Origin of the sequence: Aliiglaciecola litoralis (assembly GCF_039523355.1) — a bacterium.
In the GTDB taxonomy this organism is placed as follows: domain Bacteria; phylum Pseudomonadota; class Gammaproteobacteria; order Enterobacterales; family Alteromonadaceae; genus Aliiglaciecola; species Aliiglaciecola litoralis.
On record NZ_BAAAFD010000004.1, the window covers coordinates 57,672 to 173,014 of the forward strand.

The window sequence follows — 115,343 nt, forward strand, 5'->3', positions numbered from 1 at the left end:
CTCTTGGGCCGGGATCTTCCAAACGCCTGTTTGTAGTTAACCACGGAGTTCTTTTAAGGAGGTCCCCGACCAAAAGACCTCGGGGATGACGAAGTGTGGTCATCCCGGTAGTGCCATCCATTTATTGTCATCCCGGTAGTGCTCTTGGGCCGGGATCTTCCAGACGCCTGTTTGTAGTTAACCACGGAGTACTTTTAAGGAGGTCCCCGACCAAGAGACCTCGGGGATGACGGTGTGTGTGCAGACGGGGATGACGAAGTGTGGTCATCCCGGTAGTGCCCTCCATTTATTGTCATCCCGGTAATGCTCTTGGGCCGGGATCTTCCAAACGCCTGTTTGTAGTTAACCACGGAGTACTTTTAAGGAGGTCCCCGACCAAGAGACCTCGGGGATGACGGTGTGTGTGCAGTCGGGGATGACGGTGTGTGATCATCCCGGTAGTGCCATCCATTTATTGTCATCCCGGTGGTGCTCTTGGGCCGGGATCTCCCAAACACCTGTTTGTAGTTAACCACGGAGTACTTTTAAGGAGGTCCCCGACCAAGAGACCTCGGGGATGACAGAGTGTGGTCAGTCGGGGATGACGGTGTGTGCCTTCGAGGATGACAAGAGCGCTCTTTGTTGCGCCCTGTTTACACTGTCAATCACAGATAATTTCGAGGTTTTACTGACATTAAAAAATGGATTATGGTAAAAACGAAGCACATCTAGATAGATACAAAAACAACAACTAAAAGGTCGTCAATGGACATCAATCTTTGTGGAAAACGAGCACTTGTATGTGGCAGCAGCCAAGGTATCGGTCGAGCCTGTGCAATCGAGTTGGCACAACTCGGCGCCAGCATCACTTTATTCTCACGCAATCAGGCATCTCTTGAAGCCGTCAAAGCGGAATTAGATACCAGCGCAGGCCAAGTCCATCAGGTGTTAACTGCGGATTTCTCCATGCCTGAACAAGTCAAAACAGCGATTAACAGCCACGTAGCTGAAACCGGTGGATTTGATATTTTGATCAACAACACTGGCGGTCCAGCACCTGGTCCGGCGCACACTGCCGACAGTCAGGCCTTTATCGATGCGTTTAACCTGCATTTGGTTTCCAACCACCATTTGGTGCAAGCCTTAATACCAGCGATGAAAGACAAGCAATACGGTCGCATCATCAATGTGATTTCTACCTCTGTAAAACAGCCGCTACCAGGCTTGGGTGTGTCGAACACCATCCGCGGCGCCGTGGCCAGTTGGGCAAAAACCTTGGCCAACGAACTAGGTCCATTTGGGATCACGGTCAACAACGTGCTGCCGGGTGCTACGGCAACCGCGCGCCTTGATGCCATTATCGCCAATAAAGCTAACAAGCAGGGCATATCAATCGAACAAGCCGCCGAAAACGAAAAAGCTCAAATCCCTATGCGTCGTTTTGCTCAGCCAGAAGAGTTTGCTGCCGCTGCTGCATTTTTAGCCTCTCCGGCTGCAGGTTATATCACTGGCATCAACCTACCGGTCGATGGCGGCAGAACGGGTTGCTTGTAACTTATGACGCTGGATGTGCTCGCGAACTTCATTGATGGTCAGTATTGCCCACCGGTAAACGGCCACTACATCGATAATATTGAGCCTGCTACCGGGCAGGTATACGGCCAAGTGCCCAACAGTGACGATGCCGATGTAGAAAAGGCCATCAGTGCGGCGCAGCGCGCGTTGCCAGCGTGGCAAACCATGCCGCTTGAGCAGCGAGCCGATATCTTATACGCCATTGCCAAGGGAATTGAAGCGCGATTGGCTGAATTGGCCCTCGCTGAAGCGACCGACAATGGCAAACCCGTGACGTTGGCTACCAATGTGGATATTCCGCGCGCAGCCAGTAACTTCAAATTCTTCGCTCACGCTTGTACTCAATTTGCCAGTGAATCCCACAACATGGCAAGCACAGCAGTGAACTACACTTTGCGTCAACCATTAGGGATTGTCGCCTGCATCTCACCGTGGAACTTACCGCTGTATTTATTTACCTGGAAAATCGCACCGGCGCTCGCGGCAGGTAATTGCGTGATAGCCAAACCCTCTGAAGTTACGCCCAAAACCGCGGCTATGTTAGGCGAGATCTGCCACGTGGCAGGGTTACCGGCTGGGGTATTAAATATACTGCACGGCAGCGGCACAAGTGCCGGTAGTGCCATTTGTAATCACCCAGAGGTCAAAGCGGTATCTTTTACGGGCGGCACAGCAACGGGCGCTGCAATTGCCTCACAATTGGCTCCTAAGTTTAAAAAGTTATCTTTGGAATTAGGTGGCAAAAACCCTGCACTTATCTTTGCCGATTGTGACTTTGAGCAAACCGTGGAAGAGGTGTTTCGAGCCAGTTTTGCCAATCAAGGACAAATTTGCCTGTGCGCATCGCGCTTGTACATCGAACGTTCTATTTACGAGAAATTTAAACAGGCTTTGATTGCCAAGGCCAAAGCGTTGCAACCGGCAGATCCGCTTTTAGCAGATACCCAAATGGGTGCACTGGTATCCAAACCTCACATGGAAAAGGTGATGCACTTCATCGACCTTGCTCGGGAAGAGGGCGGCAATGTGTTAGTTGGTGGCGAACAGGTTCAATTAGCTGGGCGATGTGAAAACGGTTATTTCTTGCAGCCAACGATCATTGAAGGCTTGGCCAATTCCGCCACCTGCAATCAACAAGAAATATTTGGCCCGGTGATCACCTTGCAACCCTTTGATTCAGATGAAGAGGGATTGGCATTAGCCAATGACAGTCAATACGGCTTGGCATCCACTATTTGGACCACAAACTTAAGCCGCGCTCATCGTTTATCGGAAAGACTCAATACCGGGATTGTGTGGATCAACTGTTGGTTATTACGTGATCTGCGTACGCCCTTTGGCGGTATGAATCATTCAGGGGTAGGGCGTGAAGGCGGGGAAGAGGCAATGCGCTTTTTTACCGAGCCGAAAAACGTCTGTGTAAAATATTAATTAATGTCACTTATTTGAGAAAAACGATTTAAAAAACCATGAGTGTAATTTGCTATAAATTCAAATCATCAGGTGCGATATTTGCTGGTCCCTTGGGCTGCAAATGGGTACTGATCTAATCTCTCTTATCCTGTGTTCCCTGCTATTCTAGAAGGGGGCCACACTCGCCTGTCGGGCTGATAATATACTCAGTCCTAAGGTCGCCATACGGATCCATTGCAACCTGTAAAGTTTGAACTAGTGTTGCAAACTAATACAATCATCCAATTGATGTTAGGAACAACAAATGAGCCAACAAGACACCACCTTCAACGCCGACAATGCCCCTAAGCCTGTGGGCCTGTATCCTCATGCCCGCCAAGTAGGCAACTTATTGTTTTTATCCGGCGTTGGTCCGCGTAAAGCCGGCACTAAAAAGATCCCCGGCGTGGAGCTAGACGAGGATGGCAAGATCATCAGCTATGACATTGAAGCTCAGTGCCACTCGGTATTTCAAAATGTGCGCGCAATTTTAGAAGCATCCAATGCCAGTTGGATGGACTTGATCGATGTTACCGTGTTCCTAACCAACATGGATGATGATTTCGCCACTTATAATCGTGTTTACGCCGAATACTTTGCCGACAATCAGCCTTGCCGGACCACGGTGGAAATCAATAAACTTCCTACCCCCATTGCGATTGAACTTAAGTGCATTGCCGCACTTTCGTCAAACAGCTAACGGAGTCAGTCATGTCAGCATTTGCCCAACCTTTTAATCTGCAAAAATGGATTGATGAAAACCGAGAGTACTTAAAGCCTCCGGTGTGTAATAAGCAGATCTTTGAACAAGATGATTACATCGTAATGGTGGTAGGCGGCCCCAATAACCGTACCGATTATCACTACAATGAAACCCCCGAGTTGTTTTACCAATTAGAAGGGGAAATGGTACTCAAAGTCATCGATGATGGTGAATTCAAAGACATCCCAATCAAAGCCGGTGAGATCTTTATGTTACCGGGCAAAGTGTTGCACTCACCGCAACGCATGCCCGATAGCATTGGTATGGTGGTAGAGCAAAAGCGCCTCAAAGGCCAAAAAGATGCCTTGCTTTGGTTCTGTCCTGCCTGTCAAAACCCCTTGTACAAAGAGCAGTTTACGCTGGATAACATTGAAACTGACTTACCTGTGGTGTTTAAAAACTTCTACGACAATCCTGACAATTGTACCTGCGCTAAGTGCGGTACTGTGACCAGCAAAGGGTAGTAAGCATGTTAAAAATCGATATTCATACGCATATATTGCCAAAAACCTGGCCTAATCTGCGCGAAAAATACGGCTACGGTGGCTTCATTTCCTTAGAGCATACCGGTTGTGGTTGTGCACGCATGATGATGGACGACAAATTCTTCCGCGAAATTGAAGAAAATTGCTGGGATCCCAAGGCGCGTCTGCATGACTGCAAACAACATCAGGTTGATGTGCAGGTGTTATCCACAGTGCCAGTGATGTTCAGTTATTGGGCTAAACCTGCCGATGCACTCGACCTATCGAAGTTTCTCAACGATCACATTGCCGGTATCGTGAATGATTATCCCAAACGCTTTGTAGGTTTGGGCACTATCCCCATGCAAGACACCGACATGGCAATAAAAGAGCTAGAGCGCTGCGTTAAAGACATAGGCTTGGCGGGCGTACAAATTGGCTCGCACATCAATGACATGAATCTGGATGATGACAAACTGTTTCCTATTTTTGAAGCAGCCCAAGACCTAGGGGCATCGGTGTTCGTTCATCCGTGGGACATGATGGCCAAAGAAAAAATGCCTAAGTACTGGTTACCTTGGCTAGTGGGCATGCCCGCCGAATCAAGCTTGGCTATTTGTTCAATGATCTTTGGTGGGGTATTACATCGTCTGCCGAATTTGAAAGTGGCCTTTGCTCACGGCGGCGGTTCGTTTCCTGCCACCATAGGGCGTATCGAACATGGCTTTAACGTGCGCCCCGATTTGTGCGCGGTGGATTGTGACATTAACCCGCGGGAATTTTTGTCGAAAATTTATCTGGATTCTTTGGTCCATGACAAGCTGGCACTGAACTACCTAATTGATCTAATGGGCGCTGATCGTATTGCCCTTGGCACTGACTATCCGTTTCCTTTGGGTGAGTTGGAGCCAGGTAAGTTGATTGAGTCCTCGGGCTTCTCCGGTGATATTAAAAATCAATTGTTGCATGGTACGGCGCTGGACTGGTTAGGCCTGAAAAAGGAACAATTCCTGTAATGGTTACCGTTGAACTCGCCAATGGTCGTTATCAGGTGAATGTTGCTTTTGCCCATTCCATTGCCATTGAAATGGCCTTTAACGCGCCACAGCCCAACCATTTTGGTGCCGATATCGCCACCGCCACGCCCATGCAAGCGGGTGGCTTTATTGGTGATACCCAACAAGGCGGCAGTTGCAATGTGAATCAGCTCAGTCTGAACCCCCATTGCAACGGCACCCACACTGAAACCTTGGCGCACATTTGCGATAAAGACAGTGTGTTATCGCTTACTATCGCTGATATCGACATTCCGCCTTTACTTCCTTGTAGCTTAATTTCGGTCATGCCACAAAATGGCATTGCCAGTGGCGAGCAGTATCGGCCGGAATTGACTGAGCACGATGAGGTTATCTCGCGCCAGCAGTTGGAACACGCCATGGCCGATATTGATGATTGTCAGCTAACTGCGGTGGTGATCCGCACACTACCCAATGACAACGATAAATGCACTCGGGCTTATAACGAGCAGCAGCAACCGCCATTTTTAACGGCCGATGCGGTGTTATACCTCAATGAACGAGGCGTAGAGCACGTGCTTTTGGATGTGCCGTCTGTCGACCGCCTGCACGACGATGGACTGATGACCTGCCATCACCTGTTCTGGCAAGTTCCCGAGGGCAGTCACCAAGCTGGGCCACATAGCTTAGTTAACAAAACCATCACCGAGATGGCCTTTATTGACGATCACATCGCCGATGGCTTTTATTTTCTGAACTTACAAATGCCGGCATTTATCAATGATGCTGCGCCAAGTCGTCCGGTGCTTTACGCCGCCCAACGTCTTGACGCCAACCTCTAAAAAATAATTAAAAGATGACCACTATGACGTTTGATACCTCGTTAGAATACGCACAACAACTCGATGCCAACGACCCTTTGGCACCTATGCGCGAGCATTTCTCTATTCCTAAACAAGCCAATGGCGAAGATGAATATTACTTCACCGGTAATTCGCTGGGCTTACAGCCAAAGCTGGCCAGAGAAGCAGTGCTTGAACTGCTCGATGCATGGCAACAAAGAGGCGTAAAAGGCCATTTTGAAGGGGACTACCCGTGGATGCCGTATCACGAATTTGTCACCGAGCATGCCGCTGAGTTAGTGGGGGCTAAGGCCGAAGAAGTGGTGATGATGAACTCGCTCACCGCCAACCTGCACTTGATGATGGTCAGTTTTTACCAGCCAAGCGGTAAGCGCACTAAGATCCTGATCGAAGATCATGCTTTCCCTTCTGATCACTACGCCGTTGAGTCCCAGTTAAAACACCACAAGCAATCGGTGCAAGAAAACTTGTTATTGTGGACACCGCGTGAAGGCGAAGAGCTGCTCAATTACGATGATTTGTTTGAGATGATTGACCAGCATGGCGACGAGATTGCCTTGATTTTGCTACCGGGCGTGCAGTATTACACCGGCCAAGTGCTCGACATGCAGCGCATCACCGAAAAAGCCCATGCCAAAGGCATCAATGTGGGCTTTGATTTGGCGCACGCGGTGGGCAACATCGAGCTAGCACTGCATGACTGGCAAGTGGATTTTGCTTGCTGGTGTAGTTATAAATATCTCAACAGCGGCGCCGGCTCAGTGGCAGGCTGTTTTGTGCATCAAAAGCATACCCAAAACCCCGAGCTCAATCGTTTTGCTGGCTGGTGGGGGCACGACAAGTCGACCCGCTTTAAAATGGAAAACACCTTCAAGCCGATTCCCACCGCCGAAGGTTGGCAGCTGTCTAATCCTCCGGTGTTGTCATTGGCGGCGGTGCGCGGCTCATATGAGACCATCAGTCTAGCCGGTGGCATTGGCGAGTTACGTAAAAAATCACTGTTGTTAACCGAGTATTTGTTGGGTCTGATCAAAGCTGAATTAGGCGATAGAATCCGGGTTATCACCCCAGATGATCCTGCCCAGCGTGGTTGCCAGTTATCGCTGATGGTCAACGAGCCGGGCTTGAACGGCAAAGCCTTGTACAGCGATCTTGAATCCCAAGGGATCACCACCGATTGGCGTGAACCTAACGTGATCCGTGTGGCACCTGTGCCTTTATACAATCAATTTCAGGATGCCTATCACTTTGTGCGGATCTTGAAAGCCTGTTTGAACAAGGAAGCCAATCATGTCAGATAATCAAACCCCGATGATCACCCTTGCGGGTGGCGGGCTGGTGGGCTCACTGCTGGCGCTGATTTTGGCTAAAAAAGGCTATCGAGTTGAGGTATATGAATCTCGCCCCGATTTGCGCCGTGTGGATATCTCCGCCGGTCGCTCGATCAACTTGGCGCTAGCCAATCGCGGTATCAAACCATTAGAGCAGCTAGGATTGATGTCCAAAATCAACGACATGATCATTCCGATGCGCGGCCGCATGGTACATGTGGAAGGTGAAACTGCGACTTTGCAACCTTATGGCCAGCATGAGTATGATGTGATCTACTCTATATCCAGAGGCGAGCTCAACAGTTTCTTACTCACAGAAGCGGAAAATACTGGTTTGGTGACCATCCATTTCGATAGTAAAATTAGTCAGGTTGATTTTGACACCAACCAGCTCAGTATCGTCCAAGGTGAACACAGCCAAACCGTATCCTTTGATAAACTGATTGGCACCGACGGCGCCAATTCGGTGGTACGCGATGCCATTCTTGCGCTGAATGATAACAGCCAGCTTAGTGTGGATGTGCTTGACCACAGCTACAAAGAATTGCATATCTCGCCCGATAGCCAGGGCCAACACAAAATTGATAAACAAGCACTGCACATCTGGCCACGAGGCCAGTTCATGCTCATTGCGCTGCCCAATCAAGACGGCAGTTTTACCGTGACCTTGTTTATGCATACTCAAGGTGAGACCAGCTTCGCCACGGTCAAGGATGAAGCGACCATCAACGCCTTTTTTGATGCGCATTTTGCCAGTATCAAACCCGAGCTGGAGAACCTAGTTGGCACTTACATCGAGAATCCAACGGGCAGCATGGCTACCATCAAATGTGGGCCGTGGAATTATGCTGATAAAGGATTGATCATTGGTGACGCCGCGCATGCCATAGTGCCGTTTCATGGCCAAGGGATGAACTGTGGGTTTGAAGATTGTCAGTCTATTGCTGAGCACTTTCCTGCGGCCAACGAAGCTGAATCGGCCGACTGGCATGCACTGTTTGCCAATATTGCAAAGCTGCGTAAACCCAACGCCGATGCCATTGCTGATATGGCGCTGGAAAACTACATTGAAATGCGCGATAGCGTGATCCAAGACAGCTTTTTACAGAAAAAAGCCTTCGCTTTTAAGTTGCAGCAATGGTTTCCAGCACGTTTTACACCACGCTACGCCATGGTCATGTTCCAACATCGTCCTTATCAAGAGGCGTATGCGTTAGGCAAAATACATGACCGCTTGTTGCAAGAGCTATGTGAGTCTTACTCATCGGTGGATGAGCTGACACAACAAGACGCCGACACACTTCTGACCCGATACGGATTGTAGGAGCTAGCTATGACGGATAAAAAACCACAAAATTATCGGGCTATGGAAAAAGATATCCATACCGATTTTAAACAAGACATGTCTTATGCCGATTATCTACAGCTCGACAAGGTGCTCTCGGCGCAAACACCCTTATCGGGCCAGCACGATGAAATGCTGTTTATTATCATTCACCAAAGCAGTGAGCTGTGGATAAAACTGGCAGGCCACGAAATCAGCAAAGCCTTAACCTGTATACAGCAAGAAGACTTTGGACCGGCCTTTAAAGTGATTGCACGGGTTAAGCATATCTTTGTACAACTAACCCAGTCATGGCAGATATTATCCACTCTAACGCCCGCCGATTACCTCAAATTTCGCGATGATCTAGGTCACTCATCTGGCTTTCAGTCTTATGGCTATCGCAAACTCGAATTTTTACTGGGCAACAAAAACGCCGCCATGTTGAAAGTCCACGCCCACGATAAAGCGGTACACCAAGAACTCAGCGATACCCTCAATCAAAAAAGTTTGTACGACGAGACCATTCACCTTCTTGCTAGACAAGGGTTTAACATCGATAAAGAGATGTTGAACCGCGACGTGAGCCAGCCTTACCAAGCCAACCAATCGGTGCTTGAGGCGTGGATAGAGGTGTACAAGCAATGCGATAAATACTTTGAGCTGTACGAGCTAGCCGAGAAGTTAGTGGATATTGAAGATGCGTTCCAACAATGGCGTTTTAAACACATGTACACAGTGCAGCGCATCATCGGTAATAAGCACGGCACAGGCGGCTCCTCCGGAGTAGGCTTCCTCAAAAAAGCCCTAGACATGAGCTTCTTCCCCGAACTGTTAGACGTAAGAACGCATTTGTAGACGACACAGTGGGTCATCCCGGCAGCGCTCAATCATAATGCGTCATCCCGGCAGTGCTCAATCATAATGCGTCTTCCCGGCAGTGCTCTTAGAGCCGGGATCTTCTAAACTCCTGTTGGTACTCAACTACGGAGCACCATTACCGAGATCCCCGATAACAACTTCGGGGATGACAGCTTTTGAGACCTCGGGGATGAGGAAGTGCGTAGTCATCCCGGCAGCGCTTTCAATTCAAAGTCATCCCGGCAGTGCTCTTAGAGCCGGGATCTCCCAAACTCCTGTTTGTACTAAACTACGGAGCACCATTACCGAGATCCCCGATAACAACCTCGGGGATGACAAAGTGCGTAGTCATCCCAGTGGTGCTCTTAGAGCCGGGATCTCCCAAACTCCTGTTTGTACTCAACTACGGAGCACCATTACCGAGATCCCCGATAACAACTTCGGGGATGACAGCTTTTGAGCCCTCGGGGATGAGGAAGTGCGTAGTCATCCCGGCAGCGCTCAATCATAATGCGTCATCCCGGCAGCGCTCCCCATTCAAAGTCATCCCGGTAGTGCTCTTAGAGCCGGGATCTCCCAAACTCCTGCTCGCACTCAACTACGAAGCACTGTTACCGAGATCCCCGATAACAACTTCGGGGATGACAGCTTTTGAGACCTAGGGGATGACGAAGTGTGTAGTCATCCCGGCAGCGCTCTCAATTCAAAGTCATCCCGGCAGTGCTCTTAGAGCCGGGATCTCCCAAACTCCTGTTTGTACTAAACTACGGAGCACCATTACCGAGATCCCCGATAACAACCTCGGGGATGACGAAGTGTGTAGTCATCCCGGCAGCGCTCTCAATTCAAAGTCATCCCGGTGGTGCTCTTAGGGCCGGGATCTCCCAAACTCCTGCTCGCACTCAACTAATACGAGCAATCCGAATTAGCACACAGCTGTACAACGGTGCCTTTTTGAAGATTGCCACTACAACCATCTAATAGAAATCGTATTGGTTTGCCTGACACTGACGCTGTTAACGCTATTTTAAACGCTCTATCCAATGCCTCTTTATTGCCTAATGAAGAGGCTGATATAGTGACGTCATTACTCGAACAACTTTCGGTATTTGCTCCTGTCCACCTGACATAGATCTTATCTTTAAATGATTCAACGATATTGACCGTTCCATGTTTCCATGCTTTTGCCAAAACGAAATTTGAGCTAAACACAGAGACCGCGAATACTGAAATTAAAATCAATTTTTTAGTCATTTGGTTGTCCTTTTATTAACAATTTTACAAGCATTACATTTGAATTCGATTATGACTAGCCATCAAAGTGGCGGTATAAACGAAGGTTAAGATCAGTAGATCGCAGCTACGACTACGGAGGAAAATTTAGTGTCAGATTTGATAAGGCTAATGGCAGAGGACGTGCGCTTGCGTCCCCAGTAATCTTTGAAGTGACAAGTTATATTCACTTTTTTGTTAACTTTTAAGCGCTTTTTCTGCTCGGTAAACGAATTGCCTAGCCCTAAATCACATTCATCAATGTTCGCTGCAGACGCAAGAATACCGACTTGTGTCCATCCATTTTTTACATCCAAATTCGAACTTTCAGGCACAACAATGCCCCCATCAAACGCAATTTGATCGGTAATATAGACAGCAGGTTCTTTGTTTGGGTATAAGAATGCAATTGCGGCTTTATCCGCCTCAGTAAAGACACCGTCATTACGAAAAAGCCCGCAGTAGGTTTGATTGTTTATACTATTGGGATCGTAAGCCGTAAGAAATTCGCCTTTTTCCGATGAATGCTGGCCTTCATTGCCGCCTGCCCCGCCACCCAATGGTTGTGTGCAACCCTCGGTAATGTCATGCCGCCACCATTCATGTTGAAAGCCCAGTGCATGAGCGAATTCATGAACAATCCCCATCAATGGATAATCACCACCAAACGCTACGCCAGTCTCGCGCGAAGGATTATAACCAAGATCAGCTGATGCGCGTCCGTCTGGACGACCATCTGCAAAAAATTGCAGCGAAATGCGCCATGTATTTAGCAAACTGGGCGTGCCAGGTTCGGGACACACCTCCCATCCGTATACGGTCAGGGCAGTTCCGCTTCCTTTAAGTGAATTAAGGGCAACTTCTAATGTGTTACGGATTGCCTCAGAGCGCTGTGTAAACGCGATATCACTGGTTGTCCAATCCCCAAAGGCGTCAAAGCAAACCCTAATATTTGGCGATGGCCACAACTTAGTCCCCTTAGGTGTCCATGCGTAAATATTGACATCAGGATCAGATTCGGTTGGTTTTTGTTTAGCTTTTTCAACAGATAAAGCGGGGTACGAAGAACTCAAAAAGAGCAGTAATACAGCTGCAAAAACAGCAACTTTTGATTTAAACATGAATAGCATCAAGCACCTCCATGTAGCGTTAGTAAATGATTGATTCTCCTTGTCAAAGCTACGGAACAATAAAATTGCGCCTTTGCAAAGCGTTTATACACTCTTAAATTCACAGTGTATTTTTCTTACCGTGAATACAGTGTAGTCTAGTTTAGGAAAAAGAGATGACGATCCGAGCTAATCAATTCACAATCATCCCGGCGGTTCTTTCAATTCAATGTCATCCCGGTAGTGCTCTTAGAGCCGGGATCTCCCAAACTCCTGTTTGTAGTTAACTACGGCGTATTACTACCGAGATCCCCGATCAAGAGACCTCGGGGATGACGAAGTGTGTAGTCATCCCGGTAGTGCTCTTAGAGCCGGGATCTTCCAAACTCCTGTTTGTACTCAACTACGGCGCACTGTTACCGAGATCCCCGATAACAACTTCGGGGGTGACGAAGTGTGTAGTCATCCCGGCAATGCTCTCAATTCAAAGTCATCCCGGCAACGCTCTTAAAGCCGGGATCTCCCAAACTCCTGTTTGTACTCAACTACGGCGCACTGTTACCGAGATCCCCGATAACAACTTCGGGGATGACAGCTTTTGAAACTTCGGGGATGACAGCTTTTGAGACCTAGGGGATGACAGCGTGTGAAGTCATCCCGGCAGTGCTCTCAATTCAAAGTCATCCCGGCAATGCTCTTGGGCCGGGATCTCCCAGACTCCTGTAGGTACTCAACTACGAAGCACTGTTACCGAGATCCCCGATCAAGAGACTTCGGGGATGACAGCTTTTGAGACTTCGGGGATGACGAAGTGTGTAGTCATCCCGGCAATGCTCTCAATTCAAAGTCATCCCGGTAATGCTCTTGGGCCGGGATCTCCCAGACTCCTGTAGGTACTCAACTACGAAGCACTGTTACCGAGATCCCCGATCAAGAGACTTCGGGGATGACAGCTTTTGAGACTTCGGGGATGACGAAGTGTGTAGTCATCCCGGCAGTGCTCTTAGAGCCGGGATCTCCCAGACTCCTGTTTGTACTCAACTACGGCGTACTGTTAACGAGATCCCCGATAACAACTTCGGGGATGACAGCTTTTGAGATCTCGGAGATGACGAAGTGTGTAGTCAATAATCCTGCAACCCATAACCGTATTTGAACAACGCATGCTCTGCATCAGCGGCGATCGGAATATCACTAAACTCCTTTGGCCAAGCATAAGGCGATTTGCCCACTGGCTTGAAACCATCAACACCAAACAAGAAGTCTGCTACACCATCACCTTCTGAGCCGGGCAACCACGCTGCAACAAACGCATCACTGATATCTAAGTCTTCTTTAATCAACAGCACTCGGCCCGAAATTAACACCACGATAACCTGCTTACCCAACTCCTTGCATCTGGAGATTAACGTCTTATGCGCTTGGCTTAGCCATAATTCATCGGTATCACCAAAGCCTTCTGCATACGGATTTTCGCCCACCACAACCACGGCTTTTTCCGCAGCCATACCCTCGTAGCAGCCATACTCGGCATATTCCACATTAGAGCCCACCTTGTTTATCGCTTCAAAAATAGACGTTGCACCACGATAACTCTCAGTTTGTCCTTGCCAATGAATAGACCAGCCGCCGCTTTGTAAACCGGTGTTATGACCGTGAGCACCTACTACCGCAATAGAATCAGACGGATCCAGCGGTAGCGCGTTATTGTCGCTCTTTAACAGCACCAAAGACTCGCGCACAGCTTGTCGCGCCACAGCTCGGTGTTCATCAGAGCCAATGCGCTGCGCGAATTCCTCTTTGGCAAAGGGGTCGCTAAACAAACCAAGCTTAAACTTCAGCGTCAAGATCCGTCTAACCGCATCATCAATTCTACTCATCGGCACAGTACCGTCTAAAACTGATGCTTTAAGCTTGCCCATGAACTCGTCATGATTAGCAGGCTGCATGGCAATGTCGACCCCAGCATTAATGGCTGTGTGCGGCTCGCCAAATCGTAAACCACCATTCCAATCGGTTATGACGACACCGTTGAACCCAAGCTCGCCTTTTAAGACATCGGTCACCAAATGCGTATGTTGGTGCATATTGACCGAGTTATAGGAATTAAAACCCACCATGATCGCAGCGATACCATGGTCAACTGCGGCAGCGTAAGGGGGCAGGTAAGTCTCGCGCATCTCTTGCTCAGACATGATCGCATTACCGCCTTCAACGCCGCCATCAGTGGCACCATCAGCAATAAAATGCTTAGCCGTGGCCGCGATGGTATTGCGATTGGATAGACTCGCACCTTGATGGCCTGCAATAGAGGCGATAACCGCTTGAGTGGTTAAATCGCGATCCTCGGTAAATCCCTCATAAACGCGACCCCAATGCTCATGTTGTGGCATGGCAATACAAGGCGAAAAGGTCCAGTTAAAACCCGTACCTGCAGCTTCGATAGCGGTAATGTAGCCCGCTTGCTCGATAAGCGACATGTTGCGGGTGGCTGCCATGCCGATATTGTGGGGAAAAATGACTGCACCTTCGAAAGTATTTTGGCCATGCACCGCATCCACCGCAATCAACAACGGAATACCCAAACGTGTTTCTAATGCGCGGGATTGAAACTCATTAAATTTGTTGATCCAATCCATGGCGTCTGGACCCGGAGTAGGTCCCTCAGTGTGAATGATAGAGCCAATTCGTCTGTCGCGGATAATCTCTGGAGACACATTGTTGTGCCAAATAGACTGCGTCATTTGACCAACCTTTTCGTCAAGGGTCATTTCTGTCAAAAGCCCCTCGACCATCTGCGCATAAGAATCATACTGACACAGATCAAATTTCTGCTCACCCCACTGACAAATCACCGCAATCTCTTCGGATTCTTTTTTGCCAGTAAAGCTCGAACAACCCACCAATATTAATAACAGGCCCACTATAAAACCAAATCTCATGCCTTACCCACTTCCTATCCAGTCGATTAAAATTATCTGCCGCTTCAAACGCTCATTATAGAATACTGATTAAAAAACGATTTAGCACATAGAATCGGTAATCCAATAGAAGAGAATCGTATATTCGACTGTCATCCCACGGTTCTAAAGTCCTGTCATCCCGGCAGTGCTTTTAATTTACTGTCATCCCGGTGGTGCTTTTATGGGGCGCACGCAGTGCCGGGACCTCCTTAACTCCTATTTATAGCTAGACCATTGTCATCCCGCCAATGCTCTTGGGCCGGGACCTCCCAAACCCCTGTTTGCACTAAACCACCCACAACCAAACAAAAATCCCCCATAACTTGTTAATCCAAAATCCAAAGTGCAACATACATAACAGTATCAAACAGACACGACTAAGGAACACGGATGAATGTTTTAATTCTCATTGGCGTATTATTTATTTCATTGATTGTGATTGTGCCACTAATTGAGCGTTCTAATTTTCGCATGTCAAACGAACAGATGGGGAAATGGGGAAAGTGGATTTTGCCAATGGCGATAGTGCTGATCATTGTGCAAATTATAATGTACATGAGTAGGTCGTAATCGTACTGCCTATTCCATGTATAGGTTTATCACTCATTATGATTAATCAGCAACTCACTTTACGTTGGGAACAGATAAGTTAAACCTGTCGTCTTTTAATCGAAGCATTTAGTGACACAAGAAAAAATGAACGAAAACTTAAAGTATTATCAAAAAAATGCTGAGAGACTAGCTCTACAGTATGACAGTGTTGCATTTGAGGATGTCCACAAAGATTGGCTAACGTTTATACCAAAAACTGGGTCGGTATTGGACATTGGCGCAGGCTCTGGTCGTGATGCTCGTTATCTGGCATCAAAGGGTTTAAAAGTTGTTGCTGTAGAACCAGTTTTGGATTTAATAAACTATGCCACCAGTACATCATCGCAGTTCGATATTTCTTGGCTGCAAGATTTTTTGCCAAATATCGAAGAAGTTAAAGACCTAGGGATTAAATTTAATTTGATATTACTTAGTGCCGTTTGGATGCACTTGTCATCGCAAGAGAAGCAACTATCAATTCAAAACTTAGCGCCACTGTTAAAACCGAATGGGAAGTTAGTGTTAACGCTTAGACATGGACAATTTACTGATGGTCGTATCGCATTTCCAGTGAGCGAAGATGAAGTTGTAATGCTCGGCAAAAAGAATGGATTGTCTATGGTGGCTAAAACGGAGTCAACTGACGACCAATTGGGCCGTGCTGATGTGGTCTGGCAAACTATTGTGCTAGAGAATTAAATGGAGTCCCTCTACAAAAATCAGATTGATTTTATCTCTTACATGCAACGCCTTTTACAAGAAGGGGATTTCAGTTCTACTTATAAGTTTGCGTTTTTGCATGCAATTGCTGATATTTGTATCGAGAAAAATGTCCCTGAACATACCCAACTAAAAATCACTTTTGATGAAATAGTCGATAAGCTTATTACATTGTATTGGCAGCACGCCAAACCATTTTTTGCCGAAAATACTGGGTTTCTGCAAGGGGGAATACTACTTCAAAACTCAGGTAGACAAGCCAAAATAATTTCAGACATTATTGCATTGCAAAATAGCGGAGTTAGAAATCTCACTCAGGCTAAATCTTCAGTTGTATGGCCGCAGGTGTATAAAAATACAATGCGAACTTTGAAAGACGGACCATTGTGGCGCTTACAGATCCTTTCCAAAAGTGAGGACTGTTATTTATTCCCACATATAAAGAATAGAAACTTTATCCTATTAAATGTTGGCATAGCTGACTGTTTTCGCCAGTTTCACGATCTTGTAGTGCAATTTGCGCGACAAGGTTGGATTGACAAAGTGACAAAGATACAAGAAAACAAAGCCGTCATAGGGAAGGCTGGCGAACTCTCTGACTTCCTATTTAGTACGACAAGAAATTACTTAAAGCCCGCATCTAAACTACTCAAAGAAATTCAAAGCGATCTTTGTTTCTATTGCTGTAAACCTTTGAAAGATAGTGCTGAAGTTGATCACTTTATTCCATTTACAAAATACAATAACGATTTAGGACATAATTTTATACTTGCTCACAAGTCCTGTAATAACAATAAAAGAGATTATTTGGCCGCCCCGTCACATAGAGATAAATGGGCGGAGCAAAACTTAGTCGTAAATGAAAAGCTAATCACTGAAGAACTATCTCCATACTTTACTTGTGACTCCAAACGTTCTGAACAGGTGGCCAGTTGGGCTTATGGCATCGCAGAAAAAAATGGAAACAAGTTTTGGCTAGCGGCGAGAGATATTTTTGTTTGAGACTACTAACAGGATTTAATTCTAAAACCCTTGGCTCATACATATTTATATCCTTCAGTGCACACAATGGCAGGACATCTTCAGAGTGCTGAAAAGCGTCCTGACTATTCTAAGAAATAGCACTATTACAAATGGATTATTTGCACAGGTTTACTTATCGCACTAAAGGCAAAGAACTACTAAAATTGAATACTATTAACTTAGTCCGAACTACATTTGCGCTTATGGTACATTTTTAAGTTAAAGTTCGACTATGAATTAAGTGACGTTTCACCACTCAGACTCAGGAAACTCAACGACCATCAAACTGGTATTGCCATCATCACACCAGCGAGTTCCTTGCTCCACAAAAGGCGTGAGCTCTTGATCGCAGACTTTAGCGTAACATGCTTTAGCCATCTCAAAGTGCCCGCGCAGACGATGGATATCGGCGCAGATCAACCAGTATTCATCCACCACGGGGGTAATTGGATTATCTAAAATGAATTGGCTGATGTTGTCATAGGTATCTTGTAGCTTGGGCGTGAGCGCACTTTCATGGCCATCCATTTTGTGGGTTCGATTGATCAAGCGCAGTGCTTTAATGGCCCAATTACGCTTTTCATTTGTATCCTTACTTTGCAGATACAGCTCAAGGAATACGCTCAATGTCACCCGAGGCGTGTAGTCGTAGTTTACCGGCTCTGAAAACCAGCGTTGCCAGAAGGTTGGCTTGGTTCTAATACCTAGCGTCGGTAGTTTGGTATAGTCTTTGATGATGTTGTTGCAGTTGTCACAGCGACACGCATGCTCTTTCAGGCTCGACAACAGCCCAATGCTCCCACCATCAGAAAAGGTCAGCTCTCGAAAGAGACTCAAGCTGCGAAATACGCGGCGCAAGTATCGCTGGTCGCAATGGGGGCAAGCGATAATTTCAGGATCGGCAAAACTGGTCATCGTATTTCCTTATACGTCGGCAAAAGATTGTTGGCTAGGATTTCTACAGCTCTTGACCATCATATCCATATTTTTTACTCTCCTAGTGCTTGTGGGCCGTGGTGATTACGGTATCGTCATCTGAGATAACCACGAACACATTGCGCTGAATTTGCATTAATAACTGTTTCAATTTTTTGGTTAAGGTTTTTTGCGTGTGCTTATCCAGTTCAAGCAAATAGGTGTTGCCCTTTTGTTGCGTTTCCATTCCTAAAGCATTAAGCAGTACAACCAGATCTGGAGAAATACCGCGTTGCTGACAACGTTTTTGAGCATGCTGTGAGATGGTCATAATGGTTTCCTCTTGTTTAACCGTGAAATAAGAATATGTCGCTAATCACGACAGGTAAATGACTGATCAGATCAACATGAGTAGTTTTCAAGCAGGTTTAATAGCGTGATGGTTAGGTTTTTGACGGTAAATCGGCGCAGCGCCTTATATTTAGGCTTTGGTAAGTGGATTAAGATTGCGAACCTGTACATAAACTAGACATGTAAAATAAAAATATTTTGCTTCCACGCTTAATTAATGATGTTATTTATCACATTAAACGTAGTGATAAGCGACACGTATGAAACAAAAATCACATTGGCCATTTCGGTAAGATCTATTGCAGCGTTATCGATTAATTGAGATCGTAGCGTTATGGGAAGGCAAGCTCAATGCCGGACACCTTATCGACTACTTTGGTATTGGTCGCCAGCAAGCCTCAAAAGATATCACCGAATATCGACAACATATTGGGCCAGGTAATCTTGTATATAACTCCTCGTTAAAAGGCTATGAGCCCACAGCGCAATTTCATCCCAAAGTGACCTTAGGCGAAGCCGATGAATACTTGCAGCTTATTCACCGCAATAGCGATTTGGTCAATACTTTTGAGGATATGACCTTGGGCTTTGATTACACTCACAAAGTCCCGCTACCGACCTATTCCATTCGCCCAGAAGTACTGCGCCAAATTGTCAAAGCCTGTCGCCAGCAAACGCGATTAGAAGTGGACTACCGCTCGGTTAACGCCCCAGATGAAGACGGCCGTATTATTGTGCCGCACTCTATCGTACATTCAGGGATGCGCTGGCATGTGCGCGCTTTTTGTGAAAAGAACAATGACTATCGCGATTTTGTGCTCACCCGTTTTTACGGCGCGCCAGAGCCAATTGGAACATCAACGCAATCAATCGAACAAGACGAGGCATGGAATACGTTGGTCAATAAGCTTTGCTGGGTTCTATTTGATATTTCCGTGACTTTAAACAGATCCCCGCTCTGCGTGCGCACCTAAGATACCTCGGGGATGACGGTATAAAGGAGACTCGGGGATGACAGCGTTAGAGAAAAGATTAGTTGAACTTAAATGGCGCACCCGACAGGATTCGAACCTGTGACCTTCGCCTCCGGAGTGTACCCCGTCGAAAAGGGCTTAATCGGTCTACCCCGGCGAAAAACGTCAATCCCGCATGTATAAAGGGATTGAGAGTTTCATGGTCACAAGCCGATTTACAACGATTAACACCTTTGGTCACGGTCGCGTCACAAAAAAGGCAAAAAGCATTGGTTAAAATTAACCAATATAGACCCCTGCGAAAACAGATATAGTACTTCAATTTGAAATAGTCTGAACTCAAACTTTCATTTTTTGTATACAGAGTTTAATCAAAACTCACGCTTACTACCGGCTTAGTGAAGCGGACGGTGTCAACGCAATACATAAGTTCCAGACAGTACACTAAGCGCATGAATAGTGAATATACCAGATGTTGCGAATCGCTCTTAAACAGTTTGTTTACTTATATTTCGACCAGCTCTGGCTCATCAGGCGAATAGTGATGATCGTAATTATCATTTTGACGCTGTAGGTAACGCTCAACGTCTTTCAGTTCATAGGGCGTATATATTGTTTTTGTTTGTGTTACACCAATTATATTTACCCAACCAGTGACTCCATCCATGTAATCATGGGATACACGATAAATTTTGATTTTTTCACTACTTTTGCATTTTAGCTTATTTGGATAAACACTGAATATGTTCAAATGCGAGTTATAGTCTTCAGTGCTCCCAAGAGAGAACCCTATTGCTAAATTGTGAGATATTGGCAATAAATTGAAGTTATTATTCTGATTGAGCATTACCACGTTAGGACTTGTCGTAAAAACAGGTCTCACTTCAGTACTATCAAATTCATATCCTGTATGATAAATACCGGTGATATGAATTTTTGAAAACATGCCATTTCTAAGTCTAGCTAAATAGCCTACTGGCGAGGGAAGATTTTTAGCTTCAGCTATCATAGAAAGAAAAAGTAAAGCTTTACATTTTTCGAAAACTTCCGAGTTAGACTCAATTACTCTTAGCATTTTCCTAAAAATATTTTGAGAATAATATGGTTGGACGTGGTTCGGCGGTTTAGTGATTAGCTCTCTAATGTTCTCATAGTTTTTTACCATATCGGGCAAAATGTGCTCTAAGATCTCGTCTCTACCATCCATTCTATTTTGAGGATTCAAAAAACCAAGTAACATTTGGATAACCATGAAGTTAATCACTTTTTCTAATCCGTTTCCTTTTCGACTAACATCAAGAAGTTTTTGGAATTTATGCTTGTGCACTAATTCATTGAATAGAACAGAGGTATCCCTCTCGTATTCAGATAGTTCATCCTCTATATCAAATTTCTTTTTGGAGTCACAATCAATTAACATAAAACAATTTTTGTGAATTGCTATCGATGATATTGGCAACGGAATTTCTTTAATATCATTCTCACCCTCATCTGATATGTTGACTGTGTGGCACCACACTCTTTGCTTACCTTTTGGTGAATTTGCACTGTCGTCACTACGAAAATTTCTTAGATACCACTGAGACAACATATGTTGATTTTTCGTATATTCCATATTCCCAACTTCCTTATAAACCTAACTACTTCTTAGCAAGTCATTTCTATGTTGCTTACCTTGCAAGGTAGAGAACTTAAGCAAACAAAATTCCTCTTTTAAAAAATGAAACCGATATTAATTCAGATAATAGGGAAATAAACTAGTTATGTTCAACCGTCAGCGGAGATTGAAACCTATCCAATTAAAGTGTCAGATTAGATGTGAGCTACTACATTTAATTGTTAACACCAAGCGACTTTGTCGTATCTTAAACTCTCTTAGCGTAAATCCTCTACTCTTTAATGTCCGATTAACTTCCCATTCATTCATGTCTTTAAGATAAATGGTAATTGGTGGCGTACCACCCAAACAACTATTGAGAGCGGCTTAAAGAACTTCTACGAATAACTGCTGCTTAAAATGGGGGGAATACACAGTTGCATCAAGTTTGGGTAACATCTTGCTATTGGGAAATGTGGCTCGATAGTCGAATTGGCCGAGCATAATTTCCGCCTCAACTCGATCCAGCAAATTTTGCAAACGCTTACGATTCGTCGGTGTATCTTTTAACTCCGTCTGCTCGCGACAACGAATGTTGCGAAATCTAAAATCTAGATATAACTTACCCGTGTCTTTTCTAACGTTAAGACTAGCCATGACTAAGCCCTCCACTAGACATAGGAATTGCCATCGCTTGTTGTGAAAACTTGCGCATGTCTTTTTGGATTGCTAACCAATCGTAAAGAATTTTACGACCACCAAATGGACGGATATAATGGATCCCTTCTATCAAGACTGAATCCTTGAGACGTTCACGAATTGTGCGCGCGTCATATTTTATGAGTTTAGATAACTCATAGGTTGTTAAATAATGCTGACTCATTCATAATCTCCTACTACTTTAAAGAGTGTTTTTGATTCGCTAGGGGCACAATATTATATCTGTAAGGTACAAGTCAAGCATTGTTGTATCTTTAAAGAAACAAAAAGGTCTTTTAACGTGATAAAATGTAACTTATCAACTCTATTAGGTGCGAGACGTCTAAAAATTTCAGATGTGGTGAGAGATACCGGAATAAATAGAAGTACTGTCAATCGTCTTTACCACGAAACGACATCTCGTATTGATTTTGAAACGCTTGAAAAGCTCTGTGATTATTTAGAATGTGAAGTGGGTGAGTTGCTCGAAAAAATTTAATGGAGTAATAATAGCGTGAAAAAATTGCATGAAGAGGATTTTATGGGATACAGCATTTATGTTAATAATCGTCAAACTCATATAATTGCGGAATTAATTTATCAGTTTTTAAAGATGAAGTGGAGTTTGAGTCTGGTTTGTCTTTTTTATCGATTATGCCGATTCCAACGCTTAAGTCGCTATTGAAACTTTCATAAAAAATTCTCCCACTTAATTCTATTTCTCTTATTTTACAAGTTAGGTATATGATTCAATCTTCCATTCCTGTTATTGATTTGTTTGCTGGCCCTGGCGGACTTGGTGAAGGGTTCTCATCTTTAAATAACGGCAAGTCTTTCCATATTATTGTTTCAGCTGAGAAAGATCCCGTTGCTCACGAAACTTTGCTATTGAGAGCATTTTATAGATTATTAAAAAATAGTAATAAACAAGGACTATCCGACTATTATGCTTTTTGCAAAGGTGAAACATTAAAACCATATTCAGATCAAACTAAAGACATTTGGGAACAGGCTAAAGAAGAAGCGCTTTGTATTGAACTTGGCACTGAAGCTGGCAATGCTATCCTTGACCAAGCTATTCAAAGGCGACTTGGTGATTCCGGAATTCTAAAACCATGGATTTTAATTGGCGGACCGCCATGCCAAGCTTACTCACTTGTTGGCAGGGCAAGAAATAAGGGAAATGCTGAATATAGTGCTGAAGCGGATCATCGGAACTTCTTGTATAAAGAATATCTTCGGATTATAAATCGCTACAAACCAGCAATGTTTGTTATGGAAAACGTAAAGGGCATGCTTTCAGCCAAGGTAAATGGAGGCAAAATTTTTAACGAAATTTTGCAAGATTTGGCTTCACCAGATCGGGCATTTCCTGAAGGAACAGAACATCCTAGTTATAGGATTCATTCACTTAATGCAGAACAAAGTTTTAAAGCAGGCGACGACCCTGCGAGAGTAGACCCTAATACTTTCATTATAAGAGCTGAAGATTATGGTATACCACAAGCTAGACACAGAGTAATTCTAATTGGCATCCGTGAAGATTTCGCAACCACTAATTTGTCTTTGTTGCAAAAAAAAGAACAAATAAACGTTGAAGATGTTATCGATACATTACCACCATTACGCAGTCGACTAAGTAAAGAGAAAGACACAGCAGCAAATTGGCAAAACAGAGTTGGCGAACTACTCAAACAAATTAGCCAAGATGCTGTAAAAGCGAAAATGGAAGATGTTGCTACTGAATTATTAGAGGCGAGTACAAACGTTTCAAAACATCAAAGCTTTGGTGCAAGTCAGGTTCTACGAGGTAAAAAATCATCGACAGGCAATAATATTTTAGATAATTGGTTTGAAGATAAAAACTTAAATGTATGGCTTAACCATGAAACTAGAGGTCATCGAATAGATGATCTAGGTCGTTATGCTTTTGCATCCGCCTTTGCAAAAATACATGGGCGATCTCCAAAGGGGCATATTGAATTTAATTTGCCAGGGTTGGCGCCAGCTCATAAAAATTGGAAATCTGGAAAATTTTCGGATCGATTCAGAGTACAAACTAGAAAAGGCCCCTCAACTACAATAACCAGTCATATATCTAAAGATGGTCATTATTTTATACATTACGATCCGGCTCAGTGCCGCAGTTTAACAGTTAGGGAAGCTGCTAGGCTGCAAACTTTCCCAGATAATTATTTCTTTCAAGGGGGCAGAACGCAGCAATATCATCAAGTGGGAAATGCTGTGCCGCCATATTTAGCTCATCAAATTGCAAAGATTGTTGAGAATTTTCTCATTAAATAACTGCTAACAATAGGTGTTATCTTTAACTGTCTACGCGATCTAAAATATTTAAAAGTACCTTTGCTTGAGCGCCAGATGGAATTTTATCGGCAAAAATAGTCTTGGTTAAAATACTCATTTCTTTTGCTGACAGCAGTTCATTTTTCAATGCATCAGCGGCCAAGGGTTTCCAATTTTCTTTACCATATTCTAAAACCTTTCTTTGAGCATCAATTGAATTATCTATAATTTGATCAGATTTTGCAGCCTTTTTGGCAAAGTTGTCACTTTCCAAGTTCACAACAAGAGTTGATAATAATGTTTCTACTTTGTTGAGGTTTTCTGGCAAGTCACGTTTTATAGAATCCCAACACAAATCCTTTTTAGCCCATTCAGTTATATTTTTGAATTGAGGCGGAGGGGTCATTAATTTTTCGTTAACATAAAAAGCAATGCTTTTTATAACCATTACCAGTTTTATGGAAATATCCTGTTTTAACCAAATTGTGTCAAAGTCTAATGTCTTACCATGAGACTTACAGTATTCGCTTAATGCGGCAAGGGTATAAGCCACAATATTTGCTCTATACCCCCCATACCAAGCTTCTCCAGAAATTATTTTTTCAGTTGCTTTAAAAATGATTGCCTTTGCAACTAATCTTTTATAAAAGAGTTCATTGAACTCGTTGGACGATACTTTCCATTCTTGACTTATTCTTTTAGCAAATTGAGTAAAATTACCTTGTGCGCCTTTATTCACCCACTTTGGTTCTTCATCCCAAACATTAAGATATTTAGCCATATCTGTCTTAGTAAACATCTGGCTTTTGGGATTCTCAACTTTAAACCTTTTAGTATCTCCAATGGTTAGCTTTGACATTGCATCATTGTATTGACCTCGGGCTCTTTCATAAAACCATCTTGTTTCTCGAAGCTCATCTTTTTTTAGTGGTGCGTAAATACGCCTTGAAAGCTCCTCCATCCTAATATGGAAAGGATGATTAGAAAAAAAATCAGCGGCATTTACCCGATTTTGAGTATTCGCATATTCAGATATTTTAGGAATTAATGTTGCAGATTCATCTTCTTGAACAATAGTTAGCTTCATTTGGACAAATACTTTTTCCAAACTCACTTTATCCTTGCGCGCGGTATGAAAAAGAGACGCTGTTGTTTGCCCGCCATTCACAATTTGCAGGTCTTCTAAGCATGAAATTTGTATACCTTCTTGAGTAATTTCTGTTTTTATACTTTTTGCAGTTGCAGTAATACCGTTATTGTAAGAAAAGAACATTTCAGGCCGATTTATAATGGTATCTCTAATGCCTTTATTAACATTCCCTCTGGCTTGTAAAAAACAGCGTACATTTTGTTCGAGTAATCGAGTCCCGTATTTATCGTATAAACTGGACAGCACTTCTCCAGGCATTACTATAAGAAAAGACTCTAAGCTTTCAATCGAAAAATGTGCTGGTAAGCAAAGTATTTTTCTTGTTGTAAAGTCTTCAAAATTTATGGTCAAGGCTTCTTTTTGAGATGTTGAAATTGCCTGTCTATAAAATCTACTAAGATCCCATATATGAAAATATACTGATATTCCATCAAATTCCGATGAAGGTATACTTATCGCAGTTTTACTAAGTTGTTTATTCGACAATATATAACAATTGATCTTTGAAATTGTTTTTTTATGAGAAAACACTAAATTCTTAAGCTGTGATTCCTCATTTTGATCATGTTCTGAAAAACAATATTCTAAGTAATTATTAAGTCGTTTGAATAGGTTTTGAATATCAGAATTAGTAAGGTTTTCTAGCTCTTTACTGTTTGAAATGTCAGCAATAAATAAATCAAGCACACCATCCTCATTCAAGAAGAACCCATCGACTCTTTTAGGCTTTTTTGCACCTTTTTCAGTATAGTATTGATAAATCTCTATACCTTCTATAATTCCTGACTCAATTAATTCAGAGCTAGTAAATTCCATAAAATTTAATAGCGTTATTGATTCTGAACTTGCTAATAATTCGGAGGTTAAATCCCCGTAAAAATCTTCAATGGTATTTTCCATTTACTACTGTCCTTCGCTTTCTAAAAATTCGGCAAAAAAGCCAATTTCTCTATTTTCGGGCGTGCCAACTAAAAGAGTTCGGTCTAATGCGTTATTCATTGCCTCACAAGCTGTTTCTGGTAATAAAGAGCAGGCTTGACATGCCGATAAATTCAGAAGCGAAGCCCCTTTTGCACCAAGGTTTTCTGAGCATACAGGATCCGTAGAACACCAAGCGCTTCTATGAATCGCGTTGCTAATAATTTTTTCAAATTGTAATGGATGTCCTAATTTTACCAAGCCACCTAAACTACCCTCTGAATCTCCGGACGCGGTGTAAATAAGTATTCCAGACATCGGGGAGTTGCTGTCACTCGAAATATACAATCTCTCTTTTAGGGCAGCTGTACTATAACCACATTGATAGACGAACTCTTTTATTAAAATATGAGAAAAAGTATGTATTAATAAATATTTCAAAGCCCACTCTTTTGTAAGCTCCCCCAATGGCTCTAATATAATCCAATGCTCGGCGAGTCTTGTTACAAATGAATCATCAATTCTCTCAAATAACTGATTCTTATATTTTGTTATCCATCGTTCAATTTCCGAATTATCAACTTCAATAAAAACACCTTCACCATAAGATTTCACAGCTGGTAACCATGCTTGGTCAGGCCTTTTTTTGAATAACTGCTTTAGAGCATCTTGAGCCATGATGGCTGGCTCTTGTGGGTTAGGCTCAAGTCTGTCAAAACCCAAAAACACTTTTGTTTCTCTTAGTCGATTTACTAAATTAATTTTAGATAGGTAGTTAGCAAATTTGGGGGGTACTTTTGAACTTAAGACTTTGAGCTCTTTTTGATTGCTACTAACCGCTGCGGACAGACAGTTAAATTCAACTCTTCTATATGCAAGCAATGATGATTCACTTTGATTGGGTGGTTGAAAATTGAGGCCTAATTCTGGATTTTTCGAAGTTATATTTCGAAATGCTTTAGTAATAACCTCATCTGAATAGACTACGTTAGAATGAATTTTCTTTAGTTTGATACGCAACATATCACACGCTTCATCCGGTTCCATAGCAAACAAATTTTTAGCAATTCCCAGTAATTGAGCATTCTCATCTAGGATTTTCTGCATATTTTGTACATCTGGATCTGAAGTTACTGGTGGAATAAAAATAGATGATACTTGTTTAGAGTAATACAAATTTGTCTGACTAATTAATGCCCCAACTAATTCTTCATTACAATCCTCTTTACATGCATATTCTCCTAACCATGGCCTGTCGCCGTTACACTTGCTAATACCAGCTCTTTGCATTGGAGAAAGACCATCCCCTGAACTTCTAGACGTCGCACCTCTCAATGTTTCCGATTTTTTACAATTTGTACAAGAAACTCTAATTGAATTAAGGTCTGCTCCCCCAAAATCATTAATTTTTAAATGAGTGTCCGACTCACACAAGCAACCTATCCACTGCTTCCATGGAAAATCAGTTATATGACCATTTTTGCAAAATGCTACGAAACGCACAGGTTTCCAAAACTCACCTCTTGGTAGAAATTTACGGTGTAAAGGAAACTGTTTTAACTCACCTGTCCTATTCGTATACCAAGTAGGAAATCTCATAACCGGTATTGTTAATTTATTATTCTGCTTATCTTGATATGTGTAATAGGGAGGAGTGTAAAACAAAGGAATTTCCAGCAAAGTGGACAATCGTCCTTCTGCTATCAAAAATTCGTTTTTTTCTTCGCATTCCGTCCATGAGCTGCCATCGTAACGCTCCATCCAATGATCTAATCCACCCACAATTAATGGCGTACCGTAATTGTCTATATAAATGCTACCTGGTCCAAATGGGGCAATTAGTTGATTAATTCTTATATCTTTTCCTGACATTCTTCATCTCCATATTCATCACATATCTCAAATAAAGCGCTAGAGTCTACTTGGCGCATACTTGAAGAAACCAATACTCCTTTTCGTTTCTGTACATCTTTATAGAATTGTCCAGGCCAAAGCATTAAATAGTCTTCATCAACATCTGGTGGATAGCTTTCCCATTCACTTGGGCCCTTTTGCAATTTTTCTATCAAATCCTTTACCGTATTATCGATTGCCTTTTCAGCTCTTTTCAATTCATCTGGTTCAGAATCTAAGACTGACTGACATCTAGCCAAAACTATCTTTTTGCATTCCTTAATTAAACTTTCGTACTTACCTCGAGACTCTATGCTTTCTGAAGTTTGTTGTCGCACCCAAGTCAGCAAGACTCCTGGTAGAGCCCTATAAATTGCAGACTCTGAAAATGGTGTTGCGGATGTAGCCTCAACTTGCTCATATAATCTCGAGTGATAACTAGCAAATTGCTCATAGTGAGACCTGTCCCTGCTTTTTGACGGATTATATATTGTTGTGATTAAACCTGGTTGGGTATCCCAACGGCGGCCGACTCGGCCAGTAACTTGAATATATTGTGCAGTGTTTTTTGGTTGTCCAATTACCGACATAACCGATAGTCGATCAATATCAACACCAACTTCGATTATATTAGAAGCCAAGCATACGTCAGCAGGCGCTTTTTCTCCGTCAGCAAACCCCTTATTTAACTCATCCATCAATTCAACCAACTTAGACTGCGAAAGCCGACTTGTAAGCTCATAAATTTTTTGGATATATCGACGCTTCGCTGGGGGAATATTTAATTTAGAGTTGAGGTACTTTAAACGAGCTGGAATGTCTGAATCAAATAGAGTTCTACCGCCGGACAACTCCCTGATACTGTTATAAAAACATAGAAGAGTCCACCAAGGATCTTGAAATTCTTTTTCTAAACACGCTGCGTGAAAAATTAACGAAGAAAAGCACCTGACCTGAGTAGTTTGCACCGAACCAAACTCTGCGAGAAGGCCAAGATACAAACGACCATGTGCTCTTTTGTTGTTGCCCTGCATAGCATATTTACCAAAGAACGAATCTCCCATATCAATTCCTGGGCTAGGAAATAATTGAAGTTGGTCACGATCATAAAGCGATTTTATTTGATTTTTAGCACCACTAATTGTGGCCGTACTTGCAATTATTTTTGGTTTTTTCTTTTTCCCATTTTCCATTTTGTACGTGCATAAGTCTTCTAAGACTGCTTCATACGCTCCATACATCGTTCCAAGTGGTCCTGAAATAAGATGTAACTCATCCTGAATAATAATTCCTGGCGGCACCGAACAATTAATAACTTCATTGCCATTTATTTTTTTGCCAAACAACGCCCCAGCATGAGGTCGATATGCAAGCATTGCAAACTTGTCGGCAGTCGCTATAAACATTGTTGGAGGATTGACATAAAGATTCTCGTCAATTACCTCTATTGGTAACCATGATTCCTCAAATCGTCCGCCAAAGTGGCACTTAGTATCCGAGCAAGCGAGTGAAATCTTTTTGTCTCGGCCTGCCCCTATTTCTCTAAAACCTTTAATTCTAATATCAATCCAATGTGTATCTTTCATGCTCCTTGGCTTTTCTGAAGAATCAGCTTTACCAATTTGACTTTTACACCAAGGACATTCATTGATAACTAAGGGATTCCCTTCAGAAACCGAATCCTCACTTTTCTTAAATTTTCGAAATCTATCCAGCGCTTCTTTATTGGAGTTAGGACATGCTGAGCGGCCTAGCCATAGCCCTAAAGTGAAACGTTTTCCTTTTATTGGATTCTTTGTAATGATTTGGTTTGATTGAGATTCATTCCTGATATATTCCATAGCACATATAAGACTTGCCGCTCTTTGAAACTGCTGAGTAGTCAACATTCTTAACGTATAACGCATAAATACATTAGTTCCGTCTCGCGTTAAAACATCATCGTTGCGGATAAGCAAGCGTTGGTGAAACATGTAATACGCAGCAACAGCAAGGTACGCCTCTGTTTTGCCTCCACCAGTTGGAAACCATACCAAATCCACAAGCTCCCTATCATTTAGGCTATTCTCATCATCGCAATCTGATACACCGTTTAATGACATAAGCAAAAAGGCAATCTGAAAGGCACGCCATTTACCTAATCGATCTGATTCCGTACCATTACGATAAATATCCCATGGCGTTTCAAGTGTATTAGCTGGGTAAACGCTATTTGGAGGATTGAACTTTAAGGCCCTAGGCTTTATCTGTTTAGACCCAATTTGTTGCAACATCATTGACAAGTTTGCCAACCTAAATGCTTCTCTAGCATTAGCATCATTTTTTAACAAGGTTAAGCCTGTCTTCATGCGCTCTAAGCTATACCTGCAACGTTCCATATGTTTATATGCAACACTTTGTAACTCTGGCGATACTTGAATTATTTCAGCTTCACGATTGATAATCCATTTTTCAAACTCGCTAACAATCTTATTGATTGGATTCCATTTTGAGTCACTTTCATCTGCTGGTAAATTGGCGCAATCTCTCATTTTCAATGAAATTTGATTACCGTATTGGTCTGAAATATCTGGCGTCATACTTGGTAATTCTGATGTGGGTAAGACATCCAAAAATATACTCTTTGGCAAGCCATTATCACCAAGTTGCCATCCTGCAGCACTTCCATGTCCAATTGCCCAAGTAGAGTCATTTGAATAAAGTAACTTTAAAGAAAGTTCATCGTCTCCTTCAAAACCTGCTGTAGTTTGACTAACAGGGTAAGGTAAAAAGTCACCATCAATTAAAGCAACTTCGAAATATGATTGAAAAAGAGTCGAAGATATCCTATCTCTATGATTATTTGCCATATTTCTTAAGACAATTGTAATAAGCCATTTGCCTTGATAGATTCTTGGATAAACCTCTAAGCAAATATTTAAAGGGCTATCTTTCGGTAAAATCTCCTCTCGACAAATTACAATTTTTTCTTGATGCTTTAATTGACTTACATCAATCGATACAGAGCAATCATTCTTAAAAGCACTATTGCGCGCCCAAGCATCGCGTTTCTTCTCAATACCTTTCCCATCTTTATAAACGTGTTTACACTTAAAATACCTGCCATTAACTAAAAAGGCTTCGTCAGACTTTTGCCAATCAAACAAAACTGAATTAGGTAAATTAACGACTAACTTACCTGTAGTTTCAAATTGGGCAAAAACGGATATTGCCATGTTGGACGATGATTTAGCGTCAGTATTACTTAATTCAAAGTCTTGTGAATCCTCTCCTTCCAGCGAATTAGGACTATTGTCTTCTCTAATTCTTTTTCCTAGTTTGTTAGATTCTTTTTCAGATATTTCCTCGAGATACTCGATTTCATCTTTCGTTTTTAAAGTTATGTCTGATGCAAGATTTTGATTGGGATCCTGAAAAATGTTTGGATGTAACAAGCCAATTGCATAGTTTTGCAATGGACTCTCTCCTTTGTAATAAACGATTTCTTGATTGACGCCGTTTTGATCCGTCCAAAAAACAGTACCATTTTCACTAATTTCTCTTTCAAATTCGTTATTAATTAACTCCACCTTTGATGGCGTATCTATTGATCTGAATGGTCCAATAAGCTCTCCTCTAATTGCTTCTATTAGTGCAGCCCTACTTTTGATCATACTCATTCCAAAGTTCCTTTTATTAAGACATTAACCAATTAACTAGTATTTGTTTACTTCTTTCATTCACAAAAAGACGCACGGCTTCTGTCGCTCTTGTAATACCTGTGTACATTAAATCTCGACATATTTCGGTATTTGAAACTTCAACATCAAAGTAAATAATAATTTTATTTTCCATACCTTTATACGTGTAAATTGATTCAAGCACTAAGTCTTCGCTACCTATAGCGTTTCTTCTAACCCCTATACTACCTAACCTGTCACCTACTTTAATAGTCGATTGTTTTAGTGGTTTAAATGACATTAAAGTTATCTCGCTAGGCATATATCCTTCATTTAAAAACCCTTTTACAATTAGATTTATCTCATCAATTTGCTCAATGGGCTCTGCAAATGTTTTAATTTCATACAAAGAGATACTTGGTTTGTGTTTTTTTAAATAATTACTGTATGGACTTTCTTCCATTCCAGCTAAACGGATAGCATTTTCACCTACCTCTTCGTAATTTCTGCAATTCTCAGATAGAAGCCATTTAGTTAGTGAATATTCAATCTCAAGAAGTTCAAGGTTGATTTGAAGATTTAATTTATTGAAAAGAAGCTGGTTTTCAAAATCACCTAGAAAAAGGTACTTCCCTCCTTTCAAGCCCCCTTCAACTGAGTGCTCTAGACAATTTAACCAGTTGTCATTACCTAAAATATCTTGTGCTTCATCTACAATCAAAACGTCAAATTTTTCTGAAGGTTGATTTTGGAAATAGCTAGCTATCTTCAGGGGTACATTTAACCAAAATGTTTGATCAGGAATTTTAGGAAGACTAATTTTACAATGCGAGATTAATGCTGAGTTTATTGATCCTACAACAAAATTCTTGTGATTATCTAAACGCATTTTAAGCCAATCACCAACAAGCTTATTGAAACAGAAAACTCCAACCTTTAAGTTTCGGCGACTTAACTCCTCAGCCACCATTATTGAAATTAGGGTTTTACCCGTCCCAGCTCCACCATTTACGAGCACTTTCGAGTTTAATTTGAATAGTTGAAACACAACCCTTTGTTGCTCAATAAGCAAACTTTCATTTTTTGAATCTCGAAATTCAATCTCTTCTCTGGGCGTTTGTTTAACCGTGCTGAATGGTTGACAAAGCTTTACTATTTTTGAGATTTCTTTACCATTTAAAGGCTTAGACATTGTAGATATATTAGAGGCATTGGAAATTGATTGTATTGCCATCGCCTTCAGTTGATGTGTAAATTCATCAGCATGTTTTAAGCTTCTAAAGGCTCTTGAGTCCATAAGCTCGCAATTATTCACCTGAATATTTGGTGTTAACTCAAAGATTGCATTAGGAAAGATGCAGCAGGAGACAACAGGAATTTTCTTTGCTTCGGGCCAATAGTTCATGAGGGCCTTAAAAAAAGCAGCTGACGCGCCACTTGACTGTGAAAAAGGCGATGATTTAATAGAGTCTGGCCGCCAGCCTCCTCCATCAAATGAAATATAGTTGTGAGATTTGACCTCGATACAAAGTATTCCTACCTCAGGAATGATCGCAATGAAATCTATTTCTCTGCGCCTAATTCGATATTGTTGCCCTGTGAATGGAGCAATATCAATCGAATGAAAAACCACCCAATTGCTATTAGATTGTGAAAATAAATTGAAGACGTCCTTTTCTCCAGGGGGCGTATTTTCACTGTAATTTTGCGGTATTATCCTCATTACGTAATCCTTTACTATCTATAAAAACGGGATTCTTGTGCAGTTATAATTTTTTTCAATAGTTTCTTCGGTACTTCATAACCATATTCAGTACTTTGCAATTGATGCAACTCGACATCACATTTCTCAGAATTTACAGATATCGTGAATCCTTCTTTTATAAGTGGATCTATAGAATTTGAGTGTTCTTTTATCAACTTATTAATAGCTTGATAGACTTGCTCTTCATATTCAGAACTATGTTGTAATCCCTCGGAAATCGCCTCACCTCTGGAAGATAGGACTTCTCCCCAAGCAGCTTCTGCCCAAGCTCCAAAGTCATCAACATTAATGCCAACGTTTGCGAGAATATCTATCTTCAAACAATCCAACAAAATCAAAAAGTTTTCTTTTTCTTGCGGCGCTTTAACTACATTATCAGAAATTTCACACCAATCACTCACACAAGAACTTAAATTTTTCAATCCAATATTTGAGCGTTCGAGCTCCCCCAAAAAGGTGTCAAAATCTTGTTCCATTAAGACACTTTTCCAAATACTTTGATAGCATTGAGCCTTGTCAGCACGGTTACGCGAGTATTTATCTGGAATGTCAAATGAAACAATGAGTACATTCTCATTAACAAAATTTGCTGCCTCGGCAGCCTTCATGTGTTGAACAGAAGCTTTGTTAGATTCTTTAACAATTATTATTATTTTTGAGTTAGGGGAGTAGAGTACCGACTTACCTTGAAATAATTTAAAACATAAAGCTGGAAAACTATCTAACGAAAGTTTTTTATAAACTTCAAATTCATCAATATCCTCCTGAAATATTACTGATTTGGGTAAGTCGCAGTTGAATTTGACAATCATTTTTTGAATTTCAATAGAAGGTAAGGGAGGGGCCTCTCCTGAAAAAAGCTGTCTTAGACGAGATATAGGAGTAAGGAACGCATAATAATCATTTTTTTGACCACTCCACCTAAGTTGGGCAAGCCGATGAAATTTAATATTTCTCAAAAAGAAATTAGGAATAGCTGAATATTCATCGATTCTAATGCTCCCAACAATTAATAGAGTGTTGAATTTCTCTAACTCTTTGTATTCGCTTATAGTAGAAATTACTTTGATATTTAGAGACGAAATACCGAAACTGTTTATTAATAATTGAAAGTCATCTTTAAACTTACTCTCTGTAAAAACAACGCAATTTTCATCTTCTTTACATTGAGCCAAAAAATCATAGAACGCCTTATTTAATGGGTTTCCAAATGAATTTACATGCTTGAGATTATTATTAATGTCACTAATTGCGCCAGCTATATCTTCTCCATAGATGGCAAGAGTATTACTTTCTGGTTGGGCAAATGGAGTGTTTATGAATATTGTTCTCCAATCATTTTGAGGAACTTTTAAATTGTAGAAAATATTCCTTCTAAGTTGCTTCGCAAGTTCCAAATAATCGCTATCTAATAATATTGACAGTATTTTGAACACTGAACTGCGAATATTAGAAACATAATCTGATACTATTTCAATTTCTAGGATTGAAAAATTTTGCTGATTTAACAATAAATTTGATTTAGCAATATTCATTAATTTTCATCCAATAAGATGACCTCAGCATCACTGAGCCCCAAAGCAGACGCTACAGTTTGCGTGTTTGAATCGTTAAGAGTTAACCAATCAATATTGGAGGATATATAAGCTAGCAACTCCTCAATTTTATTATCAGACTCCAAAGGGTCTAAGAAGATAAATTTTTCAGAATCTCTTAAACGATTTTTTTCTATCGTTTTCATGGCCGAATACAAACAAGTGTAAATAACGCTTTTGGATGATGAAATAAACTCAATGCCCTGTTGATTCAAAGCAGTTATGGAATTTATTCGACTAACCCTATCATTTGCTAACGTTAATAATTCACCTAAGATTTCTTCGCATCCGTTAATACTAACTACTACTTCATTAAGTCTGTGAACTAGCTGATTGTTTGAGCTTACCAAGCTCAATTGAGAATAACTATGAGCTAAATTAGTATTAACCGCTAAACCTTGAGTTAGGTCACTATAAAGTGAACCAAGTTTAGGTGTTTTGTCGCTAGGAATTAAACTAGGCTTGCCGTGGATATGCCAACTATCGCTGTAGTTTTCTATAATCGTCGATTTTAATTTGCTGTGAATTGGATTGCGCTTTGTAGGTTTTTTAATTGTGCTAACGGTAATGGTTCGATTGACGAGATCAAAAGATTCAATTTCATATACTTTTGAATCACCAATTTTTTTATAACGAGGAATTGCTTGTTCAAGTCGATTACAATTAACTTTCTCTGGTTGGCATTTGAACTGGCATGAATGACATTTATTTAAATAGTCACTAGCATTATTCACTAATCTAGTGAAGTGCAAAGCCTTATCATTTTTTGATTCATCGCATAGGTCCCTACAAATTAAACCAAGTGAAAAAACACTTGCACTAATCGCTGCGTCTGTGGTGTAAAAGATGGATATACGTTTGGCATCCTGCCAACTGAAACCTAACTTAAAGAATTTTGACAAGTCCTTTTCTTCCGAATCTATTGGATTCCATGTTATTTTCAATTTAGGTAAACATTCCAATTGTGTACATAAGTACAGGTAATATATTGAAAAATTATTTTATAGGCAAGAGACATATCAACTAAAAAGAAGTAGCAAGTATCCCGATCCTTTTGATTTAGCGCGGTTTCAAATGGCGCAAGACAACAATGTTTACCAGCAGGCTTTAAAGGAGTTGCAGGCGCATTGGTGCAATACCTGCTGCAAATGATGCGCATCGACATGAACGTGATTGCCGCCGATCCCAGAGCCCAACAGATCGTGATCCAAAATATGGATGCCGTGAAGCGGTGGTTGTTTAGATAAATATCAAATTTTGACAAGGAGCTTTGTAATGGAGTTAAAAGACTTGGTTGATGATGTACTGCGAAAAATTGGCCGAAATATGATGCTGTTTCAACACTTGGAATACTTATTAAAGTATGTCGTTGCTAATGGAAATTGGTCAGGCTTAGCAAGTGAATTGGAGAATAATAAAGCTAAAAAAGAAAAAGCAATCAAGAATCAAACAATGGGTCAGTTAGTTGGTCAATTTTTGGAGAGTTCCAATCCTGATCATGAAGCTGACTCAAATGAACCCGAAGAACTGAAAGAAGCTTATATTTCTTTTAGCTTCAGTATTGAAACAGACTCGAAGAGTTATGCTTCTCAAGAGGTAGCTTGGAAGAAATTTGTTAGCGAGCGAAACGAGCTTATTCATCACTTACTTCCCAAATTTGATACAAAATCTAAATCGAGCTGCGATGAACTGAGCATTAAACTTGATACACAGAGTGAAGTTATTCGAAGGAAAATTAAAGAGATTCAGTCTTTAGTTGAAGCGCTTGATAAAGGGAGAAAGGAGTTGGCCAGCTATTTTGCTTCAGACGAGGTAAGGCGAGAAGTAGATCTAAATTTTTTGACGCAAAGCCGGTTAGCAATGGCTCTGGTCGATATTGCCAATCAACTTGGCAACGAAGATGGATGGGTGTTGTTGAGTTCGGCTGGTCAGATAATAAAGCAGAATATTCCAGATGAGCTTGCGTTGTTAAATGCAAACTATGGTTTTGAAAAGTTAAAAGATTTTATGTTAGCGACTGAGCTGTTTGAATTTAACGAGGAGCAAACATCTAGAGGTGGTGTAAGGATCTTCTATAAATTGCGTTAGCCATTAAAATTGACAGCGGCTAAGACACGAAAAACCTAAGCGGTGGATTGTGTTGGTCAATAAGCTTTGCTGGGTTCTATTTGATATTTCCGTGACTTTAAACAGATCCCCGCACTGCGTGCGCACCTAAGAGACCTCGGGGATGACGGTTATTGGGACTCGGGGATGACAGGAGGTGGGATGACAGTGTGTTTGCTTCGTCATTTCGGTAGTCTTTTGGGCCGGAATCTTTTTGACTCCTGTTTGTATTCAACTATGGCGTACTGTTAAGGAGGTTCCCGCACTGCGTGCGCACCTAAGAGCTCCTCGGGAATGACGGTTATTGGGACTCGGGGATGACAGGAGTTGGGATGACACTGTGTTTGGCTTTGTCGAACCGCACAGGTTCTCACCTATTAGTCTAACTCTTCGTATACCGAATTTAGTATAAATTGATTTTATACTAAATTCGGTATATTCTATTTTATACTGAATTGGGTATATTTTCGTTTTATACTAAAATTAGTATAAAGCGTTTGCGCAGATGTGTATAGACGAGGTAGATATGAGGATTAACACACCAAAAGATTTGGGCGCCATTATCAAAGACAGTCGTAAATCCCACAATTGGACTCAGACCGATCTGGCGGAGCGGATTGGTGTGTTCCAAAAGGACATCTCCAACTGGGAAACAAAGCCCGAGAAAATTACTATCGATATGCTTATCAAAGTATGTGCAGCGTTAGATCTAGACTTTAACATTGACAAGCTTTCCCACAATAAGAAAGTGTCAGCAATAACTGGGAAACCCAGGCTGGGGTTCTGATGGGACGAAAATCACATACGCGAACACTTTACTGTTCTATGAATGGCTATTCCGTAGGAGAGCTTTACCTGAAAAAGGGTCGCATGAGCTTCAAATACGACCCAGAATGGTTAGCTATTGAAGGGAGTCGCGCAATATCCTTGAGCCTGCCTATGCAAGAATCAGAAATATCTGATGACGCCGTTCATGCTTACTTTGACAATTTACTGCCCGACGCAGACGCTATCAGAAAACACATGACGGACCGATTGGGTGCAGAAAGTGATAAGCCATTCGACTTGTTAGCCAAGATAGGAAAGGATTGTGTGGGTGCGCTCACGTTCACCACTGAGCCCTTAACTGGAGAAATGCCTTCGCTGTCGCTCACCCCTCTGTCTGAAGGTGAAGTCGCGCAAGCCATAAGAGAAACTCGACTTGAAAAAATGTTGGGTATGAAATCAGATGATGACTTCAGAATTTCTCTTGCTGGTGCTCAGGAAAAGACTGCACTGACAAAGTGGGGCGGCAAGTGGTGTCGGCCACACGGCTCAACCCCAACTACACACATATTCAAACCACCTATCTTTCATCACGAGAGCATGGGAATAGACCTATCTTCAAGTGTAGATAACGAATGGTTCTGCCAGACATTCATGCAACAACTGGGAATGAATGTCGCCAACTGTGAGATAGCGCAGTTTGAGGATCAAAAAGTACTGATAGTAGAGCGTTTTGACCGCAGGCTGGATGAGAACAATATTATCCGACTTCCTCAAGAAGATATTTGTCAGGCTTTAGGGAAAGTCAGTGGCTCGAAATACGAGGATAAAGGCGGCCCGGGTTCCCAGCAGGTTATGGAGTTGCTGTCTGGATCAAGAAACGCATACGAAGATAAGCTAGAGTTTTTGAAGGTGCAAATCGTGTTCTGGATACTTGCTGCAATTGATGGGCACGCAAAGAACTTCAGTATCGCCCTCAATCAAGATGGGTATAGACTAACTCCATTTTATGACGTGTTGAGCGCTTACCCATACTTTGGTCAGGGCAACATCCAGCCAAAGAAAATAAAGATGGCGATGAAAGTCCATAGCAAGAACAAACACTACAAATGGAACGATATTCAGGCTAGGCACTGGCCTGAACATGGAAAAACACAGGGGATAGATGAGGAGCAAACACTATCCATCTTAGCATTCTTAGAAGCGAACGTAGAATCGGCTTTAAATGGCACTCTCAAAGCAGCAAACGAGCTTTTTGATGAAGATATCGGGCAAGTAATTACGGAGTGCACGCTCAATTGTATGAGGAAAGTAAGTAGCTTCTTAAAAGCGTGAGGGGACATGTCATCCCGGTAGCGTTCATGCGTTGTCATTCCGGCAGTCTTTTGGGCCGGAATCTTTTTGAAGCCTGTTCGTAGTTAACAACGGCGCACTGTTTACCAGATCCCCGACCAAGAGACCTCGGGGATGACGATTTTTTGAGCGTCTTGGGGATGACGGTTATTGAGCCTCGGGGATGACGGTATAAAGGAGCCTCGGGGATGACGGTTATTTGGGGACCGAGAGTGACAGTGTGTTTGCTTCGTCATCCCGGTAGTGCTCTTGTGCCGGAATCTTGTTGGCTCTTGTTTGTAGTTTACTACGGCGTACTGTTTATGAGATCCCCACACTGCGTGCGCACCTAAGAGCGTCTTGGGGATGACAGCGTTAGAGAAAAGATTAGTTGAACTTAAATGGCGCACCCGACAGGATTGCTCAGCACATCCCTGTGCTTCGTCGCTTCGCGACCGTGCTGCGCACGTCCAAATTTGTTCCCGACAAATTTGTCGAACCGCACAGGTTCTCACCTATCAGGTGCGCTAAAGGATGTGTTGAGTGCTTTAGTGAACTTAGAAGAGAAGACTTGATTCGACTTTAAATGGCGCACCCGACAGGATTGCTCTGCACATCCCTGTGCTTCGTCGCTTCGCGACCGTGCTGCGCACGTCCAAATTTGTTCCCGACAAATTTGTCGAACCGCACAGGTTCTCACCTATCAGGTGCGCTAAAGGATGTGTTGAGTGCTTTAGTGAACTTAGAAGAGAAGACTTGATTCGACTTTAAATGGCGCACCCGACAGGATTCGAACCTGTGACCTTCGCCTCCGGAGGGCGACGCTCTATCCAGCTGAGCTACGGGTGCACTGGAAGGGGGTCGATCATAATGAAAACCGACAGCTTTTCCACTGTTATTTTCGATAACTTATTAAGTTGTAAGACTTCGTCTAAATTACAGACGGTTCAAAGTTCACTTTTGTTGGTAAGTACTAACTTATTAAGTTGAAGTTATTTTTCTTTTTAAGCGATATAACCAAATCGTTGCCGAGTGAAACCGTTTCATGATGATAGGGTTTTGCGGCAATTTGTGCGGTGATCTTTTATCAGCAATTTCAAAATCAGCATCACCTGTTGCTAACATTCAAACGCGGTACAGAAAAATTCTAGTGAGGTGTAAAGCTGATCTTCATCGACATTTGTTTTTGATGATAGTGCTAAACCGCGCATCAGGGTGAGTAACACATCGGCTAACTCAGCTGCACTTTCTGAGCCGAGGGCGGTGAGGCGTTTTTGAATTTTATCGACCAATCTGCTCCTGCTATTTTGGATTTGTTGATTGACATTTTCTTGTCGGCAATAGGTATCGCCAAGGAGGATTAAACAGCTTGTTCGTTGATTCACATTAAGGAAATGATCGAGAGCAAATTCCATGCTGTTACGAAACATTTGTGATGGATTTTCTGCTTGTGAGAGTACCTTATCGAGCTGTTCAAAAAAACGACTTTCATACAAAGTTAACACCTGCAAAAAGAGCGATTCTTTGTTGCCAAAAGTGGCGTACAAACTGGTGGGTGTCACTGCCAGTGTGGCGCACAATTCGGCAATGCTGACATTTTCAAATCCGTGTTTTTGGAACAACACTAAGGCCTGATCTAATCCTGTTTTTGGATCTAATTTTCTCGGTCTGCCGCGTTTCGAAGTTATATTTGTATCAGTCACTATATAAATATTCAGATAATGAAAAGTATTTATGTATTAAATACTACAAAAGCTATTATGACAAGGTTTGTGGGTAAATTCGCAGAAAAGGCTGCATTTGGAGACTTGTAATTAATTAAGATTAAAGTAGTCATCGTTACATAAAGATAAAGTGGATTATTATCAATTAATGTAGCGATGACTATTTTATTTTTTAGTGCTGGCTAAACGATCGTCTGTTTGTACAATTCCAACGCGTAAGCATTGTCTTTCTGTGCTTCTTTTATCTGCGCCAGTAACAATAAATCGCGTCTGTCATTTCTTAATTTGATGGCTTTGGATAAGGCTTTTTCGGCAAGCAAATGATCACCCAAATTGAACGCCAGTTGGCCCAAAGTTGATAAAATGTCGACGTTCTTGTCGTCCTTTTTTAACCAGCCTTCGAGTTGTTTTATGGCGCCGTTGGTTTGCAAATTTTTCAGTTGTCGGTACATAGAATAGAGCACAGGAACCGGCCCATTTTTTTGACTATTAACCAACACCATTTGCGCTTCTTCAAACATGGCTTGGTTGATCAACTCTTGCGTATAAGCGGCAACTTGGCCAGGCTCTTTTCTTACTGAGCGAGGCAGGGTTTGCCATTTCTCTTTTAACTTATTCGCTCCTTCTTTACTGGCAAGCTCGGCGAATTCGCCTTGAGATGCTTTGAGCTGCCAAACGTCATATTCGTCGCCTAAAGCCTTTTTCCATTTTGGTAGCTTCTCTTTCAACTGTCCATAACGATGGGTTTGATCAAGTGCATGGGCCCATAGTTTTATAATGCTTGGATCGGATTGAGATTTCTCCGGAAGCTGCTCTATGTATGTAAGTGCTTGCTTACATTCCTCTCTGAACATTAGATCACGGATAATACACAAATTCGCTGCTAAACGAGTTGGCTCATTATCTGCAGCAAACGCCCACAGTTCTCTGGCGCGTTCGTTGTTACCCAATTGCGATTCAGTTTCTGCAAGTGCAAGAATATTGATGCCGTCAAAGTCGTCTTCATCGACCACCTTATTCAAGCGTTTTTGCGCTTCGAGGTAGTTTCCTTCTGCTAAGGAAATTAGACCTTGGCGAAAGGCTTTCTGTCGGCGTCTTTCACTAAAGCCGAATAGCCAGTCTTGTGTGCCCATTAGGAATGAAATGATCGCTTTGGTGATCAGTAACAACAACCATCCGGCTAAGAACAAAACAATGACGGTTGCTATTAGGCCAAAGATAGAAAGTTGCAGCGTGACACTTTCCAGTACGATCAGAAAGTAACCTTCATAATTTATCAGCGCAGGGCCTAGCACCAATCCACTGATAAAGAGGATAAAGATTATGATCAGCAACAGAATTTTTTTCATAGTTCAAACTTCCCGTTTGAAAATGAATTGTTCATTCGGCGCTCAAGCATATCTTGCAACGGTGTTGCGGAATCTAATTGCTCTGGATAGTTGCGCTCTAGCGACGTCATTTCGAGATTCTTCAATGCCGCAGCAAAGTTAACCACCTCGTCAGCGTCCAAATCAAAATGCTCGACAAGTAAACCGATAGCCCTTTGAATACTTTGCTTAAACAAGGTGACTTGTTCTTGCATTACCGCAGATTGCGCTTGCAGCAGGGCATATCTAAGCTGCTCTCTGGCTAACCATTGCTGTTGATCAGACAAGAGCGGTTTAATCGGCGTGGTGTTCACCTGATATTTAAAGTTACTTAAAATATACGCCCAAATTCTAGCCAAGCCTTCTACTTCTTCAGGTTTAGCATTATCGGATTGAGCCTCGGGCAAGGATAGCGGCAGGTTACTGACCTGCTGCACTAAGCCTGATACCGACAGCGCCACTGAGGTTAATGAGACTTGATTGATTTGTTGCAGCGTTTGAATATCGCTGGCAATAAATTGTCTGATGGGCAATAGCGAGGGGTCGGAAAGATCCTGCAATCTGCTATCCGCTGCCTGTAACATGGCCACGGCCGTTTTAACATCTCGTTCTAGCCACAATTTTCTGCCAGCGATACGCACTAGGTAGTCAGCTTCGGCAAGTAACCAATCGGCTGGTCTGCGGCCCGATATATCTTCTAAATTTTTGCGGTTGGTGTCACTTTGTTGACGAGCCATGGCGATTTGTTCATTTAGCGAGGCCAACTCTTGTTGCAAAGCTCGGTTTTGCTGAGCCAGACTATCGACATTGGCATTGACCGACTCAATTTCGCGGCTTTGCTGGCTCAACGCACTTTGTTGTTGGGTGAGCAGGTTCTTTTGCTCAACTAAGGCATTATCTTCCGAATTATCTAGATTTTGCCATTGCATCCATGCCCAATAACCTGCGGCAATTACCGCCAGTACCAGTAAGAAGTTAATTAGGGTAACGAACCAAAGCAATCCGGTTTTGGCTTTTTTGTTAGGTTCAACATTATCCTCTGGAATCGGCTCCTGCTCCTCCATGGTTGCTGACTCTTCTACTTCCAGATAAGACGCATTCTCTATTTCGAGTGCTTTGTTTTCTTCATCAGAAGAATTAGATGGATCTTTCTGCGTCATTTAGCGCTCCAAAAAATGATTGATTGAGTCTTTCAGCTGGGTATCGCTTGCCCCCTCGCTTTGAATGACTTTCTGTATCCCCAGTTTAGCCGCAAATTCCACCAAACGTCGACTAACTACTATCCAAGTTTGTGTTTTTAACCACGATTTATCAAATGTTTCCCATGCAACTTGCATGATTTCGCCGCTCGTAGCGACTATGCATTGGATTTGCGATCTTTGCCATGCTTGCGTTTCAATTGGTGGCTCACAGCGATGACGACGATATAAGTTTACTTCTTTCACCTTAGCACCGCGAGCGGTGAGTTCAGTTGGCAGTAGTGGCCGTCCACCTTCGCCTTTAACCAAAAAAACCGTGCTATTTTGCATATCCTGAAGCTCGGGTAATTCGAGTAAGCCTTCAGAATTAGCTATATCTGGCACTGTTACTTTTTCACCGAGTTCATTGAGATTTACTGCGGTACTTGGTCCAACAGCATATAACTTAACTGACGCTGGCCATGTTATTGCACTTTTTACGACAATATCGGCGGCATGAGTACTGACAAAAATAGCACAATAGCGATGTTTTGGATCTGTTGGGAGTTGGGTTAACTCGCGCTTAAAAGCCGCTAAGTCTTCGATGTTTGGTTCAATTTCAATTAACCCCACCCCCACAGCTGAAATGCCGTGCTGCTTAAGGAACTCGGTACTGGCGATGAGTTTTTCTTTGGGACGCAGCAGTAAAACACTCATTTGATTACTGATAGGCTTCTTGCAAAAAGGCCTGCGCACCTAAGTCTAATAATGCTTGGGCAACGCGCTCTCCTAATGCGATTGGATCTATACTATCACCGGTTTGCTGAGCTTGAATAAGGCCTTTACCAGAAACAGAGCCGACTAAACCGCGCAGATGTAACTGATCCGCCTGCCATTCACAAAAACTGCCAATAGGGACTTGGCAGCCGCCTTGTAACTTGGCGTTCAAGGCTCTTTCTGCAATCACGCAGGTGGCGGTTTTATCATGGTTTAGTGGTTGTAATAAGGCGATCAGTTCAGCATCATCATTTCGACACTCAATCCCCACCGCACCTTGTCCTACCGCGGGTAAAGAAACGCTGCTGTCGATTTGATGGGTGATCCTGTTTTGCATCTTTAACCGGATAAGACCGGCCGAGGCTAAAATGATGGCGTCGTATTGGCCGTCATCGAGCTTGGCTAATCGGGTGTTTACGTTACCGCGAAGATCTTTGATTGTGAGATCGGGGCGACGGGCGGCTAGTTGAACTTGGCGTCTGAGGCTGGAGGTACCCACGACTGCGCCCTGCGGTAGGTCGTCGATACTTGCAAACCGGTTAGACACAAATGCATCTGTGGGATCTTCACGCTTGCAAATGGCATGCAGACCAAAACCTTCAGGAAACTCAACTGGGACATCTTTCATTGAATGAACGGCAATATCGGCCCGGCCTTCTTGCATGGCAACTTCTAATTCTTTGATGAAGAGTCCTTTGCCACCGACCTTTGCAAGCGGTGTGTCGAGAATGACATCACCTTTGGTTGTCATGGGGACAAGTTCTACCGAAATATGCTGGTGTGCCTTTAGCAGCTCAGCTTTTACGAACTCTGCTTGCCATAATGCCAAAGCACTTTTGCGCGTGGCGATCCGTACGACCCGTTGTTTCATGACTACTCCCAATATTCTTTGAGACCATTTTAGAGTTTTGCAGAGTGGATTGGTACAGGCGGATGAAAATAAATCACAAACGTGGACGCTAATAAATGATTTGGCATAAGGTAGTGCTCGTTCTTAACCTGTCGTCCCGGCAGTGCTCTCCATTCATTGTCATCCCGGCAGTGCTCTCCATTTATTGTCATCCCGGCAGTGCTCTCCATTTATTGTCATCCCGGTATTGCTCTCCATTTATTGTCATCCCGGTATTGCTCTTAGGCCGGGATCTTCCAGACGCCTGTTTGTAGTTAACTACGGAGGATTGTTTATGAGATCCCCGACCAAGAGACCTCGGGGATGACGGTCTGATTGAGCGCCTCGGGGATGACAGAGTGTAATGTCATCCCGGTAGTGCTCTCCATTTATTGTCATCCCGGCAAAGCTCTTGGGCCGGGATCTTTTAGACGCCTGTTTGTACTTAGCCTCGGAGTACTTTTTTAGACGCCTGTTTGTAATTAACTACGGAGAATTGTTTATGAGATCCCCGACCAAGAGACCTCGGGGATGACAGAGTGTAATGTCATCCCGGTAATGCTCTCCATTTATTGTCATCCCGGCAAAGCTCTTGGGCCGGGATCTTTTAGGCGCCTGTTTGTAGTTAACTACGGAGGATTGTTTATGAGATCCCCGATCAAGAGACCTCGGGGATGACGGTCTGATTGAGCGCCTCGTGGATGACAGAGTGTAATGTCATCCCGGTAATGCTCTTAGGGGCGCACGCAGTGCCAATATCTTCCAAAAAACTGCACCACAGCCTGATTTTCCTTAGCTATAGTAAACTGAAGGGAGGCTAAGGATGGCTAATGCATATATTTACATAATGACAAACAAACCCTTAGGCGTGCTTTACGTTGGCGTAACGTCAAATTTAAAACAGCGAATTTATCAGCATAAAAGACGCAAATCTGACGGGTTCACAAAGAAATACAATTTACATAGTCTGGTTTATTTCGAGATATTTGATGATAACTACCACGCCATTTGCAGAGAAAAACAACTTAAAAAATGGCATAGGGCATGGAAAATAAAGTTGATTGAAAAAACTAATCCACAGTGGCGTGACCTATATGATGGATTGTAGCGTCATCCCGGTAATGCTCTCCATTTATTGTCATCAGGTAGTGCTCGTTCTTAATCTGTCATCTCGGTAATGCTCTTGTGCCGGGATCTTTTAGACGCCTGTTTGTAATTAACTGCGGAGGATTGTTTATGAGATCCCCGACCAAAAGACCTCGGGGATGACGGTCTGATTGAGCGCCTCGGGGATGACGGTCTGATTGAGCGCCTCGTGGATGACGGTGACGTGTCATCGCGGCAGTGCTCGTTCTTAATCTGTCATCCCGGTAGTGCTCTTGTGCCGGGATCTTTTAGATGCCTGTTTGTAATTAACTGCGGAGGATTGTTTATGAGATCCCCGACCAAAAGATCTCGGGGATGACGGTCTGATTGAGCGCCTCGGGGATGACATTTTTTGAGCGCCTCGGGGATGACGGTGACGTGTCATCGCGGCAGTGCTCGTTCTTAATCTGTCATCCCGGTAATGCTCTTGTGCCGGGATCTTTTAGATGCCTGTTTGTAGTTAGCCTCTGAGTACTTTTAAGGAGGTCCCCGATCAAGAGACCTCGGGGATGACATTTTTTTTGAGGCCTCGGGGATGACACTTTTTTGACCTACTTAAAAATACCCTGGATCCAAGCCGAGATGTCATTTAGCTCTTGCATGCACACGTTGTGCTGCATCACGTATTCTTTCCACTCCACAGAAAAACCATTTTGCTCAAGCACTTTATAAGCTGCGTGGCCTAAGAACAACGGCACAACTTCGTCTTGTTGCCCATGAGCACACAGGATGGGGGTGGTTTTATTCACATCTAGGGCTTCATTGGCTAACTTTTCGGGCTCGCTCATGTAGGTAGAAAGTGCCAAAATTCCCGCCAGTTTTTCTGGATAACGAGTGCCTAGATTAAGCGCAATCACACCACCTTGTGAAAATCCCGCCAACAAAATGCGCTCACTCGGAATGCCATGAGCGCGCTCGGCTTCAATGAGCTTCTTAACTTGCTCGGTAGAGTCTCTCACCCCATCCACATCTGCACGGTTGTTAAAGTCCATGCTTTTTATGTCATACCATGCGCGCATGGGCATACCGTTGTTGACGGTAACGGGGCGCACTGGCGCATGAGGAAACACAAAGCGAATGGCCAAATCATTTGGTAACTTAAGCTCGGGCACAATGGGGGCAAAACCGTTTCCGGAGTCGCCCAACCCATGTAACCAAATAACCACGGCGTCGTAGGGTTTGTTCGGTTTTACTTCGACAAAAGGCAACAGATTATCTGTCATAACTAAAATTCCTTTTCACAACCTTAAGAAAGCTTAACCGGCTCGCCTGCTTGTTTGCTGGCGGCTTCGTCGATAAAAGACCAAAACTCGGCACCCGTGCGCTCATCAATCCAAGTACCATCTTGGTAATTGAAATGGTGACCGTTGAACTTAGTCGCTACCCATAGCTGATGCAAAGGAGCCTGTTTGTTCAAAATAATTTTAGTGGAATTGAGAAAAATCAAAGTCAAAATTCCTTCGGCTGACTCGTAATCGATGTCAACTTCGCATTCATCTAATGCGTCTTCAAGCTGTAAAAACACATCATCTACAAGTTGATGATATTGGCTGTCGTTCATTGGTTGAATTGCCTCATTAGGTAAACGTTCAGAATATGCTAACATTGCCGAATCTTTACTACAGTATTTTTTGATATTTTTATGGCAAACGCTCCAGGAAACCTGTTTATTCTCGCTGCCCCATCAGGTGCGGGCAAATCTAGTTTGATAAACGCACTGTTACAACGACATGCTAGTAGCGGTATGCATGGCAATCGGATGCAGGTGTCCGTGTCGCATACCACCCGAGCGCCAAGACCGGGCGAAATCGACGGTGTGCATTATCATTTCGTCTCTCGGGAAACCTTTGAAGGCCTTATCGAAGAAGGTGTGTTCTTTGAATGGGCAGAAGTGTTCGGTAATTATTACGGTACATCCAAAGTGGTGATTGAGAAAACGCTGCAACAAGGTATCGACGTATTTTTAGACATCGACTGGCAAGGTGCCAGACAAGTGAAAGCACAAATTCCAGATACGGCGACTATTTTTGTGGCGCCCCCCTCAAAAGAAGAGCTTAAACGGCGCTTAACGGCGCGAAATCAAGACTCTGAAGAGGTGATCAGTCAGCGCATGGAAAAAGCGGTCAGTGAGATTTCTCATTATCATGAATTCGACTTTATTGTGATCAATGATGACTTCGATTCAGCTCTAGAAGAGCTTGACGCGATAGTAAGTGCCCGCAGACTACGAAAAGAAAAGCAAGTTATACGCCATGAAGGACTGTTTTCCAATCTGTTGGCAAAATAAACAGGCTCAGAAACATCAAAGATCTTTCCTTCAGGCCAATAAAAACGTAAACTACTCGACCTTTTATAGAATACCCGTACAAAAACCGAACACCGGAGAGAGAAGAATATGGCTCGCGTTACAGTTGAAGATGCAGTAAATAAAATCGGCAACCGATTTGATCTAGTTTTAGTCGCTGCCAAGCGCGCTCGTCAAATTGCAATAGAAGGCAAAGAGCCTCACGTGCCTATGGGTAACGACAAAGCAACCGTAGTTGCGTTACGTGAAATAGAGCAAGGCTTTGTTGATGCGTCTACCTTAGAAGCGGAAGCGATCCGTGACCAACAAGAAAGTGATCAAGCAGAATATTCTTCTGTTGCCAACATCCTTTCTGAGTAAAATCTCGCTGATCCTGAACTCAGTGCAGTTCAGGATCAACATATCGGCTGACAAGCCAACAAAATCCCCGTATTCTTTCACTATCAATTAATGACTGATGTGAACTAAGTGTATTTGTTCGAAGGCCTCAAAAATAAACTAAGTGACTATTTATCTGCCAAAACAGTAGCAGATGTTCAGCGTGCTTACGTTTTAGCCCATGACGCCCACGACGGTCAAATGCGCTCCAGTGGCGATCCCTACATTACGCATCCAGTGGCAGTTGCCGGTATTCTTGCGGATATGCGACTCGATCATGAAACCATCATGGCGGCATTACTGCATGATGTCATTGAAGACACCGCTTATGATAAAGATGATTTATCACGAGAATTTGGCGATACCGTAGCGGAATTGGTTGAAGGCGTGTCTAAGTTAGATAAAATTCAATTTAGCACCAAACAAGAAGCGCAAGCTGAAAACTTCCGTAAAATGATGATGGCGATGGTGCAAGATATCCGCGTCATCCTTATCAAACTGGCTGACCGCACGCATAATATGCGGACTTTGGGGTCGTTAAGACCGGATAAACGCCGCAGGATAGCGCGCGAGACCTTAGAGATTTACGCACCTATTGCCCACCGTCTGGGTATTCACGACATTAAGAATGAACTCGAAGACTTGGGCTTTCATGCTATGTATCCGCTGCGTCATCGGGCCTTACAAGGTGCGGTTAAACAAGCTCGTGGCAATCGTAAAGAAATTATTGAAAATACCCGCAAAGAAGTGGAAACGCGCCTAGCCGCCAATGGCATGCAGGCCGACGTAGTAGGGCGCGAAAAGCACCTGTATTCCATTTATCGTAAAATGAAGAACAAAGAACTGATGTTCAACGAAGTGATGGACATCTATGCATTTAGGGTAATAGTTGACTCCGTTGACAGCTGTTATCGGGCGTTAGGCGCAATGCACGGACTGTACAAACCCATCGAAGGTCGCTTTAAAGACTATGTGGCCATCCCACGTACCAATGGTTATCAGTCATTGCATACATCGTTGATTGGTCCTCATGGTATTCCGGTAGAGATCCAAATCCGTACCAAGGAAATGGACCAGATGGCAGATAAAGGGGTTGCGGCACACTGGTTGTACAAAGACGACGGCGAATCTCCGCAGGGCACCACCGCACAGGTACGGGCTCGCAAATGGATGCAATCTTTACTTGAGCTTCAACAAAGCGCCAGTTCGTCATTTGAATTTATTGAAAACGTGAAAACCGATCTATTTCCTGAAGAGATCTATGTGTTTACGCCAGACGGCCGGATCATCGAATTGCCCATGGGTGCAACGCCAGTTGATTTTGCCTACGCGGTGCATACTGATGTTGGAAATTCTTGTGTTGGCGTGCGCGTAGAACGACGTAATTACTCCCTCAATAAACCGTTGGAAAATGGTCAAACCGTTGAGATTATTACCTCTCCTCGGGCCAAACCTAACGCAAATTGGCTGAATTTTGTGGTCAGTGCCAGAGCGCGCGCTAACATTCGCCATTATTTGAAACGTCAACATTCGCAAGAAGCCATTAGCATGGGGAATCGCTTGTTGCGTCATGCCTTAGGGGCGACTAAATTCGATGATATCCCACAAGCAGATCGCGATCGGGTGGTGGCTGAAACCAAACATAACACCTTTGATGAACTGCTCGCCGATATCGGTCTAGGTAATGAATTAAGTGCCATTGTCGCCCGCCGCCTACTCGGTGAGTCTGAAGAGTTGCCGGATAAGAACCGTAATGTGGCGATCAAAGGCACCGAAGGGTTGCTGGTAACCTATCCTCGTTGTTGTCACCCTATTCCCGGTGATGAAATTATTGCTATATTGAGTCCCGGTCGCGGCATGGTGATCCACCAAGTTGGCTGCAGTAATATTCGAAAACTCAGTAAAGAAGAGCCGCAACGGGTGCTGCCGATGCAGTGGGATAGCGAAGCTCAGGGCGAATTTAAAGCCGCGGTGCGCATTGAGCTAATCAATCATCAAGGCACACTTGCAACATTGACCAATAACGTCGCTTCCTGCGATTCCAACATTATTGGCCTGCAAACCGAAGAAAAAGAAAGTAACGTTTATTATATTGATCTAGAGTTAACCACCAAAAATCGAGTGCACTTGGCAAAAGTGATGCGTAAGATCCGCTCTATGCCAGAAGTGCAGAAAGTATCTCGACATAGTCAAAATCGACAAAATTAAGGTAAAAATAATATGTCTAAGTCCGTAATTAAAACCGACCGGGCCCCGCAAGCTATTGGTACATATAGCCAAGCCATTAAGTCTGGTACTACTGTTTATTTGTCTGGCCAAATTCCATTGGTTCCTGAAACCATGGAAATGGTTTCCGATGATTTTAAACAGCAAGCAATCCAAGTGTTTGAAAATATCACCTCTGTTTGTAACGCGGCCGGTGGTACTACTCATGATCTCGTTAAGGTGAACATTTATCTCACTGACTTATCTAATTTTGCCGTGGTTAATGAAGTGATGAGTCAATATTTCAAACAGCCTTATCCTGCACGTGCAGCCATCGGTGTGCGCGCGCTTCCTAAAGACGCTCAAATTGAGATTGACGGTATCATGGAATTGCCTGAATAAAGGTAGGAGAGCCTGTTAATGTCACCAGAGCGCTATTCAAAAATCCGCAGTATTTTGCAAAAACGCCAGACCACTTTGACCGTGTGTATGGAGCAAGTGCATAAGTCGCACAATGTTTCTGCGGTGGTGCGCAGTTGTGATGCGGTGGGCGTGCATAAAGTGCATGCAGTATGGGATGATAAAACCGAACGTTTGCGCGGTGGCACAGCAATGGGTAGCCAGAATTGGGTTTACATGGACACCCACGATAGCATTGGTGACGCCGTATCCCATTTAAAACAACAAGACATGCAGGTGTTGGTGACCCATCTTTCCGATACTGCGGTGGATTTCCGAGAAATCGATTATACCAAGCCAACGGCGATAATTTTAGGCCAAGAAAAGCACGGTGCGACTGAGCAAGCTATTGAGTTGGCCGACACCGACATAGTGATCCCCATGGTTGGCATGGTGCAATCGTTGAACGTGAGTGTCGCTGCCGCGTTGGTTTTGTACGAAGCACAGCGCCAGCGCGATATGGCTGGCATGTATGATGTGCAGCATCTTGATGAAGCCGCATGTCAGAAAATGCTGTTCGAAGGTGGCTATCCTATTTTTCGTGACCTATGTGATCGTAAAAACCTTCCTTATCCGCAGATTGATGAAGACGGCCAGATTGTCGCCGACGAACAATGGTGGCAAGCCCTGCGCGCGAAGTGACTTGTCATCGCGGTAGGGGCTCCCTTTTCAATGTCATCCCGGTAGTGTTTTTTCATATTGCGTCATCCCGGCAGAGCTTTTGGGCCGGGATCTTTCTGACTCCTGCTTGTACTCAACTTCGAAGGACTATTGCCGAGATCCCCGATCAAGGGACCTCGGGGATGACAACTTTTTTGCCCTCGGGGATGACAGTGACTTGTCATCCCGGTAGTGTTTTTGTGCCGGGATCTTTCTGGCTCCTGTTTGTACTCAACTAAGAAGGGCTATTGCCGAGATCCCCGATCAAGGGACCTCGGGGATGACAGTTTTTTTGCACTCGGGGATGACGGCTTTTTTGCACTCGGGGATGACAGAGAATATTGCGTCATCCCGGTGGTGTTTTTGGGCCGGGATCTTCTAGACTCCTGTTTGTACTCAACTATGAAGGACTATTGCGGAGCTCCCCGATCAAGGGACCTCGGGGATGACGGCTTTTTTGCACTCGGGGATGACAGCTTTTTTGCACTCGGGGATAACAGAGAATATTGCGTCATCCCGGTGGCGCTCTTTTGGGGCGCACGCAGTGCCGGGATCTTTCTGGCTCTTGTTTGTACTCAACTATGAAGGATTATTACGGAGATCCCCGATCAAGGGACCTCGGGGATGACGGCTTTTTAGCACTCGGGGGTGACAGAGAATATTGCGTCATCCCGGTAGCGCTCTTTTGGGGCGCACGCAGTGCCGGGATCTTTCTGGCTCCTGTTTGAACTCACCTACGAAGGACTATTGCCGAGATCCCCGATCAAGGGACCTCGGGGATGACAGTTTTTTTGCCCTCGGGGATGACGGCTTTTTTGCACTCGGGGATGACAGCTTTTTTGCACTCGGGGATGACGGTGACCTGTCATCCCGGTGGTGCTTTTTTGGGGCGCACGCAGTGCCGGGATCTTTCTGACGCCTGTTTGCATTCAACTACGGAGCCTTTTTCACTCTCAACACAAACAATCTGAAATAAAACAGCTATCAGCAAGGTCTAGGTCATCACATTTTATCGTAAACAGGAAACCTCATGCGCATAGCTCATTTACTTATTGTTCTACTTGCTACTTTTTCATTGCAGTCATTTGCTTTGGATCGCAATGTGATCGCCGAAACCGCGGAAGAGGTCACGCCGCTACTTAATGGTCAACAAATTCCCAAAGCTACACTGCGCACTGCCACTGGGTCGCCAGTCAGCTTGCAAGCGCTGGTAATGCAAAAACCATCCATTATTTTATTTTATCGTGGCGGCTGGTGCCCTTACTGCAACCGTCAATTAGCGGAATTAAAAGACATTGAGCAAGAGCTTGTGGATATGGGCTATCAAGTGTTGGCTATCTCGCCTGAATCGCCAAGCCGTTTGCAAGAGCAGAAACTTGAAACCGAGTTCGCAGTGACGCTTTTATCGGATGAATCATTACAAGCGATCCGAGGATTTGGTATCGGCTTCTATGTGCCCGCCGAGACCAAACAGCAATACAAATCAAAATGGAATATTCAGTTAACGGATGAAGCTGGCAGCGAGCGCGCTGTATTGCCTGCTCCCGCCATATTCATCACCGATAAAACCGGGTTGATAAAATTCCAATATGTGAACCCTAATTATAAGGTTCGTCCTTCTGCTGAGTTAATTAGGCAAGCCGCTAAGTTGAGCCTTTAAACGTTAAAGCGCAGTGTTGGCAGGAAACTAATGGCACATTAGTTTCCTCGTCGCTGTGCGTATATCTTGGTTTCAGCGTGTAAACTCCATTTACCTTCTACGAAAAGCATTTCAACTCTTGTATTATCGCCTCCTTATTGCAAAATAGTGTTTCTGTTCAAAATCTAAGGTCATGATGCAGTCTCTTGCTCTAACAAAACTCACGGAACTTAAAGGCGTTGGTGCAAAAGTTGCTGAAAAGCTGACTAAGTTGGGCTTGGTCAGTGTGCAGGACCTGCTATTCCATCTTCCCATGCGTTATGAAGACCGCACTCGCGTGTGTCCCATCGGTGATCTTCAGCCGTTTCTGAGCATCGGTATCGAAGGGGAAGTGATGTCATGCGATGTGCAATTTGGGCGTAAACGTATGCTGGTGGCAAGAGTCAGTGATAATACCGGCACCATCACCTTACGATTCTTCCACTTCTCAGCTGCGCAAAAAAATAATTTAGAAAAAGGCACTTTCATTCGTGCGTTTGGTGAAGTTCGGGCGGGCAAGTTCGGTTTAGAGATGATGCATCCTGAGTATCGGGTTAAACAGCCCGGTCAAACCACAGTATTGGAAGAGGCGTTAACTCCAGTTTATCCTGCCACTGAAGGGATAAAACAAATTACCTTACGGAATCTCACTGAACAGGCTTTGGCGAAACTCAGTAAAGGCGGCTTAGCGGATCTGATGCCCGACAACCTTTATCCTAGTCAGGTCAGTTTGAATGATGCTTTGATGTTGGTGCATCGTCCGTCTCCAGATGTGTCTATGGCGTTATTGGAAGAGGGTAAACACCCAGCGCAACAACGACTGATCATTGAAGAGTTATTAGCGCATAATTTAAGTGTGCTGAAAGTAAGAAAACAAAGTAAGCGCCAACAAACGTTTCCGATCACAGCAGATGCAGCACTGATAACCCAATTTTTGCAAACCCTGCCGTTCGAGCCAACAGGCGCGCAAAAGCGGGTGGTCAAAGATATTCAAGCGGATATGCAGCAAAGCTCGCCGATGATGCGCTTGGTGCAAGGAGACGTTGGATCAGGCAAAACCCTAGTAGCTGCGTTAGCTGCTTTATCTGCGATCAGTGCGGGCTACCAGGTGGTGATGATGGCGCCCACTGAGCTGCTAGCCGAACAACATGCGAATAATTTCAACCAATGGTTTGCACCCTTAAATATCCGTATGGGTTGGCTGGCCGGAAAACTTAAAGGTAAAGCCAGAGACACCGTACTGGAAGAGCTTAAATCAGGGCAGATCGATATGTTAGTGGGCACGCATGCTGTATTCCAAGAGTCAGTGCATTATCATAAGTTAGCACTGGTCATTGTGGATGAGCAGCACCGATTTGGTGTCCATCAGCGGCTGGCTTTACGCGAAAAAGGCGAAGAGCAGGGGGCTTTCCCTCATCAATTGATCATGACAGCAACGCCGATCCCAAGAACCTTAGCCATGACTGCTTATGCGGACTTAGACACCTCGATTATTGATGAGCTTCCTCCAGGACGCACGCCGGTTACCACAGTGGTGGTTTCTGATGCGCGCAGAGGCGAAGTGATTGAGCGGGTGCGCAATGCCACGCTGGTGGATAAAAGACAAACCTATTGGGTTTGTACCTTAATTGAAGAATCCGAAGTGTTGCAATGTCAGGCCGCTGAGGATACCGCAATTATACTAGCCACTGCCTTGCCTGAGTTAAAAGTGGGGCTAGTACACGGCAGATTAAAATCCCAAGAAAAGCAGCACATAATGGATCAATTCAAACAAGGTGAATTGGATCTATTAGTGGCTACCACGGTCATCGAAGTCGGTGTCGATGTGCCCAATGCAAGCTTGATGATCATTGAAAATCCGGAGCGTTTAGGGTTAGCGCAATTACATCAGTTGCGCGGTAGAGTAGGGCGAGGCTCGGTCGAAAGTCACTGTGTTCTGATGTATCAAAGTCCGTTGTCAAAAACCGCTAGCAAACGCTTAAGCGTGCTTCGAGAATCTCATGATGGCTTTTATATTGCCCAGCAGGATTTAGAAATACGTGGTCCCGGTGAACTGTTGGGGACTAAACAAACGGGCTTGGCCGACTTGCGCATCGCCGACTTGATCCGAGATGCCCATCTTATCCCCGAAGTACAAAACATGGCAGCGCACATGTGGGAGCATTATCCAGCGCAATCTCAAGCGATAATTAATCGCTGGCTTGGTCACAAAGAGCGTTACGGTCATGCTTAATTTAATGGTCGAGCACACCGACAATCCGCTTGTCTTGCAAAATGGAAAAACCATCGCCGAAAAATGGGGCTTTGCTTTTGTAACGGAGCAACAATCGGGTATGGCGCTGGTGCTAAGCGAACACTATTTGTCTCTCAAGCAGCTTGATGATCCTAAATTGGGCGCAGTCTATGTCGATTTTGCCTCCGATGCCTTGACCTTCAGACGCCTCCACGGTGGTGGTAAAAAAGAAGCTATCGCCAAAGCGGTGGGTCTCAAAAAAGGCTTTGTGCCTCAGGTGCTTGATGCCACGGCGGGATTGGGCCGAGATGCCTTTGTGTTGGCAAGCTTGGGCTGCGAGGTAGATATGATTGAGCGCTCCCCCGTGGTGTCGGCACTACTTGAAGATGGATTGCAGCGCGCCGAAAGTGAGCCGCAATTGATGGAATGGCTTCCCAAGCGCATGCGTTTACATTTTGGTAAGGCGCCGTTGTTATTAAATAATTGGCAACATAGTAAACCTGATGTAGTGTATTTGGATCCTATGTTCCCTCATCGTAAAAAATCCGCATTGGTTAAAAAAGAGATGCGGCTTTTTCAACAGTTACTGGGACCAGACGAAGATGCGGATGATTTACTCACACCGGCACTTGCTTTGGCAGGACGTCGAGTCGTAGTAAAGCGACCGGAGTCCGCACCTCATCTAGACGGAAAAACGCCAAGCATGGCGATTACCGGTAAAAAACTGCGTTTCGATGTGTATTTTACCAATCTATAACGATTTTAGGAGAAACCAATGATCAGTGAAGGCGCAAGCTTACCAGAAGCTACTTTATCCACTTTAGCCGACGGGCAAATGCAGAACCTGCATACTACGACGCTGTTTGAAGACAAGAAAGTGGTGTTATTCGCCGTCCCAGGTGCCTTTACGCCAACCTGCTCTCAAGCGCATCTTCCTGGTTATGTGGCACTGGCAGACAAAATCAAAGCCAAAGGCGTAGATTCAATCATTTGCTTGTCGGTTAATGATGCATTCGTTATGGAAGCTTGGGGTAAAGTGAATAACGCGGATGAAATATTAATGTTGGCTGACGGCAACGGTGAGTTTACCAAACAGATAGGCTTGGATATGGACACCGATACCTTTGGTGGTATTCGTTCAGTGCGCTACAGTATGTTGATAGTCGATGGCGTAGTGAGAAAAATCAATATTGAAGATCCGGGGCGCTTTGAAGTCAGTGACGCGGAAACCATGTTAAAGCTGCTTTAATTAACCCGAACTCTGGTTAATTTGTTATTGAAGGGACGTGACTCGCGTCCCTTTTTATTGCCTGAAAGCGGCGGTTGTTTAAGAAAACTCCTTTTCCCTTTAGCTGAATCTAATTGCAGGTATAATGCGCCCTGTTTAAACGTTTATGCCCGTACAAGTTGAGGTTTGAAGTTGATTAATAAAGATGTGATCGTCGTTGGTGCCGGTGCGGCTGGGCTGTTCTGCGCCGCAGAAGCCGCTAAGCGAGGTCGCAGCGTCACTGTGTTAGATCATGCCAAGCGCATTGGTGGTAAAATACTGATGTCGGGTGGCGGGAGATGCAACTTCACCAATATGTACGCTTCGGCAGAAAACTTCTTATCGGATAATCCACATTTTTGTAAATCAGCGCTCAGTCGTTACACCCAGTGGGACTTCGTCGGTTTAGTCAGTGAGTATGGCATTGCTTATCATGAGAAAACCTTGGGACAGCTGTTTTGCGACAATTCGGCCAAAGACATTTTAAATATGTTGCTCAAGGAATGTGATAAAGCCGGCGCAACTATCACTACTCAATGCGAAATCACTGCGATTACTAAGCGCGACGACGGATTCGAACTGGAAACCAGTAAGGGAAGTTATCAATGTGAATCTTTGGTGATTGCCACTGGTGGCTTGTCGATGCCCAAATTAGGCGCATCTCCTTTTGGCTACAAAGTGGCGGAACAATTTGGTTTGAGTGTGAAACCAACCCGCGCCGGATTAGTGCCTTTTACCTTGCATGAACAAGACAAGTCGGTGTTGGCTGACCTTAGCGGTATTTCACTTGATGCTAGAGCCAGCTGCAACGACACCAATTTTAATGAGAATATTCTGTTTACTCACCGTGGATTAAGTGGCCCCGCAGTGCTGCAGATTTCTTCTTTCTGGCATCCTGGGCAAGCGGTTGAGTTTGATTTATTTCCCCACGGTGACTTACATCAAGAGCTCACCAGCGCCCAAGTTCAATCACCCGATAGTCAGCTTGCCACTGTGCTGGCCAAGCATTATCCGAAACGTTATGTGCAAACCGCTTTGCCTTATTTAGGGCTCGAAAACAAACCGCTAAAGCAATACCAAGGAAAGCAATTGCAGCAAGTAGCCGATGCTTTTCATCAGTGGCAACTTAAGCCCAATGGTACAGAAGGTTATCGCACTGCTGAAGTGACACTCGGGGGCGTTGATACCAATCAACTGTCATCCAAGACAATGATGGCCAAAGACGTCGAAGGTTTGTATTTCATCGGTGAAGTGGTTGACGTCACTGGTTGGTTAGGTGGCTATAACTTCCAATGGGCGTGGAGCTCAGGCTGGGTAGCAGGCCAAGAGGCTTAGAGGTGAAGCAGGGTCCGATTGAATTCTCAACCCGACCCAATATTTACTGATTCGCTTATTAATGGCTATTTGATGATTGGGTTGCGGTTATATCTGCGCCTTTTCTTTATTTTGCCGTATGACATCGCGATGAAGCATATGCCAATTAGGCCCAAGCTAGTAAAAAACGCAACTATGAACGGTTTGCTATACAATTCCGGCTTCACTACGGCAGAGAGTACAACAAAAAGTAGGCACAGTTGTATGCCGAAAAAAATCTTATGTATAAACTTAATCATCAAATTGTCCTCGCTTCAACAGGTCATTCTAGTCTTAAAATTATTTCCAATATCTGAAGCCAACGTCACAAACCAACGAGGCGCCATTGGTTTGTAAGCTTTACAGACTCGAGTATTTCTTACACTTGCGTAATTAGTTTATATGGCAGGTGTATGTCACAAGCTCCTTGTTATAGCGCGGTTGTGCTAAGCAACAGTCACCAAACATCCTTTTCAGGGGAGGCAGAGCAGTTTGTATGCCATGTTTTTGGAATTAGTTAGTGAAGTGTCGATTTTCAAGTTGTTCAGTTACAGCAGCGATGAGCGAATATAAGGGCAGCCGGTGTTAGTTAGCAAAACTAAGATTTTAGGTGCAAATTGATCCGTGGTTTTCTAAATTCCCCGAGCCTTTTTCGAGTTTCTTCTGTTTAGAGAGTGGCTTTAGGGATATGCGCGAGTAGGTCTTCGTAATGCCGCGATACTTGTTGCATGTCCATCTTACTTAAGAACGATGAGCACATTAAATAGGCCAACAAATAGCGAGCGTCTTTGGCCCAAGGTGGTAGATAAGTGGCGGGTTGGCACAATCCCATTTTCTCTAATTTGTAGAGTACTGGCATATCTTCGATGTCGAGTTTGCCGCAAAATAATAGTCGTAAGCAATCCGCTCTGCCGCTGGTGGCAATGACTTTTAATATGTTATTAACTCGAATAAATCCCTCTAAATAAACGCCGTCTTTGGTAAAAGGAGCGCCGCCGCTTAACACGCCGCCACGAAATACCCGTCGACTATTTTCATAGGCTTGTTTAGGGTTGTTGGTTTGGGTTAAGAAGAAATCGTACACTTCGAGAAAATCAGCGCCGTCTATCGACATTTGGATCGCCAGTATGCGATCGGCGAGGCGTTGCAGCCGGTCTAAATCAATGGCACCGGAGATAAACTCGGAAAATACTGCTAATCCTTCTTGGGTTTTGGTGGTGCCAGGATGTCCTGCCGCCAGTATTTTTAGATGCGGTTGTTTTAAGCCATTGATAGAGGTCGCCACATGGATATGTGCTTCATGAGCGATGAGTTGACGGGCATCTAAATCATTAAAACTGGCAGTTTTGCGAATGCGGATTAGTTTTGGGCTGGCAAGGGCGTTGGCCGAAAGTTCATCGACAATCTCTACGTCGGGTGCGTCATCGCCAAACATGTCAATGGTGGCGGCCTGCATTTGCTCTGCTATTTCTTGTGCAAAGTGACAAAACGGCAGCGGAGAGCCCAAGTTAAACGAGGAGTAGCTATTAATTTGCTTCTCAAACGTCTTTGCCAGCTCAAGTGGGGTCGTCTTGCCATCTACAAAAGGATTGGTCGGCTTGCCATATAATCGTTCCGAAAAATAATAAAAGTCAGGTGTGCCTACTGCGGAAAGCATACTGGCGCTATCTTCAATCTTAGTCGCGATACTGGCTAACCACTGATCGATATCTGAATCGCCAACCAACTTTCTGGCTTCTTTTACCAATTCGAATGTCGGTTTTGGATCAAACTCTGGATAAGCGACCTTGGGCAGGGTGTTGCAATTGTTAGCAAAAAACTGTTCGCGAATATCTCGGCTCCAGTTTAGGTGGGACAAGATTCTGATCGTTTGACTGGCCGTGTACAGCCGTGAACTTACCTCTGTGAACCGCTCTTTTTCTGATTGCATCGCGCCCTTATTGCCCTTAAGGGCTACTCAAGTTCGTTCGTGAGTAACCCAAGATAGCGTTATTGGATTTATTGAACCCAATATAATCGAAAACAATCAAGAGTGCTAAAACTCTCGATGGAAAGCTAAAGCGTTATTAAAAAGCCCCTGCGCAATTCGGCAAGGGCTTTGTTTAATCTCTCGTGAGTGCTGCGAAAACACTCGTGTTAGCGTTATGCTGAGTTAGCAATTAAGCATCAGTGTCCAAAACATTATTGACCACAACACCAGACTTGCGCTTTGAAGACAAGCGACTTCCAATGTATCTGAACGGTATTTTCAAATCATCTAGGATCAAATACATCGACGGGATAAGTATCAATGTCACTAGGGTGGCGTAGAGCACCGCAAAGCCCAGTGATATTGCCATCGGGATAACAAACTTAGCTTGTAAGTTAGTTTCGAACATGATGGGTAACACACCTGCGAAGGTCGTTATTGAGGTCAGGGTTATCGCCCTGAAACGTGCGCAACCTGCGTCCAGCACCGCTTCTTTCATCGAATAGCCTTCTTTCCTTCGGCTATTTACATAGTCGGTCATTAGCAGGGAGTCATTGATCACTACCCCTGCCGCCGCTACTAAGCCAAAGGTCGACATGCTGCTAATATCAACACCAAAGAAGAAGTGTCCCCAGATCGCACCGGTGAAACTAAATGGAATGACCAACAATATCATGAAGGGTTGCATGTAGCTTTTTAACGGAACTGCCAGCAAAATGTACATCATTAAAAGGCCGGCAATGAAGAACATTATTTGTTCATTGTGTTGCGCTTGCTGCTCTTCAATAGCGCCGCCCAATTCTGTTTTTACCGACGGGAATTCACTTTGTAGCCTAGGTAAGATACTGTCCTTTATGGTATCAACCACTTCGCCCGGCTCAACGGCTTCTTCATCAATGGCACCAAATACGTAGACACTGCGATAGCCTCCTTCACGGCGGATATAACTTATGCCGGGTTTTTCTTCTAATGCTACAACGTCGCCGAGCAACACTTCTTTGCCCGCTGGTGTTTTGATGACCGCATATTTCAGTTCGGCGAATCGTTCACGAGTGAGTTTGGGATAACGCACCATGACACGGACTTCTTCGCCGTCGCGGATCACTCGCTGTGCTTCGCCACCAAAGAAGCTTGCGCCAACTTGACTAGCAACTGTGGCGAGATCTAAGCCCAAATCATAAGCGACTGGTAACAGCGTCATTTGAATTTCTTTGCCCGCAGGATCTATCGTGGAACTGATATCATAAAGACCCTTTTCTTGTTGCAATAACTCAATGAATTTGCGACCAGCAGCATTCAAAGTGTTGATGTCTGGGCCGAAAAGCAAATAGCCAAAGTCACTGTCTTCGCTGTTAGTCAAAACATCATCGCGGACTTTAAAGGATTTCATACCGGGTATTTCCGGGATCGCTTCGCGCCAACGTCTAGCCAGCTCAAAGGTATCGTAGGGCCGCTCATCTTCGTCGACTAAAGGCATGACTAAACGACCTTCAGTGCGGCCTTGGTTAAATACCAGCATGTCTCTAATCATGCCTGAGCCATATTCGTCAATGGTTTCACGTTCTATACGACTGACCACACTCTCAATCGTGGTCAATGCATCTATGGTCGCTGCATCGGAGACGTTTTCATTCATCTCAATACGAATATCCGGGAAATCGTGGGGAACCTTAGGGGTAGGAACCATGCGCACGTGGTTGGCCATGATCAAGCCAATACTCAACAGCAAGAGCGCAATAAATGCGGCTAACACGACCCAACGAAAGCGCGTACATAATTCGACAAAATTTCGATACTTACCGTTTACAAAACCAAAGAAAGCAATGTTAAAACGATCTCGCCAACCGCCAACTTTAATTGGCTTAAAGTGAGTGTGGGCTAAATGCGCCGGTAAAATTAACTTAGATTCGACTAAACTAAAAATCAAACACAGAATGACGACAGTGGCGATATTATAAAAAATAGCACCCTCTGGACCGCTTGATTGAGTAAAAGGTGCAAACACAGCGATGGTAGTTAGTACACCGAAGGTCGCTGGTATGGCTACTCGTTTTGCTCCTCTTACCACGTTTTCCACACCGCCGCCTTTGGCTTCTACTTCGGTGTAGGCACTTTCGCCTATGACGATGGCATCATCTACTACAATACCTAGCACCATAATGAAGGCGAAAAGCGACATGATGTTAATGGTAATACCGAGCATACTCATCGACATAACGGCGCCCAAGAAACACACTGGCAATCCAATCATCACCCATAATGCCAATCTGAACCTGAGAAACACGGTGAGCATAATGGCAACCAACACAGCACCTTGGAACAGGTTTGATAGCATCATGTCCAGGCGAGCATTGAGATAAAACGTGGTGTCTACTATGGTTTTTAATGCCATGCCTTCAGGCAGCGTTTCGTTGCGTTTTGCGATGAAATCTTTGACTGACTTGGCAACAGGTACAATGCTTTGATCTTTGGTGGCGCTAATTGACATGAAAATCGCATTCTCACCCGAGAACTTGAAATAACGCTCGCCTTCGGTAAACCCATCTTTGATGATGGCAACGTCTTCGAGTAAAACACGGGTGCCATTGTTACCAATTTTAATTGGAATGCGTCTAAACTCATCACCATCGTAGGACTGGTTTTCAACCCGCACCGAGATTATGCCTGAGTCGGTGCGCAGTTGGCCGGCGGAGAAGTTTGCAGAATAACGCTGAATTGCGCGCGTAACGTCAGCAATGGTAAGGCTATATTTGCGCAATTCGCCGGGTTGTATTTCGATGCCAATCTCGTAATCTGGTGCATTTAGGTCTACTAGCGAGACATTGCCTAGTTGTAATAACTCATTTTCAATTTGCCTAGCAACCGGTTTTAGTTCGGTCAATTCAAAGTCGCCGACCAGCGATACTTCAATTACCCGTTGTTTGAATTCTGCTTGGGATATGGTGACCGGCTCCATATCGGCCGGAAAAGTTGCAATGCTGTCTACCCGCAACTTAACTTTGTCGAGAACATCGGTCAGTTTTTCGTCTGTCTTTATCTCAAGTTGGACGCTGCCTCTGTTGCGAAATGCGCGCGATATACTTTTTTTAATTTCAGTGACATCTTTGAGCGCTTCTTCAATTTTTATCAATATCCCCTGTTCGATCTCTTGTGGGGATGCGCCACGATAACTGGCGTCGATGTTGATGTAATTGATTTCAATATTGGGAAACATCTGGCGTTGAATTGTGATGTAACTGATCAACCCCATGATAATAATGAAAATCATCAGCAGGTTTGCGGCCACGGAATTATTGGCAAAGTAGGCAATCAGTCCCGTTTGCTTGGCTTCTTGAGTCATGGGCAATACCTACTATTTAGACTGATTAGCGACTAAGGGCGGTTCTTTCACCTCAGAGGCAATACGGACCTTCATACCTTTTTGCGGGTACTCTGGTAACGTCATGACAATGCGATCATGGTGTTGGATGCCGCTATTAATGATAAAAAACGACCCTTCTTCGCGGATAACTTGTACTTCTCTGGGCTGAAGCTTGTTGTCTTGATCGACTACCCATACGGTGTTTTTCGTGACTAAATCTTGAGGTAAGCGGTAAACATTTTGCAACGTCTGGCCTTCAATATTGACTTCCACATAGCTACCAAACTTTAGTGCAGGGGTATTGGCATTCAAACCGTAGGGATCATCTATGGTCACTACTATCTGGCTCATCCGTGTGCTTTGGTCAATGATGCCAATATCACGGGATATTGTGCCCTTACGACTAAAGGTTTTAACGCCTTTGTTGATAACCATGGCTTCTTGATCGGCCAGGATAGTGGGTAAAAATGCGGTGTCGAACCCGGCAATTGAAAAGCGCACCTCGGCAGTTTCAATATTGTTAATTACTCCGACCTGAGCGCCACGATTAACATATTCTCCAGTGCCAATGTCTCGCGCAATAACTAACGCGTTATACGGGGCTGCAACATCACAATTGTTTAAATCTCGCTGAGCCATTTTCAATCTGGCTTCGGCAGATTTCACTGCCGCTTTGGCACTGAGTATTTGCGGTTTGCGAAGATATAAGTCGCTCACTTGGCTGGCGGGTATATTTTTTGATTCTCGCTTGGCAACTTCAGCTCTGGCTTGTTCTTCAATCAGCGCTGCTTGAGCTTGAGATAACTCAGCTTCGGCTTGCAACACGGCCGCTTCGTAGGTGTCTTTCTCAATGCTAAATAAAATTTCGCCGCGTTTAACCAAACCACCTGCGATGAATTTTGGATTCCAGCTAATCACTTCACCAGAGACTTGCGCTGACAACCGGGTGGTTTCCAACGGAATGACTTCGCCAAAGCTCTGAATGGTTACCTTGTAATCCATTGATTCAGCGTGCTCAATTCTAACCACCGGAGAGGTATCGACTTCGGCTTTTTCTGGGTCTTCTTCGCCAGAGGCGCCTACGGCAAGCATGCCGCCAATTCCCAAGACAAGAACGACCACAAACATAAGAAATTTAATCCAAGGATTATTCATAACTTTCCATTTTCATCAATATTCTTGATTAGGATACCTTACCAAAGCGAATTTATGGCCCGGACATTTGTAACTAATCATTACTTCAATAACTTCTGACAATAAGTACAGAAAATACGTATATTTAGTTTACCGCAGAGTGCAATTTTGACATGTGCCAAAAGTCATGACTTACGGTGAGGTAAAAAAGATGGTAAATAGTTAACATCTGATTCAATTTATTTACATATAGTACAGATAAAAGACATCAAAAAGAATGCACTACGCCAGGTAAATTCGTACTTTTTAGCCTGAAATTAGAATTAATGCATCGATAGTTAGGCTCGATATTCTAGTGAGCATGACGACAATACCTATTAACACCGTTATTTTTTATACTCGTGGGATTAACCAATTCCTGTATTTAATAAGATACTTCGTTGAAAAAATGAAACCCTTTTTCTTTCTAGGAGGCAAATAATGAACATCACAAAGCTATTGGTATCGATTCTGTTTTTAGTCATGAGCAGTCAAGTTAGTTGCAAAGAGGTATTTAAAACGGGTCCTGTTTTTGCTGAATATGGACGACATGCTAAGGTAGAACACAACGCAGCTTTGGATGCTACAACGAAGCTCAAAGTGGTTTTTGATGTGGCAGAAGCGGCAGCAGAACAAAAACTTAATCGACGCTTCGATAGCTTGGCTAGATTTATCAATATGCATGTTGCTAATGGTGTGTTGTTGGAGAATATACACTTAGCCTTGGTGGTGCATGGCGAAGCAGGGCAAGATTTATTGCACAATAAAGCTTATCAAGCGCGAAACAAAACAGAAAACCCCAGCGCTGCGATCGTTAATGCATTGCTCAAAAATAAGGTCGATATTTACCTGTGTGGACAGTCTGCTGCCTATCACCAAATCAATGCCAATGATCTTATTGGCGGTGTGCAGATGTCATTGTCTGCGATGACAGCCCATGCATTACTAAACCGGCAAGGTTACTCACTTAATCCTTTTTGAGACTAGGCTTTCCACAGCGGTATTAAAGGGTATAATGGTATTCGCATATTAGTAAGCACAGTTACGTTTTGGTGGCAGTTCGCGCTTTTTGTACAATGAGAAACCACGACACACTTTTTAGTTTGTGGCTGAATTTTGAGAAATAACATTTGAATTTTATTCGCTCGATTAATAAATGGCAGTTGTTGACTGTTTTCGCCTCTTGCTTTTTTATCGCACTAAACTTTTATCTCGGCGTTATAGTAAGTCCTCACTCCGTAAGTCATCCAATTGTGATCAGAGACATTGGGGCGGCTTTAGCGCTTCCCATTATTGGTGGTTTCTGCTTTTTCGTGTTGCCTATTCTGGTCAGTAAAGCACGTTTGGCAGTGTTGCAAACAGCGGTGAGCACTAACAGTTCACACAAAGTGGCTACACGTTTTGCGGATAGTATTGCCGCGTTGCCAAAACGATATTTCCTACCTAGCGTTGCCGCGGCATGTGTGATTGTCTCTTGCTATTTTTATACGGAAGGGCTGTTTTATGTCGAAGAGTTAGGGTTTGAAAAAAACCTAATTCGTTTCCCATTGGCATTGCAGGGCTTGTACATGTGGACCTCCATTGTCATGAGTATCAGTGTTATTTTTAAAATAACCTCCTTAGTGGCTGACTTTGTCGAGCTCGATCTGAAAGTGGATTTGTTTAGCGCCGATGAGTTGTTCCCCATTGCCAATACGGTCTTTTGGAACATTTTGGTGTTAGCTTTTGGCTTATCGATGGCGCCTTTATTCTGGTTGGGCGGCGAGCCGGTGATGATTGATTTCGTCATAGCCATGGTGTTGTTTTTAATTATGGCTAATTTAATGTTCTCGCCGCTACTTCGAGTTCGACAAATTATTCTCACTAAAAAAGCAGAGGCATTAGAGGCTTATCGACAATCTAAGTTGCCCAGCGAACGCACATCAATTAAGCCTACTATTCGTGAAAATCAATCGGGATTAGAAGTTCTTGCGAAAATGCGCTCTGCAAACATCAAACAAGAGATTATTAGAGCCAGAGAATGGCCGGTGAATTTGCATTTGGCGATTCGTTTTGTGTTTTTATCGCTTCTTCCCGCTACCTCATGGGCAGGAGCAAGCGTGTTGAATTGGCTCCTACAATAACCACAGAAGAGTCACTTTCTAGTGAAAAATCTAAATTTATACCAGCAGGTGGTCATGGAAATTCGCAAACCTTGGCGACTTTGTAGCGATCCATACACGCACTGACATGCTAAATACCGTTAAAAGCCCCTTCGAGCTGAATGGAAATAGGCTAAGTATCAAGGTGTATTTGCAGCCCAAATCTTCGCAAAATCGCATTGCTGGAATGCACAATGGCGAACTGAAGGTGCATATAACAGCGCCGCCAGTTGATGGTAAGGCAAATCAGCAGTTGATCGTGTATCTAGCTAAATTACTGGGTTTCCCTAAAGCGAATGTCACCATAATCAAAGGGTTGCAGTCACGTCACAAAACAGTCGAAGTTTTGGATTGCGATGAAATTCCACTGGCACTGATGTGTTACCTTGGTTAACCTTAATAAAACCTATCAACAAGGTGAGGCGTATGCACAAACTGGCGATTTTAACCACTGATGACTTAGAAGAATTTTTTGTCTATGACCATCTTGCCTATGAACCTTTGGAAAAAATGGGCTGGTCAGTTGAAGAGGTATCTTGGCGAGATCAAAGCGTCGACTGGAATTGGTATGACGTCGTCGTGATCCGCAGTACATGGGACTATCAGGCTGAACCTGAGGCATTTTTACGTGTACTTGAGCAGATCGAGGCAAGTAGTGCAGCGTTAGAAAATAGTCTGGCGTTAGTTCAGTGGAATATCAGCAAAGACTACCTAAAGCAGTTGGAGTCCAAAGGCGTACCCATAGTGCCAACGATATGGTGTGACACTTACGACTATAATCAGATCGTCACCGCCTTTGAAGAATTGAACTGCGACGAAATCGTGCTCAAACCTTGGGTCAGCGCTAACGCTGATCATACTTATCGACTGGCTTTATCCGACGTTAAAGATCAGGCTGAAGGCATCACATCGGTGTTCTCAAAACGTCAATATATGATCCAACCGTTTTTGCCGAGCGTGATCCAAGAAGGTGAGTACTCACTGTTTTATTTTGGTGGAAAATACAGTCACTGCATTATTAAAATTCCTAAACAACAAGATTTTCGCGTGCAAGAAGAGCACGGTGGTCAAATACGCAGCGTATCTGCCGATCCAGAGCTGCTTAGGGCCAGTGAAATTGCGTTGGCAGCATTACCAGAAAAGCCACTCTACGCCCGCATCGACTTAATTAAATATCAAGCTGAATATGTGGTTATGGAAATTGAATTGATTGAGCCATCTCTGTATTTCAATATGGATCCCGAATCAGCCCAACGGTTTGCCAATGCGTTTGTGGATAAATATGGACATGATTAACTGGTTTCCTGAAAGCAGATAGATTAACAAATGCTAGTTGATGATATGTGAGCGACCCCCATCGATCGCTTGAAAAACTCTGTAACAATTTTATATGGATATGAGTGCCCAGTGGTCTAGACTAAAGAAGCTTGGAGTTTTCGTTCTTTAGGTAGAGGTAATAAAGGTTAAAGAGGAAGCGTATAGATGAACAAAGATATAAAAGGGATGTGTCTATTTTTGGGTATGGTAGGCCTAGCTTATGCGGCTATTTTAATACTAACAATGGTATTTACCGGGGTAAAAATACTGAAGAGTATTATCTTCATCTCCGCTTTTTCATCATTTTTAATAAGCCTTGGACTCACTCCCCAAGTCAAGGACCGAATGATCAGAGTAATCAAGGCCCGACTCACATCCTAATGTCTTTTGCTTTGGCGGACATTCCAATCTAAGGTTCCAAGCCTACTGTCCCGCCGTTGCGAAAAACCCCTTTCATTACAACCGCTAGGGCTTGTGGTTGATGGAGTTAGGCATTCAAGTTAACGTAGTAATAACGGTTATGCCTTTAGTGAGCAATTCTATTTAAGCAGTGGGAATTCCTATGTTAACAGAGCGAATAAGTAGTCCATCCGTTTTACAGCCGGGTAAAAAGTTTTTTACGGTGATGCACTATTCCTACCCAGAAGGACACACCGACATTATTTCTATGTCGCTAGAACAAACACAAATGACAGAGCAAGGATTTGAAAGCAAACGGATAGAGGTAGCGATTGATTACACTCATCCCAAACAACGAGAAAGCACCACTGCTTACTATGCGTATAACCTCACCAATGCGCATTTCTTTGATGCATTTAAGCAACAAGACAACACGCAAGTTCAGGACAGCTAACCGAACCTTGTGGGCTCGTGTTTATTGCCGCAGTGATGTCGATTAAAACATCTCGTACTGCGACTCTCAAAGATACTCTTTGCGCTACTTACAAGCGGTTTGATCCGCGTGTATGTTGTGGTGCCGTGTTAGTTCGCTTGCATTTTTCAACCTATGGATGCCAAAGCAAGCGACTATTAGGCTTAGCGTTGGTTCTGTTTTACATTATTGCTTCGCGCGCGTGCGCGATTCGACTGATTTTGTGTTGGTCGTTGACCTGATGCTCTGCTTGCTCGCTGACGCGGCGGAGCGCTGGGTTGGGTCCTTGGCTGGCGACTCGTTTGGGTTGGCGCTATCTGCCTTGGCTCTGGTTGTGCCTGCCTATGTTGAACCGGTTGCTGACTATCTCTTGGTATCGATGTCGGCTGTCTTGTTGTGCGACTCTCAATATCAGTTGTACGGTAGGTCCGTTCCTGACGTTGTTCATTAGGCACTGTGCTCACCACGGTATTACGTCTTTGATTGTCCACCTGCCTTGGCTGTCTTTGCCGCTGCGTTTGAGCTTGGTTTACCTGTACTTGGGTTTGTTGCCGTTTAGGTATCTCGGCATTGTCTCTACGCACAATTTGGTTGTTCAAACGCTGCTCAGTGCGCCTGATCACCTGCTGCCGGTCGGCATTCGGCTGTCGAACCTGCACGGGACGCTGTACTCGGTCAACACGACGCTGGCCATCGGTGGTTCTGACAACGCGATTATCGTGTCGCTGACTGTTGCGATACACCACCTTTGGCGTGTGCTCATTGTACCTAACCCCTCTGCGATGGTGAGGATTATGCTGCCAGCGTTGATATTCGTGTGACCTAACCCGCTTTACCCCATCTCGATAATAATAATGACGTTTTGGGTAATATTGGTTGATCACTATGTGGCGATTACTCCAATGAAAACCAGCATAAAAGCCACTGCTACGAATATACACCCGCGGACTCCAATACAAGCCAGCGTGCCAATAATAATGCGCAGGACGGTGCCAGTAATAGGGAGGATGGTCATGCCACCACCAGTTGCCGTACACCACACGTGTATCATAGTAGGGAACATAAATAACTTCCCGATTTGCTGGGGCGATAACAATATCGTCATCTTCCTCGATGACTTCTATGTACTTATTATTACTTAATGAACCTTGAGCATAGGCTTTTTGTCGCAACGTTTGAATGCTGGCCAGTACCTGTTGTTCGTTAATTAAAAACGCATCGCCTAGATCTTGTAGCCAGTTAAGATCTTCGGTGATTTGTTGTAGTAGTTCGTTAAACGGCACTAGCGCTTTAACACTAGGATCCCAGTCTTGGTCAGCCACCCCGTCTATCGCTTCTTGCTCGCTTAGAGAAAGGTTATTTTGGCGCCAACGCGCGGCTTGAATCACTTCCAATGGATAGGTCGAGGCGACCAGCACATGGGATAAAACAGAATCGGGATAAAGCGCAATGGGTGCCAACATTTGATCCAGCTCAGCTTGATCCAATTCAACATACTCATAGTCACTGTCAGCCAGGTCGTCTGCAGTTTCAGCACTTTCCACTGAAATTACTTGTTGTTCTTGTGCTTGGGCAAGGTTGATTGCCAACCCAATGATAACGCCCAGTAGACATAGGTAAACAATCACATAGCGCTTTTTATGTTGCATAGTTTTCTCCTTCATTACATCCACGTTATAAAGGTTTTTGGCTTAACCTTAGCTGAACCAACAAGAATCAAATGAAAATTGAGCATGTAATTTACGACAATCGATCTTATTTTTTATGAATTACCCACCTGAAGTTCCTTTGACGGCATCAGTAAAATCCCCCTAGGGGTTGGAGCTTCTTGATTTAGCTGAGCAGAACGATTGTCATTTATAATAACGATGAGATCTAAGCTAGCGATTACAATTTACAATAATGTCGCCTATTTTACGGTAAACTGCGGTTCTAAATAAGATTTCTAATTTTCGCAGATCATTAGTACCAATGTGCTCGTTTAAGAACAATTAACCTATATTACGGGTTAACTTAGCTCTACCTCTCGTTACTCTGTTTTTACGTTAAGGAAATTAATATGCGTTTACTCACTGCGATGACTTTTTGTTTGCTTATTTTTTTGTTCGGCTGCAGCGAGCAGGAATCAGTTAAGCAGCAACGCCAAGCACCTGAAGTGGATGTCAGCACGCCGATAGAAGCTGTGATTACACAATGGGACGAATACACCGGCCGTTTTGGCGCAGTAGATGAAGTGGAATTGCGAGCCAGAGTCAGTGGTTATTTACAAAAAGTGAATTTCAAAGATGGCCAGACGGTTAAAAAGGGCGATGTTCTTTTTGTCATTGACCAGCGGCCATTCGAAATTGCGCTGAGAAGCGCTGAGTCTAGATTTACGCTGGCGAAAAAAGAACTCGAACGGGGTAACGATTTACGGAAAAAGAATTCTATCTCCCAAGAAGAAGTGGATCGCAGACTAAATGAATATGAAATGGCCAGAGCGGCGTTAGATAACGCTAAGTTGGAAATGGAATTTACTGAAGTTAAGTCGCCGATTGATGGCATAGTGTCTAGAGATCTTGTCAATGTCGGCAATCTGGTTAACGGTTCTGCGAACAACGCTACTTTGCTAACCACTGTTGTTTCCATTAACCCCATCCATTTTTATTTCGATGCTGGAGAGGGTGACCTGCTTAAATACATGCGCTTAAGTCAGATGGACAAACGCCAAAGTTCACGAACCGCGCCAAACCCAGTGAAAATTAGACTTCAGGATGAAGACACCTTTGCCCATGAAGGCGTAATGGACTTCGTCGATAACCGAGTAGACCAAAGTACCGGTACCATTCAAGGCCGCGCAATCTTAGACAATCAAGACGGGTTTATTCTACCTGGCTTATTTGGTCGTATTCGTCTGTTAGCCAGAGAGAACGTGTCGGTGCTGCTGGTACCAGACACCATAATTGGCACCGATCAGTCACGTAAATTCGTATATATAGTAAATGCTGAAAACCAAGTCGATCGTAAATTTGTAAAACTTGGCAAATTACACAATCAAGAACTGCGCGTTATCGAGTCTGGACTATTAGCCACTGATAAGATCATTGTGAATGGCTTGATGCGTGTCAGACCGGGAGCGCAGGTGCAACCAGTGGATGTGAACATCAGTGAACAGTACGACGTGAAATAAGGAGAACTAATATGACGTTTTCCCATTTTTTCATCGACCGTCCTAAGTTTGCCTCAGTGCTGGCGATTATTACTCTAATTATTGGTGGCTTATCTTATTTCTCGCTGCCAATTGAGCAGTATCCTCAAATCGCGCCACCTACCATACAGGTAGCTGCCTCGTATCCGGGCGCTAACGCCGATATTGCGGCGAAGACCGTTGCGACACCTCTGGAACAGCAAATTAACGGTATAGAGAACATGTTATATATGTCCTCTCAGTCCACCGCCGATGGCCGCGTCACTATTACCGTTACCTTTAAGCTTGGGACTGACTTAGATACTGCCCAAGTGCAAGTCCAAAATCGTGTTGCCATTGCCGAGCCTAGGCTACCGGAAACCGTAAGGCGGCTCGGTATCACCACCAAAAAGAATTCGCCTGATTTGATGATGGTAGTGAACCTCTTTTCACCACAAGGCACCTACGATCAAACCTATATTGCGAACTATGTGACCTTACAGATCAAAGATCAGTTGTCGAGAATCGACGGCGTGGGCGACATACTGGTGTTTGGTGCCAGCCAATATTCAATGCGGATATGGTTGGATCCTGACCTAATTGCCTCTATCGATATGACGGCGTCTGAGGTAATAGCAGCGCTGCGTGGTCAGAACAGTCAGGTGGCCAGTGGTACCTTGAATCAAGCACCTGTGGAAAATGGCCAGACTGCGTTTGAGCTAAGTGTGCAGACACAAGGTAGACTCATCGAGCCAGAGCAATTTGAGAATGTCATTATTAAGAATACCGGAGGTCGTATTGTTCGACTCAAAGATGTTGGCCGTGTTGAACTTGGGGCGGAGAGTTACGCAACGCGCGGTTACTTAGGCGATAAGAAAGCCGTTGCCCTGCCAATATTTCAACGGCCAGGCTCAAATGCATTGGAAACTGCCGCTAATATTCAAGCGGTTATGAAAACCCTATCTGCATCTTTCCCCCCCGATTTAGCCTACGATATTGCATATAATCCGACTGAATTTATCAGCCAATCTGTGAAAGCAGTCGAGGTGACAATATACGAAGCCATAGGACTCGTGGTGTTGGTAATACTGCTTTTCCTACAAAACTGGCGAGCAGCCATCATTCCTATCTTGGCGATCCCAATCTCCTTGGTTGGTACCTTTGCGGTGATGAGTGCGTTGGGCTTTTCACTGAATAACCTGACCTTGTTTGGTCTGGTATTAGCGATCGGTATTGTGGTCGATGACGCTATTGTTGTGGTCGAAAACATGGAGCGCCTGTTAGCACAGGGCAAAAAGCCGTTTGCCGCGGCCAGACAAACAATGACCGAAGTTGGCAGTGCGTTGATTGCAATGGGCTTAGTGTTGGTCGCGGTATTTGTTCCAACGGCGTTTGTTGGAGGAATTTCCGGTCAGTTCTATAGTCAATTTGGTATTACTATTGCGGTAGCCACAATGATCTCTGTCGTCGTGTCCTTGGTGCTAAGTCCAGCTCTCGCGGCACTGTTATTTAAGCCCCACGACCAACAGAAAAAAGCCAAGGGTGCATTGGCTTGGTTAATCAATGGTTTTAACCGAGGTATGGATGCCACCGCCTCTGGCTACGGTAAATTGGTGTGCAAATTAGTGCGTTTAGGCGGCATTATGTCAATCGTCTATTTAGGGCTGATGCTTACCACTGGATACTTGTTTAACAAAGTCCCGCAAGGGTTTATTCCAGCCCAAGACCAAGGTTATTTGATCGTCGCAATTCAATTGCCTTCGGGAAGTTCATTGGCCCGCACCGATGCGGTTGTGCAAGACGCTGTAGAGCGTTTATTAAAAATTGAGGGAATTGAAAACTCAGTGGGGTTTACCGGCTTCTCTGGCGCTACTTTCACCAATGCTTCAAATTCAGCGGCCATTTTTCCGGTGCTGACGTCTTTTGAAGATCGCGCCAATAAGGGGATCAGCTTCGATCAGCTTGTCAATACGGTGCGCGCTGAAATGAGCCAAATCAAAGAGGCTTTTGTGGTGGTCATTCCGCCGCCCTCGGTGCGAGGTGTAGGCAACGGTGGCGGCTTCAAAATGATGTTGGAGGACCGCCGAGGTAGAGGTCTACCTGCGCTTGAACAGGCTATGTGGCAGTTGGCTGGCGCGGCTAATCAAGCGCCCGCAACCACCTCGGTATTTAGTTTCTTTGAAACCAATACCCCGCAATTGTTTGCCGACATCGACCGTGAAAGAGTGGAGCGATTAGGGGTTCCTGTTGCTGAGGTGTTTAGTGCCTTAGAAATCTATTTAGGTAGCTCATTTGTGAATGACTTTAATTACCTCGGAAGGACGTTTCGAGTCACCGCTCAAGCAGATGCTCCATATAGAATGGCCGCTGAAGATATAGGCCGAATTAGAGTACGTAACAATGCTGGCGATATGGTGCCATTAAGCTCAGTGGCGACCTTTGAGTATCGTTCTGGGCCGTCACGAGTGCCCAGATACAATTTATATCCGGCGGCTGATTTGAACGGCGATACCGCGGCGGGTTTTAGCTCTGGAGAAGCAATAGCAACTATGGAGAGACTGGCCGCAGAAATACTACCTGATGGCATCAGCTATGAGTGGACTGAATTAGCTTATCAGCAAAAACAAGCTGGCAGTTCAGCAATCCTAGCTTTTGTTTTCGCAGTGATATTTGTGTTTTTGCTATTGGTGGCCTTGTATGAGAGTTGGACCTTGCCGCTGTCGGTGATTCTAATTGTACCCATGTGTTTGTTGGGTGCCATTACCGGTGTGTTCCTCGCCGATATGGATAATAATATTCTGACTCAGGTTGGGCTAATCGTATTAGTTGGGCTGGCAAGTAAAAACGCTATCTTGATCGTCGAATTTGCGCGTCAAAAAGAGCATGAAGGAGAGCCTTTGTATAAGGCAGCTTCCGATGCTGCGAGTATGCGTTTACGACCAATATTAATGACGTCATTTGCCTTTATTCTTGGTGTTGTACCACTTGTTATTGCCACTGGTGCTGGAGCCGAGATGCGACAGGCGCTGGGAGTAGCTGTTTTCAGTGGCATGCTGGGCGTGCTTCTCTTCGGCCTCATCTTTACGCCAGTGTTTTACGTTTTGTGTCGCAAGCTGTCGATGTTCGTGAAAGGGCAGCAGCTAGACGAGAAGGGCTGTGTACCCGTGTCCGAGCCGAAACACTGATCCAGCGGAATGAGAAGTCACAATGATTTTGGAGGGGGCCTAGCAAGGCCCTCTTTTTTATCTAGGGGTTATTTATCTTTAAATAAATGCGGGTCAAATTGATGGCCCATTTTTTCTGTCTTGGTGCGTAGATAATTTCGATTGTCTAGGGTTAAACCATGATCGATTGGAGTGCGGCTCACCACGTTGATGCCCATGTTTTCCAAGGCTTTGCGTTTCTTGGGGTTATTGGTCATTAAGGCGACTTTATCGATCTTTAATGTCTCTAGCATCAATTTACAAATTCCATAGTCGCGCAGGTCTGCATCAAAGCCCAGGTGCTCATTTGCTTCGACGGTGTCCATACCCGAGTCTTGCAGTTTGTAGGCACGGATCTTATTGAGTAACCCAATACCTCTGCCTTCTTGGCGCAAATATAACAGCACGCCTTTACCTTGCTCGACGATATTTTGTAGGGCTTTTTCCAATTGGAATCCACAGTCACAGCGGGTGCTAAACAACGCATCTCCGGTCAAACATTCGGAATGGATCCGAATCGGCACCACATCGTCTGCCTGCCATTCACCGTACGACAACGCAACGTGTTCCTGCTGACTGCTTGTTTCTACGAAGCCGTGAATAGTAAATTGTCCAAAGCGAGTAGGCAGCATGGCCGAACTTACATATTCAAACTGGTTGGTAGCATGACTCATAAAACGTGGTTTGCCTTAAAAATTGAAAAAGTAGCACAAGAGGCTGACTATATGGGCATGTTTACCCAAAACACAAGCGTTAATCGATGGTTTTACAGGGCTTAAAGTCTGTTAAGGGGGCAGGTTTAGCGATGCCAAAGCCTTGTGCAAAATCAACCCCAATTTTTCCCAGCTCAATCATGATGTCTTTGGACTCCACAAATTCAGCCACCGTGCGCATTGACATAGCTTTGGCCACATCTTTGATTGAGCACACCATCGCCATATCCACCGGATCTAACAGCATGTCTTTTATAAAACTACCGTCAATTTTCACACAATCCACTGGTAAATGCTTCAAGTAACTGTAAGAAGAAAAACCACTACCAAAATCATCTAAGGCAAAGGTGCAGCCTAGTTTTGTGAAGGTATTGATAAATCTCAGGGTTTCATCCAATTTTACAATGGCCATGCTTTCGGTAATTTCAAAACAGATCTTGTCATGGGGAATGCGATATTCATCAAAACACTGTACGACTTCCCGTTTGAGGTCGTTATCTGCCAACGAATGGCCGCTTAAGTTAATATTGCAGGTATTTAGCTGTTGTAAGTGCTGTGGGTTTGCAGCTAACCATTTGAAGGTATGCTTGATCACCCATTTATCGATTTGCGCGGTCAATCCGTAACGCTCTGCGGCCGAGAGAAAAACGGAAGGGGGAATGATATTATCTTGCTCGTCTAGCATTCTGAGTAATATTTCGTAGTGGTGACCGTCGGCTACTTTAGATAATGGGTAATAGTGCTGATAGTAAAGACAAAAACGATCTTGTTCTAAGGCGTTGGTTAGCTGTGATACCCACTCCAATTCATTCTCATAGCGTTTCGTTTTATGATCTTCATTAGAGTATTGGTGCACTTGATTGCGCCCTTGCTCTTTGGCAGCATAACAAGCCGCGTCAGCCATACTCAACAACTGTTCAGGTGTATCTACCTGGTCATTCCATTGAGCGACCCCTATACTGATGCCCATGGCAAAAATGTGGTTTTCCCAATTGAATCGGTATTGTTCGATCACCTTTAGCATTCGATAGGCTATTTCCATAGCAAAATCGGCATTATCACCTTCTAAAATGACCCCAAATTCGTCACCACCCAATCGCGCAAGCAGTCCTTTTCCCATTACTTCATCATTGAGCAATTGCGACAATTGCTTGATCAACGCATCGCCGGCTTTGTGCCCACAAGTATCATTGACCAATTTAAACTGATCTAGATCCATATAAAGTAAGATCAGTTCCTGTTTCAATTGCTTGCTGTGACGAATAGCGTCACGTAATTTTTGCTCGAATTCACGGCGATTATAAACGCCAGTCAAGGAGTCATGAGTCGCTAGGTACTCTAAACTGATATTCGATTGCTTTTTCTCAGTGATGTCAAAAATAGAGCCAAAGAAAAGATCCTCTTGAGTATCGCGAGTCAGTTGTACTGATATGCAAAACCAAAACTCACTGCCATCTCGCCTTAATCCTTTGATCTCTTTTCCCAAAGCCTTGCCATTTTGATAGATCTCTTTTAAGAGCAACTCTCGTTCACTGGGATTGGCGTATAATTGTGATGTGTCTTGCACTTCCTCAAGCATTTGTGTTTCGTCTTGATAGCCAAATAACGAGGCCATTGCCGGGTTGGTAGTGACTAACTTACCTTGCTTGGTTGAGGTATAAAGGCCTTCTGCAGAGTTGCGAAATAAATCGTAGAAGTGATGTAAATTGTCAATTAAATTCTGTTGATGTACTTGTTGAACAAAGGCAACTGACTTTTCATGACTGGCAATTGCCGCCGCAATCAACAACAAACCTAGCATCATGATGCCGGAAATAGTGACGTCCATCTCCAACGATGAGTGGGTTCCCGATAAATACAGACTGACGTTCAACATGGCGGTCGCGCTGATCACTAACCATCCCAGCGCATAAAGTCGATTGGGCGTATTGTGCTGACGGTTTTGATAGATAACGGCTAAGCTCAGGTGCAGCAACACGGCGATTGTTGTTAATACCGAGCTAATCACAATTTGCCAGTAACTGTCGAGTATTGGCGCAATGGCTAATAAACCGATGGCTAACAAATAAGACATGAATCGCCATAACATCGGCACATTCGCCAACATTGCGTGGCACACTTTAGCGGCCGCCAAAATGATGATAGCAATCAACACACTGATAACGGAGGATGAATAGGCTCCTAATCCGGTTACTTGACTTAGCGTGCCTTGAATGGCCAAAAAAAGCAGTAACAGTCCAAAGTTTGCTATCGCGAACCAAAATCGTATTGGGCTTCTTAGCATCATGTAGGTTAGTAGGAAATAGCAAAATAGCATCACCAGCGCGCCGCTGACCAAGCTAATAAACATGCTATGATATTGTTCTTGAATGACCCGCGCGCTATCACGCCAAAGCTCAACCGAATAGGCCGCTGGACCATCGTCTCGGATGCGCATGTATATTTGCTTTTTTTGCCCCGGTAACAACTCAATGGGCAGTACGAAATTGCGGTGAAGGTTACTTTGTAAAACCGTATCGCGCTTACTGCCAACCAGGAAAGAGCCTAGGATCCGACCTTTATCATCTAATACGTAGGCATCGAGGTAATCAATCGATGGGTTGTTAATTACCACCGCAAAAGTGGCAGGTTGGTTGCCCAAATAATCGACCGAAAAACGCGACCACAGCGCCTGCTTTTTGGTTAAAGGCACATTTTTTCGCTCTATGGTCCAATTTGTTGCATGCTGAATTTGCGATAACTGCATGCGCTGCGGAGTGCGGACAAACTCCATATGGTTGAGAAGCGCCACCTGCTCGGTGCTATCATCGACTAATACGGTTTGAAGGTCGCCGCTGTTTTGCGCATTCACGAATAAGGCTAAGCTCCATAGCCCTAATAGTGTCCAGATCCTTTTTTTTAAATTCGACAACAGATTGTGTTACCTATTAACGTCTAGTTTAACTGAGTTAGCAGTGATGCCAGGGTCTGCGCCTCGTATCTACCAACGGCCTCTATCCAAATCGCTTCGCATGTGCCTTCAAAGCATAATATATACCTAGTGTTGGTAACAACAAAATGGACCTGTGCTCGGTCTACGCCTTCAGAAATATCGGTAATTTGAAAACCTTGTTCAGTTGCCAAATCATTTGCCGCTTGAATAAACTCCTGCTGTTGCGGAAATCTATCACACTGAAAATTAATCACTTCGCCTTGCTGTACCCAAAATGCATTGCTGTCAGTTTGGCGGTCATTTATTAGCTTGAACATGAGATTTCCATTGATTGCCCCCACTCCGGAGGCGCTTTGGCATAATCTTGATAACGCGAATGCTCCGCAAAAGGTGTAGCCAAGATCTCCAGTAGGCGTTCACATTCGGAAAAATCGCCTTGCTCGGCCTTATCAATAGCAACTTGTGCTAAATAGTTACGCAACACATATTTTGGGTTGATGGCATTCATGCTCTCACAACGAGCTTGAACCGAACGTGAGTCCAATTGCACGCGCTCTTGATAACGACGATACCATGCTTTAGCTTGAGAACGGTCAATGAAATGATCGGCAAAGCGGGTTTCATTGAGCTCAGGCTCACTGAGCAATCGAAAGCTTAAGGTATAGTCCCGTTGATTTTGTTCCAGCATTGTTAGCCAGTCATTAACTAATAACATGTCACTTTCTTGGCTTTGAACGAACCCCATTTTTTGGCACATTAAATGGGCGTACTGATCGCGTAAAACAACTTCGTATTGCCCTAAAGCTAGCTTGATGTGTTCGACACTCAAATGCGGGGTGAATGCATGTGCTAGTGCATTCAAGTTCCACAAGGCTACACCGGGCTGCTGATCATATGCGTAGCGACCCGCGTGGTCGGAATGATTACATATATAATCAGCTTGGTATCGGTCTAAAAAGGCATAGGGCCCGAAATCAAAGGTAATGCCATGAATCGACATGTTATCGGTATTCATCACACCATGACAAAAGCCGAAGGCTTGCCATTTTGCGATCAGCTTTGCTGTGCTGGTGACGATATTTTCCAGTAATGCCAAATGCGGATTGTCGGTTGCCTGACATTCGGGGAAGTGCTTTTCCAAGGTATACTGAAAAAGCGCATGTAATTTGTCGTGCTGTTTTGTGTGATAAAAATATTCAAAATGTCCGAAGCGAATATGGCTTTGGCAGGCTCTAATGAGCATCGCTCCGTGTTCTTGTTTCTCTCGGTACACCGGCTCGTTGGAAGCAATTAAACATAAAGCGCGTGAGGTAGGTATGCCTAATCCATGCAAGGCTTCACTGGCTAAATACTCGCGGATACTAGATCGTAGCACTGCTCTGCCATCACCAAATCTAGAATAGGGTGTCTTGCCGGCCCCTTTTAAATGCAAATCCCAAGAAACGTTATCTTTGCCGTTGATTTCTGCCAACAGTAAACCGCGGCCATCACCTAAATCAGGATTCCAGCCACCAAATTGATGGCCGCCATACTTTTGTGCGATCGGATGCTGATTCAACACACCCTGCGGCGTGAACAGTGCTTCCAGCAGCCGTTGTTCTTGAGACAATTCGGCTGGAAACTGGATCTGCTCTGCAAGCTTGCTATTGAACAAAGCCAACGACGCTTGGACCAGCGGAGTTACCTTCACAGGAGAGGATAAATCGGCAAGTTGTTTGGCGTAGGAGTGATCGAAATGCACTAGGAAACCTGTATAGTATTACAATGTACTATAGTTTATCCTGACAGCGCACCATGTGGATATGGTTATCCAAATAAAAATGATTAACAGGTGATGAGATTGTTTTTGTTTGCGTAGCCGAACCCATGGCATTAGCTTGGTCTAGGCGACTTATTTTTCTTCTAAATAGTACGAGGTATACAATGAAATTTCATAAAGCAGCCTTAATCGCAGTACTTGCAACAACCAGTTTGCTGGCTTCACATGCCTTCGCCGGAGATGCAGCAAAAGGTAAAGCCAAATCTGCCACCTGTTCAGCCTGTCACGGTTCAAATGGTATCGCTCAGATCCCAATGTATCCTAATTTGGCTGGTCAAAAAGAGCAGTACTTGGTTTTGCAACTCAAGGCATTTCGCAGTGGCGAGCGCAAGAACATGGTTATGGCGCCTATGGCAGCCGGTTTAAGTGATGAAGATATTGATAATCTTGCCGCTTACTATGCAAGCTTGAATCCCGCGGGATAACATTTTACCAAAGGGCACACCAAGTGCCCTTTTTATTTTTTTCAATCTAATTGCCTTTCGCTTCCGTATAATGCGCAAATGATCATTAATCAGGGACCTATCATGATAGTTGTACATCACCTTAATAATTCTCGTTCACAACGTATACTCTGGCTTCTAGAAGAGCTTGGCGTTGACTATGAAATTAAGCATTACAAGCGCGATGCAAAGACCAATCTAGCACCGAAAACCCTAAAGTTGATCCATCCACTGGGTAAGTCTCCTGTGATCACGGACGGCGATGTCACAGTGGCTGAGTCAGGCGCCATTATCGAATATTTAATTACCACTTATGGTGCGCAATTTCAGCCAGAGCCGCAGACACAAGCGTCTCGCCAAACTAGCTATTGGCTGCACTTTGCCGAGGGTACGTTAATGCCACCGCTGGTGGCGAAACTGGTGTTGGATAAGGTTCGCTCTAAAGCCAGCCCGTTTTTTGTCAAGATGATTGCCAGCAAGATCGTCGATAAAGTGATGGCCAGTTACTATTCCCCGATCATCGAAACCAATATGTCGTACATCAATACGCACTTGCAAAATAATGAATGGTTTGCCGGTGACAAACTGACGGGTGCCGATTTTCAAATGAGCTTTCCTTTAGAGGCGAGTGTGGCCAGAGGCGCTGGTAAGCAATATCCAGCGATTGCGGCTTTTGTCCAAAAGGTCCACCAACGTGAAGCCTATAAACGCGCGCTAAATAAGGGCGGCGATTACGATTTCGCTTAAGGGGGAAGGTTAACCAGGCGCGTTTAGATGGTTGCTAATAAGTGCTAAAAAGCGCTCTCCATAACGCTCTAATTTGGTACTTCCTACGCCACTGATAGCCAAAAATTGCTGTTCGCTTTGCGGCATTTGCTCCGCCATATCCGCTAAGCTGGCATCACTAAATACCACAAAAGGTGGCACTTCGTCTTGTTCGGCAATGGTTTTACGCAGATGCTTCAATTTAGCAAACAAGGCCCGATCATAATAACGCTTATCCGATTTACGAGTTTTCTTGGTGTCCAGTGCTAAACGCGGAACCGCTAGAGATATCTGCCGCTCAGATTTGAGCAATGGCCTAGCCGCTTCGGTTAATTTAAGGGTGGCACCTTGGGTAATATCAATACGCAACAAGCCCTGATGTATTAATTGATTAATAATGTTGTGCCAGTAGGCATCTGATTTTTCTTTACCAATTCCATGGGTACTGATTTTGTCGTGTTGCTGTTCGACGATGCGCTTGTGGTTCTTGCCGCGCAATACATCGATCACGTACTGACTGGCCACTGTTTGCCCTAATCGGTAAACACAGGAAAGCACTTTTTGTGCTTCTTGAGTGCCATCGAAACGTTTTGGAGGGTCGACACAAATGTCACAGTTACCGCAATGCGCAGCACTGTATTCGGAAAAGTAATTTAACAGCACTTGTCGACGACAGGTTTGTGCTTCGGCAAAGGCTTCCATGGCAGCAAATTTTTGTAACTCGATATCGTGACGTTCGGTGTTTTCGCCCATGCTGATCCATTGACGAATACGCGCGGCGTCTTTTTCATCAAATAACAAAAGGGCTTCCGCTGGCATACCATCGCGTCCAGCACGCCCCGTTTCCTGATAATAAGATTCAATGCTGCGGGGTAAATCGAAATGTACTACAAAGCGCACGTTGGACTTATTGATACCCATACCAAAGGCGACGGTAGCCACTATCACGTCAATGTTGTCTTGGATAAAGTCGCGCTGAATTTTTTCACGGATCTCTGGTTCCAACCCCGCGTGATAACCGGCACAGCGCACCCCTTGCTTTGCCAGTTTTACGCTTAATTCATCGACTTTGGCTCGACTGTTACAATACACAATGCCGCTGCCGTCTTGGTCTTTCACATATTGAATGAGCTGGTCTACGGCTTTGTATTTGGCCAGCAGGTTGTAGCGAATATTGGGTCTATCAAAGCTGCTTCTAAACACAAAAGGGGATTGTAACGCCAGTTGCTGCGAAATATCTGCTCGGGTTGCTATGTCAGCGGTGGCGGTAAGCCCCATCATCGGTGTATTAGGGAAATGGCGCTTCAATTGACCCAGTAGTCGATAATCCTGCCGAAAATCATGTCCCCAATGGGAAACGCAGTGGGCTTCGTCAACTGCAATTAAACTGACATTGAGACTATGCAGTCGATCGATAAAATCTAACTGCATCAAACGCTCAGGTGCCACATAGAGCAATTTAAAATGCCCGTCTTGCAACTGCCGGTAAATATCCAGCAATTGTTCTCTGGGGATTGAAGAGTTGATGAAGGTCGCAGCAACGCCCGACGCGATAAGACCGTCTACCTGGTCTTTCATCAGTGAAATCAGCGGTGAAACCACGACCGTAATGCCAGGAAAAATAAGTGCTGGCACTTGATAACACAGTGATTTGCCACCACCTGTAGGCATAAGCACCAACGCATCTCGGCCACTTAGTACTTGTTCGATAACTTGTTTTTGTCCCTCTCTGAATTGGTCAAAACCGAACACACTTTTTAGCACCGTGGCGGCATCGGTTTGGATGGCGTTTGAGATTGGTGAGAGTTTCGACAAAAAATGACCTTATTAATAGTGGCGAGATAGAATACAAATCAGCGGCATTTTACCCAAAAATCCAAGATTGGTATATGCTAGTCCTTGTACAAATGCATGATTCATAATTAAAGGCTAATTAAAGACCAATATGACAGATAATGACCTGAACACAACTGTACCTTTGAGCACAGAAGCACTTTCCGAACACGTCACACAACTATTTAGCCAACACATGCCGTTTAATCAATTGCTAGGATTGCAAATAAATAAAATCAGCCATGACAAGGTCGAAATCAGAATGCCTTGGAATGATAAATTGATGGGTAATCCGATCAAAAAAATCCTGCATGGCGGGGTCACCGCCGCTATCCTCGATACGGTGGGGGGGCTTATGGCCATTCTCTATGCGACCAAAGACATTGATAACATCAGTATCGATGAGTTTCGCAAAACCTTACCTAATGTGGGTACTATCGATATGCGTGTGGATTATCTCAGGCCCGGTAAAGGCGAAGAATTTATTGCCACCGCTGAGGTTATCCGCAAGGGCAAAAAAGTAGCAGTGTGTCGCATGGAATTACACAACGAAGCGGGTGTGCACATCGCTTTTGGCACCGGTACTTACATGATTGCTTAAGCCAGCACACATTGAGCCACCGCCCAAGACGTTATCGATAGCCTGACTAATACGCCATAAAAGCAAATTGAAAAAAGATTATGCATCCACGAAATTTACATAAAGACGGCTATGATTTTACGGTTTTAGTTCGTGCGTTACCGAGTTTGAGTGATTACTTGCGGGTGAATCCGGCAGGACGTCAAACCATCGATTTCGCCGATCCTAATGCGGTGAAAGCGCTAAATGCCGCGTTACTGAAACACTATTATCGGGTATCTCAATGGGATATTCCGGCTGGCTATCTTTGCCCTCCGGTACCAGGTCGTGCTGATTACATTCATCACATTGCTGACTTATTAGCAGAATCAAATAATGGCGTTGTGCCGACAGGCAATGCAATTCGAGGCTTAGATATTGGCACTGGTGCTAATTTGATCTATCCAATTATAGGCAAACAGCTCTATGATTGGCGGTTTGTCGCTTCTGATATCGACAAAAAAGCGCTGCAAGCGGCCAAACTCATTCAATCTATGAATGCGCCACTTAACAAGTCGATAGATGTGCGCTTGCAAACAGATGCGAGCTGTATTTTCTCAGGTATTGTCGGTCATCAAGATAGCTTTAGTTTTAGTATGTGCAATCCACCGTTTCACGCCAGTGAACAAGCAGCAAGCCAGGGTTCGATGCGCAAACAAGTTAACTTGGACAGGCATCAACGCAAGCGCAAAGGTGCTGGAGCAACGAACAGTCAAAGCAAACCACTACAACCACTGAATTTTGCGGGTACCAATAATGAGTTATGGTGTGACGGTGGTGAAGTGGGCTTTATCTTACGTATGATTGAACAAAGTGCGGAATACGCTAGGCAAATTGGCTGGTTTACCTGCTTGGTGTCAAGCAAGGAGAGCTTGAAACCGCTCTACAAAAAGCTGGATAACTGTGACGTCAGCCAATACACAACAATAAAAATGGGCCAAGGCAATAAGCAAAGTCGTTTTCTTGCTTGGCGTTACTAAAAATTGCTGGTTGGGTATTGGTGTAATCCAATCTAGCATTGAGATTAAAAGGTAATAGTGTTGATGAATAAACATAAGATCTGGCTTGTTCTGATTGTCAGTGTGCTCTGTGTCTGGACGTATAAGATTTATAACACCACTCAGGCTTATCACACCGCTATAGCTAACATAGAAAACCATGATGAGATTGAAGCGGCGCTTGGCAATTATCGAGTTACCTACGATTGGTGGTTCGGTGTGTTTAGAGCCTTACGGTATGGCAAGATCCAAGAATTCGAATTTCACTTAAGCGGCGATAAAGACGATGCAGTCAGCGTAGTCGAGGTAGTGAAAGACGGAACTATTTGGGAAGTAAGTTGCATCAATGTGGTGAACGGCAAGTATCTAAATAATAGAATCATTCAAGATTGTTAATTTGCAGTTGAATGATGATGTTGAGTAAATTTGAAGCTGGGTGAGGTTAGCCGTCCCACCCAGCTTTTTATTTTTACTACTTTGAAAAATTGCTAACGCTGCAATGCCTGATATTGATTAATTTGAATCAAAGTATCGGTCAAGCTATCTTGATTTACCTGAATTAGTCCCCGTCTGGGTCTATCTAGATCGACCACCATAAACACCACCAAAACGATCAATCCAGACATCAGAACTGTAGGGAACGTAGGGCGCTTTCGATGAAGACCGCTGGTATAACCCAGCATGCCTCCGGCAGTAACGAAAACTAAAAATAGCAGAAACAACACGGGTTCTGGTACGTGTAATCTAAGCAAAGCAGAGCGTTTATTTTCAATATAAATCATATTGGAAAGTGACTGAAAATAGCCGTTCGCAACGGCTGGCTTTTCTTCACTGTCTAAGATGTTTTGGGCAAGCACAATGAGCTGTGATTGAAGTTTGCTGACTTGATCGTTAAGCCCTCGTCTTGCTTCTTGATTGGCTAAATCTATGTCGCTAAGTGAAATGCGCATGAGCAAATATTGTTCGAGTAGATCCAGAGCCTCAAGTTTGTGGCTGCCACTGAGCAAGCTTGCTTGCATAGCCGCTTTACTAATTGCTCCTGATTCCTCAATCACAATATTGCTTCTAGTGTCATAGCGCTGCAACGACATGCTAAATGTGAAGCCGAGTAACAATGCCAACAAGCCCACGATACCCGCTTGAATCGCCGCGGTTTGTGGTTTGACTTCTTCATTATCATCAGGCGATTGAAAACGTCGACCCAACAAGTAGCACAACTGATTTACTGCCAACATACTAAACAGCAATGCTAGGGCAATGACCATACTATTTTTATCGTACATCAATTCGTTACTCACAGTGATCCTCAAAGCAAAGCGCTTTTAGAAAGTTCGACAGAATGAACGCGTATGAAATTTTCGTCAAGTAAATTGGCATGAATCTACCGTGTTACAGACTGCCCAGTTGATTTTGCAAATAGGTCGCCAGTTCAAGCATGGCAAATTGTCCCGCTTTGCCTTCGGCGTCAGAGTTATAGTTGGTGTTGGTATTGACGTCATAAGCGTAGCTATTTCCATCGGCATCTTGAATCGCCTCGATACCCGCTACTTGAATTTTATTGGCAAATAGAAAGTCTTCGTACTGTTCAATAAATGCAGGTCGATAGTCTTTCAATATCTCAAATTTGGCTTTGGGCTTAGCTTGCTCATTATCGGTTGGGCAAAGTAGATCATCGATTGAACACGCATCCGCAGGGCACAATTCGAATCCCTCAGAAGTGTCGACTTTAACCCCATATAGGAACTTTCCACCGATAAACTCGTGACGAATAATATAAGGTTCAGGGGCTTGAATATATTGTTGAACTAGTGTGATACCGTCAACGGGTTCATCAAAACTAGGGCTTTGAATATAGTCTTGCAGGGCTTCCACTGAGTGAAATAAATAAACCCCTTGTCCTTTTCCGGCTCGATTATGTTTGGTGATAAAAGGCGCCATGCCTAATGACTTAGCCGCTTCAATGATATGCGGTTTACCCACCGCTGCGATTGTCTTTGGCGTTGCGATACCTGCTTGGTTTAATGCCATGTATTGATTGGCTTTGCTCACTTCTAGGCGCAAAGCGCGAGTGCCATTGACGACCTTGCGCCCGTGTCGCTCTAGCCAGGCTAGGACAGCTTCGGTGAATTCAGGCGCAAACCGATGATCTCTGGTGTGCGATGAGGCGCTAATACGGTTATAGAAAACCCCTTGAGGCGGCTCACTGGACAAATCAATCAGTCCTTCATCTAAATGCCACAATTCATACGGAACCTTTAATTCTTCAAGTCTGTTTTTTAAATGGACAGTCCATTGGTTATTTTCGTGCAGTACATACACTTTACGCATCTTTAACACTCTTTTGATATGTGTTCATGAGGTTGGGTTGAATCATTTAATCCGCACTGTTTTTTAGTTTTTCGGTCAGCGTGGCGATTTTGTTGCTAATGTTTGTTTTTTGCTCAGCATCGGCCGAGCTCAGTTGTTCTTTTAGCGACGTTATTTGCGCTTTTACCGATTCCACTTTTTGCTCTTTTTGTTCAGCCGCTTCGGCTTTGTCGAATATTACCTCTTCCACCGCAGGTGCGTCGTCTTGTTGTTTTGCAGTCTGTTTGGGCGGGATCATTTTCAATTCATCGGGTAAGCGGCGTTGATTCATAAAGCTCGGTGACATGATCTCAATTTGGCTGTCATGCAGCACATCAAGCACCTCACGATTCAGCATGGTACGCGAGCTAATTAAGCTTTTCACTTCCTCTAACTTTCCGCTGATCTTATAGGTAATCGAAAAATCACCTAACTCCACAATATGCACGAAGGGGTCGGTTAATCCGCAGTTCTCGGCGGCTTGAGTAAGCAATGAGGTTATTGTGGAATGATGGATATCGTAACCCAAAGACAGACTGGTAGAGATAATTGTACCGGTCGAGCGGGTAACCGATATAGGGTGGGTGATCATGAAAGTATTAGGTAGGGCTACCAAATCGCTAGCCTCTGTTTGTATCTCGGTATCCAGCAACCCTCTTTCAACCACTCTTCCGAAGTAAGTGTCCACTTGTATGAAATCACCCGTTTTAAAAGGGGTGGTGATCCTCATCATAATACCCGCGAGTAAATTGGCGAAAATCGTACTGGAAGAAAATGCAAATATGCCTGAAAGGACCAGCCCGACCAGGCCGATAATTTGATTTCTCGAACTATCGCTTATCGGCAGCGCTAAAATAATAACCAACACGCCAACAATGCTAAGACCGAGCATGGTCAATTGTCGGGAAAATAGTTTTTCGTTACCTAATGCAGCATGACGCTTGATAAGAAATACATGAGCTAGCCACAATGTGACGACTACGACGATTATCGTGAGTGCCAATGGCAAACTTAAAATAACGAAATTGAGCAAGTCTTCCTGTGAAGGCATAAAATAGTGGTTTCCAGCAAGTGAGTATCAGCAGTGTATCGTTTTGTTTAGGTAAGGCGCAAACAAAGTACGTACATCTACCTGCGCTTTAAGTTTAATTGCTAATAAAAATAATCCGGCTAGCTTACGATGCAAGAAAATGGTGTTGGCTGGTGGCGTGTGTGCATAACTTTTGTCGAAACCCAATGCCATGCCTTGCTCTCGCAATCGCTGTAATAATTTGGACCCCGCGAAGTCGTATTTACCGACCGTATAAAGTGGTTCACATGCCACTAAACACATGTCAAAAATGGTATTCATTACGGGTTGTGGTAATCGATCATGAATGAGCTGTAATGACAATACGATCTCAGGAATCGCTTCGCGATCTTGTTGGTAACCGGCACTCATTAAATCCATATAACCTTGCGCCATAGCACTACTGTATTCACGGGTAGCACCGAAATCCAACAGCACAATTTTATGGCTTTGAGAATCGTATTGATAGTTAGCAAAATTGGGATCGGTTTGCACCAGTTGGTATTCGAATAATTCCACAAATAGTAATCGAAACAGCTGCTCGATAATGTGATCGCGCAATGCCTGTGGCGCATCAACGAGCGACTCTACGGGCTCGCCGTCGAGGAACGTCATTGCTAAAATATTATCTGAACTAAGCGTTGGCTCGACCTTAGGCATGACAAACACATCATCGTCTTTGACCAATTGCGCATATTGTGCAATGCGTTGGGCCTCTAGCACATAGTTGGCCTCATCGTGCAATTGTGCTTTTGCTTCCTTGAGCAACGGTTTTATATCGATATCCTTGGGCAATAAGCCCGACAGTTTAATTAACCCAGCAACATTATCCACATCACTGTTGATGCTTTGTTTGATCCCCGGATATTGGATTTTAATTGCGAGGCGTTTGAGATCTGAGGTGATTGCTTTGTGCACTTGACCAATGGAGGCGGCAGCGATGGGTTGCATGGGGAATTGAATAAACTGGGATGACCATTCTTCGCCCCATTGCTGTGATAGTACTTCTACTAATTCTTTTTGTGGCATTGACTTGGCATCTGAGCGCAATCTGGCAAGCAAATCAGATAATGCTTCTGGCAGCATATCGCCGGCATCCATGGATATCAGTTGACCTACTTTCATCGCTGCGCCACGCATCTGAGCTAACTGATCGGCGACTCGCATGACGTTTGATGGAGTCAGCAACAAATCTTTCATCTTCGGGCGGTTACCCTTTGCGAGCTCTGACACCCCTTGGGCAACCATATTGCCCGCTATTTTAGACGCCATTGAGCCAAGTTGAGTGAAACGCGAAACCCTGCCTTTAGGGATTTTCGCTTGTTCAGAATCCGAATCATCGCTCATATTAAGCTGCCATGAAAATTAACAGAGTGAAGGTAAACTAGCACAGCGAAACCTCCGGTGATACAAGGTTGGTAGTGACTATGGTTAATAAGCCAATAACCTTGGTGTTAAGCATTTTGTTTGCCATTGTATTGAGTTAATAGGGTCAGTATATGTTGTTCAGATGGGCTTAACGATGGATCATCAATCGGCATGTCGGGGACGTCTTTGACCATTACACTAGTCAACTCTTGAGTGGAAATGGCCGCCAATAGGGTGGGATGAATATAATAGGTTCGACAAACGCTGGGCGTGTTGCCAAGCTGTTTGGCGACTGTTTTGACTAGTATTGTTTCTAGCTTTCTGCGCGGATACTGACGCTTTTGTGCATGGCTCTCGGGCAATAGTTCGTATGCCAATCGCGTGCCCGTCCATGTTCTAAAGTCTTTGCATGTGAAATCATCACCAATGATATTTTGGATGTAGTCATTGACCTCATCACTGTCTACATCTTGCCACTTTTGCTGGTCATCTTTGAAGCGAAACAGGGTATAACCCGGCTGCTGACTGGCTTGAGTGATCAGCTTCACTAATTTATCGTCATCAATTTCAATGTGCCGTGATTTACTGCTTTTACCAGTAAATTTAAGACTCAGTGAGTTATCTTCGACTTCAACATGCTTTCTTCGAAGTGTCGACAAACCATAACTTTGATTGCGCTGTGTATATTTAGGGTTGCCGATTCGAATGCCGGTTTCATCGAGGATCAACACCATCAAGGCTAATACTTTGTTTTTTGGCCAACCAGGGCTTTGCAAATCAGCTAAACATTGGCTTCTTATCTGCGGCAAGCGACTGGCAAATTCAATCAGTTTGGCGAATTTTTCGGCTTGTCGTTGTTGATGCCACAGGTCGTGGTAGATGTACTGCTTCCGCCTTTTTAAGTCGATACCCGTGGCTTGAATGTGGCCTACCGGTAATTCACAGACTCTTACGTCTTGCCACATCGGGGGAATAACTAATTTTTTGATCCGAGCCAGTTGTTTTTTGCACGACATTTTTTCTCCATCCAGATAAAAATATTGAAACCCTCTGCCGTATTTTTTTCTGGTTATGGTGAAATGCTCATCACTGGATTTGATCAGCTTGATGTCGCTCATATGCTGGTTTCCTAATAAGTCCCCTGTTTGTCAATTACACTTATTGATAGTCTCAATGCTGCAATGCAGATCAGGTCGCTTTGATAGGCTGTGCGTCTGGCACGCCGAAGTAATACCCCTGACAATAATCAATTCCAAGCTTTTTAACGAACTCATACACGGCTTCGCAATGCACATATTCAGCCACTGTCTTAATTTCTAATGCTTTGGCGCACTCAACGATGGCCTTGGTAATTAATTGTGAATTGGGATCAGTATTGATGTTTTTAATTAAACTACCGTCAATTTTGATGTAGTCGATATTAAGGCTCAACAAATGGGTAAAGTTAGAATAGCCAGCACCAAAGTCATCCAATGCGACACGACAACCCAGTTTGCTGACTTTATCAATGAAGGCTTTCATTTGATCATATTCTTCTATTTTGTCGGTTTCGTTAATCTCGAAAGTAATGCGATGTAAAATGTCTTTATTAGTGTCCAACCACGCACTCAAAAATTGGTTTGACTGATTGTCCTCGACATCAAGCGCCGACAAATTCAAGGTGATATTAATGTCATTTTGAACACAGGCTCGTGCGCTTTGCTCGAACATTGAGTGGCTAATAGAATGGTATAAACCACAGTATTTTGCGGCAGGGATGAATTCATTCGGTGATATCACCACATTGTCTGGCTCGACAATTCTGGCCAGACATTCATAAGCAAATATTCGCTTGCTGCGAGTGCTTACTATGGGTTGGTAAAAAGGTACAAGCAGGCCTTTTTCCAACGAGTCGCGAATGCGATTGATTAACGACACATTTTTACTAAGATCTCGTTTGGGCTCCATCGAAGGATTGTAAAAGTGTTGTTTATCAAATTTAGTTTTGGCTACTCTTACCGCCTGCATCGCTTTGTCCAAAGTCCCTGTTGGCAGCTCGGTAGCATATTCTGAGATACAGACTCCGGCGGATAATGAAAACTTCAAGGCGAGCTGTTTTACTTTCACTGGAGAATCATTTACCGATTGCACTAAAGCATTGAGCGCGTTGGTTAATTGGCTACTCCCTAGATTATTGATCAAGACAGCAAATTGATTGGGCGCGATTTTATACAACACCGCATGGTCTATTCGTTCTGCTACTTGGGCTAATCGCCTTTGGATCCTAATGGTTAATTCAGCCATGAAGTTCTCACCTAAGAAATCGACCAATCTATCGAATTCAATGAGCTCTAGTACTATCAAGTTTTGTTCAGTGTCGCTGAGGTCTTTTAATAATCGTGCTTTGTTGCCCAATCCGGTTAGCAAATCGGTATATGCGGCTTTACTAAGCTGTTCATTTTGAGATTTAATTTTGTCGAAACTGTCTCTTAATGAGTCTTGCATAATGGCGAAATTATCGGCCAATGTTTGCACTTCGTCTTGAGTTTGAATTTTTACCGAACCACTAAAATCGGCTTGGTTAATACGCTGTGTCCATTGACTCAAACGCACAAGGCTAATGGTCAGCGTTTGTGCAACTGACGACAGCATGGTGTAACTCAATAGTACTATCATAGCGATCAATACCAAGTTAACGAAAATCACCCGCTTAATCTCGCCGCCATACATTTTCACTTGAATCGCTGCGGCGTAGTATCCGTAACGTTTACCATGAATATCAATAGGTACCAATAGGTTACTGAAGCCCAAAAATTGTCTTGCCCAGTATGTTTCTGAGGTCTCAATTTTTGATATTTTCTCCGCAGGGTGTGCTGTCATGAAGTTTGGCATGGGGACAGTATTGGCGCTGTCGAGAAGTGGACCAAAAACACCCTGCATATAGTACTCTTCAAGTGACTCGTAACCAGCTTGCGACACTCTCTGGTTCTGCAAATCAGTGTTTTGTTTTCGGTTTTGAATATGGACTAATTCAAGCTTGTTAGTTAACAAGGCGAGATCGGATACCGTCACTTGCAAGATCGACGATTGATTCTTTTCAACCCGTGTTTTTGCCTGCCATAACAGATCTTTCATCGCCCTTTTAATCTCTGGGTTTCGTAACAACAGATGATTTTCAGTTTGTCCTTTTTGGATACCTAGATGGAGGCTATGGACAGCATCAACCACCGCATGTTTAACGAATTGTCGATATTCCAAGAGCTGATATGACAGCAGCAATAAGTTGGAAAAAAACAGTATGGTGATTGTGGCAAAAACAATTTTTCGCGCCACCGGCATGCGCCTATTGAGTAACCACAATAGAAATTTTTCGAGTCCGAAGTAGGCGATAAGGAAGGCGAAAATGACCAGTGATGCAAATTTTATGATGGTCAGATAAGCCCGATAATCAGGGAACACAATTAATGAATTAACAGCACCAAAGGAATCACTAACCAGACTATCGTTCGAAGGATCGGGTAACCAATAGGGCGTGCTGTCGCCGCTTAGATAAACAACGAATTTATACTGTGTATCGCCCACTGGCAAACGTATGTTGCGTTTCCAAATACCGTCTGTTACTTCGTCTAATGCATAAGCGGGGTTATTCGTAGACCAATCAGAGAAAAAACCAGTTACAAACACCTTTTCGATATCGGCATCGCTTGGTAGGTCGTACTCTCGCGCAAAATCAGCATCTAACGGTTCCTCAAGCGTCATGACATGAGAAACGGTGTTATCTGGCGGAATGGTTGATGCAAAGAAGTCGGCAGCAAAGAACAAAAAGATAGGGCAAGTTATGAATAAACTGCGCCAAAGCCGTCTTCGGTGTTTCAATGGATTCATTCAATCAGTTCGTTATTTATCAGGGGGTTTAGTGTAGCACTGTTTGAAAAATTTATGCGCTTTGAGTTAGTTAACCTGAACTTTGGATAAAAACTGCCCATCAATAACGCCCTTTTTGCGCCTATCTGCGTTGAGCTTTCCAACAATAGGCCAGCTATTAAGCACGAAAATTCGTCTTGATAATCGTAAAAGTGGCATCATTGATGACTGCTTTTGAAGTTTCGTTTTTACTTATCATCACTAGCACGATGAAATAATCATGACATATTGATTTGCTCGACACATCTTATCCTTCAGTTCAGGTTACTTAGGTACTTATTACCAAAAGGGAAGGAAAATGATGCGAAGCATAAAAATCATCACACAACTTTATCAATCGCCACGTCATTGGGTTATAATCGTGACAATTATTTTTGGAGAATGTTTATGAGAGTGTGTGGCGTTGAGTTGAAAGGCAGTGAAGCGAATCTGTGTTTGTTATCCTTAGATCGCGATGTATTCCATATTCCAGAGTGTCGCGTACGCAAATTGACCTATCCAAAGCCTGATAGCACCGAAGAAATCCGCAACTTCCAATTTACTTTCAAAAAGTTGATGGAAGATTATAAAGTTGAACATGTGGCAATTCGCGAGCGTCACACGAAAGGTAAATTTGCCGGTAGCGCTGTGGGGTTCAAACTCGAAGCTGCTATTCAACTGATCGAATCATTGCAGGTAACGGTAATGACCCCGACTAACATCAAAGAAACGCTGAAACGTAATCCAATCCCTGTTGCCTTTGAAGAAACCGGGTTGAAGATGTTTCAAGAAAGTGCATTTAGCGTGGCATATGCCTATCTGATGAAAGATAAATATCAAGGCCCAGAAGAGTAAGTCATCTGAGCTCGGGAAGGTTAGGACTATCCTGAGCTCCATTTAGTAATCGACATTTCGGCTAAAAATTAAGCAAATAATCGAAAAAGCTCCTAATCTATGACTAGCAGTTGGATAAAGCTAGCATGATCAAGGAGCTCTAAAATGACAGACGCCTTCATTCTCTATAAATCCGGATATAAATATCAACTTGACGCGGACTACCGTATCAAGACGTCTATTAAACCCGATAGTGATGTTGTAACCGATTACATTGATTTGGACTTATCTGGGAATCTTACCGTTAAGCGCGGTTATGCATGGGATGGCACTTCTGGTCCCGTGATTGACACAGACGCTAATCTACGTGCCTCTCTAGTACATGACGCGTTTTATCAATTGATGCGTAATCGCAAATTAAAAAGTACGCTGCACAAAGAGTCGGCTGACAAATTATTCCGCAATATGTGTAAACAAGACGGTGTTCCTTCCCCTGTAGCGCAGCTGTATTATTTTGCCTTAGAAAAAATGGGTAAACCTTCTACCGACCCCGCTAACGCTAAAACGATTTGTAGGGCACCGGAGGAATAGCACATTATTTACTGACTTGTGTTATTCAAAGGGCTATAAATTAGTAAACTAACCGCTTGCTTTGGTTGCTTTTTCAGTGAATTTACTCGACACTGCGCTCCTTATTCAAGGGACCTTTTTTCATGTCAGACAAATCTATTAAAGCGGGCATATTGTTGGCGATAGCCGCCTATGGTATGTGGGGCTTTGCACCCATTTATTTCAAATTTTTGATGCAAATACCTGCACCAGAAATACTGGTGCATCGTATTGTCTGGTCAGTGTTAGTGTTGGTGTTTTTGGTGATTGTGTCTGGTCAAGGTCACAAAGTAAAAACCGCACTTGCGAATAATCGAGTACTGCAAATCTTGTTGTTGTCAGGACTGCTCCTGGCGAGTAATTGGCTGTTATTTATCTGGTCAGTCAACAATGATCATGTTTTGGATGCCAGTCTGGGCTATTACATCAATCCGTTGCTAAATGTGTTTTTAGGCCGCGTATTCCTGGCTGAAAGATTGCGCAGGTTGCAAAAAGCGGCGGTCGGATTAGCCGTATTTGGCGTAAGCGTACTAGTGATTTCCTACGGTGAAGTGCCTTGGATTGCGCTGGCTTTGGCCGTTAGTTTTGGACTTTATGGTTTGTTACGCAAACAGGTGGCGGTAGATTCATTGCCGGGATTGTTAATCGAAACCGTGATGATGCTGCCGTTTGCCATTATCTATTGGGTATTCTTTGCTACCGAGTTTAGCAACATGTTGAGCAACTCTGTGTCGCTGAATTTACTGTTAGTGGGGGCGGGTATAGTGACGACAGCTCCGCTTCTGTGTTTTACAGCAGCTGCACGCCGCATCCGTTATTCAACTTTAGGATTTTTCCAATATATAGGCCCCAGCATCATGTTCATTTTAGCGGTATTTGTCTACGATGAACCGTTGCATGAGGCACGTCTAGTTACGTTTGGATTTGTGTGGTTGGCACTGATACTGTTTAGTTTCGATTCATACCGTGCGTTCTCAAAGCAGCGCAAATTGACCAAAGCAGCGCTGTAAAATCACTTACAAGTGAAGTTAACTGTCGCCTACGACTTGATTGCGTCCACCGGCCTTGGCTGCATACAAGTGTTGGTCGGCAATGCTAAGCATCGATTCTATGGTTCTATTTTGTTTATTGGTCACACCAATACTCAATGTGCATGAATGTCGAATGGTTTTGCTCTTAATCACTTTCTTGCTGATATCTTCACGGAAGTCGTTGAGCAATTTGATCGCATGTTCATGCTCGATATTTGGCAGGAAAATACAAAATTCTTCCCCTCCAAAACGCGACACATGGAAGCGTGAAAAATGGCGCATTATCATTCTCGCCACTTCTTTGAGTACCACATCACCATAGTCGTGACCGAAGGTGTCGTTAATATTCTTAAAATTATCTAAATCCATTAATGCCAGAGACATGCAGCCCAAGCCTCGACGTATGGTGTTGCTGACTTGGTTGAAAAAATGGCGTCGATTTGGCAGGCCAGTAAGATAATCTGAATTCGCAGCTTGACGAATGGCTTCTATTTGCTCGATGTATTCGACGTTTTGCACGATGCGACAAAAAAACTCTTCATGACAATAGGGACGATTGAGATAGTCGTTGGCGCCGCTTTTAATGAAGCTAGCGAGCAGGGATGCACTGCGATTTGATGACACGCCTATGATGCTTAACTGGTCCTTGTCGTACAATTTACGAGTTTCCGCAACTAACTGTACACCGGTCATGTCAGGTAAGGTTTCATCGGTGATCATCAGTTTAATATCTGGATGATCATGTAAAAGTTCGAGGCTTTGTTGCGCATTAGCAGCGTTGTAAGTAATGAAGTTATGGCGCGACAGCAGCGATGACATCTTGCTGCGACTGGAGCGTGAGCCATCTACGACTAACACACCAATGTGCTTATTTTTCTCTAACCGGGCGAGCAGTCGCGTGAGGTATTCAAACATTTGCGCATTTTGTTTGGGAATGTAGTCAACGACTTGCTTGGACAGGATGTGATCACGTACTTCTTTGTTAATTCTACTGGTGATAACGACGGCAGGAATAAAGGCCTCTATGGCATAGTCTATCGCTTGGCCATTAGGAGCATCAGGCAGGGTATAATCGATAACCGCACATAAATAAGCCTCTGGAGAGGTGCTCTCGAAAATAACCTTTGCTTCTGCCAAGGTGCTGGCGGTCACTACATCAAGATTAGCCTTACCAATAACACGCTTTAGCACGCGCATGCTGGCTTCGTTATCTTCAATGAGAAGTACTTTAAACTTCATAAATAAGGATACGCCTTTAGATTTTCTCTAATTTTGCATATGCCAACATTAGCCACTTTGTACCGAAGTTGTCAAAGTTAACTTCAACGCGCGCGTGCTCGCCACTGCCTTCATAGTTAAGTACAGTGCCTTCAAGAAATTTTGTATGATTGACCCGCTGGCCTAATTGGAATCCAGTGGATTCAAATGCCATATGTGATGTGGCTGGTTGAAAACGATTTTGTACAGGTCGCGTGATAGCGGTGCGTAAGCGCACTTCTTCGACACACTCTGAGGGGATTTCTTTGAGAAAACGAGAAGGTGTATGGTATTTATCCTGACCATACAACCTGCGGTTCTCAGCGTAGGTCATATACAGTTTTTCCATGGCGCGGGTCATACCAACATAACAAAGACGGCGCTCTTCTTCTAACCGACCTGGCTCTTCGTTGCTCATTTGACTCGGGAACATGCCTTCTTCGACGCCAGCTAAGAACACCAGTGGAAATTCCAATCCTTTAGCTGAATGTATGGTCATCATTTGTACCGCGTCTTGATGCGCATCGGCTTGTGCTTCGCCAGCCTCCAAAGAAGCGTGTGCCAAAAAGGCCGACATCGGTGACATATTTTCGGCTTCAGCAGGCGCTTCGAATTGCTTGCAAGCGGTAACAAGCTCCTCTAAGTTTTCGATTCTGGCCTGTGCCTTCTCACCTTTTTCAGCCTGATACATGGCAAACAAACCGGAATGTTTTATCACGTGATCTGCTTGTTTTTCTAATGGCAGTTCGCGAATATCGCTCTGCATCTTCAATATCAGCTCGACGAAATTTTGTAATGCCGATGCCGCGCGGCCAGAGAGGCGTTTTTCTGCCAACATTGTCTGCGTGGCTTGCCACATCGATAACTCCGCACCGCGGGCGGCTTCTCGAATGATACCGAGTGTTTTATCACCTATTCCACGGGTCGGTGTATTCACTATGCGCTCAAACGCGGCATCGTCAATGGGTTGGTTAATAAGCCTTAAATAAGCCAGAGCATCTCGAATTTCTTGGCGCTCGAAGAATCGTAGTCCGCCGTAGATACGATAAGCCAAAGATTCTTGTAACAAGGCTTCTTCTAGTACCCGTGATTGCGCGTTGTTACGATATAAAATGGCGCAATCAGAAAGTGCATCGCCTTTGTCTGACCATTCTTTGATACGGGCAACAATAAAACGTGCTTCGTCCAATTCATTGTAACCAGCATACAAAGAAATCGCTTCGCCCTCGGCATCTTCGGTCCACAAGTTTTTGCCTAAACGCCCTTGATTGTTATCTATAACCGCATTGGCCGCTTTCAGAATATTACCGGTTGAGCGGTAATTTTGCTCAAGTCGAACGGTACTGGCGGCTGGGAAGTCCCTTAAGAAATGTTGGATATTTTCGACGTTAGCTCCTCGCCAACCGTAGATAGACTGATCATCGTCACCGACGATCATCATGTTGTTTTCAGGGCTGCTGCTGAGCATTCTAAGCCACGCATATTGAATATTGTTGGTGTCTTGAAACTCGTCCACCAATATTGTCCTGAACCTGCGTTGGTAATGCTTCAGGATCTCCGGATTATTCAACCAAAGTTCATGGGCACGCAGCAGTAATTCCGCAAAATCAACCAAGCCTGAGCGATCACAGGTTTGCTGATAAGCTTGATAAATATCCTTCATGGTTTGCTTGGTGGGATCACCTTGGGTATCGATATGCTGCGGTCTTAATCCCTCGTCTTTATTACCGTTGATGTACCATTGAATTGATTTAGGTTGCCAATTTTTTTCATCCAAATTGAGCGATTTAATCACCCGCCTAACCAATCTGTACTGATCATCAGAATCGAGAATTTGAAAGTTTTGCGGTAATTTAGCTTCAGTATAATGAGTGCGTAGTAAACGATGTGCGAGCCCGTGGAAGGTGCCAATCCACATGGTTTGCAATGCTGAGCCCATCAATCGCTCAACTCGACCGCGCATTTCACGCGCCGCTTTGTTAGTAAAGGTCACTGCCAAAATGCTAAACGGAGCGATTTTTTCGACTTCCATTAACCAGGCCATGCGATGCACCAGTACGCGGGTTTTTCCACTCCCGGCACCTGCCAATACCAACATGTCTGAGGCTGGCGCAGCGACAGCCGCACGCTGTTTATCGTTAAGCTGGTCTAAAAGTCGTGATACATCCATAAGGGCAATTCAAGAAAATAAAATTTGCCACAGTATACCAGTTATACTGTGTTTTTATACACTCAAATTGACCGGCTGGGCGAGCAAACTAGACTTTTGCTGCTTAGACTCAAATGGCGACAACGGCATTGGCAATAACCGAAATGCTGGGCACAAGTCGAATTAACCGACTAATTTCTTTAAATCCGTTAGCTCAGTGAGTTTTACATGAGGAAGAACAGTTATTCTTTCATGGTTAATGTGCATTTTTCGATTGCAGGCATACCACGCACTTTGCATACCCGCCGCAATGGCGCCCATCACATCTTTTTCTAAATTATCACCAACATGGAGTACCTGTTTATGCGGAATGCCTAATATAGTTGCTGCACGGTCAAACATCATGGGATGGGGTTTCATCGGTTGCTGCAAGCTGGCTTTCAAACAATGTGTAAAATAATCTGCAATGCCGATCTGTTGTAAATTCACATTCCCGTTAGTGATTGCGATCAAAGGGACTTTTTCAGCCAGTTCTGCCAATAAAGAACATATAGTCTTATTCACTTGAAAGTTGCTGCGTTGGTAATAAAAATAGTCAAAACAGTCGGATACTGCTTTCTTCAATGCTTGATCTTGATAGCCACATTGCTGTAACCCTGAATGCAAGGTTCTGCGTCTGAGTTCACCCATATCAGAGGCAAGTTCAGGCGTATCCTGCAAGTGCCGCCGCTTGACAGAACGCCAATCTGCAGGCTGCATTTTTTGCGTTTGTGGATAGTGTTCCCTCAAATACGTTTGGAGCTGCTGTTCTGCCGTGATCATCAAGCTGTGGTTTTCATAAAGCGTATCATCAAGATCAAAGCTTATTGCTTTGATGGTCGACATGGCTCGAAAAAAATTCATTAAGGAATACCTATTCTTAATTATACAATTGTATTTTATACGGTTTACAACGGGTAAAGATTATAACAAAAAGGCTTACTTGTGTTTTTTGGCTCTAGGATGGGCCGAATCATAGACTTTAGCCAGATGCTGAAAGTCCAAATGCGTATACACCTGAGTCGTTGATAGGTTTGCGTGTCCTAGTAGCTCTTGTACAGCACGTAAATCACCGCTTGATTCTAACATATGGGTCGCATAAGAATGACGCAATTTATGTGGATTTACCTTTTTATCGAGCTGCTGATATTTGGCCCATAGCTGCATGCGCTTAGCGATTTGACGGTGGCTAATACGCCGTTTGTGCATGCTGACAAAAACCGCTTTTTCATTCATTGGAGGCGATAGAAGAACGCGCTGCTTTAACCATTTCTTCAGCCACAAAAGGGCGGTTTTACCGACCGGTAAAATACGTTCTTTGCGTCCTTTACCAATTACCCTAATTTGGCCATTGGACATCACATCCTGTAAGTTTAACCCTGCTAATTCAGCTAGTCGTAAACCACAACCATAGGTTAGCTCCATCATAGCGCGATCACGAACGGCCAGCGGGGAGTCTTGGTCCATTTCCATCAGTTGATTAATTTCATCTACATTGAGATGTTTGGGCAAAGGTTTGCCAATTTTTGGAGTTTGTACTGTTTTGGCCGGATTACTTTCCAGGACATCTTGGCCCACCAAAAAGTGGCAGAAGGTGCGCAAGGCAGAGAGACGCATGGCAATTGATCGAGGTGCCAAGTTCTGACGGCGCGCGTGGCTAAGGGCTTTTTTAACCTGAACACTGGTGAGTTCTTGCCAATTGTTTAATTCAAGTTGCTCACAGACAGTCGCCAATTGGCGGCGATAATTTTCCAAGGTCTTTGGTGATAGGTTACGTTCGTATTGTAAAAAGCCGATGAATTTATCCAGCCATCGTTCACAGGCTGGTGAGATCATAGCTAATAACCTGCCAAATTCGGCAACAGTATATTTAAAAACTGCTGCAACTGCGTGATCAACAGTGTATCCATGTCAGGATTAAAATGACCGCCGTCACGACTACCCACTGCTAGAATGCCCAGTTCACCTTTGTCACCAAGCAGCATTAAGGCTACCGATTCAACATTGGTATTGCCGAATAATAGTTGCTTTTCGTGTTGGCTGAGTCGACCAAAGAAAAAGCACTCTTTTTTAAAGCGCTTTTCGATGAACAGTTTACGCTGGATCTCTGGCAGGGCATGTGCGCCTGTAAACGACTTGAGTGTTACCGCTGACATTTTCAGCTTGTGACACATAATGTCTTCTAACAGATCCTGTACTTCAGTGAAAAAGCGACAGGTCAATAACTGCACGTTTAAATCAGCGTAAATACGATAGATTTCTTCGTTTTGTTTAGCAATTGAAATCAGTTGATTGAGTTTATGCGACAACGCGCGATTCTTTTTGCGCAATTGGTCACTTTGCAACTCAACTAAGGAAACACTGCCTTTTTGCTGGTGAGGGATGGTTAGCCTTTCCGCTAATTCTGGGTACACAGCAAAAAAATCAGGGTTTTGTTCCAAGTAGTCTATTACGTCTTTTGCACTGACGTCCGCTACTTCATTGTAATCAGTCAACATATCCCTATTTGCCTGTTGTTGTAAGGTTTCACTCATATTATGAGGGTTCCATCAAAAATATGCTCTGCCGGTCCGGTCATTTTTAGTACGCTATCCTTGCCTTGCCAGCGTACCTTTAAAGAGCCGCCAGGTAAATCCACTTGAACATCTTGGCCTAGTTTACCTTGAATTTGACCAATTGCCACTGCCGCGCATGCACCGCTTCCACACGCCAATGTTTCACCAGCACCGCGCTCGTATACACGCAGTTTAATATGGCTGTCATTGATAACTTGCATGAAGCCCACGTTTACCCCTTCAGGAAAGCGCTCATGGCGTTCAAGTAAGGGCCCAATATTAGCAACATCGGCAGTGAGCACGTCATCTACTTCCATCACACAATGGGGATTTCCCATCGATACCGCCCCTAACATCAGGGTTTTGTCCTCAGCACGGACAATGTAAGTGCCTTCTTCTTTGTTGGCTTTTAACGGAATTTTACTCGGTTCAAAAATGGGTTTGCCCATATTGACAGTCACAGAGCCGTCTTTTTCTAAGTACAACACCATTTTGCCCGCTTTGGTGCTCACTATGACTTTATTGCGGTTGGTGAGGCCTTTAATTTTGACAAATTTAGCAAAACATCGTGCGCCGTTACCGCACTGAGATACCTCAGTACCATCAGCATTGAAGATACGATAATGAAAATCTTGCTCAGGATCATATGGCGGTTCGACCAATAGCATCTGATCGAAACCAATGCCGAAATTCCGATCGGCTAGTTGTTGTATTTTATCCTTCGAAAAAAACACATTCTGAGTCACATTATCGATGACGATAAAGTCATTTCCCAGGCCGTGCATTTTAGAAAATTGAATTTGCATTGTGACTACTTAACGTTATGTTACTGCTATATTACGTAACTTTATGCTCACCTTTCCAGAGGTCTTTTAATATTTCTCGTTCTCTGACTAAATGAATTTGATTTTTGTCGACCATTATCTCAGCGGGTCGGCAGCGGCTATTGTAGTTTGATGCCATTACAAAGCCATAAGCACCAGCGCTTCTCACTGCAAGCAAATCGTCAGGCGAAATCACTAATTCGCGATCTTTACCAAGAAAATCACCGGTTTCACAGATGGGGCCAACCACATCATAAAGGGCTTTTGTTTTACTACTAGTTTGAGAAACCGGAATAATATTCATCCAAGCTGAGTAAAGTGCGGGACGGATCAGGTCGTTCATAGCTGCGTCGACAATTGCAAAATTCTTCTCTTCCCCCCGTTTAATAAACTCGACTTTGGTTACTAATATTCCCGCATTTGCCATAATCGCGCGACCTGGCTCAAAAATAAGTTTGAGTTCAGGGCGAGAGTGCATGCGCGTCATTAATGCTTCAACATATTTATCAGGGTGAGGGGGCTGTTCGTCTTTATAGGAAACCCCAAGTCCACCACCTACATCTAGGTGAGAAATGACAATACCGCTGTTGGCCAGTTCATCTATTAGCAAAAGCAATCTATCTAAGGCGTCAACGAAAGGCTCAATATCGGTTAATTGCGAACCAATATGACAATCCATTCCTTTAATTTCAAGATTCGGGAAGCTGGCGGCCAGTTTATAGATTGCAATGGCACTTTCACGGGGAATGCCAAATTTATTCGCTTTCAGACCGGTAGATATATAGGGGTGAGTTTTTGCATCAACGTCGGGGTTGACCCGAATCGAAATGGGCGCTTGAACATCGAGTTTTTGCGCAACCTTATTAATCCGTTCCAGTTCAGGCGCAGATTCAACATTGAAGCACAATATTTGATGACGAAGGGCTAGCTCAATTTCGTGTTCGGTTTTACCGACACCAGAGAACACCACCTTACGGGGATCACCACCTGCCTCAAGCACTCGCGATAACTCCCCACCTGAGACAATGTCAAAACCAGAGCCGAGTTTTGCCATCACCGATAAAACGCCTAGATTAGAATTGGCTTTTACTGCATAACATATTAAATGGTCGTGCTTGCCTGCTGCGTTGTTAAACGCATGCCAATGGCGTTCGATGGTTGCGCGAGAATATACATAACAAGGTGTACCAAATTGACTGGCAATTTCGGCAACCGCGACATTTTCGGCGTAAAGTGCATCGTCTTTATATTGAAAATGATCCAATTACTGTTGCTCCTCAGTCTGAGATTTTACCTGCTCTACGTTAGCGTCGTTTTGTGCTTCAGGTAGCGTCAGATCGCCTTTAACACCACAGCCACTGATTAATACTGAACTGAGTAACAAAATAGGTAGATATTTCATGATTTTTATTGGTTTCAATGCCAATGTCACTTAACGGATATAGATGCCCCTATCATCTCACCAAAAACAGAAAAAACAACCCGCAATTCACTTCCGTTAACGTGATTTTTGTGGATCTAGCTAATTTCTAAGATCGTTGTAAAGATGATGTAATTGAACTAAATGCTAACTACCAATACAAACTTTAACCTGACGTAGTCTAAGTTCCATGGTTATAGCCTGTTAACGTGCAGATTCTCGGCTAGTGTTTTACAAAGTTGGCGCTTAGCACTACCATTAAACTTCAATCTTTAGCTGTGGACGAACCAATGGAATACAACACCTCAGAATTATGTGATTTGTTTGCCGACAGTGTCGATGTCGTCGACCCTCTTTTTGTTAATTATGGTGGCCGATTATCTTATGGCGGAGAAATTTCCACCGTTAAATGTCACGAAGATAAAGGCCTAATTGACAAAGTGCTCTCACAACCGGGCAAGGGGAAAGTGTTATTGATTGATGGCGGTGGCTCTACTCGTCGGGCATTAATTGACCTCGATACTGCGCAGATTGCTCTGGAAAATGATTGGGAAGGCATTGTTTGCTATGGCAGTGTGCGTGAAGTCGATCAATTAGAGGAACTAGATATTGGTATCCATGCGGTGGCATCTATTCCAGTCAATGCCGCCTTTGAACAGGTTGGCGAAGTCGACGTAGCGGTTAATTTTGGTGGTGTGACATTTTTGCCCGAAGACCACCTTTATGCCGATAGTACCGGCATAATATTGTCACCTGAACCATTAGATATTGATTAGCCGTAACTACAGTCGCGACTTAATCACGCATTTTTAAGATTACGGATTGGTTGTGATCAATCAATTAATGCCGTTTATACGGCACATAAGGAAAACGCGATGAAGATGAATCCCGTTGGCTGGTTTGAAATCTACGTTGATGATATGCAACGCGCAAAGGCGTTTTATGAGGGCGTATTCTCTTATAGTTTGGATCAGCTACCTGGGCCTGACATAGAAATGTGGGCGTTCCCAGGCGATCATGCACTGACTGGCTCGTCAGGCGCATTAGTTAAAATGACGGGCTTTGCTGCTGGCGGTAACAGCACATTGGTGTATTTTAACTGTGAAGACTGCGCAACAGAGGAAGCCAGAGTTGAACAGTTCGGCGGACGTATTCAACGATCGAAAATGTCCATCGGTGAGTATGGCTTCATCAGCTTGGCAATTGACACCGAGGGCAATATCTTTGGGCTACACTCGGCTAAGTAGCACCGGTTGATTTGTTTCATGACAACACCAAGCCTCTTCATCTCGGTGTTGTCAGTAGTTTAGACGTTAACTAACCCTTACAACACTTCATTCAAATAGGCAGCCATTCGCACACCAGCTTGTTGCAGGCGCTGTTTGATCGTTGCGATATGTTGATATTGATAGTCATAAGTCAGTTTTGGCTCTTCAGGATAAATGCCATCGCGTATAATAATACTTTCTTTTATCCAAGTTTTTGGATCCGTGGTACGCCATTCACTGGCCATCTGAGGGGTGATTTTCTGACTCAGCCATTTTGTTAATTCAGTATAAGATAAATTCTGGTTATCAATGATTCCGCTATCCCAAACTCGATGCAAGTTTGACGGTTGCCAGAAAAATTCTACTTTTACATCGTTACCACCTCGGTCTGTGCCGTTGCCAGAATGCAATGGCTGGTGTAAATCGCCAATCAGATGCACAATAAATAGTAGCGCAATGCGTTTTTCTTCAACTGTTGCTTTTGGATCTTTAAGAGTTTCAGTAGAGGACGTTAGTGCAGTATAGGCGTCACCCTCTTTAGGGGCGTGCTTGTCGAGACTATATTCATTTCCCTCAGGTACAGTGACAAAGTGCCACGTCCATGTCTGTTGCCAGAATTCAGACGGATTAGAAAGCTCACTATCTGCTTGTGTGGAAAGCTCCGCAAGGGATTGATTGGGAAATAATGCGGCAATTTTTTCACGGGTATCAGCATCCAAATATAGCTCTGCAATTTCGCCCGTGACGCGATGGCCAATTTGCCCCCAAGCCAAGGCTTGGCTCGAAGAGGTAACGAGTAACGCAGCTGCAGATAGCTGAAGCAATTGCTTAAAACGTGTGTTCATAGGTGGTTTCTCAACTTATTCATTGGTTATTTTTGATATCCCCAACGCGGCATCAGTTTCTGATCTATTTCAAGATGATCGAGTATGCGTGCAACCACGAAATCGACTAGATCTTCGATGCGTTGGGGTTGATGATAAAAGCCCGGAGCGGCAGGCATGACGGTTGCTCCTACTTGCGATAATTTCAGCATGTTTTCTAAATGGATTGTAGAAAGCGGCATTTCCCTTGGTACTAGAATCAATTGGCCGCGCTCCTTTAGCACCACATCGGCGCCTCGCTCAATCAGATTGTCACTTTTGCCGGTCGCAATGGCCGATAAAGTGCCAGTGGAGCAGGGGCAAATCACCATTTTTTTAGGCGCAGCCGAGCCGGATGCCACTGGTGAAAACCATTCGTCGCGACCAAACACTTTGATCTGGTCCGGCTTGGCGTTGTAGCGCTCGATAAAAAATTCTGCACAGGCTTGTGGTTGTGCAGGGAGCTTTAAATCTTGTTCAGTTGCAAATACCACTTTAGCCGCCGATGAAATTAATAAAAATACCTGATAATCCGCCGCTACTAAGGTTTCTAGCAAACGTAAACCGTAGGGAGCGCCAGAGGCGCCAGTGAAAGCAAGGGTGATGGTATTGTTAAATCTCATAGTTTCTCAGTTTTTCAATCAGCTTGTCGTGAATGCCACCGAATCCACCGTTACTCATGATCACCACATGATCATTGGGTTTTAATGTGGTGGCTAAAGAGTTAACAATATCATTTATATCGTTAAACACCTGAGTCGGTACGTCACTGTTGGCAATAAGTTCATTCAACGACCAGTTTAGATTGTTTGGCTGAAACAACAATACCGCATCGGCAGATTGCCAAGATTGCGCCAGCGTATGCTGGTGGACGCCCAATTTCATGGTCGCCGAGCGTGGCTCGAAAACCGCAAATATGCGTGCTGGGCCCACCTTATTTCGTAAACCTTGTAAGGTTGTCTTGATGGCTGTGGGGTGGTGAGCAAAGTCGTCGTAAACATGAATATCATTGATTACGCCACGCAGCTCCATGCGCCGTTTGGCATTGACAAACTGACTGAGTGCTTCGATTGCTAATGCTGGTTGAACCCCTGCATGCCGCGCGGCAGCAACGGCCATCAACGCATTATCGACATTATGTTGACCGATTAAATTCCAGCTTAGTCGCTGGCAAAGCTTATCGTCACAGTAAATATCAAATGCACTGCCATCTGCGGTTTGATTGCGCGCTTGCCATTTTTCGCCCGTGCGCTGGACTTCACTCCAACAGCCCATCTGCAACACCTGCTCAATATTTTCGTTTTGAGTAGGCACTAATGCCAAACCGTTGGACGGCAATATCCGCATCAAATGATGAAACTGCTTTTGGATAGCGGCTAAATCGTCAAAGATATCGGCATGGTCAAATTCAAGGTTGTTAATGATCAACGTGCGAGGATGATAGTGGACGAATTTAGACCGCTTATCGAAAAAAGCACAATCATATTCGTCGGCCTCAATCACAAAAAACGGGGACTCCCCCAAGCGCGCTGAAATGCCAAAGTTCTCTGGAATGCCACCAATTAAAAAACCTGGATTGAGTCCTGCGTATTCTAATATCCAAGCAATCATGCTGGATGTCGAGGTTTTACCATGAGTGCCCGATGCGGCAATCACCCAGCGTTGTTTTAATACATGTTCTGATAACCACTGGGGGCCACTGGTGTAATTAAGGTTGCGCTCAAGAATATATTCAACGCAAGGGTTGCCCCGTGACATTGCATTGCCAACGATTACTATATCGGGTTCAGGAGACAACTGCGCTGGCTCAAATCCTTGGGTTAACTCAATGCCAAGTGCTTCAAGTTGTGTGCTCATTGGCGGATACACATTGGCATCCGAACCTGTCACTTTGTGACCCATAGATTTAGCTATCGCTGCGATCCCACCCATAAAGGTGCCACAGATCCCAAGAATATGAATATGCATAATGATGATATTTAGGAAAAACTGGCGCTAGAGTAGCAGACTAATAAGCAGCAATAAATAATTGAAAACAGTACTTAAGCTGCTGTCAGCCTATAGTGAGTAAAAGCAATCCTCGACAATTATCTAGATCTGATGGTACGACAAGCTTGTTTTAGCTGAGTTTTGTATCTAACACAGGTACAATCATTTAGGCGCACTACAATAACAACAATACGCGCACACAATAACCGTACCCAAACTCATGAACAATATAGGTTTTTGTTAGAATGAAACGACTCAATTCTCAATTGCAAGAAGACGGCGCTCCAATGGAGCTAATTTTGCTGATCCGTACACTACTCGCGGGCTGCAAGGAAATATCTTTTCGGGTTAGTCAAGGTGCATTAGCGGGTGTACTTGGTTCGCTGTTAAGTGAAAACGTTCAAGGAGAAACGCAAAAAAAGCTAGACGTGATTTCTAATCAGATCCTCAAAGACATTCTTAAAGAATCGGGTTACGTAAAGGCGATTTCTTCGGAAGAGGAAGATGACGTTGTCGGTTGCCACCCAGAAGGCAAGTATTTGGTCAGTTTCGATCCTCTCGATGGCTCTTCCAACACGGATATCAACAGTCTTATTGGTACTATCTTTTCGATTACCCACGCTCCGCAATGGATGGAGCCAGATGATCCCTCGGCATTCTTACAACCCGGCACCCAAATTGTTGCCGCCGGTTATGTGCTTTATGGGCCATCAACCATGTTGGCAATGAGCACCGGCCGCGGAACCCATTTATATACTTTGGATAAAACCCACGGCGGCTTCCTGCTTACTAAGCCCAATATTACGGTGCCAGAACAAACAAAAGAGTTTGCTATTAATAGCTCCAACCAACGTCACTGGGAAGAGCCAATGCAAAAATACGTCACTGATTTGTTATTGGGTGATGAAGGCCCTCGTGGTAAGAACTTTAATATGCGCTGGGTTGGCGCCATGGTCGGTGATATTCATCGCGTATTGTCTCGCGGTGGCATCTTTGCCTATCCATTTGATCAACGTAACCCAAAAATTCCCGGCAAATTGCGTTTGTTGTACGAAGCTAACCCAATGTCATTTTTGATTGAACAGGCCGGTGGGGCAGCTAGCACAGGCGATACCCGTATTTTGGAAGTCATGCCGCGTGAGATTCACCAGCGTGTACCGGTCATAATGGGGTCAAAAGAAGAAGTTGAAACTTGTATGAGTTACTACGAAAAATAAAGCTCCACTCATTATCCAGAACGGCATCTGGCCTTAGTTATAACGTACATTAGAAAAGCCGCTCGATTCAACTCGAGCGGCTTTTTATTTGCTTACAATAAATTGACGGTAACTAGGTTACAAACTCAACAGAGGTGCAATAACTAAACTCACAATCGCCATTACGTTAATGAGGATATTCATCGCAGGTCCCGAGGTATCTTTGAACGGGTCACCCACAGTATCACCCACTACAACAGCGGCGTGAACATCTGAGCCTTTACCGCCTAAGTTACCTTTTTCAACGTACTTCTTGGCGTTATCCCAAGCACCACCGGCATTTGCCATCATCAGCGCAAGCAACACACAGCCCAGCAATGCGCCACCAAGCATACCGCCTAGCGCATGCGCGCCTAAACCAAAACCAACAATAGGCGGTACGGCTACTGCAATGGCGCCGGGTAAGATCATTTTCTTGAGCGCTGCGGCAGTCGCAATGTCTACACAGCGTCCAGTGTCGGGATCGGCAGTGCCTTCCATCAAACCATCGATTTCCTTGAACTGACGACGAATTTCTTGGATCATTTCAAAGGCTGCATCGCCCACGGCTGTCATGGTAATAGAGGCAATCAAGAACGGCAGCAAACCGCCTATAAATAAACCAATAAGCACCATGGGTTCACCTAGATGCAGGGTGAAGTTATCAAACTTCAACGATAAGGTTTCAACAAAGGCTGCAATAATTGCCAGTGCCGCTAGTGCTGCCGCACCAATGGCAAAGCCTTTACCGATGGCCGCAGTAGTATTACCCAATTCATCCAGTGAATCGGTGATCTCGCGGGTTTCTTTACCTAAACCACCCATTTCGGCGATACCGCCTGCATTATCTGCAACTGGACCATAGGCATCGATCGCCATGGTAATACCCACAGTTGCCAACATACCCACAGCGGCAATGCCAACACCGTACAGACCAGATAACTGGGTTGATACATAAATGATGCCGCAAATTGTCAATACGGGGATGACCACTGATTGCATTCCCACTGATAATCCAGTGATCATGACAGTCGCAGCGCCTGTTTCACCCGCTTTAGCAATTTTACGTATAGGAGCCGCAGCGGTGTAATATTCGGTGACTAGCCCAATGATAATGCCACCCACAGCGCCTGAAATGACCGACCACCAAACATGGTTATTAACGTCTAGGTACTGGATGACAAAATAAGCAGCAGCAATAAATATCACCGCAGCGCCCATGGTTCCGGCGCGCAACGCGACCTCTGGTTTTGATGAAGACATCATTTTAACTAAGATGATACCTGCCACCGAACACAGTAGTCCGGTAGATGCCAGCGCCAATGGTAAGAACATTAGGGCTTCTTTGCTGCCCAACATGCTTACTGCCATGGTTGATGCGATGGCGATGGTGGCAATCATCGAGCCACAATATGACTCGAAAATATCTGAACCCATACCTGCCACATCACCGACATTATCACCGACGTTATCGGCGATAACACCTGGATTACGCGGATCATCTTCAGGAATACCGGCTTCTATCTTGCCAACTAAATCTGCTCCTACATCGGCGCTTTTGGTGAAAATACCGCCGCCCACACGAGAGAATAAGGCGACTATTGATGCACCCATACCGAAACCGTGAATAGCGTGTGCAGTTTCAGGATCGCCACCGAAGAACCAATACAAGCTACCTAAGCCTAGCAAGCCCATTGATGCAACACATAATCCCATCACAGAGCCACCTAAGAAGGCTACCGATAACGCTTCAGGTGCACCTTTATCATGGGCTGCTTGCGTGGTACGCACGTTGGCTTTGGTCGCGGTGAACATACCAATGTAGCCCGCCACCGCAGAACACAGAGCTCCGGCCGTAAATGCGATGGTTGTTTGTGTGCCTAGCGAGAAAAATAATGCGATACCAACCACCAGTGCAAACATAAATAGCATTTTATATTCGCGATGCATGAACACCATGGCACCGAGGTGGATCATATCGGCGATTTTCGCGATTTTCGGATTGCTAACGGGATACTTCTTAATAACAAAGTAGATGATTAACGCAAAGACTAGGCCCAAAATGCCTAATGCGGGTGGAATGTAGAATAGTTCGGTCATAATTTCCCCAAGCGAGTTGCTATGACACAAAGTACGACAGCATCAGGCGATATTATTTTGTTTATGTCACCTGAACGCGCTTTGCGATGTTTTTGTCGAGTATCTCGGCCAACCCAGCGAGCAAGATTGAATCTGATACCTCATTGTTTTATTAACATATTTTTTACATCTAAGAGAGACTATAACGACCTTAGGTACAAAAATTCAAGCATTTGATGATTAATTTACGATATTCCTTAAAAACTCAGTGATTACCGCTAGGTATCGATTTCATCTTTGCCGTGAAGTCTTTATAATTCAGCACATTCCCGTTAATTACATTTTATAGGTATTACTATGAGCTTAAATGCCGTACCCGCAGGAAAAAACCTGCCTGACGAAATCAATGTGATCATTGAAATTCCCGCCCATGCTGACCCAGTGAAGTATGAAGTGGATAAAGATTCCGGTGCTATTTTTGTCGACCGTTTCATGGCGACCTGCATGCACTACCCAACTAATTATGGTTATGTGCCTCATACCCTATCTTTAGATGGTGACCCTGTTGATGTATTGGTATTGACGCCTTTTCCTTTAATGGCCGGTTGTGTTATTCGCTGTCGTCCTGTTGGCGTGCTGAAAATGACTGACGAGTCGGGTGAAGATGCAAAAGTCTTGGCGGTACCTGCAGACAAACTTTCGACTATCTATCGCGGTATTTCGGAAATAGACCAAGTGCCTGAACTGACCAAACAGCAAATTGAACATTTCTTTAAGCACTACAAAGATTTGGAACCTAATAAATGGGTTAAAATTGAAGGTTGGGGTGATAGTAAAGACGCTAAAGCTGAAATCACAGACAGTGTAACGCGTTACGAACAAGCTGAAGATAAACCTGCGTTTTAAAATGCGCGTAAAAGTCTGAAGTAAATAAAGGGGCTAACACTAAGTTTAGCCCCTTTTGTTTTGGCCTATGCGATGCCAAAACCAAGAGCCTATCTCGATGCGAATCGCATCAATACGAGACAATGCCTAGGTTTCTACGAGCGTTATGGTGTAAAAGTTCAGTGTCGAACATAGCATATGGGCCAAGGTGCACACCGGCCCAAATAAAATATAATGGCGTATACTCAAGTCAGAACTTATCTTGTTGGCTTGCCAATAGCCTTAGTTAAGTTGCAATAGGGCGTCTTATACTGGTTATAAGGAAATGATTTTTATGCGATTTTTACTCGTGTTATTAACGGTTTTAAGCATCAATGTATTTGCTGAACCAAAAGAAGTGTTTTGGGAGGATCTGATCCCCGAGGGCTATGTACCGCCATCTGTGTCAATTGAACATGGTTTCGAAATGGCCCAACAAAACCTTGATGCACCAGTGGTGACTAAATTCAATAATATGCAGGTAAAAATACCTGGGTTTGTAGTACCGCTTGAAGGTGACCAGGACACCATCACCGAATTTCTATTAGTCCCTTTTTTTGGGGCCTGTATTCATGTGCCGCCACCACCTCCAAATCAAATTGTCTACGTGAAGATTTCTGAGGGTGTGCCGATATTAAGCTTATCCGATGTCGTCTGGGTAGTAGGGACACTTACTACAGATGGCTGGACGGGCGATTTGGCTAGTGTTGGTTATACCTTAAAAGGTGAAAAAATCTTGCCTTATGATGGCTGATTGACTGATTAACGGCTAATTTGTTGCGGGAATTTTAAGCGTTTTCTTTTTAACTGTTTAATTTTAGCTATACTCGAAGACAGCATGGGCTTAAAACTCTATACAATTCAAAGGCCTTTTGGCCATTAAGACCTCACAAGGTGTACTGATGAATTTTCTCTCTAAAATGTCGATAGCAAAAAAGATGTTCCTCATTCCCATTATCGGAACATTGGGTTTTATGATTTATCTGGCAATTAGCACCGGCTTTGCCTTGAATAACGTAGCCCTTTTAGACAACGCCAGTAGCGTACAATTTCCGGCTTTAAGAGCGTCGAGTAGTGCACTGGTCAATATGCAAAAAGTAAAGGACACTTTAAGCAGTGCAGTGACCACCGGTGACGAAGAGGCACTTTCATCAGCTACTGCTTATGCCGCAGAAACCCGAGCACTATTAAGCCAAATTAAGTTGCTTGATCCAGAATTGAGCGATGAAGCCAATAATATTCTAAACAACTTTAATGCCTATTACGATCTCGCCTTTGATGTATCGCGATCAATGATTAACAACACAGCTGACTATTCCAAGTTAGGCGAA

The 115,343-nt window shown here is 44.0% G+C and carries 99 protein-coding genes and 1 tRNA gene (1 of these 100 only partly in view); 51 read left to right on the top strand and 49 right to left on the bottom strand.

Translation table 11 applies throughout. The features are described 5' to 3' along the window. Positions 1–744 precede the first annotated feature (744 nt). From ABD036_RS08780 to kynA, 9 genes are all read left to right on the top strand, one after another. Positions 745–1,533, top strand: coding sequence for an SDR family oxidoreductase (locus ABD036_RS08780; protein ID WP_343858823.1), 789 nt, complete (start codon positions 745–747; stop codon positions 1,531–1,533). Between the two features lie 3 nt (positions 1,534–1,536). Then, the gene (locus ABD036_RS08785; protein ID WP_343858824.1) at positions 1,537–2,985 is read left to right on the top strand and encodes an aldehyde dehydrogenase; all 1,449 of its coding nucleotides are present in this window, start codon (positions 1,537–1,539) and stop codon (positions 2,983–2,985) included. A 286-nt stretch (positions 2,986–3,271) separates the two neighbouring features. Next, complete coding sequence (locus ABD036_RS08790) at positions 3,272–3,706, top strand: RidA family protein (RefSeq protein WP_343858825.1); 435 nt, start codon at positions 3,272–3,274, stop codon at positions 3,704–3,706. Between the two features lie 11 nt (positions 3,707–3,717). Continuing rightward, entirely contained in the window at positions 3,718–4,233 is a 516-nt protein-coding gene (locus ABD036_RS08795) for a 3-hydroxyanthranilate 3,4-dioxygenase (RefSeq protein WP_343858827.1), read from the top strand. Positions 4,234–4,238: 5 nt separating this feature from the next. Next, positions 4,239–5,249: an amidohydrolase family protein gene (locus ABD036_RS08800; RefSeq protein WP_343858829.1), complete on the top strand. Its 1,011-nt coding sequence runs from the start codon at positions 4,239–4,241 to the stop codon at positions 5,247–5,249. Next, on the top strand, positions 5,249–6,091 hold the full coding sequence (locus ABD036_RS08805) for a cyclase family protein (protein WP_343858832.1): 843 nt from the start codon (positions 5,249–5,251) through the stop codon (positions 6,089–6,091). The genes ABD036_RS08800 and ABD036_RS08805 overlap by 1 nt, the downstream gene beginning before the upstream one ends. 23 nt (positions 6,092–6,114) lie before the next feature. Further along, positions 6,115–7,413 (top strand): kynureninase, encoded by a 1,299-nt coding sequence (gene kynU / locus ABD036_RS08810; RefSeq protein WP_343858834.1) that lies wholly within the window; start codon positions 6,115–6,117, stop codon positions 7,411–7,413. Continuing rightward, positions 7,403–8,767: an FAD-dependent oxidoreductase gene (locus ABD036_RS08815; protein ID WP_343858836.1), complete on the top strand. Its 1,365-nt coding sequence runs from the start codon at positions 7,403–7,405 to the stop codon at positions 8,765–8,767. The genes kynU and ABD036_RS08815 overlap by 11 nt, the downstream gene beginning before the upstream one ends. A gap of 9 nt (positions 8,768–8,776) precedes the next feature. Next, positions 8,777–9,625 carry a tryptophan 2,3-dioxygenase gene (gene kynA / locus ABD036_RS08820; protein ID WP_343858838.1) on the top strand — a complete coding sequence of 283 codons (849 nt, stop codon included), beginning with the start codon at positions 8,777–8,779 and terminating at the stop codon, positions 9,623–9,625. A gap of 909 nt (positions 9,626–10,534) precedes the next feature. Here kynA and ABD036_RS08825 read toward each other — a convergent pair. The 3 genes from ABD036_RS08825 to ABD036_RS08835 all read right to left on the bottom strand — a co-directional run bounded on the left by ABD036_RS08825 (position 10,535) and on the right by ABD036_RS08835 (position 14,951). Continuing rightward, complete coding sequence (locus tag ABD036_RS08825; protein WP_343858840.1) at positions 10,535–10,882, bottom strand: hypothetical protein; 348 nt, start codon at positions 10,880–10,882, stop codon at positions 10,535–10,537. Positions 10,883–10,974: 92 nt separating this feature from the next. Then, complete coding sequence (locus ABD036_RS08830) at positions 10,975–12,021, bottom strand: hypothetical protein (RefSeq protein WP_343858842.1); 1,047 nt, start codon at positions 12,019–12,021, stop codon at positions 10,975–10,977. 1,112 nt (positions 12,022–13,133) lie between these two features. Further along, complete coding sequence (locus ABD036_RS08835; RefSeq protein WP_343858844.1) at positions 13,134–14,951, bottom strand: glycoside hydrolase family 3 protein; 1,818 nt, start codon at positions 14,949–14,951, stop codon at positions 13,134–13,136. A 411-nt stretch (positions 14,952–15,362) separates the two neighbouring features. Between ABD036_RS08835 and ABD036_RS08840 the strand changes: the two genes are divergently transcribed. The 3 genes from ABD036_RS08840 to ABD036_RS08850 all read left to right on the top strand — a co-directional run bounded on the left by ABD036_RS08840 (position 15,363) and on the right by ABD036_RS08850 (position 17,285). Further along, the gene (locus ABD036_RS08840; protein ID WP_343858846.1) at positions 15,363–15,542 is read left to right on the top strand and encodes a hypothetical protein; all 180 of its coding nucleotides are present in this window, start codon (positions 15,363–15,365) and stop codon (positions 15,540–15,542) included. Positions 15,543–15,653: 111 nt separating this feature from the next. Further along, a complete protein-coding gene (locus ABD036_RS08845) occupies positions 15,654–16,262 on the top strand; it encodes a class I SAM-dependent methyltransferase (protein ID WP_343858848.1) in 609 nt (202 codons plus the stop codon). Next, complete coding sequence (locus ABD036_RS08850) at positions 16,263–17,285, top strand: HNH endonuclease signature motif containing protein (RefSeq protein ID WP_343858850.1); 1,023 nt, start codon at positions 16,263–16,265, stop codon at positions 17,283–17,285. A gap of 270 nt (positions 17,286–17,555) precedes the next feature. Here ABD036_RS08850 and ABD036_RS08855 read toward each other — a convergent pair whose 3' ends face one another. Together ABD036_RS08855 and ABD036_RS08860 are read right to left on the bottom strand one after the other, a co-directional pair. Then, complete coding sequence (locus tag ABD036_RS08855; protein ID WP_343858852.1) at positions 17,556–18,221, bottom strand: hypothetical protein; 666 nt, start codon at positions 18,219–18,221, stop codon at positions 17,556–17,558. Between the two features lie 82 nt (positions 18,222–18,303). Then, a complete protein-coding gene (locus tag ABD036_RS08860; RefSeq protein ID WP_343858853.1) occupies positions 18,304–18,552 on the bottom strand; it encodes a hypothetical protein in 249 nt (82 codons plus the stop codon). A 319-nt stretch (positions 18,553–18,871) separates the two neighbouring features. On the opposite strand from ABD036_RS08860, the gene ABD036_RS08865 reads away from it, so the two are divergent. Further along, positions 18,872–19,546, top strand: a complete 675-nt coding sequence (locus tag ABD036_RS08865; RefSeq protein ID WP_343858855.1) for a BrxR family helix-turn-helix transcriptional regulator — start codon at positions 18,872–18,874, stop codon at positions 19,544–19,546. A gap of 505 nt (positions 19,547–20,051) precedes the next feature. On the opposite strand, the gene ABD036_RS08870 is transcribed toward ABD036_RS08865, so the two are convergent. From ABD036_RS08870 to ABD036_RS08880, 3 genes are all read right to left on the bottom strand, one after another. Further along, on the bottom strand, positions 20,052–21,161 hold the full coding sequence (locus tag ABD036_RS08870) for a DUF4238 domain-containing protein (protein ID WP_343858857.1): 1,110 nt from the start codon (positions 21,159–21,161) through the stop codon (positions 20,052–20,054). A gap of 369 nt (positions 21,162–21,530) precedes the next feature. Then, a complete protein-coding gene (locus ABD036_RS08875; RefSeq protein ID WP_343858859.1) occupies positions 21,531–21,800 on the bottom strand; it encodes an Arm DNA-binding domain-containing protein in 270 nt (89 codons plus the stop codon). After that, positions 21,793–22,026: a hypothetical protein gene (locus tag ABD036_RS08880; RefSeq protein WP_343858861.1), complete on the bottom strand. Its 234-nt coding sequence runs from the start codon at positions 22,024–22,026 to the stop codon at positions 21,793–21,795. The genes ABD036_RS08875 and ABD036_RS08880 overlap by 8 nt, the downstream gene beginning before the upstream one ends. Before the next feature lie 117 nt (positions 22,027–22,143). Between ABD036_RS08880 and ABD036_RS08885 the strand changes: the two genes are divergently transcribed. Further along, positions 22,144–22,341: a helix-turn-helix domain-containing protein gene (locus ABD036_RS08885; protein ID WP_343858862.1), complete on the top strand. Its 198-nt coding sequence runs from the start codon at positions 22,144–22,146 to the stop codon at positions 22,339–22,341. A gap of 245 nt (positions 22,342–22,586) precedes the next feature. Continuing rightward, on the top strand, positions 22,587–24,146 hold the full coding sequence (locus tag ABD036_RS08890) for a DNA cytosine methyltransferase (RefSeq protein WP_343858864.1): 1,560 nt from the start codon (positions 22,587–22,589) through the stop codon (positions 24,144–24,146). Between the two features lie 22 nt (positions 24,147–24,168). Here ABD036_RS08890 and ABD036_RS08895 read toward each other — a convergent pair whose 3' ends face one another. The 6 genes from ABD036_RS08895 to ABD036_RS08920 are packed head-to-tail and all read right to left on the bottom strand — an operon-like array spanning position 24,169 to position 36,028. Continuing rightward, positions 24,169–26,196, bottom strand: coding sequence for an AIPR family protein (locus ABD036_RS08895; RefSeq protein ID WP_343858867.1), 2,028 nt, complete (start codon positions 26,194–26,196; stop codon positions 24,169–24,171). A gap of 3 nt (positions 26,197–26,199) precedes the next feature. Continuing rightward, positions 26,200–28,086: a DrmB family protein gene (drmB, locus tag ABD036_RS08900; protein WP_343858870.1), complete on the bottom strand. Its 1,887-nt coding sequence runs from the start codon at positions 28,084–28,086 to the stop codon at positions 26,200–26,202. Then, positions 28,068–31,766 (bottom strand): helicase-related protein, encoded by a 3,699-nt coding sequence (locus ABD036_RS08905; protein WP_343858872.1) that lies wholly within the window; start codon positions 31,764–31,766, stop codon positions 28,068–28,070. Before ABD036_RS08905 ends, drmB begins: the two co-directional genes overlap by 19 nt. Positions 31,767–31,782: 16 nt before the next feature. Then, positions 31,783–33,489 carry a nuclease-related domain-containing DEAD/DEAH box helicase gene (locus ABD036_RS08910; RefSeq protein ID WP_343858874.1) on the bottom strand — a complete coding sequence of 569 codons (1,707 nt, stop codon included), beginning with the start codon at positions 33,487–33,489 and terminating at the stop codon, positions 31,783–31,785. Positions 33,490–33,503: 14 nt separating this feature from the next. Next, positions 33,504–35,066 carry a hypothetical protein gene (locus tag ABD036_RS08915; RefSeq protein ID WP_343858876.1) on the bottom strand — a complete coding sequence of 521 codons (1,563 nt, stop codon included), beginning with the start codon at positions 35,064–35,066 and terminating at the stop codon, positions 33,504–33,506. Then, a complete protein-coding gene (locus ABD036_RS08920) occupies positions 35,066–36,028 on the bottom strand; it encodes a hypothetical protein (protein WP_343858878.1) in 963 nt (320 codons plus the stop codon). The genes ABD036_RS08915 and ABD036_RS08920 overlap by 1 nt, the downstream gene beginning before the upstream one ends. A gap of 228 nt (positions 36,029–36,256) precedes the next feature. Here ABD036_RS08920 and ABD036_RS19185 point away from each other — a divergent pair, with 228 nt between their 5' ends. The 4 genes from ABD036_RS19185 (at position 36,257) to ABD036_RS08935 (ending at position 39,332) form a co-directional block, all read left to right on the top strand. Continuing rightward, positions 36,257–36,373: a hypothetical protein gene (locus ABD036_RS19185; protein ID WP_486274170.1), complete on the top strand. Its 117-nt coding sequence runs from the start codon at positions 36,257–36,259 to the stop codon at positions 36,371–36,373. A 28-nt stretch (positions 36,374–36,401) separates the two neighbouring features. Then, on the top strand, positions 36,402–37,214 hold the full coding sequence (locus tag ABD036_RS08925; protein ID WP_343858881.1) for an OST-HTH/LOTUS domain-containing protein: 813 nt from the start codon (positions 36,402–36,404) through the stop codon (positions 37,212–37,214). A gap of 544 nt (positions 37,215–37,758) precedes the next feature. Next, a complete protein-coding gene (locus ABD036_RS08930; RefSeq protein ID WP_343858884.1) occupies positions 37,759–38,019 on the top strand; it encodes a helix-turn-helix domain-containing protein in 261 nt (86 codons plus the stop codon). Next, positions 38,019–39,332 carry a type II toxin-antitoxin system HipA family toxin gene (locus tag ABD036_RS08935; protein ID WP_343858887.1) on the top strand — a complete coding sequence of 438 codons (1,314 nt, stop codon included), beginning with the start codon at positions 38,019–38,021 and terminating at the stop codon, positions 39,330–39,332. Before ABD036_RS08930 ends, ABD036_RS08935 begins: the two co-directional genes overlap by 1 nt. 769 nt (positions 39,333–40,101) lie before the next feature. Here ABD036_RS08935 and ABD036_RS08940 read toward each other — a convergent pair. The 6 genes from ABD036_RS08940 to hemC all read right to left on the bottom strand — a co-directional run bounded on the left by ABD036_RS08940 (position 40,102) and on the right by hemC (position 45,246). Beyond that, positions 40,102–40,178 (bottom strand) — tRNA-Arg (locus ABD036_RS08940). Between the two features lie 269 nt (positions 40,179–40,447). Beyond that, positions 40,448–41,032 (bottom strand): TetR/AcrR family transcriptional regulator, encoded by a 585-nt coding sequence (locus ABD036_RS08945; protein WP_343858889.1) that lies wholly within the window; start codon positions 41,030–41,032, stop codon positions 40,448–40,450. Positions 41,033–41,235: 203 nt separating this feature from the next. Next, positions 41,236–42,402 (bottom strand): heme biosynthesis HemY N-terminal domain-containing protein, encoded by a 1,167-nt coding sequence (locus ABD036_RS08950; protein ID WP_343858892.1) that lies wholly within the window; start codon positions 42,400–42,402, stop codon positions 41,236–41,238. Then, positions 42,399–43,580: a uroporphyrinogen-III C-methyltransferase gene (locus ABD036_RS08955; RefSeq protein ID WP_343858894.1), complete on the bottom strand. Its 1,182-nt coding sequence runs from the start codon at positions 43,578–43,580 to the stop codon at positions 42,399–42,401. Before ABD036_RS08955 ends, ABD036_RS08950 begins: the two co-directional genes overlap by 4 nt. Further along, entirely contained in the window at positions 43,581–44,315 is a 735-nt protein-coding gene (locus ABD036_RS08960) for a uroporphyrinogen-III synthase (protein WP_343858896.1), read from the bottom strand. It abuts the gene before it with no gap. A 4-nt stretch (positions 44,316–44,319) separates the two neighbouring features. Continuing rightward, entirely contained in the window at positions 44,320–45,246 is a 927-nt protein-coding gene (hemC, locus tag ABD036_RS08965; RefSeq protein ID WP_343858898.1) for a hydroxymethylbilane synthase, read from the bottom strand. 841 nt (positions 45,247–46,087) lie between these two features. On the opposite strand from hemC, the gene ABD036_RS08970 reads away from it, so the two are divergent. After that, entirely contained in the window at positions 46,088–46,372 is a 285-nt protein-coding gene (locus tag ABD036_RS08970; protein ID WP_343858900.1) for a GIY-YIG nuclease family protein, read from the top strand. Between the two features lie 589 nt (positions 46,373–46,961). On the opposite strand, the gene ABD036_RS08975 is transcribed toward ABD036_RS08970, so the two are convergent. Next, positions 46,962–47,633: an alpha/beta hydrolase gene (locus ABD036_RS08975; RefSeq protein WP_343858902.1), complete on the bottom strand. Its 672-nt coding sequence runs from the start codon at positions 47,631–47,633 to the stop codon at positions 46,962–46,964. A gap of 23 nt (positions 47,634–47,656) precedes the next feature. Continuing rightward, a complete protein-coding gene (gene cyaY / locus ABD036_RS08980) occupies positions 47,657–47,971 on the bottom strand; it encodes an iron donor protein CyaY (RefSeq protein WP_343859297.1) in 315 nt (104 codons plus the stop codon). Between the two features lie 81 nt (positions 47,972–48,052). Here cyaY and gmk point away from each other — a divergent pair, with 81 nt between their 5' ends. The 10 genes from gmk (at position 48,053) to ABD036_RS09030 (ending at position 58,930) form a co-directional block, all read left to right on the top strand. Continuing rightward, a complete protein-coding gene (gene gmk / locus ABD036_RS08985) occupies positions 48,053–48,697 on the top strand; it encodes a guanylate kinase (RefSeq protein ID WP_343858904.1) in 645 nt (214 codons plus the stop codon). 108 nt (positions 48,698–48,805) lie between these two features. Then, positions 48,806–49,075: a DNA-directed RNA polymerase subunit omega gene (gene rpoZ / locus ABD036_RS08990; RefSeq protein ID WP_343858906.1), complete on the top strand. Its 270-nt coding sequence runs from the start codon at positions 48,806–48,808 to the stop codon at positions 49,073–49,075. Between the two features lie 108 nt (positions 49,076–49,183). Continuing rightward, entirely contained in the window at positions 49,184–51,301 is a 2,118-nt protein-coding gene (gene spoT / locus ABD036_RS08995; protein ID WP_343858908.1) for a bifunctional GTP diphosphokinase/guanosine-3',5'-bis pyrophosphate 3'-pyrophosphohydrolase, read from the top strand. A 12-nt stretch (positions 51,302–51,313) separates the two neighbouring features. Then, positions 51,314–51,700, top strand: coding sequence for a RidA family protein (locus ABD036_RS09000; RefSeq protein ID WP_343858910.1), 387 nt, complete (start codon positions 51,314–51,316; stop codon positions 51,698–51,700). 18 nt (positions 51,701–51,718) lie between these two features. Then, the gene (gene trmH, locus ABD036_RS09005) at positions 51,719–52,399 is read left to right on the top strand and encodes a tRNA (guanosine(18)-2'-O)-methyltransferase TrmH (protein ID WP_343858912.1); all 681 of its coding nucleotides are present in this window, start codon (positions 51,719–51,721) and stop codon (positions 52,397–52,399) included. A 1,048-nt stretch (positions 52,400–53,447) separates the two neighbouring features. Beyond that, positions 53,448–54,077 carry a peroxiredoxin-like family protein gene (locus ABD036_RS09010; RefSeq protein WP_343858916.1) on the top strand — a complete coding sequence of 210 codons (630 nt, stop codon included), beginning with the start codon at positions 53,448–53,450 and terminating at the stop codon, positions 54,075–54,077. 175 nt (positions 54,078–54,252) lie between these two features. Beyond that, positions 54,253–56,328 carry an ATP-dependent DNA helicase RecG gene (gene recG, locus ABD036_RS09015; RefSeq protein WP_343858919.1) on the top strand — a complete coding sequence of 692 codons (2,076 nt, stop codon included), beginning with the start codon at positions 54,253–54,255 and terminating at the stop codon, positions 56,326–56,328. Continuing rightward, entirely contained in the window at positions 56,321–57,085 is a 765-nt protein-coding gene (locus ABD036_RS09020; RefSeq protein ID WP_343858921.1) for a class I SAM-dependent methyltransferase, read from the top strand. The genes recG and ABD036_RS09020 overlap by 8 nt, the downstream gene beginning before the upstream one ends. A gap of 18 nt (positions 57,086–57,103) precedes the next feature. Continuing rightward, positions 57,104–57,577: a peroxiredoxin gene (locus ABD036_RS09025; protein ID WP_343858924.1), complete on the top strand. Its 474-nt coding sequence runs from the start codon at positions 57,104–57,106 to the stop codon at positions 57,575–57,577. A gap of 171 nt (positions 57,578–57,748) precedes the next feature. Continuing rightward, positions 57,749–58,930, top strand: coding sequence for a BaiN/RdsA family NAD(P)/FAD-dependent oxidoreductase (locus tag ABD036_RS09030; protein ID WP_343858927.1), 1,182 nt, complete (start codon positions 57,749–57,751; stop codon positions 58,928–58,930). A 685-nt stretch (positions 58,931–59,615) separates the two neighbouring features. Here ABD036_RS09030 and ABD036_RS09035 read toward each other — a convergent pair. The 3 genes from ABD036_RS09035 to ABD036_RS09045 form a co-directional block, all read right to left on the bottom strand. Next, positions 59,616–60,878 (bottom strand): peptidase MATCAP family protein, encoded by a 1,263-nt coding sequence (locus ABD036_RS09035; protein ID WP_343858929.1) that lies wholly within the window; start codon positions 60,876–60,878, stop codon positions 59,616–59,618. 229 nt (positions 60,879–61,107) lie between these two features. Then, positions 61,108–64,257 carry an efflux RND transporter permease subunit gene (locus tag ABD036_RS09040; RefSeq protein WP_343858932.1) on the bottom strand — a complete coding sequence of 1,050 codons (3,150 nt, stop codon included), beginning with the start codon at positions 64,255–64,257 and terminating at the stop codon, positions 61,108–61,110. Between the two features lie 12 nt (positions 64,258–64,269). Continuing rightward, on the bottom strand, positions 64,270–65,433 hold the full coding sequence (locus ABD036_RS09045) for an efflux RND transporter periplasmic adaptor subunit (RefSeq protein ID WP_343858934.1): 1,164 nt from the start codon (positions 65,431–65,433) through the stop codon (positions 64,270–64,272). A gap of 459 nt (positions 65,434–65,892) precedes the next feature. On the opposite strand from ABD036_RS09045, the gene ABD036_RS09050 reads away from it, so the two are divergent. From ABD036_RS09050 to ABD036_RS09070, 5 genes are all read left to right on the top strand, one after another. Then, the gene (locus ABD036_RS09050) at positions 65,893–66,432 is read left to right on the top strand and encodes a DsrE family protein (RefSeq protein ID WP_343858936.1); all 540 of its coding nucleotides are present in this window, start codon (positions 65,893–65,895) and stop codon (positions 66,430–66,432) included. Positions 66,433–66,704: 272 nt separating this feature from the next. Then, positions 66,705–67,574, top strand: a complete 870-nt coding sequence (locus ABD036_RS09055; RefSeq protein WP_343858938.1) for a hypothetical protein — start codon at positions 66,705–66,707, stop codon at positions 67,572–67,574. A gap of 106 nt (positions 67,575–67,680) precedes the next feature. Further along, positions 67,681–67,986 carry a DUF167 domain-containing protein gene (locus tag ABD036_RS09060; protein ID WP_343858941.1) on the top strand — a complete coding sequence of 102 codons (306 nt, stop codon included), beginning with the start codon at positions 67,681–67,683 and terminating at the stop codon, positions 67,984–67,986. Between the two features lie 32 nt (positions 67,987–68,018). After that, positions 68,019–68,888, top strand: a complete 870-nt coding sequence (locus ABD036_RS09065) for an ATP-grasp domain-containing protein (protein WP_343858944.1) — start codon at positions 68,019–68,021, stop codon at positions 68,886–68,888. Between the two features lie 583 nt (positions 68,889–69,471). Further along, positions 69,472–69,762 carry a hypothetical protein gene (locus ABD036_RS09070; protein ID WP_343858946.1) on the top strand — a complete coding sequence of 97 codons (291 nt, stop codon included), beginning with the start codon at positions 69,472–69,474 and terminating at the stop codon, positions 69,760–69,762. 182 nt (positions 69,763–69,944) lie between these two features. On the opposite strand, the gene ABD036_RS09075 is transcribed toward ABD036_RS09070, so the two are convergent. Continuing rightward, positions 69,945–71,429, bottom strand: a complete 1,485-nt coding sequence (locus ABD036_RS09075; protein ID WP_343858948.1) for a DUF3300 domain-containing protein — start codon at positions 71,427–71,429, stop codon at positions 69,945–69,947. A 410-nt stretch (positions 71,430–71,839) separates the two neighbouring features. Between ABD036_RS09075 and ABD036_RS09080 the strand changes: the two genes are divergently transcribed. Then, positions 71,840–72,949 carry an efflux RND transporter periplasmic adaptor subunit gene (locus ABD036_RS09080; protein WP_343858950.1) on the top strand — a complete coding sequence of 370 codons (1,110 nt, stop codon included), beginning with the start codon at positions 71,840–71,842 and terminating at the stop codon, positions 72,947–72,949. Positions 72,950–72,960: 11 nt separating this feature from the next. Further along, the gene (locus ABD036_RS09085; RefSeq protein WP_343858952.1) at positions 72,961–76,131 is read left to right on the top strand and encodes an efflux RND transporter permease subunit; all 3,171 of its coding nucleotides are present in this window, start codon (positions 72,961–72,963) and stop codon (positions 76,129–76,131) included. A gap of 68 nt (positions 76,132–76,199) precedes the next feature. Here the strand turns inward: ABD036_RS09085 and ribA are convergent, their stop codons facing one another. The 4 genes from ribA to ABD036_RS09105 form a co-directional block, all read right to left on the bottom strand. Beyond that, the gene (ribA, locus tag ABD036_RS09090; RefSeq protein ID WP_343858955.1) at positions 76,200–76,823 is read right to left on the bottom strand and encodes a GTP cyclohydrolase II; all 624 of its coding nucleotides are present in this window, start codon (positions 76,821–76,823) and stop codon (positions 76,200–76,202) included. 79 nt (positions 76,824–76,902) lie between these two features. After that, positions 76,903–79,773, bottom strand: coding sequence for an EAL domain-containing protein (locus tag ABD036_RS09095; protein ID WP_343858957.1), 2,871 nt, complete (start codon positions 79,771–79,773; stop codon positions 76,903–76,905). A gap of 23 nt (positions 79,774–79,796) precedes the next feature. Beyond that, positions 79,797–80,111 (bottom strand): DUF3630 family protein, encoded by a 315-nt coding sequence (locus tag ABD036_RS09100; protein WP_343858959.1) that lies wholly within the window; start codon positions 80,109–80,111, stop codon positions 79,797–79,799. Then, a complete protein-coding gene (locus tag ABD036_RS09105) occupies positions 80,099–81,535 on the bottom strand; it encodes a protein adenylyltransferase SelO (RefSeq protein WP_343858961.1) in 1,437 nt (478 codons plus the stop codon). The genes ABD036_RS09100 and ABD036_RS09105 overlap by 13 nt, the downstream gene beginning before the upstream one ends. Before the next feature lie 182 nt (positions 81,536–81,717). Here ABD036_RS09105 and ABD036_RS09110 point away from each other — a divergent pair, with 182 nt between their 5' ends. Together ABD036_RS09110 and ABD036_RS09115 are read left to right on the top strand one after the other, a co-directional pair. Next, the gene (locus ABD036_RS09110) at positions 81,718–82,038 is read left to right on the top strand and encodes a c-type cytochrome (protein ID WP_343858963.1); all 321 of its coding nucleotides are present in this window, start codon (positions 81,718–81,720) and stop codon (positions 82,036–82,038) included. Between the two features lie 102 nt (positions 82,039–82,140). Then, complete coding sequence (locus ABD036_RS09115) at positions 82,141–82,803, top strand: glutathione S-transferase (RefSeq protein WP_343858964.1); 663 nt, start codon at positions 82,141–82,143, stop codon at positions 82,801–82,803. A gap of 9 nt (positions 82,804–82,812) precedes the next feature. Here ABD036_RS09115 and recQ read toward each other — a convergent pair whose 3' ends face one another. Beyond that, positions 82,813–84,636 carry a DNA helicase RecQ gene (gene recQ / locus ABD036_RS09120; protein WP_343858967.1) on the bottom strand — a complete coding sequence of 608 codons (1,824 nt, stop codon included), beginning with the start codon at positions 84,634–84,636 and terminating at the stop codon, positions 82,813–82,815. A gap of 130 nt (positions 84,637–84,766) precedes the next feature. Here recQ and ABD036_RS09125 point away from each other — a divergent pair, with 130 nt between their 5' ends. The 3 genes from ABD036_RS09125 (at position 84,767) to ABD036_RS09135 (ending at position 86,667) form a co-directional block, all read left to right on the top strand. Next, complete coding sequence (locus ABD036_RS09125; protein WP_343858970.1) at positions 84,767–85,255, top strand: thioesterase family protein; 489 nt, start codon at positions 84,767–84,769, stop codon at positions 85,253–85,255. A gap of 80 nt (positions 85,256–85,335) precedes the next feature. Then, complete coding sequence (rlmF, locus tag ABD036_RS09130; protein WP_343858972.1) at positions 85,336–86,253, top strand: 23S rRNA (adenine(1618)-N(6))-methyltransferase RlmF; 918 nt, start codon at positions 85,336–85,338, stop codon at positions 86,251–86,253. Between the two features lie 63 nt (positions 86,254–86,316). Further along, the gene (locus ABD036_RS09135) at positions 86,317–86,667 is read left to right on the top strand and encodes a hypothetical protein (protein ID WP_343858975.1); all 351 of its coding nucleotides are present in this window, start codon (positions 86,317–86,319) and stop codon (positions 86,665–86,667) included. Between the two features lie 92 nt (positions 86,668–86,759). On the opposite strand, the gene ABD036_RS09140 is transcribed toward ABD036_RS09135, so the two are convergent. From ABD036_RS09140 to ABD036_RS09165, 6 genes are all read right to left on the bottom strand, one after another. Continuing rightward, positions 86,760–87,569, bottom strand: coding sequence for a bestrophin-like domain (locus tag ABD036_RS09140; RefSeq protein ID WP_343858977.1), 810 nt, complete (start codon positions 87,567–87,569; stop codon positions 86,760–86,762). A gap of 91 nt (positions 87,570–87,660) precedes the next feature. Continuing rightward, positions 87,661–88,599 carry an ATP-grasp domain-containing protein gene (locus ABD036_RS09145; RefSeq protein WP_343858979.1) on the bottom strand — a complete coding sequence of 313 codons (939 nt, stop codon included), beginning with the start codon at positions 88,597–88,599 and terminating at the stop codon, positions 87,661–87,663. 46 nt (positions 88,600–88,645) lie between these two features. Further along, complete coding sequence (locus ABD036_RS09150; protein ID WP_343858981.1) at positions 88,646–89,668, bottom strand: mechanosensitive ion channel family protein; 1,023 nt, start codon at positions 89,666–89,668, stop codon at positions 88,646–88,648. Between the two features lie 27 nt (positions 89,669–89,695). Beyond that, on the bottom strand, positions 89,696–91,033 hold the full coding sequence (locus ABD036_RS09155; RefSeq protein ID WP_343858983.1) for an ABC1 kinase family protein: 1,338 nt from the start codon (positions 91,031–91,033) through the stop codon (positions 89,696–89,698). A 107-nt stretch (positions 91,034–91,140) separates the two neighbouring features. Continuing rightward, positions 91,141–92,172 carry a DNA topoisomerase IB gene (locus tag ABD036_RS09160; RefSeq protein WP_343858985.1) on the bottom strand — a complete coding sequence of 344 codons (1,032 nt, stop codon included), beginning with the start codon at positions 92,170–92,172 and terminating at the stop codon, positions 91,141–91,143. 70 nt (positions 92,173–92,242) lie between these two features. Then, positions 92,243–94,918, bottom strand: coding sequence for an EAL domain-containing protein (locus ABD036_RS09165; protein WP_343858987.1), 2,676 nt, complete (start codon positions 94,916–94,918; stop codon positions 92,243–92,245). Positions 94,919–95,344: 426 nt separating this feature from the next. Here ABD036_RS09165 and ABD036_RS09170 point away from each other — a divergent pair, with 426 nt between their 5' ends. The 3 genes from ABD036_RS09170 (at position 95,345) to rarD (ending at position 97,389) form a co-directional block, all read left to right on the top strand. Next, a complete protein-coding gene (locus tag ABD036_RS09170; protein ID WP_343858989.1) occupies positions 95,345–95,791 on the top strand; it encodes a DUF3010 family protein in 447 nt (148 codons plus the stop codon). A 144-nt stretch (positions 95,792–95,935) separates the two neighbouring features. Continuing rightward, the gene (locus tag ABD036_RS09175) at positions 95,936–96,361 is read left to right on the top strand and encodes a DUF1353 domain-containing protein (protein ID WP_343858991.1); all 426 of its coding nucleotides are present in this window, start codon (positions 95,936–95,938) and stop codon (positions 96,359–96,361) included. A 122-nt stretch (positions 96,362–96,483) separates the two neighbouring features. After that, a complete protein-coding gene (rarD, locus tag ABD036_RS09180; RefSeq protein ID WP_343858993.1) occupies positions 96,484–97,389 on the top strand; it encodes an EamA family transporter RarD in 906 nt (301 codons plus the stop codon). Positions 97,390–97,407: 18 nt separating this feature from the next. Here the strand turns inward: rarD and ABD036_RS09185 are convergent, their stop codons facing one another. From ABD036_RS09185 to lptM, 8 genes are all read right to left on the bottom strand, one after another. Continuing rightward, positions 97,408–98,649 carry a GGDEF domain-containing response regulator gene (locus tag ABD036_RS09185; protein ID WP_343858995.1) on the bottom strand — a complete coding sequence of 414 codons (1,242 nt, stop codon included), beginning with the start codon at positions 98,647–98,649 and terminating at the stop codon, positions 97,408–97,410. A gap of 16 nt (positions 98,650–98,665) precedes the next feature. Next, entirely contained in the window at positions 98,666–100,837 is a 2,172-nt protein-coding gene (uvrD, locus tag ABD036_RS09190; protein ID WP_343858996.1) for a DNA helicase II, read from the bottom strand. Between the two features lie 162 nt (positions 100,838–100,999). After that, on the bottom strand, positions 101,000–101,719 hold the full coding sequence (locus tag ABD036_RS09195) for an HAD-IA family hydrolase (protein WP_343858997.1): 720 nt from the start codon (positions 101,717–101,719) through the stop codon (positions 101,000–101,002). A 75-nt stretch (positions 101,720–101,794) separates the two neighbouring features. Further along, on the bottom strand, positions 101,795–102,691 hold the full coding sequence (gene xerC, locus ABD036_RS09200) for a tyrosine recombinase XerC (protein ID WP_343858999.1): 897 nt from the start codon (positions 102,689–102,691) through the stop codon (positions 101,795–101,797). Positions 102,692–102,693: 2 nt separating this feature from the next. Further along, positions 102,694–103,389, bottom strand: coding sequence for a DUF484 family protein (locus tag ABD036_RS09205; protein WP_343859002.1), 696 nt, complete (start codon positions 103,387–103,389; stop codon positions 102,694–102,696). Then, on the bottom strand, positions 103,386–104,216 hold the full coding sequence (gene dapF, locus ABD036_RS09210) for a diaminopimelate epimerase (protein WP_343859005.1): 831 nt from the start codon (positions 104,214–104,216) through the stop codon (positions 103,386–103,388). Before dapF ends, ABD036_RS09205 begins: the two co-directional genes overlap by 4 nt. A gap of 31 nt (positions 104,217–104,247) precedes the next feature. Beyond that, positions 104,248–105,498: a diaminopimelate decarboxylase gene (gene lysA / locus ABD036_RS09215; protein WP_343859007.1), complete on the bottom strand. Its 1,251-nt coding sequence runs from the start codon at positions 105,496–105,498 to the stop codon at positions 104,248–104,250. Beyond that, the gene (lptM, locus tag ABD036_RS09220) at positions 105,499–105,654 is read right to left on the bottom strand and encodes an LPS translocon maturation chaperone LptM (RefSeq protein ID WP_343859009.1); all 156 of its coding nucleotides are present in this window, start codon (positions 105,652–105,654) and stop codon (positions 105,499–105,501) included. A 290-nt stretch (positions 105,655–105,944) separates the two neighbouring features. On the opposite strand from lptM, the gene rraA reads away from it, so the two are divergent. Both rraA and ABD036_RS09230 read left to right on the top strand, forming a co-directional pair. Further along, complete coding sequence (gene rraA, locus ABD036_RS09225) at positions 105,945–106,430, top strand: ribonuclease E activity regulator RraA (protein ID WP_343859012.1); 486 nt, start codon at positions 105,945–105,947, stop codon at positions 106,428–106,430. Between the two features lie 99 nt (positions 106,431–106,529). Continuing rightward, the gene (locus ABD036_RS09230) at positions 106,530–106,901 is read left to right on the top strand and encodes a VOC family protein (RefSeq protein WP_343859015.1); all 372 of its coding nucleotides are present in this window, start codon (positions 106,530–106,532) and stop codon (positions 106,899–106,901) included. A 77-nt stretch (positions 106,902–106,978) separates the two neighbouring features. On the opposite strand, the gene ABD036_RS09235 is transcribed toward ABD036_RS09230, so the two are convergent. The 3 genes from ABD036_RS09235 to mpl are packed head-to-tail and all read right to left on the bottom strand — an operon-like array spanning position 106,979 to position 109,753. Next, positions 106,979–107,767 carry a S1/P1 nuclease gene (locus ABD036_RS09235; protein ID WP_343859018.1) on the bottom strand — a complete coding sequence of 263 codons (789 nt, stop codon included), beginning with the start codon at positions 107,765–107,767 and terminating at the stop codon, positions 106,979–106,981. Between the two features lie 26 nt (positions 107,768–107,793). Then, on the bottom strand, positions 107,794–108,408 hold the full coding sequence (locus ABD036_RS09240) for a flavin prenyltransferase UbiX (protein ID WP_343859021.1): 615 nt from the start codon (positions 108,406–108,408) through the stop codon (positions 107,794–107,796). Continuing rightward, complete coding sequence (gene mpl / locus ABD036_RS09245; RefSeq protein WP_343859024.1) at positions 108,398–109,753, bottom strand: UDP-N-acetylmuramate:L-alanyl-gamma-D-glutamyl-meso-diaminopimelate ligase; 1,356 nt, start codon at positions 109,751–109,753, stop codon at positions 108,398–108,400. Before mpl ends, ABD036_RS09240 begins: the two co-directional genes overlap by 11 nt. A gap of 266 nt (positions 109,754–110,019) precedes the next feature. Between mpl and ABD036_RS09250 the strand changes: the two genes are divergently transcribed. Continuing rightward, positions 110,020–110,991 (top strand): class 1 fructose-bisphosphatase, encoded by a 972-nt coding sequence (locus tag ABD036_RS09250; RefSeq protein WP_343859027.1) that lies wholly within the window; start codon positions 110,020–110,022, stop codon positions 110,989–110,991. Between the two features lie 117 nt (positions 110,992–111,108). Here ABD036_RS09250 and ABD036_RS09255 read toward each other — a convergent pair whose 3' ends face one another. After that, positions 111,109–113,109: a sodium-translocating pyrophosphatase gene (locus tag ABD036_RS09255; RefSeq protein ID WP_343859029.1), complete on the bottom strand. Its 2,001-nt coding sequence runs from the start codon at positions 113,107–113,109 to the stop codon at positions 111,109–111,111. Between the two features lie 336 nt (positions 113,110–113,445). Here ABD036_RS09255 and ppa point away from each other — a divergent pair, with 336 nt between their 5' ends. The 3 genes from ppa to ABD036_RS09270 all read left to right on the top strand — a co-directional run. Continuing rightward, positions 113,446–113,994, top strand: coding sequence for an inorganic diphosphatase (gene ppa, locus ABD036_RS09260; protein ID WP_343859031.1), 549 nt, complete (start codon positions 113,446–113,448; stop codon positions 113,992–113,994). A 313-nt stretch (positions 113,995–114,307) separates the two neighbouring features. Further along, positions 114,308–114,766, top strand: a complete 459-nt coding sequence (locus tag ABD036_RS09265) for a DUF3299 domain-containing protein (RefSeq protein WP_343859033.1) — start codon at positions 114,308–114,310, stop codon at positions 114,764–114,766. Positions 114,767–114,914: 148 nt separating this feature from the next. Beyond that, positions 114,915–115,343: the 5' end (the start) of a methyl-accepting chemotaxis protein gene (locus tag ABD036_RS09270; RefSeq protein ID WP_343859035.1), read on the top strand. Its footprint extends 1,191 nt past the window's final position; 429 of the gene's 1,620 nt are visible here — the first part of the coding sequence; it begins with the start codon at positions 114,915–114,917; its stop codon lies beyond the right edge, outside the window.

Excerpts from the sequence above, each read along its gene's own strand:
- ABD036_RS08780 (WP_343858823.1), top strand. The coding sequence starts at position 745 with ATGGACATCAATCTTTGTGGAAAACGAGCACTTGTATGTGGCAGCAGC.
- ABD036_RS08785 (WP_343858824.1), top strand. The coding sequence starts at position 1,537 with ATGACGCTGGATGTGCTCGCGAACTTCATTGATGGTCAGTATTGCCCA.
- ABD036_RS08790 (WP_343858825.1), top strand. The coding sequence starts at position 3,272 with ATGAGCCAACAAGACACCACCTTCAACGCCGACAATGCCCCTAAGCCT.
- ABD036_RS08795 (WP_343858827.1), top strand. The coding sequence starts at position 3,718 with ATGTCAGCATTTGCCCAACCTTTTAATCTGCAAAAATGGATTGATGAA.
- ABD036_RS08800 (WP_343858829.1), top strand. The coding sequence starts at position 4,239 with ATGTTAAAAATCGATATTCATACGCATATATTGCCAAAAACCTGGCCT.
- ABD036_RS08805 (WP_343858832.1), top strand. The coding sequence starts at position 5,249 with ATGGTTACCGTTGAACTCGCCAATGGTCGTTATCAGGTGAATGTTGCT.
- kynU (WP_343858834.1), top strand. The coding sequence starts at position 6,115 with ATGACGTTTGATACCTCGTTAGAATACGCACAACAACTCGATGCCAAC.
- ABD036_RS08815 (WP_343858836.1), top strand. The coding sequence starts at position 7,403 with ATGTCAGATAATCAAACCCCGATGATCACCCTTGCGGGTGGCGGGCTG.
- kynA (WP_343858838.1), top strand. The coding sequence starts at position 8,777 with ATGACGGATAAAAAACCACAAAATTATCGGGCTATGGAAAAAGATATC.
- ABD036_RS08825 (WP_343858840.1), bottom strand. The coding sequence starts at position 10,882 with ATGACTAAAAAATTGATTTTAATTTCAGTATTCGCGGTCTCTGTGTTT.
- ABD036_RS08830 (WP_343858842.1), bottom strand. The coding sequence starts at position 12,021 with ATGTTTAAATCAAAAGTTGCTGTTTTTGCAGCTGTATTACTGCTCTTT.
- ABD036_RS08835 (WP_343858844.1), bottom strand. The coding sequence starts at position 14,951 with ATGAGATTTGGTTTTATAGTGGGCCTGTTATTAATATTGGTGGGTTGT.
- ABD036_RS08840 (WP_343858846.1), top strand. The coding sequence starts at position 15,363 with ATGAATGTTTTAATTCTCATTGGCGTATTATTTATTTCATTGATTGTG.
- ABD036_RS08850 (WP_343858850.1), top strand. The coding sequence starts at position 16,263 with ATGGAGTCCCTCTACAAAAATCAGATTGATTTTATCTCTTACATGCAA.
- ABD036_RS08855 (WP_343858852.1), bottom strand. The coding sequence starts at position 18,221 with ATGACCAGTTTTGCCGATCCTGAAATTATCGCTTGCCCCCATTGCGAC.
- ABD036_RS08860 (WP_343858853.1), bottom strand. The coding sequence starts at position 18,552 with ATGACCATCTCACAGCATGCTCAAAAACGTTGTCAGCAACGCGGTATT.
- ABD036_RS08870 (WP_343858857.1), bottom strand. The coding sequence starts at position 21,161 with ATGGAATATACGAAAAATCAACATATGTTGTCTCAGTGGTATCTAAGA.
- ABD036_RS08875 (WP_343858859.1), bottom strand. The coding sequence starts at position 21,800 with ATGGCTAGTCTTAACGTTAGAAAAGACACGGGTAAGTTATATCTAGAT.
- ABD036_RS08880 (WP_343858861.1), bottom strand. The coding sequence starts at position 22,026 with ATGAGTCAGCATTATTTAACAACCTATGAGTTATCTAAACTCATAAAA.
- ABD036_RS08890 (WP_343858864.1), top strand. The coding sequence starts at position 22,587 with ATGATTCAATCTTCCATTCCTGTTATTGATTTGTTTGCTGGCCCTGGC.
- ABD036_RS08895 (WP_343858867.1), bottom strand. The coding sequence starts at position 26,196 with ATGGAAAATACCATTGAAGATTTTTACGGGGATTTAACCTCCGAATTA.
- drmB (WP_343858870.1), bottom strand. The coding sequence starts at position 28,086 with ATGTCAGGAAAAGATATAAGAATTAATCAACTAATTGCCCCATTTGGA.
- ABD036_RS08905 (WP_343858872.1), bottom strand. The coding sequence starts at position 31,766 with ATGAGTATGATCAAAAGTAGGGCTGCACTAATAGAAGCAATTAGAGGA.
- ABD036_RS08910 (WP_343858874.1), bottom strand. The coding sequence starts at position 33,489 with ATGAGGATAATACCGCAAAATTACAGTGAAAATACGCCCCCTGGAGAA.
- ABD036_RS08915 (WP_343858876.1), bottom strand. The coding sequence starts at position 35,066 with ATGAATATTGCTAAATCAAATTTATTGTTAAATCAGCAAAATTTTTCA.
- ABD036_RS08925 (WP_343858881.1), top strand. The coding sequence starts at position 36,402 with ATGGAGTTAAAAGACTTGGTTGATGATGTACTGCGAAAAATTGGCCGA.
- ABD036_RS08930 (WP_343858884.1), top strand. The coding sequence starts at position 37,759 with ATGAGGATTAACACACCAAAAGATTTGGGCGCCATTATCAAAGACAGT.
- ABD036_RS08935 (WP_343858887.1), top strand. The coding sequence starts at position 38,019 with ATGGGACGAAAATCACATACGCGAACACTTTACTGTTCTATGAATGGC.
- ABD036_RS08950 (WP_343858892.1), bottom strand. The coding sequence starts at position 42,402 with ATGAAAAAAATTCTGTTGCTGATCATAATCTTTATCCTCTTTATCAGT.
- ABD036_RS08955 (WP_343858894.1), bottom strand. The coding sequence starts at position 43,580 with ATGACGCAGAAAGATCCATCTAATTCTTCTGATGAAGAAAACAAAGCA.
- ABD036_RS08960 (WP_343858896.1), bottom strand. The coding sequence starts at position 44,315 with ATGAGTGTTTTACTGCTGCGTCCCAAAGAAAAACTCATCGCCAGTACC.
- hemC (WP_343858898.1), bottom strand. The coding sequence starts at position 45,246 with ATGAAACAACGGGTCGTACGGATCGCCACGCGCAAAAGTGCTTTGGCA.
- ABD036_RS08970 (WP_343858900.1), top strand. The coding sequence starts at position 46,088 with ATGGCTAATGCATATATTTACATAATGACAAACAAACCCTTAGGCGTG.
- ABD036_RS08975 (WP_343858902.1), bottom strand. The coding sequence starts at position 47,633 with ATGACAGATAATCTGTTGCCTTTTGTCGAAGTAAAACCGAACAAACCC.
- cyaY (WP_343859297.1), bottom strand. The coding sequence starts at position 47,971 with ATGAACGACAGCCAATATCATCAACTTGTAGATGATGTGTTTTTACAG.
- gmk (WP_343858904.1), top strand. The coding sequence starts at position 48,053 with ATGGCAAACGCTCCAGGAAACCTGTTTATTCTCGCTGCCCCATCAGGT.
- rpoZ (WP_343858906.1), top strand. The coding sequence starts at position 48,806 with ATGGCTCGCGTTACAGTTGAAGATGCAGTAAATAAAATCGGCAACCGA.
- ABD036_RS09000 (WP_343858910.1), top strand. The coding sequence starts at position 51,314 with ATGTCTAAGTCCGTAATTAAAACCGACCGGGCCCCGCAAGCTATTGGT.
- trmH (WP_343858912.1), top strand. The coding sequence starts at position 51,719 with ATGTCACCAGAGCGCTATTCAAAAATCCGCAGTATTTTGCAAAAACGC.
- ABD036_RS09010 (WP_343858916.1), top strand. The coding sequence starts at position 53,448 with ATGCGCATAGCTCATTTACTTATTGTTCTACTTGCTACTTTTTCATTG.
- recG (WP_343858919.1), top strand. The coding sequence starts at position 54,253 with ATGCAGTCTCTTGCTCTAACAAAACTCACGGAACTTAAAGGCGTTGGT.
- ABD036_RS09020 (WP_343858921.1), top strand. The coding sequence starts at position 56,321 with ATGCTTAATTTAATGGTCGAGCACACCGACAATCCGCTTGTCTTGCAA.
- ABD036_RS09025 (WP_343858924.1), top strand. The coding sequence starts at position 57,104 with ATGATCAGTGAAGGCGCAAGCTTACCAGAAGCTACTTTATCCACTTTA.
- ABD036_RS09035 (WP_343858929.1), bottom strand. The coding sequence starts at position 60,878 with ATGCAATCAGAAAAAGAGCGGTTCACAGAGGTAAGTTCACGGCTGTAC.
- ABD036_RS09040 (WP_343858932.1), bottom strand. The coding sequence starts at position 64,257 with ATGACTCAAGAAGCCAAGCAAACGGGACTGATTGCCTACTTTGCCAAT.
- ABD036_RS09045 (WP_343858934.1), bottom strand. The coding sequence starts at position 65,433 with ATGAATAATCCTTGGATTAAATTTCTTATGTTTGTGGTCGTTCTTGTC.
- ABD036_RS09050 (WP_343858936.1), top strand. The coding sequence starts at position 65,893 with ATGAACATCACAAAGCTATTGGTATCGATTCTGTTTTTAGTCATGAGC.
- ABD036_RS09060 (WP_343858941.1), top strand. The coding sequence starts at position 67,681 with ATGCTAAATACCGTTAAAAGCCCCTTCGAGCTGAATGGAAATAGGCTA.
- ABD036_RS09065 (WP_343858944.1), top strand. The coding sequence starts at position 68,019 with ATGCACAAACTGGCGATTTTAACCACTGATGACTTAGAAGAATTTTTT.
- ABD036_RS09070 (WP_343858946.1), top strand. The coding sequence starts at position 69,472 with ATGTTAACAGAGCGAATAAGTAGTCCATCCGTTTTACAGCCGGGTAAA.
- ABD036_RS09075 (WP_343858948.1), bottom strand. The coding sequence starts at position 71,429 with ATGCAACATAAAAAGCGCTATGTGATTGTTTACCTATGTCTACTGGGC.
- ABD036_RS09080 (WP_343858950.1), top strand. The coding sequence starts at position 71,840 with ATGCGTTTACTCACTGCGATGACTTTTTGTTTGCTTATTTTTTTGTTC.
- ABD036_RS09085 (WP_343858952.1), top strand. The coding sequence starts at position 72,961 with ATGACGTTTTCCCATTTTTTCATCGACCGTCCTAAGTTTGCCTCAGTG.
- ribA (WP_343858955.1), bottom strand. The coding sequence starts at position 76,823 with ATGAGTCATGCTACCAACCAGTTTGAATATGTAAGTTCGGCCATGCTG.
- ABD036_RS09100 (WP_343858959.1), bottom strand. The coding sequence starts at position 80,111 with ATGTTCAAGCTAATAAATGACCGCCAAACTGACAGCAATGCATTTTGG.
- ABD036_RS09110 (WP_343858963.1), top strand. The coding sequence starts at position 81,718 with ATGAAATTTCATAAAGCAGCCTTAATCGCAGTACTTGCAACAACCAGT.
- ABD036_RS09115 (WP_343858964.1), top strand. The coding sequence starts at position 82,141 with ATGATAGTTGTACATCACCTTAATAATTCTCGTTCACAACGTATACTC.
- ABD036_RS09125 (WP_343858970.1), top strand. The coding sequence starts at position 84,767 with ATGACAGATAATGACCTGAACACAACTGTACCTTTGAGCACAGAAGCA.
- rlmF (WP_343858972.1), top strand. The coding sequence starts at position 85,336 with ATGCATCCACGAAATTTACATAAAGACGGCTATGATTTTACGGTTTTA.
- ABD036_RS09135 (WP_343858975.1), top strand. The coding sequence starts at position 86,317 with ATGAATAAACATAAGATCTGGCTTGTTCTGATTGTCAGTGTGCTCTGT.
- ABD036_RS09145 (WP_343858979.1), bottom strand. The coding sequence starts at position 88,599 with ATGCGTAAAGTGTATGTACTGCACGAAAATAACCAATGGACTGTCCAT.
- ABD036_RS09150 (WP_343858981.1), bottom strand. The coding sequence starts at position 89,668 with ATGCCTTCACAGGAAGACTTGCTCAATTTCGTTATTTTAAGTTTGCCA.
- ABD036_RS09155 (WP_343858983.1), bottom strand. The coding sequence starts at position 91,033 with ATGAGCGATGATTCGGATTCTGAACAAGCGAAAATCCCTAAAGGCAGG.
- ABD036_RS09160 (WP_343858985.1), bottom strand. The coding sequence starts at position 92,172 with ATGAGCGACATCAAGCTGATCAAATCCAGTGATGAGCATTTCACCATA.
- ABD036_RS09165 (WP_343858987.1), bottom strand. The coding sequence starts at position 94,918 with ATGAATCCATTGAAACACCGAAGACGGCTTTGGCGCAGTTTATTCATA.
- ABD036_RS09170 (WP_343858989.1), top strand. The coding sequence starts at position 95,345 with ATGAGAGTGTGTGGCGTTGAGTTGAAAGGCAGTGAAGCGAATCTGTGT.
- ABD036_RS09175 (WP_343858991.1), top strand. The coding sequence starts at position 95,936 with ATGACAGACGCCTTCATTCTCTATAAATCCGGATATAAATATCAACTT.
- rarD (WP_343858993.1), top strand. The coding sequence starts at position 96,484 with ATGTCAGACAAATCTATTAAAGCGGGCATATTGTTGGCGATAGCCGCC.
- ABD036_RS09185 (WP_343858995.1), bottom strand. The coding sequence starts at position 98,649 with ATGAAGTTTAAAGTACTTCTCATTGAAGATAACGAAGCCAGCATGCGC.
- uvrD (WP_343858996.1), bottom strand. The coding sequence starts at position 100,837 with ATGGATGTATCACGACTTTTAGACCAGCTTAACGATAAACAGCGTGCG.
- ABD036_RS09195 (WP_343858997.1), bottom strand. The coding sequence starts at position 101,719 with ATGAATTTTTTTCGAGCCATGTCGACCATCAAAGCAATAAGCTTTGAT.
- xerC (WP_343858999.1), bottom strand. The coding sequence starts at position 102,691 with ATGATCTCACCAGCCTGTGAACGATGGCTGGATAAATTCATCGGCTTT.
- ABD036_RS09205 (WP_343859002.1), bottom strand. The coding sequence starts at position 103,389 with ATGAGTGAAACCTTACAACAACAGGCAAATAGGGATATGTTGACTGAT.
- dapF (WP_343859005.1), bottom strand. The coding sequence starts at position 104,216 with ATGCAAATTCAATTTTCTAAAATGCACGGCCTGGGAAATGACTTTATC.
- rraA (WP_343859012.1), top strand. The coding sequence starts at position 105,945 with ATGGAATACAACACCTCAGAATTATGTGATTTGTTTGCCGACAGTGTC.
- ABD036_RS09230 (WP_343859015.1), top strand. The coding sequence starts at position 106,530 with ATGAAGATGAATCCCGTTGGCTGGTTTGAAATCTACGTTGATGATATG.
- ABD036_RS09235 (WP_343859018.1), bottom strand. The coding sequence starts at position 107,767 with ATGAACACACGTTTTAAGCAATTGCTTCAGCTATCTGCAGCTGCGTTA.
- ABD036_RS09240 (WP_343859021.1), bottom strand. The coding sequence starts at position 108,408 with ATGAGATTTAACAATACCATCACCCTTGCTTTCACTGGCGCCTCTGGC.
- mpl (WP_343859024.1), bottom strand. The coding sequence starts at position 109,753 with ATGCATATTCATATTCTTGGGATCTGTGGCACCTTTATGGGTGGGATC.
- ABD036_RS09250 (WP_343859027.1), top strand. The coding sequence starts at position 110,020 with ATGAAACGACTCAATTCTCAATTGCAAGAAGACGGCGCTCCAATGGAG.
- ABD036_RS09255 (WP_343859029.1), bottom strand. The coding sequence starts at position 113,109 with ATGACCGAACTATTCTACATTCCACCCGCATTAGGCATTTTGGGCCTA.
- ppa (WP_343859031.1), top strand. The coding sequence starts at position 113,446 with ATGAGCTTAAATGCCGTACCCGCAGGAAAAAACCTGCCTGACGAAATC.
- ABD036_RS09265 (WP_343859033.1), top strand. The coding sequence starts at position 114,308 with ATGCGATTTTTACTCGTGTTATTAACGGTTTTAAGCATCAATGTATTT.